Source organism: Actinoplanes subtropicus, from assembly GCF_000721705.1.
Lineage (GTDB): Bacteria > Actinomycetota > Actinomycetes > Mycobacteriales > Micromonosporaceae > Actinoplanes > Actinoplanes subtropicus.
In genome coordinates this window covers 1-110,081 of the sequence record NZ_JOJL01000017.1, presented here as the reverse complement: position 1 = coordinate 110,081, position 110,081 = coordinate 1, and the positions used below count along the sequence as shown (strand labels likewise).

Genomic DNA, 110,081 nt, shown 5'->3' with positions numbered 1-110,081 from the left:
GATTCCATCGCTTACACACCCTGCCGGCCGACAACGATTACCCGTCGCCGATTGAGGATCAGAAGCGCGACCGCCGCGAACACGAACGGCGTCATCACCCGGTAGTCGGACAGCGCGGAGATCGGCGTGATGACCGCTTCGACGACACCTATGAGAATCGCCGCCAGGAAGGTGACGGTCACCGAGCGAAGCCGGGCGATCAGCGTGGCAGACAGCGAGGAGATCACCAGAAAGGTGAGCGTGGTGGAATCGAGCGCGACAAAGCTCGCGAGCAGCATTCCCGCGACCCCGGACAGCACCCCGCAGCCCAGCCACGCGGCCGCCTCGACCCGGCGGACCGGAACTCCCAGGGCCGCCGTGAGCTCACGATCGTTCGCCATCGCCCGCATCGCCGTGCCGAGCTTCGAGTAGCGCAGGAACGCGGCGGTCACGGCCGTGACCACGATGCCGACGACCAGCCCGATCACCTGGGTGTAGGTGACCTGAACGCTGCCGATCGTGAAGGTGGAGTTGTCGGTGGGAAACAGAATCGCCCGGGACTGCCCTCCGCTGGATGTCCACAGCAGGTCCATCGTCCCGAGCAGGACCAGCGTCAGCCCGAGGGTCGCGACCGCCTTGACCACCGGGTCCCGATCGGCCAGCCGGCGGCCGAACACAGCACCGTAGGCCAGCGTCGTGACCGCGCCGAAGAGGACGCAGACGAGGAAGGCCGGCCAGAAGCCCACCCCCTGGCTGTTGATCAGTTGCCAGGCGATGAAGGCGCCCATCGCCCCGACCCCGCCGAAGGCCAGGTTCAGCACTCCGGTCGCCCGGTAGAGGACCACCATGCCGACACCGGACAGCGCATAGACCCCGCCCAGCGCCAACCCGGCGACGAGAAAGGGCTGAAGATCCGGCCAGCTTGGCAGTTGCCAGAACCCGGCCAGTACGGTGGACGCCTCGGCCATGCCGGTTCTCATTTCCCAGCGATCTTGCGATATTCCGCGATCAACGGGTCGGCCGACGAGATCGCCGTGCACCCCTGGGCGGTGACCATCTTCCCGTCCCGCGGCGTCGTCGTCCAGTCGACGTTGTTAGGAATGTGGAAGGGATAGTCGCCATAGGTCCACGGTTCGCAGAGCTGCCCGGTGTCGAAGTCCTTGACGTTCTTCAACGCCTGGTTGACGCTCTCCTTCGTGTACTCGCCGTCTATGGAGTTCAGGGCATGGACGGTGATTTCGGCAATCGTGAACCCCATCTGGCTGAAGCTGCCGATCCCGCACGGCCGTTTTGAGATCGTGGATCATGGTGTGAGTCCGAGGAGGGTGAATGGTCTGGCCGTGTTTCGGGTGGCCCAGCGGGTGGCTTCGGTGATGTCGGTTCGTCCGTGTAGGCGTAGGGCGCCGATGGCGAGATTTCTCAGGGCGGCCATGACTCTGGGGCCTGATCTGGTGTGGATGGTGGAGTCGTCCTCGCGGTAGACGGTATCTCTGAGCCAGTGAAGGACTTCAATTTTCCATTGCCCGCGGACGGCTCGCGCGATGGTCTCAGAGCGTGTTTTAGATGTGGGTCGCACGGCGTGTCCGACGGGTGGTGACGATGCCATGATCCATATACGGGCATGGATCGAGTGCGTCGGTACCCGTCGGATCTGACGGATGCCCAGTGGGAGCTGATCGAGCCGATGCTGCCGCTGCCGAAGTGGATGGGCCGCCCGGAGAAGCATCCACGTAGAGTGATGGTGGATGCGATCTTGTACGTGGTGCGGACGGGGTGTGCGTGGCGGTACCTACCGGCTGACTTCCCGCCCTGGGAGACTGTTTACGGCCGGTTTCGGCAGTGGAACAAGCGTGGAGTGACCGAGCGGATCCTCACGGAACTTCGCGAACAGGTGCGTATCGCTCAGGGGCGCAACCCGCAGCCGAGTGCGGGGATCATCGACTCGCAGAGCGTCAAGACCGCCGACACCGTACCCAAGACTACGCAGGGTTATGACTCGGGTAAGAAGATTGGTGGGAGGAAGCGGTTCATCATCACCGACACGATCGGCTTGCTGCTGGTGGTGTGCGTGGTCGCGGCCAGTGTGCAGGACCGCGACGGCGCGAAGGGGACGCTGCTGAGTCTGTACCACATGTTCGGTGTCCGCTATGTCCTTGCTGATGGTGGTTTCGCGGGCGCGTTGGTGGACTGGTGTTCCCGGTTGTTGAAGCTGACCTTGGACATCGTCCGCAAACCTAAGGGACAAAAGGGATTCGTGTTGATCCCGCGGAGGTGGCCGGTCGAACGGACGTTCGGCTGGCTGATGCTGCACCGCCGGCTCGCCAGAGACTACGAAGCCGACCCGGAGGTCTCGGAGCACATGATCCGCTGGGCCGCGATCGCCGGCATGCTCGGCTGGCTCGACCGCCGCGGACCAGCCATCCGCAAGCCCCGCCGCACCTTCGACGCGCCCGAGTAGCCACATCTAAAACGCGCTCTCAGGCGTTCCGCGGTCAGGGTTCATGCTGGTCACGCCGAGGATCGCGACGTTCGACACGGGTGTGCCGGTCATCGTGGTGACGGCCCGTTCGACGAGGAACACCTGCTTGACGTGCGGGAACGGCAGGTCGGGCGGGGCGGGCAGGACTTGCAGGGTGCGGGTCTCGAGCCGGCCGTGGCCCCGATCGGTGGCCCGGTGGGTGATCGGGGTGTCCGGCCAGGGCAGGACGTCGAGAGCGTCGAACAAACCGGGCTGGTTGTCCTTGACGCAGAAGACGAAGTCCGCGCCGCGGCCGTACAGGTAGCAGGCGTGTTTACGCTGCGTGTGTAGGCAGTCCGCGGTGATCAGCATCCCGCGGATGTCGATCGTGTCGAGGAGCCGGGCGAACATCGGGATCTCGTTCGTTTTGTGGTGGACGTCGATCTGGGCGAAGACCAGGCCCTGCTCGTGAGTGGCGGCGGCGAGCAGGTGCGGGGCGTTTCCGTCGGTGTCCTTGGCGCCGCAGATCCGCTTGCCGTCCACCGCGAGGATCTCTCGGGGTGGCCCCGCCTGGTCGCCGTCGGGCCGTTCGAGCGGTTCATGGTCGTGCTGCGGACACGGGATCGGCGCCTGGTCGCCGCCGGCCTGCCCGGCGGTGTCCGAGGCGATGTCGATGCCGGCCCTGGCCGCCAGCCACAAGCCCACAGCGGCGTCCACCGCGGCCGCGTCGACACGGGTGACCACCTGCCAGATCGTGCTCTTCGACGGCACCGCCGCCGGTTTGCCGCACCGCGCGTACACCGTAGCCAGCATCGACGGCGGCGTGTCGCTCACCCAGCCGGCGATCGCGGTGAACCCGCGCATCCCGGCCACGACCGCGGCAGCGCACAAGACCAGAACCGCAGCCAACGGGTGGAGCACCCACGAGTGATGACGCGGGTCGTCGATCACCGCGAAATGATCGACCAGATCCACGACCATGGTGTCCCCTCCCAGGTCATCGCCTTGATCACTACCGAAACCGTCATCGCGGGCCGACAACGAGGACACCAGCACGGCCCACACATCCGCCTCGCCGGGCGACAAAGTGGCAGAATGCACGGACAACGGAACTCCGGTTTCGAGAGGTCTTGGCGGACGTCTCGTGCTACCGGAGTTCCGTTCCATTTCTCCCGCGACACCCCGCGCGGTACCTCCAACGAGCGACCCCACACGGCATGAAGATCACCCATCAACTCACATGGTCAACGATCTCAAAACGACCGTGGCCGATCCCGCCGGTAACGGATTGGCCGTACTGCTTGATGACGGCCCTGTACAAGTTCATCGACGGATTGTTCGTGTCGCTGGGCGGCGCCAGTTCGGCATTCACGAACAGCTTGTTGTTCCACTTGGAGCCGAGCGCCTCGGCCAGGAAGTCGGTATTGCACGGTGTCGAACACGCCCACACCTTCACCCGGTCCGTGAGCCCCAGTTTCTGCGCCGCCTGAAGGATCTGGAGGGCTTGCGACGGCGTGTAGTCGAGAACGACCGCGCCATTGGCTCCCGCGGCTTGGACGGCCCGCAGCGCGATCGAGTTCGGGTCCCGGATCGGCAGCGGCGCGGTCTGCAGAATGAAGGGCACCTTCGCGGCGTCCGCGACCGCTTTGGCTCCCTCGGCGATATGATCCACATTTGGCAGTTGGGGATTCTGCAGAACGACCTTGTCGACCCCCTTGGTGAGCGCGAACTGCACGGCGCCCACGGTGCTGAAGCGCGGACCCATGTTGACCGCGGCGCTGTTCGGAGTGGAATAGCACTCGGCCGCGACGCCCGCACCGATCGTGTAGTAGCCGAGCTTCTCCCAGGTCGCGTGATTCACCGTGCATTCGAGAACGCTCATGTTTCCGACGACTCCCAGCACACCACTCTGGATCAGCTGACTCGCCGCGGCGGCGATCTGCGCCGGCTGGGTCTGCTCGGTCTTGATGACGTACTCGATCGGATGGCCCTTGATGCCGCCGTTGTCGTTGACGCAGGCGAAATATGCCTTGATCATGTTCGGGGCGTCGGTGAAGTCGATGCCGGGTTGCTGGGTCGCGATCGCGCCCAGCTTGATCGGTGTTCCGATGGCCTTGACGCCCGGCTTGGTGCCGCAGGCCGATGTATCCGCGGCGCTCGCCGGCGAGGAGCCACCGCCCGACGGCGACGAGCCACCACCCGACGAGGAGCTGCTGCACGCCGTCAGGGCGATGGCACCGACCAGGGCTACCAGCGCAGCCGAGGCCCGTTTGCCGGACGCCACACCATGAATCGACACGCTTACCTCCGGAGTTCGGCCCCGCAGTGATCCTGAGCATCTCGGCTACAGGAGCCCCAGGTTATCCATAATCTATAGATTGTTCAACTGGTACGATGCGGATCATGTCAGCACCCCCGTCCACCCGATCCCAATGGGCCGAGCGTCGCTTGCGGCAAGCGATCGTCACTGGCGAGCTGGCGCCGGGCGAGCGCGTTCCGGTCGAGCGTCTGGCCGCCGAGTGGCTGGTCAGCCCCACCCCGCTGCGGGAGGCGCTGCGCACCCTGGCCCACGACGGCCTGCTGGTCCTCAGCCCGCAACGCGGAGCGCGGGTGGCCGAGCTCTCGCCGGTCGAGATGCGCGACGTCTACGAGATGCGCCTCCTGTTGGAGCCGCACGCCTTGAGGTTGTCGATGCGCCGGCGCGACGACACCTGGCGCAGCCGGGTGGAAGCTGCGTGGCAAGCGCTCCAGCAGGTGTGGACATCGCCCATCGAACCGACGGCGCTGGAACCGGCTCATACCGAGTTCCACCAGTCCCTGATGAGCATGTGCGGCTCGGAAACCCTGTTGCAGACCACCCGGCAGCTCGCGGTCAAGAGCCTGCGATACCGCATCCTGTCGGCCCAGGTTCGCGACGACGATCAGGCGTACCAGGAACATCGAGGCCTCTACGAGGCCGCGGTCGGCGACGATGACGGCTCCGAGGTCGTACGCCTCGCGGCCGCGCACATCGGCATGACCGTCCTCACCGTGATGGGGCCCGGCCGCCTCGCCGAGATAGTCGACCGGATGACCGGCAACCCCTCGACCGCCGGACTGGCCCTCGAGGGCCTCACCCGGTTGCTCGCCGACAACCCCGCCGTGGACGAAGGTGCGACCTGAGGCAGCTGGAGACTTCAGCTCGCCGCGCTGGGGTACGCCGCGCACATGGCGTACCCCTTGCTCCGCTGCCCGCTACCGGTTCAGAGTTTGACGATCATCTTGCCGCGGTTCTCGCCGCGCATCAGCGCGAGGAAGGCGTCCACGGTGTTCTCCAGACCGTCGACGACGGTCTCCTGGGAATGCAGCTTGCCGGCGTAGATCCAGCCGCCGACCTCGCGGATGAACTCCGGCTGCAGGTCGAGTTCCTCGGTGACCATGAACGCCAGCATCTTCGATCGGGTCACCGACAGGTTCCACAGGTTGCGGGGTCCGACCACCTTCTCGTCGTTGTACTGCGACACCATGCCGGACAGCACGATCCGGGCGTGCGTCTTGAGCGCGCCGATCGCCGCTTCGAGTTGTTCGCCGCCGACGTTGTCGAAGAAGACGTCGATGCCGTCCGGCGCCGCCAGCGCCAGTTGCTCGGCGGCCGGCCCGTTCTTGTAGTTGAACGCGGCGTCGAAGCCGTACTCCTCGATCAGTAGTTTGACCTTGTCGTCCGACCCGGCGCTGCCGATCACCCGGGCGGCACCCTTGAGCTTGGCGATCTGCCCGGCCACGCTGCCGACCGCGCCCGCGGCGCCGGAGACGAAGACCGTGTCGCCCTCGGCGACCTCGGCGAACTTCGTCATGCCGATGTACGCGGTCAGGCCAGGGACACCGAGCACGCCCAGGTACGCCGGCAGCGGCGCCACCTGCGGATCCACCTTGAGGGCGGTCGCGGCGTCGAGGACCGCGTAGTCGCGCCAGCCCAGCACGTGCACGACGTGGTCGCCGGGAGCGAAGCCCTCGGCGTTGGAGGCCAGGACCCGGCCGACCGCGGGGCCGTCCATCGGCGCGCCCACCTCGTACGGCTCGATGTAGGACTTCTTGTCGCTCATCCGGCCCCGCATGTAGGGGTCGACCGACAGGTATTCGTTGACGACCAGGATCTGCCCCGGACCGGGTGCGGGGATCGGCACCTCGCGCAGGGCGAACTCGGCCGGCTGCGGCCAGCCCTGCGGGCGGTCCTCCAGGTGCCAGGCGCGGCCGGTGGCGGGCAGGGTCTGCTCGGACATGAAGATCAAGTCCCTTCGACAGGAGGCCATTAGAGTACGATCGTAAGACCATAATGCGGGAGAGAGTCCACCAGCAACCCCTTCCGTAAATGAAATTACGTTCGTAATTTCACTGACTCGGGTCCTCCTCGCCGAGCAGGGTGAGGGCACTTCGGATGCCCTGCTCCAGGACGATGTCGGCGAGCTGCTGGTCGACCAGGGCACGGGACAGCTGCAGCGTGCCGACCATCAGGGCGTAGATGCTGAACGTCTGCACCCGCGCCGAGCCCGGGTCGTGCGGCGCCACCCGGGCGGCCACGTCGTCGATGACGCTGAGCACCCCCTCGGTGTACGCGCGCCGGGTCGCGTCCGCACAGCGGGCGATCTCGTCCAGCAAGGCGGCCGACGGGCAGCCGCGCTCCGGGCTGTCGCGGTGCTGCGCGGAAAGGTAGGCGCGCAGGATCTGCTCGACCCCGGCGTGACCGGGCGCCGCCGCACCCAGGGACTCACACTGTTCGCGGAGCTGGTCGGCCACCGCGGAAGCGACCAGGTCGTCCTTGGAATCGAAATGGGCGTAGAACGCGCCGTTGGTCAGTCCCGCGTCCGCCATGAGCGCGGCGATCCCCGCGCCATCGATGCCGTCGGCCTTGAACCGCCGGCCGGCCGCCTCGATGATCCGCCGCCGCGTCTCCTGCTTGCGGTCTCGTCCGTATCGCACTGCGCACGCCCCTCCCCCTGCCCGGCCGGCCACTGGCAGCCGCCTCCGGCACCATTGAGCGTACGACCATAATTTAATTTCTCCCAACCCATTGCCCTCCGCCCCAGTCTCGCCCTATGGTCGTATGAGCGTAATACAAACGACCAGGGAGTCGACGATGACAGCAACACGACCGGTAGCGCTGGTGACCGGCGCGTCCTCCGGTATCGGGGACGCGGCCGCGGTCGCGCTCACCGACGCGGGTTTCCAGGTGATCGGGACCAGCCGCGACACCTCCCGGATCACCGCCCGGCCCGGGGTGACCTACCTCGACCTCGACGTGACCAGCGACGCCTCGGTCGACACCGTCGTCCAGCACGTGATCGACCGGTTCGGGCACATCGACGTGCTGGTCAACAATGCGGGCCTCGGCGCCGACGGCGCCGCCGAGGAGATCTCCGTCGGCCAGACCCAGCGCGTCTTCGACGTCAACGTGTTCGGCCTCATGCGGATGACCAAGGCTGTACTGCCGCACATGCGCGCCCGGGGCCGGGGACGCATCGTCAACATCTCGTCGGTCGCCGGGTTCGTCGCCAACCCGTTCATGGCCGTCTACGTGTCGAGCAAGCATGCGGTCGAGGGCTACTCGGAGTCGCTGGACCACGAGGTCCGCGAACACGGCGTCCGGGTCCTGCTCGTGGAGCCCAGCGCCGTCAACACTCCGTTCGACACCAACATGGTGCCGGCCGACAACCCTCTACCGGTGTACGCGCAGCGCCGGCGCACCTTCCACGACGTGATGCAGCAGGAGATGCGCGGTGGCGACGACCCCACCGTCATCGCCAAGGTGATCGTCACCGCGGCCACCGCCCAGAAACCGAAACTGCGCCACCCGGCCGGCTCGGGCGCCGCCCGCGTCAGCGTGCTGCGCCGCATCGTTCCCGCCCGGACCTTCGACCGCAGCGTCCGCAAGCTCAACCGCATGCCGACCTGACGCCACATTCCCGTACGCACATCGGCTGCGCACGACAAGCGTGCCCAGCACAGAGAAGGAGAGTCATCGTGGGACCCAGTCCACAGGCACAACAATTCGCCCAGTTCCTGGAAAGCGTGCGCGCGAAGTCATCGACACCCGGCCTCGACCTGGGCATCGTGCGCGACATCGTCGAAACCCACCACCTGGCCTCGACCGAACCCGAAGGCGTCACCTACGCCGAGGTCGACGCCGACGGCGTCCCCGCCCTCTGGGCCATCCCCCAGGACGCCCACCCCGACCGGGCCCTGCTGCACTTCCACTTCGGTGGCTCGGTCACCGCCTCCATGCACTCCGACCGCAAGGCCGCCGGCCACATCGCCAAGGCCGCCGGCGCCCGCTCGCTGGTCGTGGACTTCCGCCGGGCCCCCGAACACCCCTACCCCGCGCAGCTCGACGACGCCGAGACCGCATACCGGTGGCTGCTCAAACAGGGCTACCAGCCGAACAACATCGGCAGCACCGGTCACTCCATCGGCGGCACCCTCGCCGTCATGCTGCCGCTGCGGCTGCTCGCCAAGGGCGAACCCACCCCGGGCGCGATCGTCAGCGTCTCACCGTGGGCCGACCTCACCATCGGCAACCCCAAGGTGGACGAGAACGAGGAACACGACAAGATGCTCAGCCGCACCACCCTGGAACTGTTCCGGGGAGCCTGGCTGCAGGACCCGGCCCTGGACTTCGCCGACCCGCGGATCAGCCTCGTCAACGCCGACCTGACTGGCCTGCCGCCCACCGTCGTGCACTACGGCGAGTATGAGACCCTCGCCGGCGACGGCGCCGAGCTCGGGCAGCGGCTCGCCGACTTCAAAGTCACCTCCGAGGTGCATCCGATGCCCGCCGGGCAGCACTCGTTCGTCCTCGCCGCCGGGCGCGTGCCCGAGGTCGACCAGGCCATCGCACAGATGGGCCAGTGGCTGCGCCGGTACCTAGGCGCCTGACCAGAATTCCCCGCCGGACTGCTGCGTCCGTGCGTCGCCTCGCCGATCGGTATCGGGGTCGCGACGCCGGACGCTGCCATCGCCCTTTCAGGGCGCCCTTCACTCTCGGAGACATGACATGACCCAGCTCGCAGAACACACCGCGCTCGTCACCGGCGCCAACCGCGGCATCGGCCGCGAGTTCGTCCGGCAACTCCTCGACCGCGGCGTCGCGAAGGTGTACGCCGCCGCCCGCGACCCCCGCGCCATCGCCACGGACGACCCCCGCGTGGTCCCGCTGCGCCTCGACGTCACCGACCCCGTTTCGGTGGCCCAGGCCGCCGAGATCGCGCAGGACGTCAGCGTCGTGGTCAACAATGCCGGCATCGCCCGCGTCGCGTCGGTCCTGGAGCCCGACACCTCGGACCTGCGCAGCGAGCTGGAGACCAACCTGTTCGGCCCGCTCGCCGTCACCTCCGCGTTCGCCGGCCGCCTGGTGGAACGCTCCGGCGCCGTCATCAACATCGCCTCGGTCGTCTCCTGGATCGCCCTGGGCCGCAGTTACGGGGTCTCCAAGGCCGCTCTGTGGAGCGCCACCGACTCCATGCGGCTCGAACTCGCGCCCCGGGGCGTGCAGGTCGTCGGGGTCTACGTCGCCTACGTCGACACCGACCTGAGCGCCCGCGTGGACGCCCCGAAGACGAGTCCCGCCGACGTGGTCCGGCATGTCCTCGACGGCGTCGAGAAAGGGGACGTGGAGATCCTGGCCGACGACCTCACCCGCGCCGTCCGCGCCAACCTCCACCAGCCGATCGACGCCCAGATCGCGCAGTTCCTCCCCTACCGGTCGGGGCAGTAACAGATGAAGGCGTTCGTGGTCGAACGGTATGGCGACGCGAACACCGTCCGCGCCAGGGACGTGCCTGACCCGCGGATGGGCGACGACGACGTCCTCGTCCGGATCCGCGCGGCGAGCGTCAACCCGCTCGACCTCAAGATCCGTACCGGGCAGCTCAAAGTGATCCTGCCGTACCGAGTGCCGTTCGTCCTCGGCAACGACCTCGCCGGTGAGGTCGTCGCCGTCGGGGCGCGCGTCACCCGCTTCCAGGTCGGCGACGAGGTCTACGCCCGGCCGGACCAGAACCGGATCGGTGCCTTCGCCGAGCTCATCGCCATGCACCAGGACGACGTCGCGGCCAAACCGGTCACGCTCACCATGGAAGAGGCCGCCTCCATCCCGCTGGTCGGCCTCACCGCCTGGCAGGCCCTGGTCGAACGAGCGAACGTGCAGCCCGGACAAAAGGTCCTCATCCACGCCGGCGCGGGCGGCGTCGGCACCATCGCCATCCAACTGGCGAAGCATCTCGGCGCCTACGTGGCCACAACCGCTAGCGCGGCGAAGACCGACCTGGTGCGGAGCCTCGGCGCGGACCGCGTCATCGACTACCGGAATCAGGCGTTCGAGACTGTGCTGCACGACTACGACGTCGTCCTCGACACCGTCGGCGGCGACACCCTCGACAGGTCGCTGCACGTGCTCAAACTGGGCGGGAAAGTCATCAGCGTCGCCGGGCCGCCGGACCCCGCCTTCGCCAAGGAACTCGGCGCCAACCCCGTTGTCCGGCTGGCCATGGCCGCCCTCAGCTATCGCATCCGGCGGCGCGCGCGACGCCGCCACGTGACCTACTCGTTCCTGTTCATGAAGGCCAGCGGCGACCAACTCCGCGAGATCACCGCCCTGCTCGACGCCGGCACCATCCGGCCGGTCGTGGACCGCGTCTTCGACTTCGAGCAGACTCGCGAAGCCCTGGCACGTGTCGAGAACGGGCATACCAAGGCCGGCAAGGTCGTCGTCCGCATGCAGTGACGGCCCGCTCAGGCGGACGAAGCGTCGTGGTCGTACGCCTTCAGGACGCGGCGGAGAGTCTTGCCGCTCGGTGACTTGGGGATCTCGGCCACGAACTCGAGCGCCCGAAGCCTTTTGTACGGTGCGACTCGTTCCGCGACCCAAGCCATCAGCTTGTCGGCGTCCGGCTCAGCTCGGGTGACGATGAAGCCTTTCGGGATTTCTCCCACGGCGAGGTCGGGCACGCCGATGACGGCGGCGTCCAGCACTTCCGGGTGGGAGAGCAGGAGGGCCTCGAGCTCGGCCGGGGCGACCTGGTAGCCCTTGTACTTGATGAGTTCCTTGAGCCGGTCGACGATGTAGAAATTGCCGTCCTCGTCCGTCTGCGCGATGTCCCCGGTGCGCAGCCAGCCATCGTCGATGGTCTCGGCTGTCGCCGTGGGGTCGTCGAGGTAACCCACCATGACCTGCGGGCCGCGGACGAGAAGTTCGCCAGGATGCCCGGCGCCGACGTCCTCGCCGGTGATCGGATCGACCAGCCGGGCCTCGGTGCCGGGGACGGGCTTGCCGACCGAGCCCGCCGGAGTGGCGGAGAAATCGAGGTCGTAGACGAAGTGAGTGCCGGGGCTGGTCTCCGTCAGGCCGTAGCCCTGCCGGATGACACACCCGGTGCGCGCCTGAGCGCGGACGGCCAGTTCTTCGTCCAGCGGTGCGGCGCCGCTGAGGGCCACGCGCAGGGAGGAGAGGTCGTACTCGGCGACCTCGGGCGCCGTGGCCAAGGCGAGCACGACCGGTGGGACCAGGTGGCCCCGGGTGACCCGGTGGTCTTGTACGACCCGCAGGTAGCCGCGCAGATCGAAGCGGGGCATGGTCACGAGCGTCGCGCCTGCCGTCAGCGCGGCATTGAGGATGATCGTGAAGCCGTAGATGTGGAAGAACGGCAGGAAACCACAGACGACATCGTTCTCGGTGACCGGCGAGCCGATCCGCTGCTGTTCGAGCTGGGCCACGATGTTGCGGTGCGTCAGCATGACGCCCTTGGACTGCCCCGACGTCCCGCTGGAGTAGGGGAGCAGGGCCAGCGCCTTTGACGAATCGAGGTCGAGCCTCGGCGGCGCACCCGTGCCGTTCGTGAGCTCGTCGAACGGCCGGACGCGCGGATCGTCTCCCAGCACGTAGAGCCGCTGAACCGACGTGCCGGCGACGGCCTCCAGCGCGACCGCGACCAAAGGTTGCGCGACCACGAGCGCACGGGCGCCGCAGTGGCGCAGTTGCTTGCCGATCTCGGCCGGAGTCATCGCCGGGTTCAGCGGCGAGAGCACGCCGCCGGCTCGCAGGACCGCGTGCACCGCCACCGCGTAGCACGGTTGGTTGTGGCTCAGCAGCCCCACGACTTCCCCCGGACGAAGTCCGTCCGCGGCCAGACCGGCAGCCCCCGTATTCGACTGGCGGAGCAGGTCGGCGAAGGTCAGGGATTCGCCGGTGGACGCGTCGACCAGGGCCGGCTTGCCGCCTCGACGCTCGGCGTCGCGCAGGACGTGGTCGGACAGCAGCGCGCTCGGGATCTCCGGCAGGGGCACGGGACTGCGGTAGATCATGTGCGGTCCTCTGCGGCCGGCGCCGCGGTGCCCGCCCCGGCCCAGAAGCCGGTCACGAGATCGGCGAACTCTTCGGCCCGCTCGATCTGCGGCATGTGCCCGGTGTCGGGAAACAGATGCGTGCGAGCGTACGGCAGATACCGACCCGCCGCGCCCAACTGGGCGAACGGAACGATCTTGTCGTCGTCGCCCCACACGACCAAGGTCGGCACCCGCCGCGCGACCACTGCCGCCAGCAACGCCCGCCGCCACGCCGCGCGGGCGCCCAGGATCGTGCCCAGGGACCCCGCGGTTTCCAGGAAGACCCGGGTGCCGTGCGGGCGCAACGCCAGGCGGTAGCCCAGGTGAACGCGGTCATCAGTAGCCAGTGCCGGATCGTGAAAGAAACTGAGCTCCACCCGTCGCGCCGAGGCGAGACTCGGCCTGCTCAGCAGGAGCCGCCCAAGCGGCCGGACGGACATGAGGCGTATCGGCAGGGCGACGGCGCGGCCGAAACCGGCGCTGTTGGCCAGTACCAGGCTGCGTACTCGCTCCGGTGCCTGCGCCGACAGTTGCATCGCGACCGCACCGCCGAGCGAGTTGCCAACCAGGTGGGCCGGCTCGCGAATGCCCACGGCCTCGGCGAAGTCGGCAAGGAAATGGGCCAGGGCAGGGAGGTCGTGGAGTACCTGGAGTGGCTCGGACTCCCCGTAGCCGGCCAGATCGACGCTGACGACCCGGAATCCGCGGCCCCTGAGCAGGTTGTGCAGCTCGATCCAGTCCTCCAGGCTGCGGCCGATGCCGTGCACCAGAACCACTGGGGTGCCGTGACCCTCGTCCCGATAGCGGACCCGGCCGCGAAGGACCGTGATGGTCGTTGTGCCGGGAGCGCGGAGCCCGTCGGTGGGGCCGATCTGTGCAGTCATCAGACCGCCGCCCTTCATCGTCCCGTTACGATCCAGGACCCGAAATTAGGCCGGTAGTGATGCCGCCCGCATGACCGCGCGCGCAGGCCGCTTGCCTGTTTGCGCAAGCAGAGTGATCATCTGGAGAGAAGCAGCGCGACGGCATCCGAGCGGGATCATTGCGCTCGCCACGGCAGTCCAGGGAGGTGGCGGTGTGACCGACGTCCAAACCTGGTCCACCGACGCGGTGCCCGAGCACCTCCGCTTCGCGGCGTGGGCCGAGATGATGCGCGATCAGCACATACAGTGGGATTTGTCCACGCCCATCGAAGCGCCTTACGCCGCCCGAATCCGATACCGCCAGATCTACGGCACTCAGCTCGCGGACGCTCGATGCGACTCGTTCAGCGGGCACCACGTCCCTGCTAATGGTGCTCCTGACGTAGTCGGTATCCAGCTACACCTCAGCGGGCGCGTGCTGTGTGGCTACGCGGGCGAACGGTTCACCATCGAGCCGGGAGACCTGTTCATCTGGAGCAGCGATCGCGAGGGCACGTTCGACACGGTCGGGCCGCACCGCGAACTGACCTTTCTCGTTTCCCGCACGCGCGTCCCGCAGTCCCTGGACGCGATGATCGACCGAGGCCGGCCCGTCGCCGCCGGGCCGGGAACCGGCCTGCTCGCCATCGCCGCCGACCAGATCCGCGGCATCGCCCGGGAGATGGCGGGTCTCCCCGATGACCGCGTCGCCCGGGCGGTCGACAACGTCATCGACCTTCTCGGGGCGGCGGCCGCGCCCGCCCATGAGGCCGGCCCCGGCCAGCGGGCGGCCCTGCTGGCGCAAATGCGGCGATACATCCTGGATCGGCTCGGCGACCGCAGCATGTCAGCGACCTCGATCGCCGCCGCCCATGGGATCTCGGTGCGAACGGTGCACCTCGTCTTCGCCGAATCGGGCATATCGGTAGGTCGCTGGACGCGTCAACAGCGATTGGAGCGGTGCCGGCGGGAACTGTCCAGCGCAGCCGGCCGCACCACAGTCACCGACGTCGCCTTCAACTGGGGATTCAGCGACACCGCCCACTTCAGCCGTTGCTTCAAGCAGGAATTCGGAGTCTCGCCGTCCACACTCATGTCCCGGTCCACGTCCAAGCAACCACCCGACTGAGCGTCCCGCAGGCGTCGACGACGATTGTCGACGGGGGCTGAACCACGCTTCCCGGAGCGGCGACACCAAGACCGACCGAGGCATGGACGGACATCACTGACGCGCGGGCCGCAGCCCGCGGCTTCGTTACGCGGCTGCACAGACTGCTCGCCGCCGACGCCAGCGACGTTCACCTTGGCGATCATCGTGGCTTCAACCTGGCCGCCGCTGCCGCCTGCACTCCGGGCTCCGCATCGGCCGAGAAGAACTCGAAGCCACTCTGCTCATCATCTCCGGGGCCAGCGCCAGCGTCGACACCACCGCACGGCCATGAAGCGGGGCAGGAAGCCAAGCTTCCTGCCCCGCCGAACGTTGCACCGCTATGCCGCTGCACCGGCCATGTCATGGCCATCGACGCGGTCGCCCGCCGGGTTGTCGACATACCCCGGCGGCAGCTCCACCCCCAGCGTGATCGCCTTCTGCCGCAGCGCGCCAGAGGTTGCGGCGTGGCGGACGTTGCGCAACTGCTTCGCGGTCAGGCCGTACCGAGCACGGGCATCATCGTCGTTGAGCGGGCCCAGGACGGACTCTGCGTCAGCACACATCCTGACCCACAGGCTCGCCCATTGCGTGACCGTTACCGCCGTCGCCGGCACCCTCATCCCGGTGACCCGTGCATCATCGATGTCCTGGCTGCTTGGCGCCGGCAGCGCGGGCGTGGCGGGCGGGATCGCAGCGGCGGGCGTCGGAACCTCCCGCGGCACCTCGACCGGCACGGCCGGGGCGCTCGGCAGCGATCCCGGGACACCGACCGCGCCGGCTACGTCCTCGCCACCGGCATCGCCGCCACCAGGCAGCCCCGCCCCGGCCATCGCCGCCTGCAACTCCTCCCGCCGCCGCGCCGCTGCCAAAGCCTGCTGATGGCGGGCGACGATCTTCGCATCGCGGGCGGCCCGCTTAACGGCCCGGACTCGATCGAGGTTAGCGATCGCATTCAGGATCGTCGCCGAGGTGCCCTCGGCAGGCGGGTAGTTCCGCCAGGCAACCGCGGCGCAGAACGTGTTGGTTGGCCAGGTGATCCAGCGCGCCCCGAACTTCGGGTTGCCGCGCTTGACGTACGCGGCGCCCTGTTCGAACTGGTCCAAGAACTCGTGCAGCATCACCATGCCGAACAAGCTCAACAGCGCCAGGTAGCCGCCCGCAATGACGTTGTGGCCGCTGTGGGTGTACTCGTACGCGAAATTCACCGTCGCCGAGGCGATCGCGGCGCCCCACACGACCCGGTAGCAGCGGTCCGGGGCCTTCTTCATACGGACCGCGCGGAACGCCAGGAACGCGAACGTCACGCTGACCCCGTCAAGCGTCCCGGGGACCAGGTACTCCCAGCCGGCGTGCCAGCCCAGCACGCTGCGGCCAAAGGCGACCAGACCGTGCAGCGAGCCGGCCAGCACCATCGCCCAGAACAACGCCGCGGGAATCATGGAGGCCACCGTCAACGCGGTGTCCCGAGTCCGAGCTGTACCACCGGCAACCAACTGCGGGTCGGCAACGCGTTCACCAGCCCGGCGCATCCGCCGCCGCGCCGCCGACCACATCAGCACGGTAGCGACCAGATTGGCCACCGCGAGCAGCATCCAGACGCCGGCCGGCACCCGCCCGAGCATCGCTGTGAACATCGCGGACATGTTCATCGGGCACCGGCCACAGGCTCGACCTGGCGGACGGCCGGAGGCCGCCGGCGCTGTGCTGCTGTTGATCCCGCCGTAGGCTTGGCAGCGGTCTGGTAACGCTCGGGTGCGATGCTCGCAGCGCGGAGATGCGGCCGTCCGGTGTTACCAGAGTGGCCGACCGCGAGGCCGGACTTCGGACGTGGAAAGGGGTGTGTGGTGGTGAAGTACAACGTCAACCTCCGATGTGGAGGCCCCGAACCGGCGCCGTTCCCCGCCAGGATTTGTTGGGGATCTTGTTGGGGAACGACGCCGAACCTACCCGTCTGAACCCGGACCAGCCCGGATGACGCTGCAACGTAGCCGCACGTCAGAGCCGTTTTTCCGGGACGAGCACCGACCAAGCCGCATGATCTAGGCGGTTTTCCCAAGCTGAACATGCGGGTTCGATTCCCGTCACCCGCTCCACATTTATGCAGCTAGACAGCTTGATCAACCGAGATTCGGTTCGATGTCTGTCGATGGACTTCCGAGATTGTTGGGGATCTCATCGGCGACAGGCATCAACGCCAGGGCGGTCAGAGTCCGTTTGACGCCGCGTCAGCAGGGTGCCATCTAGCGCTGTCCCACCGCTGAGCCCCAGGTCACGACCTCGCACCCGCCGGCCCGACGCCGACTGAGCCTATGTCGCGGGTTTCGGCTTCGTCAGTCTTCCCACTGATTACCCGAGTTCGACTCTCGTCCCCTGCTCTACGTTTATGCAGCTAAATAGCTCGATCAACCGAAATTTTGCCCAGCCCCCGCGTCGCAGTTGTTGGGGAACTTGATGGGAAACGAGCATCGACACAGGGGGCAGATCGGGTCCCGTAGAGCACCACCGCAACACGCGAGTCGGCGATGCATGCCGTTCACTACCAGCTCACAGGGGTCCTACCAGACCAGGATGAACACCCGGGCACGGCAGGACCTCGGCGGCCCAACCGGCATCTTCAGTGAGGCAGACTGATGGCGCAGGTTCGATCGTGCCGGGGGCACACCGTTGATCTGCAGATCGCAGCGTGATCGGTCGGCGACTGCTTGTCGAGGCGATCTTCCGGCTGACCTAGCTTGCGGCGTGTCCTGATCTCTGGTCGGGACACCCGCCCGATGGGGTCGTAATTCTGTCGGCGAACAGCCGAGCCTTTCCCACTCCTGGGTCGCCACCTCGGCAAGCTCGTTATATCCGTTATGCCCGCTTGTTGCATCGGTCGAGTGGGCGCTCGGGTCTGAGCTGTCCGACGTCCTGCGGATCACGGGTGCTGCCGGTAGGCGTTAGCGCGGAGCAGGATGGCTTTGTGCCGGTGACGGGGTGGTACTTCGCTGGCTGCCCGAACTGGCGGACGCCTGGGGAACGGCTACGGCAGCCGCTGGACGAGATCGGGTACGCCGACGTTCCGATTCGCTTCGTCGCGGGGGCGACCGATGCCGACGCGGCCGCGCTCGGCTTCGCCGGATTGCCTACCTTCATTGCCTACCTTCGCCGTCGATGGTGTCGACTTGTTTGACACGGCGACGCCCGCCGGCGCACTGGCCTGCCGGGTCTACTCCACGCCGGCCGGGCTTGCCGGCGTGCCCGAGGTGAGCGCCCTGGTCGTCGCCCTCACCGAGAGGTGGTTATGACACGTCCCGCCGCAACCGTCCCCGAGACTGAGCTACGCCGGTGCGGCTGCTGCGGCAGGCAGTGACCGGCCAACCAGGTCGCCGAGCTTGGCGTCCCCCCGGCGTCTTCATCTGCGCCGGCTGCGCCCTCTGGGCCGCCCGCCGCGCGGGCCTACTGTCCGCATTGCGCCAGATCCGGGTCCGGGCGCTGCTGTCCCGCTTCACCAACCAGGCCCAGGCACCACACACCGCGAAGGCCGCGCTCCCGACCCTGCCCAGCGCCGATCTCAAACGCACCGCCACCTCCTATGCCCGCGCCGGATTCGTCGCGTCCGGAGGGCATGACGGCAGTGGTTCACAGGTATCTAGGCTGTCGGGCGAGGGTAGGCCATCTCAGCGCCTCAACCGCGGTCGCGGAGTTCGGCGGCGCGTCGGGTGAGGTAGTGCTGTTCGGGCAAGCTCGCGGTCATCCGGGCGGCGCGTAGGTAGCAGGCGCGGGCGGCGTCGTGGTCGCCGGCTTGTTCGAGCAGGTGGGCACGGACGGCTTCGAGGCGGTGGTGGTGGGCGAGCCGGTCGTCGGCGTCGAGGGTGCCGAGCACCGCGAGGCCGGCGGTGGGTCCGTGGACCATGGCGAGAGCGACGGCGCGGCTGAGGGTGACGACTGGTCCGGGGTTGACCTGGGTGAGGACGTCGTAGAGGGCGAGGATTTGCGGCCAGTCGGTGTCGGCGGCGGTCGGAGCCTCGTCGTGTAGGGCGGCGATGGCGGCCTGGATCTGGTACGGGCCGACCGGGCCGGTGCCCAGCGTGCGGGTGAGCAGGGCTTGTCCCTCGGCGATCGCCGATGTGTCCCACCGGTCCCGGCGTTGCTCGGCGAGGGGCACCAGCGAGCCGTCGACGTCGGTTCGTGCGGCGCGGCGGGCATCGGTGAGCAGCATCAGCGCGAGCAGGCCGGCGACCTCGGCCTGGCCGGGTTGCAGCCGGTGCAGCAGGCGGGCGAGCCGGATGGCTTCGGCGGTCAGGTCGACCCGGGTCAGTTCGGGCCCGGAGGTGGCGGTGTGGCCCTCGGTGAAGATCAGGTACAGCACGTGCAGGACGACGGTGAGCCGGCCGGCGCGGTCGGCGGGCGCGGGTAGCTCGAACCGGGCACCGGCGTCGCGGATGCGTTGCTTGGCGCGGCTGATCCGCCGTTCCATGGTGGTTTGCGGTACCAGGAACGCCGCGGCGATCTGCGCGGTGCTTAGCCCGCCGACCGCGCGCAGGGTCAGGGCGAGCTGGGACGGTGGAGACAGGGCGGGATGGCAGCACAGCAACAGCAGGGCGAGGGTGTCGTCGCCGGCCGGCGGTGGCTGGTTGGTCGGGTCGAGCGCGGCGGCGGCTTCGCGGCGGCGCCGGGCGCTGTCGGTGCGCCAGCGGTCGATCAGGGTGCGGGTGGCGACGGTGGTGAGCCAGCCGCGGGGGTGGTCCGGGATGCCGTCGCCGGGCCATTGCCGGGTGGCGGCGAGCATGGCCTCTTGGACGGCATCCTCGCAGGCGTCGAACTGGCCGTGCCGGCGGACGAGCGCGCCGAGGACCTGCGGCGTCAGGTCGCGCAGCAGGTCCTCGAACGGATCGGCCATGATCGGTAGCTCACATCTGCTGGGGCGGCTCGTCCATGACGCGCCGTACCTCCATCGGGTACTGGGTGACCGCGACGACCTGCGAGGCGATCTCGACGGCCCGGTCGTGGCCGGCTTCGATGATCCAGTATCCGGCGAGGGACTCCTTGATCTCGGCGAATGGGCCGTCCGTCGGGGTCGGGGTGCCGTCGGTGAACCGTACGGTGGTGGCCTGGGTCGGGTCGGTCAGGTGGCGGCTGTCCACGACCTCGCCGGACTCGCGCAGTTCGCGGTCCATCCGCATCATCGTGGTCTGCATCTCGGTGATCCACTCCGGGCTCCGGTCGGCCAGTGACGCGCCGAGCCCACCGAACATCATGATCATGTACTTCACTGCGGTCTCCCTCCGTCCGGCGCCCGGTTCGGGGCGCCGGCTCACTGTCGGAGCGGACGGCCCGGATCCCGACATCCCCGCGCAAGAATTCTGCCGCCATCGCGGCCCAGCCGCGGGCACCCCGCCGCGGCATCGTGGCAGCCTGTCCTGGGTGGCCGACGATCGGGGGGCTGGAGGGAGACGATCGTGGCGTACGACGACGTGCTGGCCGAGCGGCTGCGGGAGCGGTTGCGCGGCCGGGCCGGGGTGACCGAGAAGAAGATGTTCGGCGGCCTGGCGTTTCTGACCTACGGCAACATGACCGTCGGCGTCCACGGGGATGATCTGATCGTGCGCATCGCCCCGGAAGCGACCCCGGCGGCGTTGGACCGGCCGGGTGTGCGGCCGTTCGACATCACCGGCCGGCCGATGCGCGGCTGGGTGCTCGTCGCCGGGGAGCACCTCGACGACGAGCACCTCGACCGGTGGCTGGCCGAGGCCGAAGCGTTCGTCGCCACGCTCGTCCCGAAGTGACCTACTGGTTTCAGGGCAGCAGGGCCAGCTTGCCGACCGTCGCGCGGGCTTCCAACTGGGCGAGGGCCTTCGGCCCGTCGGCCAGCTCATAGGTGGTCGGGTTGCCGGGGGTGAGCACGCCGGCCGCGAGGAGTCCGAACAGCTCGCCCATGAGCTCGCCGAAGGTTTGCGGTGCCGCCTGGGCGAGGATGCCGATGTTCAGCCCGATGAGGTGGACCTGATGCCGGTAGACCAGATCCCAATTGGTGATCGGCGCTTGGCCGGCGGCCAGGCCGTAGACGACGACTCGGCCGGTGACCCTTTTGGCGGCGGCCAGGCTGGCGCCGAGGGTGGCGCCGCCGACGGACTCCAGCACCAGGTCGGCGCCGGCGCCTTCAGTGAGCCGCAGCACTTCGGCGGCGAGGTCGGCCGCGTGGGAGTCGATGATGTGGTCGGCGCCCAGCGCGCGTACCGCCTTGTGCTTGCCCGGCGACGCGGCGGCGATCACCGTGGCGCCGTAGTGTTTGGCGATCTTCACTGCGGCCTGGCCGGTTCCGCCGGCCGCGGCGTGGATCAGCACGGTCTGCCCGGCGGTGATGCCGCCGAGCGGCTTGAGCGCGGCGAGCGCGGTCGGCCAGTTCACGACCAAGCCGAGCGCCTGCTGGTCGGTCCAACCGGCCGGGGCCGGGACCGCGGCGACGGCGGGCAGGAGCATGTGCTCGGCGAAGGCGCCGCCGGTGATGCTGACGCCGATGACGTGGGCGCCGGGCGCGAGGCCGGTCACCCCTTCGCCCACGGCGGTGATCTCACCGGCTGCCTCGATGCCGGCCAGGTACGGCGGTTGCGGGCCGCCGGCGAAGGTGCCGCGGGTCTGGGAGATGTCGACGTAGTTGACGCCGGCCGCGGTGACCCGGATCAGGACCTCGCCGGGCCCCGGGCGAGGTACCGGCGCGTCGGTGATCGGGCACAGGTCCTGCGGGCCGTTCAGCGAGGTCTGCTGCAGGGCGCGCATGGTGGCGGGGGTGCTCATTGTGGTCGGGTTCCTTTCTACCGCGCAGCGGATGCCGCCCGGGCCATCTGCAGTTCCAGTGTCTTGGTCAGTCCGTCGTGCCAACTGTCGGCGATGAACGCGGACGCGGGATCGGGGAAGATGTCGTCCTCCCCGTTGTCTATGGCGTCGAGGACGGCGCGGGCGACCTGCTGCGGGGACGCCTTGGGGATGTCGACGCCGTCGAGCATGTCGGTGTCGATCGGGCCGGGCAGGACCGCGTGCACCCGCACCCCCTGCTCGGCGAGCAGGGCACGTAGCGCCTGGGTCAGGGAGAACGCGGCCGCCTTTGAGATCGAGTACGCCGGCATGACCGGGATCGGGGCGAGCGCGTTTCTCGACAGGATGTTGACGACGGCCCCACGGGAGCGGGACAGCGCCGGCAGGAACGCCTGGGTCATCGCGTAGGTGGCGTAGAGGTTGACGGCGAGGTGGCGGTCGATCGCGGCCGGGTCGCTCAGGTCGTCCCTGATCAGGATGCCGGCGTTGTTGATCAGCAGGTCCAGGTCCCCGGCCTCGCGTGCGGCGGCCTGAACCTGTTCCGGGTCGGTGACGTCCAGGACCAGGGAGGTGACCCGCGGGTCGGGGTGGGCCAGTGGCCGGCGGGTGCCGGCGTACACCCGCCGGGCGTTGCGGGCGAGGGCCTCGGCGACCAACGCCCGGCCGAGGCCGCGGTTGGCGCCGGTCACCAGGATCGTCTTGTCGGCGATTGTGATGTGCGGTGTTCCTCCACGCGGCAGCGGCTATTGTTTGGCGATCGACCAACAAACACTCGCACGGCGCCGGAGGCGGGTCAAGATAAAGTTGATCGAACGACAAACAAGTGCCGGGGAGGCATCCGATGGCTAGTCGCGGCCGGCCGCGTACCTTCGACCCGGATGCCGCCCTGCGCCAGGCGCTGGACCTGTTCTGGGAGCGGGGCTACGAGGGGACCTCGCTGGCCGACCTGGCTCAGGCCATGGGCATCGCGTCGGCCAGCATCTACGCCTGCTTCGGCAGCAAGGAGGACCTGTTCCGCAAGGTGATGGCGCTCTACGGCGCGACCGAGGGCGAGCCGCCCCGGCGGGCGCTGCGCGAAGAGCCGTCCACCCGCGCCGCGGTGCAGGCCATGCTGCGCGCGACCGCCGACCGGATCACCGGCCCGGACACGCCGCACTACTGCATGCTCGTGCTGGCCGCCCCGACCGGCGCGGTGGAGAACCACGCGGTGCGCGAGTTTCTGGCCGATGGCCGGCGCGGCCAGTACGCCGCGATCAGGGACCGGCTCGTCCGCGGCGTCGCTGACGGCGACCTGACCGCGACGCCTGACGGTCTGGACGCCCTCGCCCGCTACTACGCCACCGTGGTGCAGGGCCTGTCCATCCAGGCTCGCGACGGCGCCACCCGCACCGACCTGGAGACGGTGATCACCTGCGCGATGGCCGCGTGGGACACGCTCACCTCCACGCCATCGCGCGCCGCCGGTTGAATCGCCGGCGAGCGGATCAACGCTCCGTCCCGGCTGCGGCGTGGCTCCCGGCGGGCGACGTCTCGGGTGCCCTGGTCAGCCAGAGGAGGACCGGCCCGAAGGGGGCCAGCCGGTCCGCGCACCAGCCGGCGAGCGCCGCCGTGGTGATCTCGGCCGGGTGCGGGTAGCGGCGAGTGACGTGCCAGCCGTCGCGTACGGCGAACCGGGCTGCCGCCCCGGTCGGGTCGAACCCGGCCGGCGGGCGACGCCGGGTCGGCTCGCTCAGCTCGGCCCCCTCGGCCACCAGGGCGCTCACGTGCCGATCAAGGTCGGCGACCGCCGTGGGGTCGCGCAGGGCCGTCCGGTACACCGCCAGCGCCGCGCCGGTACGAGGCATGACGCCGCAGCCGACCAGGACCTCTGCACCGGTGATGCGCAGGATCAGCGCAGGATCGCGGCGGGGCCCATTGGGGCCTTGCCAGAACGCGAAGTCCAGGTGCGGCTTGTACGGCGGCTGCTCGCGGGCGAAGCGCAGATCGTTGGCGATCCGGAACAGGCTGCCGCCGACCCGCGGCTCGGCGCGCAGCCCGGCAGAGACCCGCTGCTGCAACTGTGGGCCCAGGGCGGCGACGAACGCCTTCGCCGGCTCGAGAAGCTCCCGCCGGTAGACGACACGATGGGCGCCGAAACAGCGTTTGGTGTTGTCGCGTTCCAACTCGGCCAGAAAGGCCAGCCCACCACCGCCGAAGCCCTGAAACCCCTGGGCACGCGTATGGTCCGCGATGTCGGCGCCGTCGGCGTCCGCGGCGTGGTCGCGGGCCTCGGCGAGCAATCGGCGCCACTGCCCCCGGTCCGGTCGCGGCAGCGCCACCCATTCACGGAACACCCGGCCGGCCGGTGCGAACTCCTCTCCGTCACCCGCGGAAATGATCTGCCGGACCCGGTCGGCGGGCAGCTTGACCAGGAGCGCCCCGCTGCGGCGGTCCAGCGAGGCGAAAAACCGGCCGTGCAGGCGCACGCACGGCAGGCCCATCATCGTCGAACGTTGTACCGCGGGATCCGCGTACATCGGCTCGACGAGTTCCCAGAACAAATCTTCCCCGGTGATCGCCAACGTGGCTCCTCGATAGCTCGTGCCCGGACAGTGGTTGTCGCCGGGCCGCGCGGACTCGCCCCGCGGCCCCGCGAATCGACGGTCAGCTCGCCGGCACGAACAACGCAACCAGCGCGTCGCCTGGGTCGGCGACCAAAACCGAAGTGCCCGCCGGGCCGGCGGTGGCGGCCCGCACGACCCGGCCGCCCAGGGCGACCGCCTGCTTCGTCGCGGCGTCGAGGTCATCGACCACGACATACGGGACCCACCGGCCGGACGGCACCGCCCCGGCCGGGACGACACCCGCCCACGGCTGGCCATCGTCGGTGAACCAGCCGGCATAGTCGCCGGCGCCGGGGCCGACCGTCCAGCCGAACAGCTCCTGGTAGAACTCGCCCACACCACGACCATCAGCGGCGGTCAGGTCGAACCACACGAACGGTGCGCTCATCGACATCCCTCTCCCAATTCCGGACCTGCTTTCACCACCGATTGATCCCCAATGGGCGGCCAACTCATCGGTCTTATCGCACCCCGGCGCTACCGTGTCCGGGTGAGCGTGCAGACGAACTCCAGCGCACTGCTGGACGCGGCCCGGACCGGCGACAACGCCGCGTTCGAGGCCCTGATGGCTCCGCACCTGCGGGCGCTGCACCTGCACAGCTACCGCATGCTCGGCTCCTACCACGACGCCGAGGAGGCGCTGCAGGAGACGCTGCTACGCGCCTGGCAGGGCCTCGGCGGGTACGAGGGCCGGGCGCCGCTGCGGCACTGGCTGTACCGGATCGCGACCACCACCTGCCTCAAGACGATCAACCGGCGCGGCCGGGAACCGATCACCACGACCCTCGACGTGGCCTGGCTGCAGCCCTACCCGGACGCCCTGCTCGACCAGCTCACCGATCCCGACGCCGACCCGGCAGCTATCGTCGACCGCCGCGAAAGCGTCGCCCTCGCCTTCATCGCCGCCCTGCAACTGCTGCCCGGCACCCAACGGGCCGTGCTCATCCTGCGCGAGGTCCTCGGCTGGCCCGCCCAGCAGGTCGCCGACCTGCTCGACACCACCGTCCCCGCGGTCAACAGCGCCCTACAACGCGCCCGCGCCACCCTCGCCCAACCCCGCACCGCAGCCGCGTCACCGGCGACACGGCCGCACAGCGCCCGGGAACGCCAGGTCGTCGACGCGTTCCTGCGAGCCTGGCACGCGCGGGACATCCCCACCCTCGCAGCGCTGTTACGCGACGACGCCACCCTGCACATGCCACCCCAGGAGATCCTCATCACCGGCCGGGACGCGGTGGCCGAGTTCTTCGCCACCGTGCCCGCCGACGGCCGACTCGACCTCATCCAACTCGTCGAGACCCGCGCCAACGGCCACCCCGCCCTGGCCGCCTACCTGCCCGACGACACCGGCGACTGCCGCGGCTACGGCATCATGGTCCTCACTGTCGAAGGTGGCCAGGTCACCACCATCACCGGCTTCCCCGACGCGACACTGTTCGCCGCCTTCGACCTACCCACCGCGCGCTGAGCCGGCCCGCCTGCGGGACGCGGAGATGCCCTGCGGACGCTCGCGCGTACACAAGGCCTGCGACGACCGCGTCAGTGGGACCGCTCCAGGATCCGTTTCAGGTTCACCAGGTCCTTCTGGTTGGCGCGGCGCATCGCGGCCGCCATCACCGGCGCGGTGACCTTCGCGAACCCGGCTGGCTCGCCCCGATTGCGCAGGGTCATCCGGGTGCGGTCCGCGTCGACCGGCTGCCAGGTGTAGGTGGTCTCCATCGGGAACGGCCCCTGAGCGGTCCGCATCACCAACCGCTCACCCGACACCAACTCCACCACCTCGTACGTATACGCCAACCGCCGGCCGAGGAACCGCGCCACGAAATCCATCCGCGAGCCGACCGCCACCGGCTCGGGAGTCCGCCACACCACCGACTCGATGTTCACGTACCACCGCGGCGCGTTCGACGGGTCACCCGCGTACGCCGCCACCTCCGTACACGGACGGTCGATCACGATTTCGGTCAGGACGTCGACAGCCACACCTCATCCTGCACCCCAAGCGCCGAGCCCCGGCACCAGGACGTGAACTACATGTGGCGATCGCGCAGAGTTGCCGGATTCCGCGATGAGGAGATTCGCCCTTGCATCCGGTACCTAGGTACAGGTTTACCGCCGAGTAGACAGCGCCGCACCGGCGCCGGAATCAGCTGCTCGAAGGAGCCTGTGATGTCGTGCGACGTTCCCGACTCATGCACGCTGCCCACCGCCGAACGGCCGTTGCGGCTGGCCGAGTTCGATGACCTGTTCGCCACTGCGGTACGCCGGGTCGACGCGGTCGACGCCACCCGGGCCCGGTTGCATCTGGCCGGCCCGGCCGGGCTGGCGGCCCGGATGCAGGAGCTGGCCACGCGCGAGACCGGGTGCTGCTCGTACTTCACCTTCACCACCACCGAGCAACCGGCCACAGAGGGCGAGGCGGTGGTCCTCGACATCGAGGTCCCGACCGCCCCCGCCGACGTACTCGGCGCCCTGGCCCAGCGCGCGAGCGCCGTCTCCACGGGGCGACGCCGTGACCACCGCTCTGCTGGACCTCGCCGAGTTGTCCGCCCGCTGCGGGATTCCCGTAGCACGGCTGCAGGGGTTCGCCGACGCCGGGCTGTTGCCCACGGCCCGCGATGGCGACCATCTCGGCTATCCGCCCGGCGAGGCGAGCATCGCCCGGACGCTGGCCGGCGCCGACGACCTCGGCTTCGACGCCGACATGCTCGGCGCCCTGGCGACCGGCTGGCGTAACAGCGACTACACCACCACGCGGCAACATCTGGCCGACGCGGTCACCGCCCGCCTGGAGCAGGTGGAGGCCGACATCGCCGAGCACAACCGGCAGGCTGTCGGGCCGGACCCGGCACCGCAGCCTGGGCGACCGAGATCGGCGGCAGCGCCCGGCTGTCCGAGGACGCGGCCCGGCTGCAGTCCGTGACCGCCGCCCTGACCGCGGCGCCGTACGACGGGCCATCCGGCGATGGCTGCGGATGCGCCACAGCGCTGGCCGCGGCGGGTGCCGCCTATCACTTCCCGGATGAGGCCGAGTTGGCATGTGACCTCGTCGCCGACGGCGGCGACGTGCACCAACGGATCGGCGCGTGGCAGGAAGCCCTCGGCCGCGTCGAACGCCGCGACCCGCTGCCCGACACCGCCGCCGGGGTGACGCTGCGGTTCGAGTTCGACGTCGACCTCGCTGGCACCCTGGGCCGGCTCGCCGCCGCGGAGTACCGGTGCTGCTCGTTCGGCCGCTACACCCTGATCGTCGACAGCACGGGCCTGCGCCTGGAGATCCGCATGCCCGACGACGCCGCCGGCACGCTCGCCGTCGTCGTCCTGCCAGATACAGAGGCCGCTAGATGATTGCCCCAAGGCACGACGGGCTGCGCTCCGGTGAGGTCGCTGTTGGGCGAGCGCGCGGATCACGCGCCTCAGGCGCCGTCAGGCCGGCGTCGTCGAGGCGGCCGTCCCGCACCGTCGCACGCTCATGTCTGCTCCACGAGGCGGACTACGGGCGTCGGGGAGTCACCGATACGCTCGGGCGCGGGTTGGCCCCGGAGCAGGCCGAGGGCTGCCAGCGGGAAGATCAGCACCGACAGCAGGCCGGCAACGACCAGGGCAGCGCCGGTCACCGTACTGATCTTGCCGAGCGTCATGCCAATCTGTGTCGCGGTCACCAGGAACGGCAGCGACGTGGCTTGCAACAGCCCGATCGCGGCGGTCGCGCGCCGGCCGTCACGGCGCAGGGCCAGCAGCGCGGGCAGGCCGCGGACCACGAGCAGGGCGAGCAGGAACATCGGCACCCGGGCCAACGCCGCGGGGTGGGCGAGCAGGCCGCTGAGGTCCAGGCGGACGCCGCTGCTGATGAAGAACACGGGCACCAGGAACCCGTACCCGATCGCCTCGAGCTTGGTCCGGAAGTGGGGGTGCGAACGGGTGTCCCGGTCGAGGAGGCCGACCATCGCACCGGCCAGGAACGCGCCGAGGATGCTCTCCAGCCCGAAGCGCAGGGCCAGGGCGGTGAACCCGACCAGCAACACGACGGCGAACCGTATGCGGATTTCCGCCGTGGTGTCCTGCAACCGGACCAGCACGTCACCCAGCCGGCGGGACCGGCCGGCCAGGCGCACGGTAAGGCCGGTGGCGGCCACCACCGCCGCGAACGCGACCAGAAGGACGAGTTTGGCGCCGGTGCTGGCGCCGGCGGTGGAGAAGAACAACGACAGCAGGATGATCGCCGCGAAATCGGCCACGCTGGCCGCCGCCACCACGGTCTGCCCGACCTGGCTGTCGACCAGGCCGGCGTCCTTGAGTACCGGCACCACCAGGCCCAGCGAGGTGGCCGACAAGGCGATCGCGAGCAGCAGGGGCTGGCCGACCCAGCCGACCGCGTGGAACCCCAACCCGGCGGCGACACCCAACAGCACGGTCATCAGGTAGCCGAGCCCGGCCAGCAGGAGCACCCGCCCGCGCAGGCCGCGGACGTCTATCTCCAGGCCGGCGAGGAACAGCAGGAACGCCAGACCGAACAGGGCCAGGATTTGTACGGGCAGGTCAACCCGGAGCCAGCCGAGCACGGAGGGCCCGAGCACGATCCCGGCGCCGATCTCCAGCACCACGGCGGGCGCCCGCAGCCGGGGTGCGAATCCGACCGCCAGCGGCGCGGCCACCGCGACCACCGTGATGATCAGTAGGTTGGTGAACGACACGTCAGGCATCTCAGTGCACCTCGACGGGGTAGCTGGTCACGTAGATCTCCAGTTGGTCGAAGCGCTGCAGCAGGTGCGCCTTGAGGTGGCAGATCCACGCCCGGTGGTCGGCGGTGTCGTCGACATCGACGATCACGGCGTACAGCCGGTCGTCGTAGCGTTGGCCGTCGGCGGCCCAGCTGCCGAGGGCGGCGTCCGGGCGGAAGGTGAACGCGCCGAAGGTGTCGACCACCTCGGCCAGGGAGTCGGGGACGCATCGCGGACACGCGTCGGCGACCAGCCGTCCGTCGTTGAACTCGGCCGGCAGCAGAATCTCGAAACGTCGCTTAGCCATGCGGCACTGTCTGCGCGGGCGGGGCCACCGTTACAGTCCGGCCGCGTGTAACGTTCGGCCCTTTCCCTGGACTGAGTCGGTAGACGGCACAAGCCGACGCCGATGGGAGGCCGCACATGAGCACGGACGACTGGCACCGGATCGATCCGACCGATGTGCCGGACGACGGACGGGTCCGCAGCGTGGTGGTGGACGGGCGGACCATCGCGCTGGCGCGCTGTGGGCTGCGCCTGGGCGCGCTGGACAACCGTTGCCCGCATCAGGGCGGCCCGCTGGGTGAGGGTTCCATCGAGAACGGGTGGCTGCGCTGCCCCTGGCACGGCTACGACTACGACCCGATCACCGGTGCCCCGCCGGAGGGATTCGGGGACAGCGTGGCCGGGTACCCGGTCCAGGAACGCCCGGACGGGGTCTACGTACAGTTGCCGGATCCGCCCGAGCCGGCCCGGAGCGTCGCCGACGTGCTGGTGGAGACGCTCGTCGCGCACGGGGTCACCCATGTGTTCGGGATGGTGGGCCACTCCAACCTCGGCTTCGCCGACGCGATGCGCCGCGCCGAACAGCGCGGCGAGCTCACCTACATCGGTATTCGGCACGAGGGCGCCGCCGCGTTCGCCGCCAGCGCGTACGGCAAATTGACCGGACACCCCGCGGCCTGTTTTGCGATCGCCGGGCCGGGGTCGACGAACCTGCTCACCGGCCTGTACGACGCGAAGCTGGACCAGTCGCCGGTGGTGGCCATCTCCGGCCAGGTCCCCTCGTCGGTGCTGGGCCGCGGCGCGTTCCAGGACCTCGACCTGTCCGCGGTCTTCCGCGACGTCGCCGCGTGGACGACCACCGTGCACACCGGAGCCGACCACGCCGAACTGGCGGCGCTGGCGGTCAAACACGCGACCGACGCCCGCGGCGTCGCGCACCTGGTGCTGCCGGACGAGGTACAGACCCAACCCAGCCAGGCCGCGGCGGCCCGCCCGGACGGGCGGCTGTCCGACCGCTCGTTCCGCCCGGGCGAGCAGGCCCTGGAGGCGGCCGCCGAGCTGATCCGCGCCGCCGCCCGCCCGGTGATCATCGTCGGGCACGGGGCCCGCCCGGCGGCCGAGCAGGTCCGCGCGCTCGCCGAGCGGCTGAACGCGCCGGTGCTGACCACGTTCAAGGCCAAGGGCCTGATCCCGGACACCCACCCGCTGGGCGCCGGCGTGCTGGGCCGCAGCGGCACCCCGGTGGCCAGCTGGCTGATGAACGAGGCCGACCTGCTGATCGTCGTCGGTGCGTCGTTCGCCAACCACACCGGCGTGGCCGCGTACAAGCCGATCGTGCAGATCGACGACGACCACGCGGCCATCGGCCGCTTCCACCCGGTCACCTGTCCGGTGCTCGGTGACGCCCGGTTGACCCTGACCGCGCTGCTGGCGGATCTGGGCGACACCAAGGCCGTCGACCAGCGCCCCGATGTCGCCGCACGGTGGGCGATCTGGCGGGCGGAAAAGGCCCGCCGCGCCGCCGACGACCGCGGCCGGGGTGTTTCCGCGGCGGCGGTGTTCGACGCCCTGTCCCGGCACCTGCCGCCGGACGCCGTGGTCGCCGTCGATGTCGGCAACCACGCCTACTCGCTGGGCCGCTATCTGGAATCGGCCGGCCAGCCGGTGCTGATGTCCGGCTACCTGGGGTCGATCGGCTTCGGCTACCCGGCGGCGCTGGGCGCCTGGGCCGCCGCGCCGAACCGCCCGATCGTGGCGGTCACCGGCGACGGCGGGTTCGGCCAGTACGCCACCGAGCTCACCACGGCGGTCAAGTACCGGATCCCGATCAAGCATGTGCTGCTCGACAACGGCTCGCTCGGCAAGATCGCCAAGGAGCAGCGGGCCGAGGACTTCCCGGTCTGGCACACCTCGCTGGTCAACCCGGACTGGGCACAGTACGCGCGGTTGTGCGGCGCCGCCGGCATCAGCGTCACCCGCGCGGACGAACTCGAATCCGCCATGGCACGCCTGTTCGCGGCGGACGGACCAACCCTGCTGTGCGTGCGGCAGGATCCGGAACTGATCTGATCCATTATGGAGGATGACATGGACACCGCTGCCTACCTGGCAACCCGTCGAAGCCTGCACGCGATCGCCGAACTCGTGCTCGCCGGTCCGCAATACCGTCAGCACGGTGACATCCGGCTCGCGGTGACGCCCGGCGGTTTCGCCACGGTCACGGGCCCGCGGGTGCGCGTCGACGGAACCGATCTCGCCGTCGACGGCCGGCGCTGGCCGCTCGACGGGCAGACCTGCGCCGCCCTCGCCGACGGCGCCGGCCTGCAAGCCAGCGCGCTGGGCGACGTCTACCGGGACGGCACCGACGTGAGGCTCGACGAGACACTGCGGGTGGATCCGATCGTCACCGCGTGGCTGGCCAGATGCTGGGCCGCCGGAGATGCCGCGCTGCGCAAGCTCGCCCCGGCCGAGCAGCCCGTTTTGTGGCCGGAACACTTCGACGTGGCCATCCGGGTCGACCAGACGAACTTCGGCATCTCACCCGGCGACGAATTCCTCCCGGAACCGTACGCCTATGTGGGCCCGCCGGAACCGCGCGAGGGCGAGTTCTGGAACCAGCCGTTCGGCGCCGCTCGCCCGATACGCGAGCTTGCCGGTCGCGCCGCCGCGGACGTAGAGCCGGTCACCGGCGGACGAGGTTTGCGCGTCGACCGAGCCGGCCGCCGTCGCGGTGTTGCCTGCGGTGGCGACCCGGCCGTGGGTGTCGGTGACCGCGGTGACCGAGCCGCTGCCGGCGTTGGAGGCGTAGAACGTGTCGTGGGCGCCGGCGATCCAGATCGTAGCGACCACTGACTGGGGAAATCCGCCCGCCTTCCTGGGCCGGTGGCTCGGCGCCCTCGCCGACCTCTCCGTAAAACGGCGTGTCCGCTAGCTCCAATTCGCCAACGACCTGGGGATCAATTGAGTTGGGTGTTGTGGTGGGTTTGTCGGGTGGCGGCGCGGTCGCTGGCGGGGCTGGTGACGGCGCGGATGGTGTCGGGTAGGGCGTCGCGGCGGCCGGTGAAGCGTTGTAGGGTGCGCCACCATTTGATTTTGGCGATGGCGTGTTCGGCGGGGATGCGTTGCGAGGATTGGGCTTTGCGGGCTGTCTCGTACGTGGCGTCCTGTTCGGGTGGGGTGTCTTTCTTGGGTTTCAGGGGTGGGGCGATGACTTGTCCGGGGTGGTCTTTGGCGAGGCCGCGGTAGCCGGCAGCTCAACTGCACGTCGGGGTAGGTGTACGTATCAACACACCTCAATCGATCCCCGGTCGTTACTGCAGGGAGTCGATCCAGCGCTCTAGGTGGCGGACCTGGCCGGTCATCAGGTCAGGATCCCGGAAGGCGTTGGCCAGCAGCGCGCCGCCCTGTATGCCGGAGAACAGGCTGACCGCTAGTTCCCGCGCGTCGGGTCGGCCCAGTTGGCGGAACTGGTCTTCGGCCCAGTCCAGGATCAGCCCGATCGGCTTGGCCGCCTCCTGGTCTAGGCCGTCGTCGCGCCGGTCGAGCTCGGCCGCAAGGGTGCCGAACGGGCAGCCGTGGCGGGCGACCAGCTCGCGCATCTCGACCCACTGGTGGGTAAGCGCCTTGAGGCGCGCGGCCGGGCTACGTCGGGTCTGCAACGAGTCGAGCAGTGCGCGGACCTGCTCGGCCCGCGAGTCGATGACCGCCCGGACCAGGTCGTCCTTGGTCCTGAAGTAGTAATACACGTTGCCGGGCGGCACATCGGCCACCTCCGCCACCTGGGCCAAGCTCGTAGCGGCGACGCCTTGACGATGCAGCAGGTCGCCCGCGGCGGCGACGAGCCGCTCCCGCTTGCCGCGGCGATCATGAACGGTTGAGTCAGTCATCTCACTCAGAGCATAGCCAGCGGCCCACTCTGCCTGCTAGCGTCCGAGTTAGTTAGTCAACTAACTCAGAACCGGTGGAGGTTCCGCCCATGACCACGGTCACCGCGCAACGCTCTGTCCTGTCGACCCGCCGCGGCGTGTTCACGCTGGTGCTGCTGTGCACGGTCCAGTTCATCGACATCATCGACTCATCGATCATGAACGTCGCCCTGCCGTCGATCCGCGCCGATCTGGGCTTCTCTCAGCAGCGCCTGCAATGGGTGCTCAGCGGCTACCTGGTCACCTACGGCGGCTTCCTACTGCTCGGCGGGCGCGCCGCGGACCTGATCGGGCGCCGCCGCCTGCTCGTGGCCGGCACCGCGGTGTTCGCCGTGTGCTCTCTCGCGGGCGGGCTCGCTACCAACGGCGGCATGCTGGTCGGTGCCCGGGTTGCGCAGGGTATCGGCGCGGCGCTGATGGCACCGGCCGGGCTGTCGATCCTGACCACCACCTTCACGGAGGGCCGGGACCGGACCCGGGCGCTGGGCGTGTGGGGGGCGATCAGCGGGGTCGGCGCCGCCGCCGGGGTGTTCCTCGGCGGGGTGCTCTCCGAAGGGCCCGGCTGGCGGTGGGTGCTGTTCGTCAACATTCCGGTCTGCGTACTCATCGTCGCCGCCGCGTTGCGGCTGGTCCCCGGCGAGCGGCGCCGCGCCCGGTTGGCCACCTTCGACCTGCCCGGCGCTGTCCTGATCACCGCGGCGATGCTGCTGCTGGTCTACGCCCTGGTCAAGGCGCCGGACGCGGGCTGGGGTAACCGGCACACGATCGGTGAACTCGGCACCACCGCCGCGCTGCTGGTCGGGTTCGTCGTCGTCGAGCGACGCACCCGCAACCCGCTGTTCCCGTTCGCGATCTTCCGCACCAAAGGGCTGGCCGCGGCCGACGCCACCCAGTTGATCGCCTTCGCCGGCTTCCTGTCGGTGTTCTTCTTCCTGACCCTGTACATGCAGAACGTGCTCGGCTACAGCCCGATCCGCAGCGGCTCGGCGTACCTGCCCGTCACCGCCGGCATCATCCTGGCCGCCGGAATATCGTCACAGCTGATCCCGCGGATCGGTACCCGGCCCATCATCGTGGCCGGCACCCTGATCGCCGCCGCCGGGATGTTCGCCCTGTCCCGCCTCCCGGCCCACGGCTCCTACCTCACCGACCTGCTACCCGGCCTGGCGGTCATGTCGATCGGGCTCGGCGCCGTGTTCGTCACCGTCACCACCGCCGCCAACGCCGGGGTGCCCGCCGACCAGGCCGGACTGGCCGCCGGTCTGCTCAACACCTCGCTGCAACTCGGCTCCGCGCTCGGGCTCGCCGTGTTCTCCGCGATCGCCACCGCACGCACCAACCACCTGCTCGCCGACCACATCGCCCCACCAACCGCGCTCACCGCCGGCTTCGCACGTGCCCTGCTCGCGGGCAGCATCGCTCTGCTCGTCGCCACCGCGATCGCCCTTCGCGCGACCAACACCCGTGGCCGATCGCCACAGCCCGAACCAGCCCCGGTCTCCGGCACTCCCGCCACCGTGCCGGCCGAGTAACACCCTGACCCCTCGACCAGCCGCCCACACACCCCGACCGTCAAGGAGCACCAGTGACCACCACCGCGCCAACGACGCAGACCTACCACCTCTACATCCGCGCCGGCGCGCAACAGATCTGGGACGCACTCACCCAACCCGAACACAGCGCCCACTACCTGTTCGGTGCCCTCGTCGACACCACCGCCGAGACCGGCGCACCATTTCGCTACCACTCCCCGGACCGAACCACCCTCTGGGGCGACGACACCGTCCTGGACGCCAACGCGCCACACCGCCTCGTCGTCAGCTACCGCGGCCTCTACCACCCCGACCTCGCCACCGAACCTGAAAGCAGGGTGACCTGGCAGATCCAACCCGACCACGACGGCGTCTGCCTGCTCACCGTCGTGCACGACCACCTCGAACAATCACCCAAAACCGCCGAACGCGTCGCCGGAACCGGCTGGATGCGCGTCCTGAGCGGCCTGAAAACCCTCCTCGAAACCGGCGACGCACTCCATGCCTGACCGATCGCACACCCGCCCCAACGCGACCACCGCCACCATTCCTGAAGGAGCCTCATGACTACCCGAGCCACCCCCATCGACAAGCACCGCTTCGGCCCCTGGGCGCTGGTCACCGGGGCGTCCTCCGGCATCGGCCGCGCGTTCGCTACCCAACTGGCCGCCAACGGCATCAACCTCGTCCTCGCCGCCCGACGACTACCCATCCTGGACGAGGTCGGCCGCGGCCTCGCCCGCCAGCACCACATCCAATACCGGACGGTCCAAGTCGACCTCGCCGAACCCGACTTCCTGAACACCCTCATCCACTCCACCAATGACCTCGACCTCGGCCTGATCGTGTCCAACGCCGGAGACATGAACCTCGGCGAATTCCTCGCCACCGCACACCAGGCGCTGCTCGCGGAGCTGCGCGTCAACACCGAAGCCCACCTGAGCCTGACCCACCACTTCGGACAGAAACTGGCCCGGCGCGGCACCGGCGGGATCCTGCTCGTGTCCAGCGTCGCCGGAATCCAAGGCGTGCCATACATCGCCAACTACTCCGCCACCAAGTCCTACGTCCTCACCCTTGGCGAAGCCCTACACCGCGAACTGGCCGCACACGGCGTCCACGTCACGGTCCTTGTCCCCGGCGCAACCGCAACCGCCATGACCGCCAGATTCGGCGCGGACAAAACGCCGATGGGCCGGCTGATGATGTCCGCCGACACCTGCGCCGCCCAGGGACTCGCCGCACTGACCGCCAACCACCCGGCCTGGATCAGCGGCCGAATGAACCGAGTGACCATCGCGTTAACCCCACGCAAGACGAGAATCCGGATGTTCGGCGCCATGAACAAGTCGATGGCCGACCAGATCACCACAACTTCCGACCCGAGGACGCCCAGCATCGAGCCGGACGACCGGCCGGTGTGACCGCAGTCCACCGCTGGCCACAAATTCCCCACAGCTTCTCTACCGCCGGGCCGGTTTGGCGTTCGCGGCCCGGCGGCCGCCACATCACGCGACGTCCGGTCGTGCAGAGACGCCGGTGAGCGCTGACGGAGAGCGGGGCAGTGGCCGTCTTGCAGCGGCCCCACACCCAGAGGACCTCCCGGTATGACCAATCCACCCCGCTCGCGCGGTAATGTCCTCCGGCAGGCCCGTCAACGCGACAGTCACGACAAACGCGCTCGGGTGATCAACGTCGTGGACCGGATGCTGAGCGACAGCGAGCCGGTTCACCTTCGCCGTCGTCGCGAACCAAGCGGGGGTGTCGAACTGGCTGGTCTACGCCATCGGCGTGCGCGCGAGCACATCTATGCCGCCCGCCAACAGCAGACCGGTGCACCCACGCGCGCCACGGCCACGGGCGGGACCGCAAGCCAGGCCAGCCTGCGCAACGAGTTGGAGCTGATCCGCGCCGACAACAAACGGATCAGAGCCGAACGCGACACCTTGAAGGAGGCGGTGCGGCGGCAACTCGGCCCCAACTGGACCAGATCGGTGCGGCCGACCTGATCACCCAGATCAACGAGCCCACCGCTCAAACGGAACGTGCGAAACGTGAGAACGCTTAAGAAGCCGACCGTTCAGCTGTTCTCCTGTCGGTCCGATGGTGGAGTCCCGGCGGCGGCCCGCCTTCCCGGGCTGGTCGGCGACGAGGCCGCCGGTTGAGGTCAGGTCGTCGTGGGCGAGGCGTGGCGGACGTCGCCGACGGTGCTCAGCGATCGCACGATCGGCCGGGTCACCGCGACTCCGATGCCGAGAGCGAGCAGACAGCCGACGACCAACATGACGATCACGGTGGTGCGGCGGGACAGGTAGTCCGACCGGGCCGCGGCGGCCGACGTCGCGGCAGCGGCGGCCTCAACCGCCTGCAGCTCGGCGAGATCCCGGTTGATCCTCGTGAAGATCGGGTTGATCACGGTGTCCCGGGTCCGCTGCCACGAGGCCAGGTCCCGGGCCGCGCCGGCGGGTAACTGGTCGTCCCGCGCGACCCGGACGTAGTCCCGCCAGTTGGTGCGCAGATCGGCCAGAAGGACCTGGTCCTGACCGCCGTAGGCGGTCATCGCCGCGTCGGCGGCCTGGACGTCGGCGGTGAACCCGCGGGTGTACTTGGCGGTGTCGGCCGGATCGACGGAACTGGCCTGATTGGCCAGATCGACCCGGGCCTGGATCATCGCCGCCTTGATGGCACCTACCGCGCCGACGTTCGCCACATTCCTGCGGTAGAGGTCCTGCGCCGACGCGCTGGTGCCGCTCAGCGCCCGCAGACCCGCGACCCCGACCGCCAGCGTCACGAGCACCGCGACCAGGACAGCGGTGAGGATCTTCTTCTTGACGCCGAGCTCGGCGACCGACAGCCGCTTCCGCGGACGTACGTCAATGCCGGAAAACGTACCCATGACGGGGTCTCCTCGTCGCGAGTTTCGGGCCCGGCGTCAGCTCCGGACGGCAACCAGGGCCCGGTCTCCTGCACGCACCACCCCACCATCATCGGCGCCATCCCGACGAGCCGGTGGCAAAAGCCCGAAATCGGTACGAGGCGAGCATCTCTGGAACGGGCACCGCTTGGTCATGGGTAGCGCCTCTGACGGTGGTTGGCAGGTCGGCGCTCCCGGGCGCCGCTGGGCCGGGCAAACCTCGGCGACAGATCCGGTTGTCACCGAACTGTCATGATGGGCCGCAACGCGGAGGCGGCTGAGCTGTACGAGGTGACCGCGAGGGCCGCTGTACAAGCGACCGGTGCCCGGGGAGAGCAGGTCCGGGCACGAGTGGCCATGTTCTTCGTGGCGAGGAACTCCGACATGCTGGCCGAGGCTCGGATCGAGCGCCGATGTGATTCCGCGGCGAACGAGTGCCGGTCGCGCCGCCGCGGACGTAGAGCCGGTCACCGGCGGACGAGGTTTGCGCGTCGACCGAGCCGGCCGCCGTCGCGGTGTTGCCTGCGGTGGCGAGCCGGCCGTGGGTGTCGGTGACCGCGGTGACCGAGCCGCTGCCGGCGTTGGAGGCGTAGAAGGTGTCGTGGGCGCCGGCGATCCAGCAGGTGGCCGCCTGGCCGGTGGTGACACTGGAGATCGGGGTCAGTGCGCCGTTGCGGCCGATGGTGAACGTGGCCACCGCGTTGGACCCGGCCTCGGCGAGGACCAGGCGGCCGGCGGAGTCGAACTCGACCGCGAACGGCACCGCCCCTGGCACGGCGGTGGTGGTGGGCTGCGCTGACGGGCCGCCCAGCCGGTCGACGTCGAAGACCTCGACGGCGCCGGTCGAGGCCTTGGTGGTGACGATCAGCCGGCGGCCGTCGGGGGTGAACGCGATCTGGCCGGGGGTGTGCGTGAATTCGCCGGTTCCGGTCGTGATCGGCAGGTTGAGGTTGCGGTGCCAGGAGCTCACCTGGACCAGGCGCGATCCGAGGCGCAGGTAACCCTGGATCGAGCCGCCGTTGCGGGCGTTGAGCACGTAGACGGTGTTGCCGTGGCTGGTGACGCTGACCGGGAAGACGCCGCTGGTGGAGATCACCTGCAGGCGGTTGAGCCGGTCGCCGTGTACGCCGAAGACGGTGAGCGTGTCGCTGCCGGCGTTGACCGCGTACAGCAGATGGTGGGTCCGGTCGAGGGTGAGGGCGCCCTGCGAGGCCACGTGGTCCACGACCGAGCCGCCGAGCACGCCGCCCTTGCCGCCCGTGGGGTAGGTGCCCTGCTGGTGCAGCGCGCGGTCGTAGGCGACGATGGCGTTGCCGTCGACGCCCTCGGTCGTGACGAACACGGTGCTGCTGTCCTGGGCGGAGGTGGCCAGCGCCGGAGTGGTCAGCAGGGTGGCGGCGCCGGCTGCCGTGGCGAGGATCACGGCGAGACGAGCTGGGGTTTTCATGGGAACTCCTTCGGTTGCCTATCGGGCACAGACTTCGTCTCCGGCAACCGAGGTGGCGTTACTGCACGTCACAACCTCGTAAGACTTGGTGGTTGAAGGCGGCATCACCACAGCGCCGGCGCACCGTGCCGCCGCCCCTTTCCGCGGTCGGCTGGGAAGACCCCTTCAGGCTCCCCGGGGCGTCGTGTGCCGAGCGGGTCACGCACCCGGGATACCTGGTTGTTTACGATCGTCCGGCCGCGGTACGCGGGTCGACTGCCGGGAGCCGGCGGCGGCGGATCCGCATGGCGGCGATGACCGCGACGGCGGATCCTCCGAGCGCGAGCAGCCAGAGGACCGTCGGGGAGATCGGCGGCGACATTCCGGCGTCTGCCTGGGCCATCCCGAGCGTGGATAGGTCCTGTGCCGGCGGGATCGCAGCCGGCGCCAGCTTCTGATACCGCACCAGACCGGTGCTCTCCAGGATGTCCAGGTAGTCCAGGACCGCGACGTTGGCCTGGTCGGCCAGGTGCCGGATCACCGCGCTGCGGGTGGCGGAGCGGACCTCGCCGATGATCGGGTAGAGGAACCCGTACGCGTCGCGCAACGAGGCGACGAAAAGTTGGTCGAACTGGCTTCCGTCGGCCGTCTGCAATCGGCCGAGGGCTTCCTGCTGCTGGGCGGTCGCCGTGACGGGAAGCGTCACACCAAGCTGTTTGCCGGCCGCGGTGGTTTGCTGGTCGAGCCGGCCGTGCTCGTCGGCGATCTTCTGGCCGGCCTGCCGGACCTTCGGTGCCGTGCCCTTCTGGGCCGCCAGTTGCCCGGCCGGGATTTCCCACAAGGCGGCCTGGTGCAGGCCGACGAGCAGCGTCATATCGGCCGCGTTCAGCAGAGCCGGCCCATCCGCACCGGCTTGCGCGGGAGCGGACGACACCAGCAGCGCAGCAATCGCGGCGACCGCGACAGCGGCCGCCCGGCGAACAAGCGACGACATTCGAACCTCCAGGAGCGCGGGACCCACGGCAGGAGGTACGACCGTCGCGACAAGAAGGTTCAGTAATGCACTTAAATTCCTTTTCCTGCATGACATGTACGCGGCTATACGCACAGTAGCTCGCATGGCGCGGCAAGATCAGTGACATCTAGAAAAGGTATTTGGGTGCACAAGTGAACGTTCTTGCGCTCCGCGCCGTACTGCCTGACGAAGGTTGAGCGACCACGTGGAGGCACCGATGTCACCCCTGCTACGCCGTACGGTTGCGCTGGCCGTCGCCGCGCTCGCTGCCCTGATCGTGTTACCGGTGCGGGCCGGCGCCGATCCGGCGTCCACCCAGTTGGGCGTGGCCGACCTGACCCTGCTCAACGGCGTACGGCAGGCCGGCCTGTGGGAGATCCCGGCCGGGCAGATGGCCGCCCAGAAGGGCACGACAGTGCAGATCCGGCAAGTCGGCCAGGCGATCGCGAACCAGCACGTGCAGCTGGATCAGTTGACCGTGGACGCCGCGAACAAGCTGGGGGTGACGCTGCCGGCCACGCCGACCGCCCAGCAGCAGGGCTTCGTGAACCAGTTGCAGGCAGCCAGGGGCATCCAGTTCGACCAGATGTTCGTCACCTTACTGCGCGGCACGCACGGCTTCATCTTCCCGGTCATCTCCGCGGTGCGGGCGTCCACCCACAACGAGGTCGTACGGAAGCTGGCCGCCCAAGCGAGCATCTTCGTCATGCACCACATGCAGATGCTGGAAAGCACCGGCCTGGTGCAGTACGCCAAGTTGCCACCGGCCGCCATGTCGGCCGATCAGGAGCTGTTCACCGCCGGAACGGCACACGTCAATCCCGGTGCCGGGCCGTCGATCTCGTCGACGCTGCTCTGGTTCCTTGGCGCCGGCGTGGTGGGCATCGCGGGGATCGCCGCCGTCCGGACCATGCGCGGTCGTCGGCCGGGGATCGAAGCGCGGACCGCGGCACCGCGAAGGTGACACCTGCGGGGCGGGCACGACCACACAATGGCCGTGCCGAGCACGGGCCGACAGGCACATGACACGCACCAGGGAACGGAGAAAGATCAGCACCATGCGGGACGCGGGAGAATCGGAAATGGCCACGAACGTGGGCACGAGCAGTGAGCTCCACGAGGGTCGTGTCGCGGGGCTGCCTGCGGTGTCGCCGACCGCTTTGTCACCGGCCGAGGAGGAGGTGGTCGGAGCCCTGCTCGCACTCAGCCGCGCCTTCGTGGCCGAAACGGCCCGATCCCTCAGTGGCCTCGACGAGGACGTCACACTGCCCCAGTTCCGCACCCTCGTGGTCCTGGTCTCCCGCGGCCCGCAACGGGTGGCCGACCTCGCCCAGGAACTGGCCGTCACCTCCTCGACCGCGGTCCGCATGTGCAACCGGCTGGTCCGCAAGGGCCTGGTGGCGCGCCAGGAGCGCCCCGACGACCGGCGCGTCGCCTGGATCACCCTGACCGCGGCCGGACGGAACCTGGTCGGCGAGGCAACACGGCGCCGCCGCGAGCGGCTCGCCGAACTGGTCGCCGGGTTGACGATGACCCGCCCGCTGGCTTTCGCCTCGGTTCTCAACGCCATGGTGGAGGGTGCCGGCGAGGTGCCCGACCGGCAATGGTGGCAGCAATGGCGCGACGCGGAGATCAGCCCGGCCACGGACGCCGACTGAGCAGGCCTCGGCAACGGGCGGCGTCCAGTCGGCAGTGACCGAGGCCGCGGCAGAGCACCGCCGAAGCCGGAGCCACCCGCCTCCGCCCGCTCCTGCAGGGCAACCCGGGGGATGCTCACGAGTGCCGACGTCGCGGTAGCGGTGCGGCGGCACACGAACGGTTGCCGCGCGCCCGAGCGCGTATCCGCGGATCGGTGGTCAACGATAACAAAGTTCTTACGTGCATCCATCTGGCCTGATCCGTTGGTCCCCGCGATGCGTATCTCATCCTGCAAGGACGCGTTGCCGGTCTCCGGCGCGGAACCGCGAAACGGGAACAACCGATGCCAGGAGGCACCTAATGCCAGGGACCGCGACGAAGACACCATGGCGCAGGCTGGTCGGCCCGGCACTCGCCGCCGCGGCATTGATCGTCATGAGCCCGTCCGCCGCGCGGGCCGAGCCGAACGTCCCGGTGCCGCCCAACAACCTGATCTCCGACAACGGGGACGGCGCCGTCTCGGCCGCCGACAAGGACCTCGTCGTCAAGGTCCGACTGGCCGGGCTGTGGGAGATCCCCGCCGGCGAAATGGCCCAGCAGAAGTCGAAAGACCCACGCATCCAGCAGATCGGCAAGGAGATCGCCGCCCAGCACAAAGTCCTCGACGCGCTGGACCGCGCCGCCGCGAAGAAGCTGAAGATCACCCTGCCCAACGCGCCGAACCACGACCAGCAGGGATGGCTCGGCGAGATGCGCGACGCGGCCCCGGGCAAGGACTTCGACGCCATCTACATCGACCGGCTCCGCGCCGCGCACGGCAAGATCTTTCCGGCCATCGGGACCGTACGGGCGACCACCCGCAACGACACCGTCCGCAAACTCGCCCAACAGGCCAACCAATTCGTCGTCACCCACATGACCCTGCTGGAAAGCAGCGGCATCGTCGACTTCGCCGCCCTGCCCACCGCCCCGAACCCGTCGGCGCCACCCACGACCGCGCCCGCCACCACCGCACAGGTCACCACCGCCAGCGAGAGCACGCTGTCGAAGACGAACCTGCCAGTCACGCTGCTCGCGCTGGTCGCCGGGCTGGCCGTGGGCGCCGTCGCCACCATGCGCCTGGCCGGCAACCGCCGGCGCCGCCAACACGCTCGCTGGTGAGATCCCTTCCGCAGCGCGGTACACGGTCAAGGCCATCGCCGGCACACGTCGGCGATGCCGCCGCGGTCACGCCGCGCGGGGTCACGGCCCTGGCCGCCAAGGAGCGCCGCCAACCCGCAGTAAAGGTGCACATTTGCACCTAGATTGTGACGCGTTCAGTTGCCGTCGGAGGGACCGCCACAGGTTACGAGCAGATGGTCCCAGCCGCCTCGGCGGCCCACCGAGTCGGAAAAGTGCCGGACCGCGGCTCCTTCGCCGTGGCGCCCGGCAGCGAGCACGGCCTCGTCAGGCTTGTTGCCGGATTCCGGCCGCCGCGCGCAGCAGGTCGCGGTGGGTCAGCCAACCGGATGGGATGCCGTCGGCGCCGACCGGCAGACCCGCTCCGCCGTTGCGGGTCAAGGCGGCGAGGGCGTCTTCCAGCGACTCGTCGCCGGCGAGAATCGGGACGGTGTGAGCGAGGCCGGCGGCGGTGATTCCCTCGGCGGCGTCCTGTACCGCCCGTTCCACCTCGATCGCCTGCACCACCCCGAGCAGTTGCCCGTCGTCGTCGACGACGGGCAGCGCGGTGTTGCCGTCGGCGGCGAACCGCGCAGTCAGATCGGCTAGCGTCGCGTCTGGGAGCAACGGCGCGGGCAGTTGGCCGGCCGCCGCGGTGACCGAGATCCGGGCCAGGGCACGTTCCGGCGCTTGCAGGTCGATGCCGCGGCGCAGCAGCTTCCGGGTGTAGATCGTGTCCCGGCTGAGCAGCTTGGACACGCCGGCGGCGAGGGCGATCGCCAGCATCAGCGGCAGGATGATCCGGTACTCGCCGGTCAGCTCGAACATGATCAGTACAGACGTGATCGGCGTACGCGCCGCCCCGGCGAAGACCGCACCCATGCCGACCAGGGCGTACGCGCCCGGCGACGGGGCCAGCGCGGGGACGACCGCGTGCAGTGCGAGCCCGAACGCCTCACCCAGCATCGCGCCGACGAACAGCGACGGGGCGAACACTCCACCCGAGCCGCCGATCCCGATGGTCAGGCTGGTCGCGAGGATCTTGCCGATCAGGAGTAGGAGCACGAAGCCGAGCGCGTACCCGCCGCCGACCGCCCGGCCGAGCACCGGGTAGCCGACGCCGTACATTTGCGGCAGCGCCAGCAACACCCCGCCCAGCAGCAGACCGCCGGCCGCTGGCCGTAGCCACTCCGGACCTCGCCACCACCGGTCGCAGAGATCCTCGATGAAGTACAGGGCACGCGACCAGCCGACTCCGACCCCGCCGGCGAGCAGGCCGAGGACGACGTACGCGGCGTACTCCCCGGCCGAGCCGATGGTGAAGGTCGGCAGTGCAAGGAATGGATGGTCGCCGAAGGCGGCCCGGCTCAACGCCGCCGCGGTGACCGCGGCGAGCACGACCGCGGCGAACGATTCGACCGCGAAGTCGCCCAGGATCAGTTCGAGGGCGAAGAACACCCCGGCGATCGGCGTGTTGAACGTGGCCGCGATGCCGCCGGCGGCCCCGCAGGCGACCAGGATCCGCAGCTGGGACTCGGGCAGCCGCACCAGCTGGCCGAGGGTGGAGCCGAGCGCCGAGCCGATCTGCACGATCGGCCCCTCCCGGCCGACCGACCCGCCGCCGCCGATGCAGAACGCGCTCGCGAGGGCCTTGACCACGGCAACCTGCGGCCGGATCCGGCCGCCGCGCTCCGCCACCGCATACATCACTTCCGGTACGCCGTGACCGCGCGCCTCCCGGGCGAAGCGGTACACCAACGGCCCGTAGACCAGGCCCGCGACCACCGGGGTGAACAGCACGAACCAGCGGCCGAGCCCGGGCAGATGCGGATTGGCGGCGTGCGCGGCCGCCGAGTAGTCGTCGTGGCCGGTGAACAGCCGGGTCGCAGTCATGATCAGCCAGCGGAATACCGCCGCGCCGAGACCGGCCCCCGCCCCGACCACCACCGCGAGCGACTGTAGACCGGCACTGCTGCCGTGTAACCAGGTCCAGATTTTTTGGTGCACTCTTACATCTTTCCATGGTCGCCGACCAACCATCCCAGGGCGCTCACTGCCCACCGGGCTCGGCAGCTCGATGGACACCCTCGTTCTCGCTGGGCGTTGCCGCCGCGACGGTGCGGTCGCTCGGTGCCGTCATCCGCGACGGCGCCGCCCGGTCGAGCAGCGCGTGGGAGCCGCTGTTCCAGCCTGCCGGGTCGGTCTACCCGGACGTGGCAGCCGGGGTCACCGTGTTCGTGCTGGCGAAACGGCTGTTCGAGGCCCACGCGGGGCGCCGCGTTGCGGGCCTTGGCCGAGGTCGCGCCAAACAAGCGACCCGGCTGCGCGAGGACGGTGCCGAGGCGCGGGTGCCGGCGACGGCGGTGCGGGCCGGTGGCCGGCTGGTCGTCCGGCGGGCGGTTCAAGGTTTCGCGTTCTTACGATCCGCTGACCGCTGGCTCGGCCGGCCCTCCGCACGGCGTCCGGGTCGTACGGTCAGCGCTGTGACCCTCGTACTCAGTGACCCGCGGTGACCTCATGAACGGGGTGAGCCGCGCTCCGCGGCGCCGTCCCGCCGGATCGGTGACCACCCTGGCCTTGGCCGTTTTGGGGCCGGTGCTGCTCGCCTTCGCCGGCCTGCTGCACCCGGGCGGTTTGTCGGCCGCGACAGCCCATCGATGGATGTGGCTACACATCGTTCTGCTGCCCGTGTTTCCCCTACTGGCGCTCGGGTTTGTGGTATTGCTGCGGCATCGGCCGCACCGACGCGTGCCCAGGGTTGCCCGGATCGTCGCCTGGGGCGGCGCCGCGGTGTACGCCGCCGGCTACACCGGTCTGGACGCGGTGGCTGGCATCGCCGCCGGCACCATTGCCGGCCAACCCGGCGACCCGATCCAACTGCGCCGGCTCGTTCTGGCACTGTATGCAACCGGCAACCGGCTCGGGACAGTCGCCGTCTACGCCTTGCTCATCGCGATCCTGGCCGCGACCGTGGTGCTGGGCGCCGGCCACGGCCGGCGGGTGCTGCCCGGCACCGCGGTGCTGTTGGGTGCCGGCTGGTCCTTCGTTGACAGCCACATCTTCTGGCCGCGCGGTGTGTGGACCATGGTGGCCATGGCGGCCGGTTTCGCCCTCTGGTGGTGGGCCGCTGCGCGAGACGGCACGGAGTTCATCGCCGCCGGCGGCGATTGAGAAATTCCGGGAGGATGCGGAGGATGGACCGGCTGTTCTCAGCCTTCTTCCGCCGCCCCGACGCAGACATGCCCGGGTGCCGGCCGGCACCCGGGCGTGAGCCCTCGTCCCGCTGTTCGCCGGTAAGGTCACCAGACCACGAGGCCCTCCATGCCGGAGCCGTCGGCGAACACCGGCAGGCCCTTGTTCAGGGTCGTCACCAGGGTCAGCGATCCGTTGCTCGCCACCCGGAAGCCCTCGACCGTGCCAGCCAGGGTGTTCTGCACGTAGAGCAGCGATCCGTCGGCCGTGGCGGCCAGGTCGATCGGGCCGGCGCCCGGCGCTTCTTCCCGCCGATCGACACCAGCCCGGCGTCGTCGACGTGGTAGAGGGTGATCGTCGAGCTGCCCGGGTTGGTGCCGTAGAAGAACTTGCCGGCCGGCGCGATCCAGCACAGCGTCTGCTGACCGGATTCAACCGACGGCGTGATCACCTGAAGCTTGCCGTCGGCGCGCAGCGCGTACGAGGTCACTCCGGACTTGGCGGCCTCGGTCACCAGCAGGTGACCCTTGCGGTCGAAGACGAAGGAGAACGGCACGTCGCCGTTCGACCGGGTCGACACGGGCTTGGCCGAGAGCCGACCGTCCTTCTCGACGCCGAACACGTCGATCGTGTTGCCGCTCTTGGTCGTCACCACGAGGTGCCGGCCGTCCGGGCTGAAACCGACCTGGGGCGGCGATGCGGTGAACAATGGGGTGGCGTCGTTGGTGATGCCCAGGTCGCGGGCGGATTTGCTCAACGGCTGCAGGCCGCGATCGGTCAGGTGGAAGCCGCTCACGTTGGTCTTGCCCCCCGCGTTCAACACGTACACGGTGCTGCCGGACACCGCGATGCTGCTCGGGAAGTCACCGCCCGAACTCACCGTGTGCGGATCGGTGAGGCGCTGTCCGCGTACGCGGAACGTGGTGACCGAATTGCTGCCCGCGTTCACCGCGATCATCATCTGCCGGGTACGGTCGACGACCAGCGACTCCTGCGAGGCCAGCGGGTCGAACGGGTTGTCTTTCTGCGCGCCGCCGCGCCCGCCGGTCCGATATTCACCGGCCGGGGTCAGCTTGCCGTCGGCCGCCCGGCGGAACGCGAGAACGGAGTTGTGCTTCGGGTCGTTCGACTGCACGAAAACCATGCCGCCACGGTCGGCCGCGTGTCCCGCGCCGTACTTCGCAGGCTGCTGCGGGATCTCGTGCGCGAAGGCAACTCCGGTGGTAACCGCGGCTCCGGTGATCAGCACCGTGGCGGCGGCCGCGACAACGGTTCTTCTGCGCATGATCGATGTACCTCCGAGGATGAACGGTGGGTTCGGCGGGAGGTACGGACCCGACAGCCGCCGCCGCTCACCTCGGCGACAGGCCATAAGAAGTCGGTAAGACTCTGGCAACAGCCGACCCTTCGACCGGCATTCCCACGACTGCTGGTCAGCTCCCCGGCCACCGGCCGATCGCGCATCTGCTGCCGTGCCATGGCCGTTCAGCCTGGCCAGCCGCGCAAACGTCGCACGGGTACGGAACTGTGCCGCCGCGACGTGGCTTCTCGGGTAACGCTGTCGTCGTCCCGGGATGTCTTTGCCCGGCTCGAAGGCCGCCGCTTCCCTTCGCCGTACGGCAACTGGTGTAACGCTTCGGGCCGGGCCGGGGACTACCGGGCATCAACCGAGGAGGAACCGATGCCCGAAACCCGTTACGACGATCTACGCGCCCTGGTCATCAACTGCACGCTGAAGCGGTCCCCGGAGGTGAGCAACACCGGCGGCCTGATCGACCTGAGCCGGGCGATCATGGAGAAGCAGGGGGTACGGGTCGAGGTCCTGCGGGCCGTCGACCACGACATCGCGACCGGGGTCTGGCCGGACATGACCGAGCACGGCTGGGCTACCGACGCGTGGCCGGAGATCTACCGCGACAAGGTCCTGCCGGCCGACATCCTGATCATCGCGGGCCCGATCTGGCTGGGCGACAACTCGTCGGTCACCAAGCAGGTCATCGAACGGCTGTACGCCTGCTCCCACCTGCTCAACGAGGCCGGCCAGTACGCCTATTACGGCCGGGTCGGCGGTTGCCTGATCACCGGCAACGAGGACGGCGTCAAGCATTGCGCCCAGAACGTCCTCTACAGCTTGCAGCATCTGGGCTACACGATCCCGCCGCAGGCCGACGCCGGCTGGATCGGCGAGGCCGGGCCCGGCCCGTCCTACCTCGATCCCGGCTCGGGTGGGCCGCAGAACGACTTCACCAACCGCAACACCACGTTCATGACCTGGAACCTGCTGCACCTGGCCCGGATGCTCAAGGACGCCGGCGGCATCCCGGCGCACGGCAACCAGCGCAGCGAATGGGACGCCGGCTGCCGCTTCGACTTCCCCAACCCCGAATACCGCTGAAAGGCCGACCACCATGCCCGCCACGCCCGCCCAGGTCATCACCGACTTCGCCGCCGCCCTGCACGACGGCCGCCTCGACGACGCCGTCGCCCTGTACGAGCCGGACGCCGCGTTCATTCCGCAGCCCGGCGCCGAGCCGCTGCACGGCCTCGAGCAGATCCGGGCCGCGCTCGCCGGGTTCGCCGCCCTGCGCCCGACCCTGACCCCGGACGTCCGCAAGGTCGTCCAGGCCGGCGACATCGCCACCGTGCTCAACTCCTGGACGCTCGACGGCACCACGCCGGACGGCAACCCGCTGCAGTTGAGCGGCACCAGCGCCGACGTCATGCGCCGCCGCCCGGACGGCACGTGGGCTCTGCTGATCGACGACCCTTGGGGTGCGTGATTCCGGCGCCGGCGGGCAGTATCGTGCGCTGCATGGTCGACGCCGTGCTGCCCGCCGACGCCGTCGTCGTGGCCCGGCTCCGCGCCCGGGACGAGACCATGTTCGCCGCACTGATCGACGCCTGGTCGCCGGGCATGGTGCGGGCCGCACGGGCCTTCGTCGCCGACGACCACACCGCGCAGGACGTCGTGCAGGAGGCGTGGCTGGGTGTGCTGCGCGGCATCGACGGGTTCCAGGAGCGGTCCTCGCTGCGCACCTGGGTCTACCGGATCGTGGTCAACAAGGCCAAGACCCGAGGGGTACGCGACGCCCGCACCGTCCCGGCGAGCAGCCTCGGCCTCGACGACGGCCCGACGGTGGACCCGGCACGGTTCCGCGGCGCCGACGACCCGTACCCGGGTCATTGGCGCAGTTTCCCGCCCGCCTGGCCGTCCCCGGAGGACGACGCGGTCGCCGGCGAGACCCGCCGCCAGCTCGCGGCCGCGCTGGCGGGGCTGCCCGACCGCCAGCGTGTCGTGGTCACGTTGCGCGACGTGTCGGGGCACAGCAGCGAGGAAGTCTGCGAAATGTTGTCGATCAGCGCGGCCAACCAGCGCGTCCTGCTGCACCGCGGCCGGGCCGCGCTGCGCGCCACCCTGGAGCAACACTGGATCAAGGAGGCGATGGCGTGAACTGCGACGAGTTCGTGGAACTGGTCACCGCCTACCTCGAGGGCGCCCTGCCCCTGGAGACCGAGCAGCGGTTCGTGGAGCACCTGGCCGAGTGCGACGGCTGCGACCGCTACCTGGAGCAGATCCGCGCCACCGTGGACGCCCTCGGCCACCTGCCCGCGCAGCGGCTGGCGCCCGAGGCCCGCGACCGGCTACTGGCCGCCTTCCGCGACTGGCCCGCCGGCTGAGCGTTCCTCACGAGCGGCGGGCCCGCTGCTCAGCGAGCCGATACGGTCGAGAACGGTGTCCAGGGCGACTTCCAGCGGTCGTACGTCTCGCTGGATCTGGACCATGAGCAGTCCGCCCTGCAAGGCGGTGAGCAGCGCCAGCGCCAGGTCGCCGGGGTTGCCGGCCAGATCGCCGCGGCGGTGCATGGTGCTCAGCCCGGCCCGGATCGCCTCTTCCCAGCGCAGGTAGCCCGAGGCGACCGCGAGCCGGGCCTCGAGGTTGGTCTCGGCCACCTGGCCGCCGATCGACCCGATCGGGCAGCCGCCTCGGCATTGCAGCCGTTTCTGGTTCTCGACCAGCATGTCGCGCCAGGCGCGAAGCTCACTGATCGTGTCGAGGCGGCCGAGGTGCGGCGCCTGCAGGTCGAGGACCGCCTCGGTCTGGTGGTCGATCACGGCGAGCAGCAGGGCCTGCTTGTCGGCGAAGTAGTGGTAGATCTGCGAGCCGCTGACCCCCGCCGCGGCGCGCACAGCCTCCAGCGTGGCCTCGGTGACGCCGTGCTCGTACATCAGCCGCGCGGCCGCTTCGACGATCCGCCGCCGGGTTGCCTCGCCCTTGGCCGTGAGCCGTTTCGCTGTCACGCCGGACACACTACCTCGTTTTGGATTGGACAACCCATTTTTTCGCCGCGATTGTGGGTCACACGATCCATTCGTACCGAAGAAAGGGGTCTGTTCATGGAGCTCAACGGAAAGACCGCGCTCGTCACCGGCGCGACCGGGGGAATCGGCGGCGCCACGGCCCGGCTGCTGGCGGCACGCGGCGCCCGGGTCGTCGCGTCCGGCCGGGACAAGCAGCGCGGCGAGGCGCTGGTCAAGGAGATCACCGCGGCGGGCGGCATGGCCCGGTTCGTCGCCGCCGATCTGACCGACGTGACGTCGCTGCGGCAGCTCGCGGCGCAGGCCGGTGACGTCGACATCCTGGTCAACAACGCGGCGCTGTTCCCGATCGCGGCCACCACCGAGCAGGACGCCGACGGCCTCGACGAGGCCTTCGCGGCGAACGTACGCGCGCCGTACCTGCTGGTCGCGGCGCTCGCTCCGGCGATGGCCGCGAAGGGGTCGGGCAGCATCGTCAACGTCAGCACGATGGCCGCCCGGATCGGCATGCCCGGCCTGTCCACCTACAGCGCGACCAAGGGCGCCCTGGAGGCCCTCACCCGCACCTGGGCGGCCGAGTTCAGCCCGGCCGGCGTGCGGGTGAACACGGTCGCCCCGGGTCCGACGCGGACCGACATGGTGATGTCGAGCATGGGGGAGGAGGGCGCCGCGCAGGTCGCGGGCACGACATTGCTGAAGCGGCTGGCGGCTCCAGAGGAGATCGCTGAGGTGATCGCGTTCCTGGCCTCCGACGCGTCCGGCTTCGTGACCGGCGCGACGGTGGCCGTCGACGCCGGGCGCACCGCGATCTGACCGACCGGGCCTCCGTCCGCCGACCAGGCCAGTCCCGGTAGGCAGCCGGAGGCCCGCCTCATTCGCCGCCGCCGGAGGCTGCGGCGACACCGGCCGCGTCGCAAACAGTCCTGCGTGGGATGTCGGGGATCCGGGTGGCCCGCACAAAAATTCGCCCGACACCGTGCGGAAGCCGGTGCGTCAGCTGCGGGTCAGTTGGGTGATCTCGCGCAGGCGGCCGTCCGGGGCGAGCCGGCCGAACATGAAGATCTCGGTCTCGACTACTTGGCCTTTGCGCATGGCGGCGGTCAGGACATACCGCGCCGCGGCCACGTCGCCGGTCACGGCGACATCGTGGACGTCGACGCGGACCTCGGTGGCTCGCTTGCGACCCGAGGCGACATGGGCGAGCAACTGTTCACGGTCAAGGGCCAGGCCGTCGTTGTGCAGAACGAAACCGGGCGCGTGGTAACGGTCGAAGACCTCGGCCGGATCGTCGTCGCCGAAGGTGATTTCCAGCGGATAGCGCCGCAGATAGCCGGCCAGATCCGCGCCAGGTGGCGGAGCGCTCATCGGGACCCTCCCTCGAATAACTCTGACACATGTGTCCAAGATAAGGTGACCGGGCTAGCCTTGACAACCATGTCCAACTTGCCGGGGCCGGCACGACGGCGACGTGCCGACGCCGAGCGGAGCAGCGCCGCCGTGTTGAGCGCGGCAATCGATCTGTTGGGGCGGCGACCGCAGGCGAACATGGAGGAGATCGCGGCGGCCGCGGGAGTGGCCCGGCAGACCGTGTATGCGCACTACGCGTCCCGGGAGAAGCTGCTGGCCGCGATCCTCGAGCACATCGCGGCCGAGACCGTCGCCGTGTTCGACCGGCTCGATCTGGACGAGTTGCCCGCGCCGGCGGCGCTCGACCGGTGGGTCGAGGCATCCTGGCAGATCCTGGCGCGGTATCCGATCGTCCTGACCGAGGCCGTCGCGCAACCGCCCGGCGACGAGGTCGACCGGCACCGGCCGATCAGCCGACAACTCGTCGAACTCCTCGAACGTGGCCGAACCGCTGGTCAGTTCGACAGCACCTCGCCGGTCACCTGGCAGATCGCCGCGATCGTGGCGCTCGGGCACGCGGCCGGGCAGGAGGTCGCCGCCGACCGGATGACGCCCGCCGCGGCCGGCGAGGCCTTCCGGTCCGGGGTGCTCCGGCTCTGCCTGCGCTCGACTCCGGCCGCCTGACGAGTCCGGTGACAGCAACCGATCTGCCTCACTCGATCGGGAGCCAATTTCTCCCGATAAGGGCCGCCTCGCGGAGCGCGGCCGCGGCGATCGGCTCCGGAAGTCGGGTCAGCTGTGCGGCCGAGCAGCTTGTGCGGCGCGCGACACGACACCTCGACGGTGTTGAGGCCGTGGGGGAAGACATCCTCGGGCGCCGCGTCACGCCTGGTTTACGACGGTTCCGCCGAGAATCACGCGCACACGAAGCTCGGGCAGCCCGTCCCGCAACCATGCCTCAATCCGAGATCGCGCTTCGCCGACAGCGGCGGGCTCCACGCGAGCAAGATATCGCTCGTACTGATCGACCAGATCGTCGAAATCCGACACGCCGTCATCGTACGAGCCCTGCCTGGGCAGGCCCACTTTGATTATCGTGGCATGCCACTTACCTCATGCCTCATCCTGCCGCCGGGCGACCGCATGGATCTGGCGGCGCTGACGGCGCACCTGGACGATGCGGCGCGCCCGGCGGCGAGCTGTGCGGCAGGCCGAGCCCGGGAGCCGGCCGGCCCGTGGAGCGGTCAGCGCGTGGTCCAGCCGCCGTCGACCACCAAGTTCTGGCCGGTCACGTACGACGAGGCGACGCTGGCGAGGAACAGCAGCGGGCCGTCCAGTTCGTCCGGGCGCGGTGGCCGGCCGATGGGCGTCCGGCCGCTGATCCAGGCGACCTGGTCGGGGTCGGCCAGCCAGCCGGTGGTGTTGCTCGGGAAGAAGCACGGCGACAGCGCGTTGACCCGCACCCCGCGGCCGGCCCATTGGGCGGCCAGTTCGCGGGTCAGCGCGACGACCGCGCCCTTGCTGGCCGCGTAGCCGGCGAGCGGGTACCGGTCGAGGCTGATCGTTGCCGATGGTGAGGCGACGTTGACGATGCTGCCCTGGCCGCGGTCGAGCATGTGGCGCCCGACCAGCTGGGTCATCCCGAACAGGCCGACCGTGTTGGTGTCGAGCAGATCGCGTACGGAATCGAGGTTCTCGTCCTCCGCCGGCGTGGAGCTGGCGATCCCGGCGTTGTTGACCAGGACGTCGATCTGTCCATATCGGTCGAGGGCGGCTGCCACCAGGGCGGCCCGGTCTTCGTCTCGGCGGACGTCGCAGGTGACCGGCAGGGCGTCGCGGAGCGAGGCGGCGAGCGTCGCGTTCGGTTCGGCGCGCCGGGAGGCGAGGACGACGGCGGCTCCGGCCGCGCCCAGGACCCGCGCAAAGCGTTCGCCGAGCCCGGTCGACGTGCCGGTGACCAGGGCCACCCGGCCGTCGAGGCGGAAGTCGGGCGCGGTCACGGGATCAGCCGGTAGAAGCGCCAGAACGGGTGGTCGATCTCGAGCACTTCGCTGCCGCGGTAGCCGGCCCGGGCCGCGAGTTCATGCAGCGTGGCCGTGCGCAGCAGCGGACCGATCGGCTCGGGGTCGACGCCGACCATGCCCTGCGGCACGCACCAGAGCGTGCTGGCGGCGGCGAAGAACCGTTCCACTGGGTCGCCGGGGGCGGTGAAGCTGTCGGCGGTCCGTTCGTCCATCACGATCACCGTTGCGTCCGGGGCGAGCGAGCGGCGGGTGTTCTCCAATGCCTCGACCGGCCGCGGCAGGTCGTGCAGGCACTCGAACAGGAATACCAGGTCGTAGCGGGCCGTCCAATCGGCGTCGCGGTCGGACAGGTCGGTTACCTCGAAGTCGATGCGGTCGGCGACGCCGTGGTCGGCGGCGTTGCGCCGGGCGGCCGCGATGGACGCCTCGTCGTTGTCGTATCCGTCGAGACGCAGGTGCGGGAACGCCTTGGCGAGCTCGATGGTCGACCAGCCGGGGCCGCAGCCGAAGTCACCCACTCGGGTCGCGTGGCCGGTGTCCGCGAGACGGGCGTGCACCTCGGGCATCTGGGGCAGCCAGTCGGCGATGAGGAGGTTGACGAAGGCGGGGCGGTTCAGCGCGGACTGGGCGCTCAGTGCGTCCGGGCCGTATGCGGCGTACGGTACGCCCGCGCCGGTGCGGAACGCCCGGGCGAGGTCGGGCAGGACCTGGCCGACCGCGGCCACGGCGGACGGCAGGCCGCCCAGGTAGGCGGGGCTGGTGGGGTCGGTCAGGACCGCGGCGACGCCGTCGGCGAGCCGGTAGCGGGCGGTGGCCGGGTCGGTGCCATCGGGTTCGAGCAGTCCGGCGACGGCCTGCTGTTGCAGCCACTCGCCCACGTAGCGGGGGGCGAGCCCGGTGCGGGCGGCAAGCTCGGACGGTGTCGCGGGTTGCCCGTCGAGCGCGGTGTAGAGGCCGAGCTGGACGCCGAGGTAGATGTTGCACAGCTCCAGGGCGTCGACGCCGGCGGTGAACAGCCGCCCGGACAGTGCCCCGATCGGGTCGGCGGCGGTTTCGATCGTGTCGGTGCTCATGGCGATCACTCCTTGGACGAGAACTGCACCTTCACGAGGAGGGCGTCAGCTGCGGCCTGACATCGTCAGGTCCGCCACACGACGTCGGTGTCAGGTTCGTAGCTGCAGGTCCGTCCGGTCCGGACCGCGTTGCGCAGGTGCCGAGCCAGAGCGGGGTCGGCCTTCTCCACGGTGTGCAGGGCGGCCCGAAGGCGCATGGTCACGGCCTTGCGCGCCCGGTCGACCGGGTCGCCCGCGGACCGGGGCCGGCCGCCCAGGCCGAGTGCCCCGGCGAGCTCGCCGGCGAGCATGGCGCGCTCGGCCCGGAGACGTTCCGCCGTATCCGGCCCGGCCTGGGCGATCGCCGAGTCGAGCTCGAGGATGCGGGCGCGGTAGGCCGTCCGGGCCTGCGGGTCCAGGACCGGGCCGAGGTCTGCGCCCCTTGCGGTAGCCGGTGGCCCGCCCGCCGCCTCGACGAGGTCGATCGCGGGGACCGGTTGCCCGGGCCGGGTCAGCAGGATGGCGAGATCCCGGATGCCCTTGCTGTCGGGCACGGTGCTGGTCCGGTCTCGCCAGGTGAGTCGCCAGAACTGCCCTTCGCGCCGAATGGCCCCGGCGGCGGCGCTGGTCGTGGCGGGAGCCGGCCCGCCGAGTCCGGCGTGCAGGTCGCGGACCTGCGCGGCCAGCCCGGCGGCGCCGGTGTCGGTGTAGCTGCGCTGAGCATCGTGCAGGAACGTGGCGGCCTCCCGGTTGCGGCCCAGGTAGATGGCGAGGCCACCGAGTTGGTGCCACACCTGGCCGAACACGGCGCCGCCGATGCCGTCGACGGCCCAGAGCCGTCCATAGGGACGCAGAACGTCCAGCAGCCGGGCCGCCGCCGGCCGGTCGTCGAGCCGGATCGCCAGCTCGGCCAGCGCCCAGTGACCTTCCAGCCATTCCGCGTCGAGGTCGATGTCCTCGGCCGCGGTCTGCCGGTAGCGGCGCAGGACCTCGTGGCCCAGCTGGTTATCGCCGGCGGCGAGCAGCAGCCGGGCCGGCGCGGCCAGGTAGGTCAGCGGCAGCCCGAACGACTCCACGCTCGCCAGCACCTCGCGCGTCGGCTGCGCGTAGTCCTCCGCGGTACCGGCGGTCAGGTGGGCTTGCATCCGCAGGGTGAACACCAGCAGTGCCGCGTTGGCGCTGCCGGCCTTGAGGCCGATGCGTTCGGCGGCGTCCGCGTAGGCGAAGGCCGCGGTCAGGTCGCCGCGGATCAGGGCGCGCATGCCCCGCCAGACCTCGGGCAGCCATCGGTAGAGCGCGACTCCAGCCGCCTGCGCCGTACGGTCGTAGGCGGCGATTTCGGCGTCCGCGCTGACCAGGTCGCCGCGTTCGAGGTGGGCGACCACGGCGAGCCGCCGCGCGAGTAGCGTCGACACGCGATCAGCAGGCAGCGCCGTCATCCGCTGGGCCGCGGCAAGTCGTTGATCGACGAAGTCCGGGCCGGCGGAGGCATCGCAGAGCGCGGCGAGGGCGGCCGCCGTCACCGCGCTGTCGCCGGACCGGTCCGCCGCGGCGATCGCCCGCTCGGCGAGCAGTCGTCGGTCACGCAGTCCGGTCAGCCCCGTCAGAGCGACGGACAGACGGGCCAGGACGGCGCCGCGCAGCCGGTGCGCGTCCTCGGGCAACCTGTCCTCGGCTCGGCGGAGCTGGGCGACCTGATCCTCGTCGGCGATGGGCACCTCGAACCCGGCGATACCGCCGCCTGGGCCCAGCGCGGCCGCCGCCAGGTCGGCCGACCGGCCGGCCTCGGCGGCCAGGTCGGCCGCCTTGCCGAACGTCGCGCGGGCGCCGGGCAGATCCCCGGCCAGCCGCTGAGCCTCGCCGAGCCGGAGCAGGACCTGGATCCGGTCGACGCCGGGTGCTGCGGCGGCCTGCTGCAGGTGTTCGGCTGCGGCCTCGTAGCCGAGCGTCCGGGTGGCGCTGTCGGCCGCCGCCAGCGCCCACTGCCCGGCCCGCCGGCCGGCATCCGCGCCGCCGGCCCTCGACCAGTGATACGCCGCTCGGGAAGCCACATCCTCCGGTGGCATGCGATCGCCCAGCGCCTCGGCCACCCGTCGATGCAGTTCCCCGCGCTCGGTCGGTGACATCCCCTCGATCAGCGTCTCGCCCACGAGTGCGTGCGCGAATCGGACGCTGGCGCCAACTGACCGGCCTTCCGCGACCAAGCCGCTGCGCATGGCGGGTTCAAGGGCGTCGAGTACGGCGGACTCGTCGCTGCCCGCCACGGCTGTGAGCAGAGCCAGGTCGACGTTGCCCCGCTCGGCGGTGGCCGACTCGGCGGCCACCGCGGCCGCCTTCGCCAGGGCAAAGCAGGCCTGAGGCAGTCGGGCGAGGCGACGCTGCAGCACCTCGCGGACGCCAGGAGGGACAACCACGGCGGCGTTCGGCCCGTGGGTCGCGACGAGGCGGGCAACCTCGGTGATGAAGAAGGGGTTGCCGCCGGTGCGGTCGACCACCCCGGCCACGGCCGCCGCGGGCAGGTCGTCGCCGGCGAAGCGGTGGACCAGGCTCGCGGCGGAGACGGCGTCCAGCGCCGGCACCGGCACCCGCCGCACGGCGCTCGGCAAACCTGCGAGCGCGTCCCTTGCGGCGGCCGCCACCAGCAGTGGATCATCGCGTGCCGTGACGACGACGGCCGCGGCCAGCGTCGGGACCGCGTCGACGATCGTGCGCAGCAACAGCAGCGACGACGGATCCGCCCACTGGACATCATCGATCGCGATCAGCACCGGCTGCTTGCGCCCGAGTTCCTCGAGCGTGTCCGCCACCGTCGCCAGCAGGATCGCACGCTCGTCCCGCTCCCCCGTGTCGCCGCCGAACGCCAAATCGGGCGCGAGCCGCGCAAAGGCCCGGCGCCACGGCCAGTACGCCGGCATCCCGGCCTCCGAACACCAGCCACGCCCGACCGCGAATCCCGCGCCTGCCGCCCAGGAACACACCGCGTCCAAAACGCTCGACTTGCCGATACCCGGCTCGCCGGTCAGCACGACCGCTCGACCTTGTCCGGCGCGTGCCGCATCCAGCCAGCCGCCAAGATCGGCGAGCAGGGCCGCTCGCCCGGCCAGTTCGTTCCCGGCACGGCTGCGCATGCGCCCAGCCAATCACAGATGGCTACGGCGGCCCAGGTGACGCGCACCGCCGGTCACCCAGGGTGCCGACCAGGGGTGGCGCGGTGCCGGTCGCGGAAGGTGACCATCTTGGCGCGGTTGCCGCAGTTGGCCATGGCGCACCACCGGCGGGAGGAGTTGCGGGAACCGTCGACGAAGACCCAGCGGCAGTCGTCCCCGCGGCAGGCCTTGACCCGGGGCCAGCCCGGTCGAGCGGTGGCCCGCAGCAGGGCGGCGACCGTCGCGGCGCTGATATCCCGCGCGAGGTCGCCAGGTTCGTCGGCGCGTAGCGACGGCGCACCGCGCAGATCGAGGCGCACGGCAAGCCCATCCAACTCCGCCGACCCGCTCAGGTCGGGCTCGATGCCGTTGTTGCGCAGGGCCAGGCCGCGGATCAGGCCGCGCAACGCGCGCAGCATCGCGACGCTCTCCGGCGCCGCCGAAGAACCGTCCTGGGTGGGCGCCGGCGCACCGAGGCCGTGCCACCAGGCGCGGACCGAAGCGGAGTCGGCCAACTCGTCCCGCTCGCCATGGGCGGTGTTGGCCACGGCGATGAGCAATTCCTCGTCGCCGAGGCCGGGCCAGGAGACTGTACGCGCCATGTAACCACCGTACACGTTTAACCGGTTGACGGTCACCGTAACCGGTGTAACGGTTATGACGGTTGCGTTTGTCGGGAGGTCACGGTGATCAGGGTTGTCCGGATGAGCTCCGGTGAATCGGCGCTGCTGTTCGCGGCTGCCGTCTACGGCGTGAGCACCACCGTCTCGGTCGTCGCGCTGCGGGCCGTTCGTCCCGCCGACCTGCTGGCGGTCGAGATCGCCGGCGCGGCCACGATTCTGCTGGTCACCGCCGCGGCGCGGGGGCAACTACGCCGACGCGGGGCACTGCGGCACATGCTGGCCGGCGCGCTGGTGCCCGGCTTGGCGTTCCTGTTCGGCGACCTGGGCCTGGCCCGCACCAGCGCGTCGAGCGGCAGCCTGCTGCTGGCCGCCGAGCCGTTGCTGTCGGTACTGCTGGCGGTCGCCGTGTTGCGCGAGCGGCTGTCCGGCCGGGCGGTGCTGGCCCTGGTCGTCGGTCTCACCGGCGGTGCGCTGGTCGCCTTCGAGCCCGGCGGCCCGGCCGGCACCGACACGACGGCCGGCAACGTGCTGGTTCTGCTCGCGGTGGTCGCCGCCGCGGTGTTCCTGATCGCCACCCGTCGCTTCAACGACGGCGGCGACGGGCTTAACGAAAGCGCCTGGCAGAGCATCGGCGGGCTGCTGAGCGTTGTGCCCTTCGTGATGCTCTCGTGGTCGACCGGCGGCAGCCGGTTCGGCACGGCCGGTGCCCAGGGCTGGCTGGCCTGCACGGCGGTGGTCGTCTGCGGCGTGGTCGGTGGTGTCCTGTTCAACCGGGGCATCGGCCGGGTGCCCGCGGCCCGGGCCGGCCTGCTGGGAAACCTGACTCCCGTGGTCGGCACGCTGACCGCGGTCGTCTTTCTCGGTGACCGTCCCTCGCTCCTACAACTGATCGGCGGCGCCGCGATCCTCGCCGGCCTGGTGCTGTTGTTGCGCAGCCCGGCCGGGCCGCCGGCACCGAGCACACCACAATCCGAGCTTGTCGAGGAGTACCGATGATCGACCAGACCGACCGGATCCCGCTGTTCTGCGACATCTCCCTCGCCGCACGCATCGAACGGGCCGAGGCAGAATTCATCGCCGTGTGGAACGACGCCGTCCGGGGCAGGCGAGGCGGGTCGACGACCTTCGCGATACCCATCGCGGGCGGCGTGGCCAGCTACGCCGAACCCGACTCGCCGATCAACAAGGTCGCCGGCCTCGGCTTCGCGGGCCGGCCCGAGGCGGCCGATTTCGAAAGGATCGAGCAGGCGTACGCCGAGCGTGGCGCGCCGGTTCAGGTGGAAGTCGCCAGTCTCGCCGACCCGGCGCTCCTGGAGTTGCTGGCCGCGCGCGGCTATCGGCTGGTGTCGTTCGAGAATGTGCTCGGCCGGACCCTCGGCGCCGTCGTCGAACCGATCGCGCCGCCGGGGATCGAGGTTCATCCGTGCGGCGACGACGAGTTCGACGCCTGGGTGGAGGTCGTCGTCGAGGCGACGCTGCATCCGGACACGCAGGGCATCCCGTGGCAGGAAGAATTCCCGCGGGAGATCCTCGAGAACGCCGAGCGGGACACCGCCGGCCTCGTCCGGCACTACCTGGCCACGGCAAGCGGGATCCCGGCCGGCGGCGGCAGCATGCGCATCGCTGACGGCATCGCCCAGCTCACCGGGGCCGCTACCGCACCGGCCTTCCGCCGCCGAGGCATCCAGAGCGCCCTGCTGGCGGCCCGCCTGACGGACGCCACGGCGGCCGGTTGTGACGTCGCGGTCATCACCGTGCAGCCGGGCTCCCAGTCGCAGCAGAACGCCCAGCGTCGCGGCTTCGACCTGCTCTACAACCGCGCCGTGCTCACGTCGGTCTCATGACTGATCAGCCGCCGCCGGGATGTGCCAGGAGGCGAGCATGCGAAGGCTTTCCTGGGACGGTGATCCGGGCTCGGCGGTGTAGGTGACGAGCGTCTGATCGGGGTCGTCGGGCGCCCGCAGCGCCTCCTGCGCCAGCCACAGGGGGCCGGCGAGCGGATGCTGGACTTCGTAGGCGACGTGGCTCTTGTCACCGACGGGATGCTGCGACCACAGCTGCCGGAAGAGCTGGCTGTGCAGGGACAACTCGCCGACGAGCTCGGCGAGCAGTGGGTCGTCGGGGTGCCGGCCGGCGTCGAGGTGCAGGAAGGCCACGATGTCGCGGGCCTTGCGCCGCCGGTCGGTGAACAGCGCTCCGATGTGCTCGTCGAGGAAGATCAATCGGGCGAAGTTGCGCTGTCGTGGCGACAGCGTCCGGAAATCCGCGATGAGGGCGGCGCCGAGCGGGTTCCAGGCCAACACGTCGGTACGCCGGCCGACGACGAACGCGGGTACGTCGGTCATGGCGTCCAGCAGTTGACGCAGGTGGGGACGCACCTGTTGCGGGCGGACCGGGCGGCGGCGAGACCGGGCCGGTCGAGCGAGATCGCGGAGATGGGCCCGCTCGTCGCCCGCGAGCTGAAGGGCGTTGGCGACGGCGTCGAGGACGGCGTCGGAGACATGGGTGCCGCGGCCCTGTTCGAGGCGAACGTAGTAGTCGACGCTGACGCCGGCCAACTGGGCGAGTTCTTCCCGGCGCAGGCCGGGCACCCTGCGCCGGGTGGGCATCGGTTGCAGTCCCACATCCTCGGGACGCAGCCGCGCCCGCCGGGAGCGCAGGAACTCACCCAACGAGGTGTGCCGTTCCATAGGACCCAGTATGGCGTTCCGCAACGGGGCGAGCCTGGTTCTGCCAGACCCAGGCTCGCGCCGCCCACGGTCGAACGGTGCTCTGGGCAACCCTCGCGGCTCAGCGGAATCTGAGGCGCAGGAACTCATCGAGTACGAACGGGAGAACGATCATGGTGGAGACAAAAGGCGCAACGGCGCTGGTGACCGGCGCCAACCGTGGCCTCGGGCGGGCGATCGTCGAGGCTCTTCTCGCCCGTGACGTGCGGAAGGTCTATGCGACCGCCCGGCGTCTCGAGACGCTCACCGACCTCGCGACCGACCCGCGCGTCGTGCCGATGCGACTGGACCTGGTCGACGCCGGCGATGTCGCCGCCGCGGCTGCGGCGGCCGGCGACGTCACGCTGCTGGTGAACAACGCAGGCTCGCTGGAGTTCACGGACCTGCTCGGCGGCGACCTCACGGCGATCCATGCGGACCTGAACACCAACTACTTCGGCACGCTCGCCGTCACCAGGGCCTTCGTGCCGGTGCTGCAACGCAACGGCGGTGGCGCGATCGTCAACCTGCTGAGCCTGGTAGCGCTGGGCGCAGTGCGGGCGATGGGCGGCTACAGCGTGTCCAAGGCCGCCGCAGCGTCCATGACCCAGGCAGTCCGGGCCCAGGTGGCCGACCTGGGCATCGCCGTGCACGGAGTATTCCCCGGCGCGGTGGACACCGACATGATCCGCGCGTTCGACATGCCCAAGACCAGCCCGCAGGAGGTCGCCGACGCGATCCTCGACGGCGTCGAAGCCGGCGAGGAAGACATCTTCCCGGACGCGATGTCCCGCGCCGGCCACCAGGCGTGGCGCCATGACCCGAAGGCTCTGGAACGGCAGATGGCCTCCATCTGACAGCGCCGCCGAAGCCTATGGTCAGTGCATTCCGTTGCTGAGCGGTTGCCAAGTGCGCCGGTGGCGAGATCCCGTGCCGGTTGTCGCCCGGTCGCTGAGGTGCCCGGGATATGGGGACAAGCCTTCTGGCCAGGCACTCTAGGCCCGCGGCTGGGTGAACAGCGGCTGGGGGTCGGTGCCGTTGTGGGGTTCAGTCTGTAGTAGCACTTCGTCGCCGGACTGCAGGACGGTGTCGCCGCGGACGGGGACGTGGAGCCCGCCGCGGTTGATCATGCTAATCCAGGCGTCTTCGCCCAGGGCGAGGTCGGCGATGGTGCAGCCGTCGGCGGGGGCGCCAGCGGTGATCTGGTATCGGCGCAGGCCGGTGGGTTCGTCGCGGAACCGCATGCCCAGTGCCCAGGGTTCGGGTTCCAGGATCCGCATGGGGATGTTGACGTGGCGAGCCACGGCGGGGATCAGGCCGCCCTGCACGATGACGGAGAACGCGACCACGACAACGATGATCTGGTACAGCCGGTCGGCATCGGTGACCTGGGCGGACAGGACGTAGGTGCCGAGCAGGATCGGTACCGCGCCTTTGAGCCCGGACCACATCACGAACAGGCGCTCACCGCGGCTGATATGGATGGGCAACAGCAGGAGCCCGACCAGGACGGGACGCACGAGCAGGGCGAGCAGGACCGCGAGGGCCAGGCCGATGAGCCATGCGTTGCCGTGGGCCAGCCCAGTCAAGGAGACGGTCAGGCCGAGCATCGCGAACGCGACGATCTCGGCCAGGCTGGCCAGGGAAGAGTGGAACCGTTCGATCTCCATCTTGTAGGGGGCGCGGATGTCTCCGACAAGGATCCCGGCGACGAACACGGCCAGGAACCCCGACCCGTGGGCCAGGGTGGTCAGGCCATAGATCGTTCCGGCGCCGAGCAACGTCTGCAGCGGGTAGAGCGCGCCGTTGGGCAGCGGTAGGCGGCGCATCGCCAGCGACAACAGGTAGCCGCCGACTACGCCGGCCACGGCGCCGACGACCATCTCCACGGCGAACTCGGCCACGCCGGCACCGACGGCATGCCAGCCACCGGCGGTGCCCGCGGCCAGTACCGCGGCCATCGCGGCAATCCCGACCGGATCGTTGGCCCCCGACTCGCCTTCCAGCAAGGTGCCGGAACGGCCGGCGATCTCCCGGCGGCCCAGCACGGAGAACACCACCGCCGGGTCGGTGGGGGCCAGCGCGATACCCAGCAGCAGACCGGCCCGCCAGTCGAACCCGAATACCAGGTGCGCCAAAACCGCCACACCGAGCGTGGTGACCGCCGTGCCAGCCACGCCGATCCACAGCACCGCGGCGCCGGCGGCGCGGAAGCGACGCCAGCCGATGTGCATGCCGCCGTCGAACAGCAGCAGGATCAGCATCACGGTGACCACCCGCTGCACGGTGAGGACCGGTACCCGGCCCAGCGCCGGTACGAGGTCGGAGGCGACCGCAGCGGCGACCAGGAAGATCGCCGGAGCGGGTATGCGGATGCGGTCGCTGATCCGGTTGGACAACACCGCCAGCACTCCAGCCGCGCTGATGACGGCGATGATCACCCCGAACGGGACGACGTCATCCACGCTGGGGTCCGGATCCCTGGGGTCCGGGCCCGGCGGGCAACCCGGTCGAGTTGGCAGGCACGGCGACCTCCTGATGGCATGCGTGATCCGCTGCCGACCAGGCTTCCCGGCGCACCTACCCTGATCTTATCCGCTCATTCTCGATAGTGATCGACGACCACGTCACGCAACCGTCGGCGTCGAGGCAGGGCTAGGGACGGGGGCACGGTGGCGACGGTCGCGGTGATCGGCGTCGGGCTGGTGGGCTTGGCGTTGTTGACGCTCGCCGCGGACCAACTGGTTCGGGGCGCGGGCCGGCTGGCAGGGATGTTGCGGATCGCGCCGGTGGTCGTCGGTGTCGTGGTCATCGGGTTGGGTACCAGCGCACCGGAGTTCCTGGTCTCCGGCGCGGCCTCGGCGCGGGGCAACCCCGGGATCGCGGTCGGCAACCTGGTCGGGTCGAACATCGTCAACCTGACGCTGGTGTTGGGTTTGGCCGCGTTGGTGGCCCCGGTTGTGGTGCGCTCATCGGTCCTGGTCCGGGAGGCGCCGGTCACCGTGCTGGCGATGATGGTGCTCGGTGGGTTCGCGCTTGCCGGTCTCGGGGTGCTCGCCGGTGTCGTGCTGGCCGTGCTCGGGGTCGCGGCGATGGTGTTGCTGATCCGGTTGGCTCGGGTGCGACCCGGCGACCCGCTGCCGGGTGAGGTGGCCCAGTTTCTGCAACCGTCGCCGTCGCGTGGCTGGGTCCGGGAGATCCTTCGGGCGCTGTTGGGGCTGGCCGGCACCCTGGCCGGCGCTCAGCTCGTGGTGAGCCAGGCGGCGAATCTCGCACACCGGTGGGGCATGTCCGACGCTGTCATCGGCTTCACCCTGGTGGCGTTGGGCACGTCGCTGCCGGAACTGGTCACCGCGATCCAGGCGCAGCGCCGCGGCGAGTCGGATCTGCTCATCGGGAACCTCTTGGGCAGTAACCTGTTCAACAGCCTGATCGGTGGTTCCATCGTCGGGCTGTCCGCCGCGTCTTCGCGCCAGTCGGGTGTCGGCTATCCAGCGCTGGCCGCGATGGTGGGTGTCGGTGTCCTGGCTTGGCTGCTGCTGTTTCGTGGTCACCGCGTCAGCCGGGTAGAGGGTGCCATCCTCGTCGCCGCGTACCTTGCCACGCTCCCGCTGCTCGCCTGATTGGCAAACAGCCATGTCCGGCCACGGTCGAGACCGCGCGGGAATCAGACGGTGCGGGACGGACCGCTGCCGTTGACGCCGCGGCGTTCCGGGTGAGGTGAACCCGCTGCTTGGGCTCGACGGTGCCGTGCGCGTCAGCGTCATCCGGATGCTGCACGGCGTTATCCCAGCGACCGGCGGATTGGCCCGGGCCCTCGACGGCAGTGTCGAGCCCGATCATCGGTGCTGGTCGGCGTCCGCGGCGGTGTGTCGCCCATCGGACCCGCGCGCGGTCGCGGTTCCCGTCATGGTGTGTTCCAGCCGGTCGAGGGTGGCGGTCAGGGCCGTTCGCACCTCGTCGACGTTGCCGCCGTGCTCCAGGGCGTGTAGCACGACCGCGACCATGGCTCCGATGCTCGCCCCGGCGGCGGCGACCGCACCGTAGCCGTCCAGGCCAGGTGTGGCCGAGCGGATGCCGTCGGCCAGCACCCGGTGCGCGGAGAACAGCAGCTGGATGCCGCGGGCACGCAGCTCGGGGCGCTCGATCAGCAGGCGCAGCCGGATGCCGCGATCCGGTGCGAACAGGTCACCGGAGGCGGTCTCGATGATCTGGTCGAGAGTCGCACGCATCGCGGCCAGCGGGGGCAGGGCGGCGGCGTGCGCGGCGAACGCCTGCCGGACCAGATCCAGGCGCTGCTGGGTGCCGGCGAAAAACACGTCCTCCTTGCTCGGGAAGTACGCGAAGAAGGTGCGGGTGGACACCTCGGCCGCCGCGGCGATGTCGGCCACGGTGGTCGCCTCGTATCCCCGCTCGGCGAACAGGCGCATCGCGGCCGACGCCAGAGCCTGGCGGGTCTTCTCCTTCTTGCGTTCGCGCAGTCCGGCCGGTTGCCGTGGCACCCCGCACCTCCACTCCCTTGACGTAAACCTTCAACCGCTGCAAAACTACATCGTATGCAATTAGCGAGCAACAGCCAGACCGAGGCGCCGGCCGGCCTCGCCGGTCCGGTGCTCGCCGCCAGCCGGCTGACCAAGCGGTACGGCGAGGTGACCGCGGTGCGGGACGTGTCGCTGCGGGTGTCTGCGGGTGAGATCTACGGGCTGCTCGGGCTCAACGGCGCCGGCAAGACCACCCTGATCCGGATGCTGCTCGGCATGGTGCGCCCGAGCGCCGGCGGCATCGAGCTGTTCGGGGCCCGGGTCGGCCCAGGCCGGTCGCCGATCTGGGGCCGGGTCGGATACCTGGTGGAGACGCCGTCCGCATACCCCGAGCTGACCGTGCGGGAAAACCTGCAGATCGCCTACCGGTTGCGCCGGCTCGACCGGCCGGCCGCGATCGGCGAGGTCATCGAGCAGCTGGCGCTCGGCCCGGATCGACGCGCCGGCACCCTCTCGCTCGGCAACGCCCAGCGGCTGGGCCTGGCCAAGGCCCTCATCTACGCGCCCGATCTGTTGATCCTCGACGAGCCGGGCAACGGGCTCGACCCGGCGGGCGTGGTCGAGATCAGGAACCTGCTGCGCGGGCTGGCCCGGGACCGCAACGTCACGATCTTCTGGTCGAGCCACCTGCTGGCCGAGGTGTCCCGGCTGGCGACCCGGATCGGGATCATCCACAACGGACGATTGATCGAGGAGCTGGACGCCGCCGAGCTGGCCCGGCGGGAACGCCCCAGGCTCGTGGTCACCGCGCGTGACCCGGCTGGGGCACGGGCCGCGCTGCGCGCTGCCGGCTTCGACCCGCACGACGGGGCCGCCGCTGACGATCGGGCGGCCCGGACGGCGCGCTGATACTCACCGACGAGGCGGCGCTGCGCCGGCCGGACGAGGTCGCCACGGTGCTGGTCGCCGCCGGACACCCGCCCACCGGCCTGACTGTGACCCACGACGATCTCGAAAGCCACTTCCTGCGCCTGGTCGGCGTCGGTACCGGTACGGGAGGCGACGATGGGTGACTTCACCGCGGCGGTACGCGTCGAGCTGCTCAAGTTGCGCCGCTCGCGCACCGGCTGGATCACCGCCCTGGCGTTCGGCCTGGTCGCCCTCGTCGACGCCCTGTTCATGGTCATCCTCAAGGACCCGGCCGCGGCCCGCTCGTGGGGCCTGCTCGGGGCGAAGGCGCAACTGAGCATCGGCGTCGCGGACACGCCCACCGCACTCGGATTCCTCGCCGAGGCCACCGGGATCGGCGGGCTGTTCGTCTTCGGGCTGGTCTTCGTCTGGGTCTTCGGCCGGGAGTTCGCCGACCGGACCGTCAAGGACCTGCTCGCGCTGCCCGTCCCGCGCGCCGCGATCGTCGCGGCCAAATTCACCGTGGCCACCGCCTGGTGTCTGGTGCTGGCCGCCTGGACCGGCGCGCTCGGGGTCGGCGTAGTCACCGCTCTGCGGCTACCCGGCGCCGGTGCCGACGCTCTCGGGCATGGTCTGCTTCGGCTGCTGCTCACCGCGATCATGACGATCGCCCTGGTGGCGCCGTTCGCGCTGCTGGCCAGCGTGGCCCGCGGCTACCTGGCCCCGGTCGGCGCGATCCTGCTGGCCACCTTCCTCGGTCAGATCATCGCCGCGCTCGGCTACGGCGCCTACTTCCCCAGGGCGGTACCAGCCTTGTATGCCGGCATCGCCGGAGTCCAAACCCGACCGGGCCCGATCGGGTACCTGCTGGTCGCGCTCGTCGGACTCGCGGCAGCGCTCGGCACCGGCTCCTGGTGGCGCCACGCCGACCAGACCCGCTGACCGCGGACCTGGTGCAGCACGAGAGCTGGCACCGGCCGCGATCCCGCAGGCTCCGGACCCTATCCGCGATGGGGATGGCAGCGGCCGACGCCGGTATCTCCGCGCCGGTCCCTCCGACGGTGCCCTGGGCGCTGGCGGCCGCTGCGGCCGCCGTCGCGGCGATCGCCGCCCTGCGGATTCGTCGCAGCTGGCGACCTGCGGCCGGCCCACGCACCACCGCCGGTGAGCGTGGAAAGGGGGAAAGATCGAGCCACCCCGCTGTCGGTCCAGTGCCGCCGCTTCGTCGGGTGAGTTATGGCGGTCAGGTTCCCCCAGCACCGCGGTTTACCGTCCGATCCCGCTAGTACCTGAATTGTGAGACTACGGCGGCGAGTTCGGAGGACATGCGGGTCAGTTCGGTCGTGGCCTGCTGGGCTTGGCTGACCCCTTCGCTGGTGATGCGGGCGGCTTCGGCCACGCCGGTGATGTTCTGGGCGACGTCGCCGGTGCCGGTGGCGGCCTCGGTGACGCTGCGGTTGGTTTCTGCGGTGGTGGCCGTCTGTTCCTCGACCGCGGAGGCGATGGTGGTCTGAAACTCGCTGATCCGGGAGATCACCCGGGTGATCTGTTCGATGGCGGTGACCGCGCCGCCGGTGTCGGCCTGGATGGCCTCGACCCGGCGGGCGATGTCCTCGGTGGCCCGCGCGGTCTCCTGAGCGAGATCCTTCACCTCGGACGCGACCACCGCGAAGCCCTTGCCGGCCTCGCCGGCCCGGGCGGCCTCGATGGTGGCGTTGAGGGCGAGCAGGTTGGTCTGTTCGGCGATCGCGGTGATGACCTTCACCACGTTGCCGATCTCGGCCGAGGACTCGCCCAGCTTGCTCATCGAGCTGGAGGTGGTGGCGGCGAGCGTGACCGCCTCCTGGGCGACCTGGGCAGCTTCGGTGGCGTTCTGGGAGATCTCCCGGATGGAGGCGCCCATCTGTTCGCTGCCGGCCGAAACGGTCGCGATGCTCCGGGAAATCTGTTCCGCGGCCGCGGAGACCGTCTGTGCCTGAGCGGAGGTCTCCTCCGCCGAGGAGGCGATCTGCGTCGTCACGCCGGACAACTGCTCGGCGGCGCCGGCCAGCGAGGTGGCGGAGCCGTTGATCGTGCCCACGGTCTCCCGCAGCCGGCTCACCGCCACGTCGAGGGACTGGCCCATCTGCCCCGGCTCGTCGCGGGAAACCAGGCCGGCGGTTCGGGTGAGGTCGCCGTCGGCGAGCGCGGCACAGACCTCCTTCACCCGGCCGAGCGACCGCACGATCTGTCGAGCCACCAGCAGCGCGGCGGTCAGCGCGACGCCGAGTCCGACGATCAGCAGGATCAACGAGGTGAGCCGGCTGGATTGGTAGCCGGAGCGGGCCGAGGCCGCCGATTCTGACGCGTCGTGCTTCTCGGCTTTCTCCAACGCGTCGATGTCCTGGTATGCCTTGACGATGTGTGGGTTGGCCTCGCCGGTACGCACTGTCTGCCAGGTCGCGATGTCGCCCTGTTCGCTGAGCGGGAAGAGTTTGGTCGAGGCGATGTCGGAGAACTGCTGCCAGGCGTTGGCCAGATCGTCGATGACCGCTCGATCTCCGGCGGGATCACCGTTGTGGTAGGCGGTGATCGCATCGCCGGCCGTCTGGGCGTCTGTGGTGAAGGTGGCCTTGATCTTTGCCTTGGCGGCCGGGTCGGTGGTCGCCGCGTGTAGCGTCACGTCGACTCGGACCTGCAGGAACGACGACTTGATGTTTCCCACCGCGGCGACATTGGCCACGTTCCTGACGTAGATCTGCTGAGCCGAGGCACTCGCGCGTCCGAGTGCCGTCAAACCCGAGATGCCGACCATGAGCGCCACCACGCCGGCGATGCCGACCGCCGCAAGGATCTTGACGTTGACCGGCAGGTCCGCCATCGAGAACCGCCCACGCGCAGGTGCAGCCGTGTCCGTCCGGGCCATCGGCTCGTCCTCTCTCTAGGTAACCACGCCGCGCGGGTCTGGGCAGCGACCGCCTGGAGGCCGACCAGCCGCATGACACACCGTAATCTTGAAAACTCGTACCGTAAGTGCTTTTGCCGAGCGCGAGGTTCTCCTGGCGGCCACGTAGATGGTCGAGCGCCACGACCGGCCCCACGTCGGCGTCGCCCGGCCGCGACGGCCCCACGCACCTGCACCCCACGTCGATGCCCGGTGGCCCTTCGCGCCCGGCCGGCGCTGTGGGGTCTGGCCTCGTTCTCGGCGTCTGTTGACCCGATGCTGTACGCACGTTTAGTGTTCTGAACATGAGTTCAGTCGCCGACGAGGGTGACCTCACCGCGAAGGCCACCATCCGCAACGCCGCCCTGCGCCTGTTCGCCGAGCGGGGGCACGATGCGGTCACGGTGCGGGAGATCGCCGCGGCGGCAGGGGTGTCACCCGCCCTGGTGGTGCATCACTTCGGCAGTAAGGACGGGTTGCGGGAAGCGGTGGACGGCTATGCCGCGAAGGCTTTCGACGCATTGTTCGCGATGGACGAGCACGACCTGGCCGAGATGCTGACCGGGGGCAACTCCATGTCGATTGCCGAGATGTTCGCCCGAGCTTTCCCGCACGGCTCCCCGTTGCCGGCGTACCTGCGGCGCCTGTTGCTGGTCAACGATCCGGCGGCGGCGGCCCTGTTCGGTCGGTGGTACGCCCTCACCGGCCGGCTACTCGATTCCATGACCGAGATCGGTGCCGTCCGACCGACCGAGGACCCGGCGGTTCGAGCGGCGTTCTTCCTGGTCAACGACCTCGCGCTGATCCTGCTGCGCAACCAGGTCGCCGCCGCGATCGGCGTTGACCCGCTCACGCCCGAGGGTGTGGCGCGCTGGGCGAAAGAGGTCACCGCTGTCTACACGACCGGCGCATTTGTGAGTGCGCCCAGGCAGGAGCCCTCATGAGTCAGCCCACCGACCTCATCCGCATTCGGCAGCTCACCAAGACGTTCGGGAAGGTCCGCGCCCTCGACGGCCTGGACCTCACCGTACGTGCCGGCGAGGTGCATGGCTTCCTCGGCCCCAACGGGGCCGGCAAGTCCACCACCATCCGCATCCTGCTCGGGCTGATCCGGGCCACCGGCGGGCAGGTCGAACTGTTCGGCGTCGATCCCTGGCGCCAGGCCGCCCGGCTCCATCGGCGGCTGGCCTACGTTGCCGGGGACGTCGCGCTGTGGCCCGGCCTGACCGGCGGCCAGTGCCTCGACGTGCTCGGCGCAACCCACGGCAGCGTCGACCAGAAGCGCCGGGAACGCCTGATCGAACGCTTCGATCTCGATCCGAGCAAGCGGATCCGGGACTACTCCAAAGGCAACCGCCAGAAGGTGGCGCTGGTGGCCGCGCTGGCCGCGGAGGCGGACCTGCTCATCCTCGACGAGCCCACCTCCGGGCTCGACCCGCTGATGGAGCAGGCCTTCCAGCTGTGCGTGCGCGAGCGACGTCAGGCCGGGGTCACGGTGCTGCTGTCCAGCCACCGCCTCGGCGAGGTGGAGGCGCTGGCCGATCGGGTGAGCATCATCCGCCGGGGCCGCACCGTCACCACCGGCAGCCTCGCCGACCTGCGCCGGCACACCCGCACGTCGGTACACGCGGTCACCGCCCGCGAACCCGACGGCCTGGCCAGCGCGCAGGGTGTGGCCGACTACGTCTGCGAACGGCGCGACGGGCACGTCGACACCAAGTTCACGATCGACGTCGATCACCTCGACGCGATGATCGGCAGGCTGCACGCCGCGCGGATCCACACCCTGACTGTCACCCCGCCGAGCCTGGATGCCCTGTTCCTGCAAGCCTACGGAGAGTCCCTCGACGACGGCCCGCAGACCAGCGACACGCTTGCCGAGGCCGGACGATGAGCGGCCCGGACCACGCGGCCGGCCACCGGCACGACCTGGGCATCATGGCCGCAATCATTTGGCGCACGCACCGACGCGGCATCCTCGTCTGGGTGATCGCCCTCGCGGCCAGCATGATCGGGACAGCGGCCTCCGTCGCGGGCCTCTACGACACTCCGGCCAAAATCCACACCTATGCCGAGGCGGTCACCTCCGGCAGCGCCCTGGCCGCGATCAACGGCCACGTCGAGGGCATCGACAGCCTCGGCGGGGTCATCCAGGACGAGTTCGGGTTCCTCGCCTCGTTCCTGCTCCCGCTGCTGGGCATCGCACTGATCGCCGGCTCGACACGACGGGAGGAGCAGGCGGGCCGGCTCGAGACGATCCTCGGCGGGCGGATCGCCCGGCACCAGCCGACCGTGGCAGCCCTCGCCGTGGCGACCGCGGCGATCCTGGTGACGTCCGCCCTGTTCGCCGCCGGGCTGACCCTCTGCGGGGTGCCGGTGTCCGGGTCGATCCTCTACAGCGCGGCGCTGGGAGCCCTGGCCTTCGTGTTCGCCGGGTTCGCGGCCCTGTTGGCGCAACTCGTGCGACACGCCCGCGGCGTCTACACGTGGAGCCTGATCGCGTTGGCCGTGGCGTACCTCGTGCGCGGGGTCGGCGACACGACCACGAGCTGGTTGACCTGGCTGTCTCCGCTGGGATGGGCGGAGAAGACCGCACCGTTCGCCGACCAGCGGTGGTGGGTGCTCGCCGTCCCGGCCCTGGCCGGCCTCGCCTCGGGCAGCACGGCCGTGTTGCTGGCCGCTCACCGCGACCTCGGCAACGCCCTGCTACGCGGCGGCACGGGCCCGGCCCGAGCCAGCTGGCTGCGGCAACAGCCGATCGGCTTCGCGGCCTGGATCCACCGCCCGGCGACCGCGGGCTGGCTGGCGGGTGGACTCCTGCTCACCGCGATGATGGGCGCGCTGGCCCGGCAGTTTCTCGACGCGATAGCCGGCAATGCAGCGCTGGGCGACGCCATAGGCATCCGCGGCAGCCGACAGTTGGACGGCTTCATCGCCGCGACCCAGGTCTACCTGGCGGTCATCGGCGCGGGGTACGTCATCCAGGCCATCGGCACCCTGCGCACCGAGGAGGCCGAGGGCCGCCTGGAGACACGGCTCGCCGGCACGCTCTCCCGGCTCCGCTGGCTGGCAGCCCACGGCGCCGTCGTGACGGCCGGGCTGGTGTTCATCGTCGTCGGTTCGTCGGCGGTCCTCGCGCTATCGACCGCGGGGTCGGTCGGCAACACCGACGAAGTCAGCGCTGTCATGACGGCCGGCCTGGACTACCTACCGGCGGAACTGGTGTTCGCCGGCCTCGCCCTAGCCGCGTTCGGCCTATGGCCACGCGGCTACGGGGCCACCTGGGCGGCGTACGCCGTATCGACCTTCGTCGCCTTCCTCGGCCCCGGCCTCAAGCTCGCACACTGGATTCTCGACCTCGCTCCCACGACACATGTGGGAAACCCTCCGCTGGCAACGGTCGACGCCGCCAACCTGGCAGCGCTGGCCGTTCTCGCCATCGCACTCGCACTGGCGGGATTCATAGCTTTCCGTCGTCGAGACATCCCGCTCGCTTGACAGTGAGGCAGTCACCCTTTCGGGAGGTTCTGATGCTGATCAAAGTGCTCAGCCCGGGCTGCGCCAACGGTGTGGCCTTGGAGCGCGCCACCCGCCAGGCCGTCGAGGCGCTCCGGCGTGGCCGCCGAGATCGAGAAGGTCACCGACTTTCCGAGCATCGTCGGCTACGGGGTGGTGTCCACCCCGGCGCTGGTCGTCGACGAGCAGGTCGTGCTTGCCGGCCGCGTCCCCACCGCGGGGCAGTTGCGGGACCTGCTGGCCCCGCTGGCGTCGTAGCGGCGACGGGCGAAGACGCCGCACCAGGCCCACGGCCAGCGCCGGGACCTGCCGCTGGCCGGTAGCGAGAAACGCGACCGCGGAACCCGAGAGGGCATCCGGTCTGCGACCCGGAAGAACTCACAGCCACGCTGCTCATCATCTCCGGAGCCAACGCCAGCGCCGACACGACCGCACGGCCAAGAAGCGGGGCAGGAAGCCAAGCTTCCTGCCCCGCTGAGCGTTGCGCTGCTATGCCGCTGCGCCAGTCATGTCATGTCCATTGGCCCGGTCGCCCGCCGGGTTGTCTACGTACCCCGGCGGAAGCTCCGCCCCCAATGCGATGGCCTTCTGCCGCAAGGCTCCAGACGTAGCCGCGTTGCGAATGTTCCGCAACTGCTTCGCCGTCAGGCCGTACAGAGCGCGAGCATCATCGTCGTTGAGCGGACCCAACACGGACTCTCCGTCAGCACACATCCTGACCCACAAACTCGCCCACTCCATAACCGTCCCCGCCGTCGCCGGCACCCTCATACGGGTGACCCGCGCATCATCAACGTCCTGGCTGCCGGGCTTGGGCGGCGCTGGCAGCGCGGGCGGGATCGCAGCGGTCGTCATTGGAACTTCCTCCGGCACCTCGACCACCGGCTCGGCCGGGACGCTTGGCGGCAATCCCGCAGCGCCGATGCTGCCCACCACGGCCTCTACCTCGGCAGTCCCGCCACGAGACGGTTCCAGGCCCGTCTTCGCCGCCTGCAACTCCTCCCGCCGCCGCGCCGCTGCCAAAGCCTGCTGGTGGCGGGTGACGATCTTCGCCTCGTGGGCGGCCTGCTTAATTGCCCGGGCTCGCTCGAGGTTGGCGATCGCATTCAGGATCGTGGCCGAGGTGCCCTCGGCAGGCGGGTAGTTGCGCCAGGCAACCGCCGCGCAGAACGTGTTGGTGGGCCAGGTTATCCAGCGCGCCCCGAACTTCGGGTTGCCACGCTTGACGTACGCCGTGCCCTCTTCGAACTGGTCCAGGAACTCGTGCAGCATGACCATGCCGAACAAGCTCAGCAGCGCCAGGTAGCCGCCCGCGATGACGTTGTGGCCGGAGTGGGTGTACTCGTACGCGAAATTCACCGTCGCCGAGGCGATCGCGGCGCCCCACACGACCCGGTAGCAGCGGTCCGGGGCCTTCTTCATACGCACCGCGCGGAAAGCCAGGAACGCGAACGTCACACTGACCCCGTCGAGGGTCCCGGGGACCAGGTACTCCCACCCGGCGTGCCAACCCAGCACGCTTCGACCGAACGAGACCAGACCGTGCAACGAGCCGGCCAGCACCATCGCCCAGAACAGCGCCGCGGGAATCATGGACGCCACCGTCAACGCCGTGTCCCGCCTCCGAGTGGCACCACCGGCCAACTGCGGGTTGGCGGAGCGCTCGCCAGCCCGCCGCATCCGCCGCCGCGCGACCGACCACGTCAGCACGGTAGCGACCAGATCGGCCACGGCGAGCAGCACCCAGGCGCCGGTCGGCACCCGCCCGACCATCGCTGCGATCATCGCCGAGATGTTCATCAGGCACCAGCCACGAGTGTCAACGGGCGAGTAGCTGCCGGCTGTCGGCACCGAGTTGCGGCCGCAGATCCGACCGTGAGCGTGGAAGCGGTCTGGTAACGCTCGGGTGCCATGCTCGCTGCGCGGACATGCGGCCGTCCGGTGTTACCAGAGTGGCCGACCGCGAGACCGGACTTCGACCGTCGAAAGAGGCGTGTGGTGGTGGAGTACAACGTCAACCTCCGGTATGGAGGCCCCGAACCGGCGCCGCTCCCCACCAGGATTTGTTGGGGATCTTGTTGGGGAACGACGCCGAACCTACCCGTCTGAACCCGGACCAGCCCGGATGACGCTGCAACGTAGCCGCACGTCAAAGCCGTTTTCCGGGACGAGCACCGACCAAGCCGCATGATCCAGGCGGTTTTCCCAAGCTGAACATGCGGGTTCGATTCCCGTCACCCGCTCCACGTTTGTACAGCTAGACAGCTTGATCAACCGAAGTTTGTTCGATCGACATCGATGGGCTTCCGGAATTGTTGAGGATCTCGTCGGCGACGAGCATCAACGCCAGGGGCGGTCAGAGCCCGTTCGAAGCGACGTCGGCAGGATGCCATCCAGCGCTGCACCATCGCTCAGCCCCAGGTCACGACTGTTACACCCGCCGGCGCGACGCCGACTAAGCCCTATGTCGCGGGTTTCGGCCTTCTTGCCGGCCAGCTGCGAGGGGGCGCGGTCGACGGTGAAGGCCCAGCCGTACGTCAGGACCTTGTCCTGCCACAGCTTGAACAGCGGGGTGGTGTTGTACCAGAACACCGGGTGCTGGAAGACGATCACCTCGTGCTCGGCCAGCAGCGCCTGCTCGGCGGCGACGTCGATCTGGAAGTCGGGGTAGGTGGCGTAGAGGTCGTGCACGGTGACGTGGGCCAGGTCGCGGACGGCGTCTACCAGCGCCGCGTTGGCCTTCGACTGCGACAGGTCGGGGTGACCCACGATAACGAGAACCTTGGACATGAGAGAACCTCTTCAGTGATCAGGAAATGGGGGTGACGGGGTGAGGAATTCGCCGGGACGTCGGTCCCTGTCCGGCACGAACGTCAGGGGCACTGGGCCGAGCCGGAGGGTGAACTCAGCGAGGTGGTACGCGGCGGGTCGGCACCGCTGTGCCGACTGCTGCTAGCGCCTGCCTGCCAGGGTTAGCGTGGCGGTCAGATCAGTTGAACCTTCAAGCATGCGGAGGCTCGTCATGGCAGCGGCGATGGGAGCTACATGGGTTCGGCGTCGTCGCGGGTTGCTGATCAACCGGTCAGGACGGTCATCGCCGGAGAAGGTGGCGTCAAGACGAGCGTGGGGTCTTTTCCGGTCCTGAGATGGGCCGGCCGATTCAGTAGCAGTCGTGCCGGCGCGCCGGCTGCGCGGTCAGTGCGGCTCGGATGCCGGTTCGAGGACGAAGACCGGGATCTGACGGTCGGTCTTCTTCTGGTACTCGGCGTAGTCAGGAAACGCTGCGACGGCTCGGGCCCACCACGCCGCTTTCTCGTCCCCGGTCACCTCGCGGGCCAGCATGTCCTGGCGCACCGAACCGTCCTGAAGCTCGACCCGGGGGTCGGCTACCACGTTGTGGTACCAGACCGGGTGGTTGGGGGCGCCGGCCAGGGAGGCGACCACGGCGTAGGCGCCGTCGTGTTCCACTCGCATGAGCGGGGATTTGCGGATCTTGCCGGTCTTCGCGCCCCGGGTGGTCAGGATGACGACCGGCAGGTCCCGCCTCTCGTCGTCCGGACCGGCCAGGACGCTCAGCGTCGTTCCTTGCGTGCCACCGGAGCTTTCGTACAACTGCACCTGGTCACGAACGAACTCCACCGGGTTCGGCTCGTATTCTCCTGTGAGCGGCATGTTGTCGTATCTCCATGCTGTAGAAGTCGTCGTTCCTGCCGAAGCACCCGGCGGACGCGATCATTCGGAGCGCCGGCCTTGTGCGTCGGCCGGGGTGTAGGGGTGTGGGGCTGTCAGGCGTGGATGTGGTCGTAGGTCAGGTTGCCGCCGAGCGCGCGGGAGGCGTCGGCCTGGGCGAGCAGTTCGCGGGCCTTGGCCTCGGCGGCCTCGATGGCGTCGGCACCGGCGATGAAGCGCGGCAGCGGTTCGTCCTGGCCGGCGATGGCCAGAAGGGCGCGGGCGAGCTTGGCGGGGTCGCCGGGCTGCTGGCCGTTCATGGCCTTCATGCCCTCGATCCTGGGGGCGGTCCGCGGGGTGTAATCGTCGATGGACAGCTCGGGCCAGATGGTGGACCCGTCCACGAGGAGTTCGGTGCGGAAGTAGCCGGGCTCCACGACCGTGGTGTGGATGTTGTACGGCGCGACGTCGTGGCGCAGCGATTCCATCCAGCCTTCTTCGGCGAACTTGGAGGCGGCGTAGGCGGAGGTGAACTCCATGCCGACCAGGCCGGCGGTCGAGGTGATGGTGATGACGTGGCCCGCCCGCTGCTTGCGCAGGATTGGCAGGATCGCGCGGGTGACGTTCATCGGGCCGAACAGGTTGGTCTCGAACTGCTGGCGCATCTGCGTCGGCGAGATCTCCTCGAAGTAGCCGGTGAACAGGTTCCCGGCGTTGTTGATCAGGACGTCGATACGGCCGAAGCGGTCGACGGCGGCCCGCGCGGCGGCTTCGGCGTCCTCGAGGCTGGTGACATCCAGCTTGGTGACCAGCAGGTTGTCCTGCGGCCCGCCCAGAATCTTCTCGACCTCGTCGGGGCGGCGGCCGGTGGCGACCACCTGGTGGCCGGCGGCGAGGGCCTCGCGGGCGATGTCCGTGCCGAGACCGCGTCCGGCGCCGGTGACGAGAATGACCTTGCTCATGAGCGTTCCTCTCAGGGGACATATCCCGGCGATGCACACCGCCGTGGCGGTACACCACCTACGGAACCAGCTGGCCCGCGGCGCGGGGAGTCCCTGCTTGGAGGGGGTACTGACAGGAACCCCCCGCCGGACGGCGGCGCTCGTAGAGTGGGATCCATGGCGGGAATAAACGGCCCTTACGGCACAGACCGTGATATTCGTGGTGATTTCCGGGCGGAGATCCGGGAATTCCTCACCACACGCCGGGCCCGGGTCACTCCGGAGCAGGCCGGACTGCCCGCGTACGGCGGAAACCGCCGGCAGGTCTCCGGGCTGCGCCGTGAGGAGGTCGCCCTGCTCGCGGGCATCTCCAGCGAGTACTACATCCGGCTGGAGCGCGGCAACGCCACCGGTGTCTCCGACAGCGTCATCGACGGTATCGCGCGAGCGTTGCGCCTCGACGAGGCCGAGCGGATCCACCTGCTCGACCTGCTGCGCGGCGCCGGCACCACCCGTCCGCCCCGCCGGCGGCCGTCCCCCCAGCGGGTGCGGCCCACCGTGCAGCGCGTGCTGGACTCGATGACCGGCACCCCCGCGTTCATCCTCAGCGGACGCGGGGACATCCTGGCCTCCAACGCTCTCGGGCGGGCGCTGTTCTCTCCGGTCTACGCCGACCCGGCACGACCGCCCAACAACGCCCGGTTCGTGTTCCTCGACCCGCACGCGACCGAGTTCTTCCGCGCCTGGGACGAGGTCGCCAACGACACGGTCGCCATGCTGCGCGCCACAGCTGGCCGTGACCTCTACGATCGGCGGCTCACAGACCTGATCGGGGAACTGTCCACCCGCAGCGAAGAATTCCGTCACCGCTGGGCCGCCCACAACGTCCGGATGCACGCCACCGGCGTGAAGCTCCTGCACCACCCGGTCGTCGGCGACCTCGACCTGCCGTTCGAGACCTTCCCGCTGGGCGACGACCCCAGCCAAATCCTGCTCACCTACTCCGCCGAGCCCGCATCACCCACCCAGGACGCCGTGAACCTGCTGGCCAGCTGGGCCGCGACCAACGACATCGAGCGGTCCACACCGGCCAGCGACCCCGCGCCCGCCGACCCGGCCGAGACATCCTGATCAACGAGCCGTACGGATGTCACGCCGCGGCCTACGTGCGCGGCGGTGTCACCGATGCACCGGTCTGCCGGGTGGCCGCCCAACTGGCCAGCATGCGCAGGGCGTCGTCGCCGGCCGAGCCCGCCGGGGCGCTCAGTAGCGTCATGGCCAGGCCCGGGTCGGCGGTCACCTGCAGGCTTTCGAAGTTCAGGTCCAGGTCGCCGACGACCGGGTGGTGGAACTGTTTGGTCCCGGTGCGGTGCAGGCGTACGTCGTGGGCGGCCCAGCGGGTCCGGAAGTCCTCGCTGCGGGTGCACAGCTCCCCGACGAGGTCGGTGAGTGCCTTGTCGTACGGGTCCCGGCCGGCCTCGGTGCGCATCATCGCCACGGTGTCGGAGGCGATCCGGTCCCAGTCGCGCCAGAACTCGCGGGCGCGCGGGTTGAGGAACGCGAAGCGGGCGTGATTCGCGGGGCGGCGGGGGTCGTCGAACATGGGCGCGTAGAGCGCCTGGGCGAGAGGGTTGGCGGCGAGGACGTCGAGGCGCCCGTTGTTGACGAACGCCGGGATTTCCGTCATCAGCTCCAGGGTGCGCGCGACGCTCGGCCTGATCTGCTGCGCCGGGGGCTTACGGCGCGGGTGGGTGGGCGGGCCGGCGGCGCGGGCGAGGTCGGCCAGATGCTGCTGCTCGGCTTCGTCGAGGCGCAAGGCCCGGGCGAGGGCGTCCAGGACACTGTCGGAGGCACCGGCGAGGTTGCCGCGTTCGAGCTGGGCGTAGTACTCAACGCTGACCCCGGCGAGATCAGCGACCTCGCTGCGGCGTAGTCCCGCAACGCGCCGGTTGCGGTTGTAGCTCTGCAGGCCGGCCTGCTCGGGGGTGATCCTGGCGCGGCGGGAGCTGAGGAAGGCTTTGACCTCGTCATGGTTGTCCACGCTTTCCAGGCTAGGCCGGACGGCGAACGCGAATGGTGGGCTGTCAGTACACCTGTTAGCAGTGACTTCTCCGCCGCGTCGGTCCGGGCTCGACTGGACCCATGAAGAAGGCAACCGCATCGATGATCGGCGCTGTCACCGTGGTCGCTCTCGCCGCGTGCTCGACCGGAAGTACGAGCGATTCCAGCGGTACTCCGCCGGCGACCACCGGGATCTCACCGTCCGTGAGCGCCGACGTCACCTCGCCCCCGAAGCCCGGCGCGTCGCCGGGCGTCGGCACACCCATCACGATCACGGCCGGCGGCCGGACGTTCACCGCAGCGCTCAACGACAGCAGCGCCGCCCGTGACTTCGCACGATCGCTGCCGATCACGTTGCCGGCCGCCCGGGATCGGTGGCATCGAGTACATGGTCGAGTTGCCCGCCCCGCTGACCGAGACCGGCCCGTTCTACACGACGGTCGAAGCCGGCGACATCGTGTACTGGAACCCACGCAACAGCGTCACCGTCATCTACGCGCCTACTGTTCCCGTCTCCGAACTGACGAAGCTAGGCGAGGTCACCTCTGACCTGAACGCATTCGCCGATCTTCCCGAGAACGTCGACCTGCGCATCGAGCGCGGACAACCGCATCTTGCTGGGCTGCACGCTGTCGCCGTTTGCCCCGCCGCGACGCGGGCCAGACCGGATTGCGGTCCCAAGGGGTGGGCTGCCAGTACACCCACCAGCAGCATCTTCTCCGCGCCCGTGAACGGCGGTTCTCTGGGGAATGACACCGACGCGGTGCCACAGCTCAACAGGAGGACGAGATGACGGAGAAGAAGGTTCTGCTGGTCACCGGGGCCGGGCGTGGCCTGGGCGTGGACATCGCGAAGGCGGCGCTGGCCGCCGGGTACGCGGTGGTCGCGACCGGTCGCGACCCGCAGAAGGTCACGCAGGCGGTCGGCGCCGCCGATGACGTGCTGACGGTACGGCTTGACGTGACCGATCCGGCCAGTGCGCAGGCGGCGGTGCAGGCGGCCGTGGACCGGTTCGGCCGCATCGACGTGCTGGTCAACAACGCCGGCAACTTCTACGCGGGCTACTTCGAGACCATCAGCCCCGAGCAGTTCCGGGCGCAGATGGAAACCAACTTCTTCGGCCCCCTGAACGTGACTCGCGCCGTGCTGCCGGTCCTGCGCCGGCAACGCTCCGGTCAGGTCATCACGATCACCTCGACCGCGGGTCTGATTGGGCAGGAGTTCTGCGCCGCGTACGCGGCATCGAAGTTCGCCCTCGAAGGCTGGATGGAGTCGCTGCACTTCGACGTCGCCCCCTATGGCATCTCCACCATGGCCGTCGAGCCCGGCTTCTTCCGCACCGAACTGCTCGTCGAAGGGTCCTCGACCATCTGGCCGCAACTGGACATCGACGACTACGCCGATCGCACCGCCCAGACCATCAAGGCATGGAAAGGCATGCACGGCCAGCAGACCGGCGACCCGAAGAAACTCGCCGAGGCGCTCATCACCCTCGCCGCTTCGGGTTCGCCGCCGCTGCGGTTCGTCGCGGGCGCGGACGCGATGGGCGCGGTCGAGCAGAACCTCGACACCATCCGCGGGCAGATCCAGGCCCACCGCCAGTTGTCCGCGGCGCTGTCCTACGACGCCTGACCCGGCAGCAGCATCGCCGCCCGATCAGACAGGTCCCACACCCACACCGAAGGACTCACATCGTGGATTCGAAACTCGCCGGAACCGTCGCCGTCGTCACCGGCGCCAGCAGCGGCATCGGCGACGCGACCGCCCGCCGCCTCGCCGAGCACGGCGCGGCCGTCGCCGTCCTCGCCCGCCGCAAAGACCGGCTCGACGCCCTGGTGAGCGACATCGTGGCCGCAGGCGGCACGGCACTGGCCGTCGAGGCCGACATCACCGATCGCGCCCAGGCCGACCAGGCGGTGCAGAGCGTCATCGACCGGTTCGGCCGGCTCGACATCCTGATCAACAACGCCGGTCTCATGCTCCTCGGCCCGATCGTCGGCGCCGACCTCGACGAGTGGGAACGGATGATCGCCGTCAACCAGAAGGGCCTGCTGTACGTGACGAACGCGGCCCTGCAACACCTGCTGAAGGCCGCGGCAGACGGGCCACGCGAGGTCGCCGACATCGTGAACATCTCCTCCATCGCCGGCCGGGTAGCGTGGGCGAACTTCGGCGTCTACAACATGACCAAGTTCGGCGTGAACGGGTTCACCGAAGCCCTCCGCCAAGAGGTCACCAAGAAACACGTCCGCGTCGGCGTCCTGGAGCCCGGAGCGGTCGACACCGAACTCGTCTCGCACAACAACGAGCAGATCAGAAACGACCTCGCCACCTCGGACGACATCCCCGAGCCGCTGCAGCCCGAGGACATCGCCGACAACGTCGCCTTCATGGTGACCCGCCCGCGCCGCTCCTCGATCTCGGAGCTGTGGGCGATGCCCACCTCCCAGGCCTGAACCACCAACCCCAGCCGGGGCCTCGATCGACCAACTGACGGAGGAGACACCAGCATGGAGTACACGCGACTCGGATCATCGGGCCTGAAGATCAGCCGCATCGCCTTGGGCACGATGGGATTCGGCGACGGCACGGTGCCGTTCTGGAGCTGGGCGCTGCCCTGGCAGGACGCGAAGCCGATCTTCGCGCAGGCACTCGACCTGGGCATCACCTTCTGGGACACCGCCAACGTATACGGCGCCGGCTCGTCAGAGGAAATCGTCGGTCGCGCTCTGGCCGAGACGCGCCGCGACGACATCGTGCTCGCCACGAAAGTGCACCAGAAGGTCGGCGACGGACCGGGCGGGTCCGGCCTGTCCCGCAAGGCGATCATGGAACAGATCGACCTCTCACTGTCCCGCCTCGGCACCGACTACGTCGACCTGTACCAGATCCACCGCTTCGACCCGGACACCCCCGTCGAGGAGACGATGGAGGCACTGCACGACGTCGTCAAGGCAGGCAAGGCCCGCTACCTCGGCGCATCCAGCATGTTCGCCTGGCAGTTCGCGAAAATGCAGCACGTCGCCGAACGGCACGGATGGACAAAGTTCATCTCCATGCAGGACCAATACAACCTGGTACAGCGCGGCGAGGAACAAGAGATGTACCCGCTACTCGCCGACCAGGGCGTCGGCAGCCTGCCGTGGAGCCCACTCGCCGCCGGCGTCCTCGCACGACCGTGGGGACAGGACAACACCAGGCGCGGCAAGGACAACCCGCAGACCGACTTCGACGGACACCCGCTGTGGCTCGACAGCGACAAACCGACGATCGACGCAGTCGAACGGATCGCCAAGGCCCGTGACGTGTCGATGGCCACGATCGCGCTGGCCTGGGTGCTCAAGAACCCCGTCGTCGACGCGCCCATCGTGGGAGCCACGAAGGCCCACCACCTGCCCGACGCCGTCGCAGCGCTGGACGTCACCCTCACCGAGGATGAGGTCACCGCGCTCGAGGAGCACTACACGCTCCGCGAGCCGACCTACTTCTGAACCACATCCGAGGGCACGGCACCCCCACCCGCGTCCCACACCCACCACAGAGGGAGCCCTGCCGGCGACGAGAACGAGGCCGCAATCGACGCCGCGCACGAGGCGAAGTATCCGCGAAGCCCGGCCGTGCTAACCATGCAGGGCGAAGGCCAGAAGTCGGCCCTCCATACGAATCTCGGCCCGCTGACCTGCTCAACCCGAACGCCCGGCCACGTCAGCCAGAAAAAGGAGGACACTCCGACTGGCAGGACGTCGCGCTTCCCGAGGCCGGACCCTCCGACTCCCTGGTATGCCCAACTGCGGCCCGCCGTTGTAGGCGATCACATCGTTGCGTTCGCAGTACGCCCGGAAGGTCCGCATGTCCATCCACACCCCCCTGCTTGTAACGGCTTCCGCGAGTCCGGAACGGAAGGACCTGTTGAGAGCCGGCCCGTGGATGGGGAGTTTGTTCTCCGCCGACCGGGCGCTCGCCGATAGAGCGCGATGGTGGCAGCCTTCGAGCCATGTCGAAGCCTATGAAGATCATCTACGACGTCCATATCGCAGACGGCGACCAAGGACGACGCCTCGCCGCGATCCAGGCACAAGCCATCTTGGGCGTCTTGACCTGGGCCGCCGAAGGTAACCAGCGCACCGCAGAGCAGGCCACCACGACCGAGACGGACACACGTCGGCCATCTACGTAGGCGCTGATACGATCCAGAATCGGGCATCGTGAATTTTGCAGTTCTGCGACGTGCCGCCGAAAAGCGCGATCAGGGCCGGGGTTCAAGACATCTGAAAACCTTTTAGGTCGGTTGATGCGCTCTTGTCCTGATTCAGGATGTCCAGTTTAGCGATAGTTTGCCCTAGTGCAGGTTCGTCTCCTCCCGGGGGCACACTGTAGATCTGCAAAATCGCAGCGTAGTCGGGAAACTACTGTACGTTCATGCGACGTACGCCCTCACATAGCGCAGCACGTCACGTTTCGGTTCAGCGAGATGCCAGGGGCTGGGCGGGCCACGACGGCCCGGCGAGCGGCGTCAGCCCAAGTCATTCGGCGATGATCTCGGCTGGGCCGCGCGATCGTGGGTGCCGCCGGCCAAGGTCACGTCAGGCTTCCGGTCGGATCCGGCTAGCCCCGGTGCCGGATCCCAACTCCACCACGACCTCGGCATGCGCCAGGTCCAGTCCGGCGGTCATCACCCGCACCAAGCGCCGGAGAACAGGCTGCGAGGGCGCCGGCCAGCCAGGGCTTGCGGAGAACTCGCGCATGATCGACATGCCCCGACGCTTTGTATCGATCTTGTCGTCGTCCCGAACGCCCGGCCGGCTCGTCCGCCAGGACGAACCAGGCCGTGCCTAGAGCAGCTTGGCGACGGCACTCCCGATCGTGATGAGGCGTGCGACTGATCTACGCGGCTGTCTCGGCGGGGGTGGTCTGGGACGACGCCGGGTCGTTGTCGGGCCGGGATGGGTCGAGGCCGGCGACGTCCATCAGGGCGTTGGCGGTGGTGACGGCGAGGCCGTCCAACTCGTGGGCCTGTACGACAGATCGGGCACTGGCCCCGTCGAACACGACGGTCAGTTGCCGGGCCAGCAGGTCGGGGTCGCGAGCACCGCCGCGTTGGGCCTCGTGGCGGAAGAACGCGGTGAGTCCGTCCTTCTGCCGGCGCGCGATCACGCTTGCCGGGTGTTCGGGGGATTTGGTTTGGATCGCGGTCGCGACGAACGGGCAGCCGAGGAAGTCCTGTACCGGCTCGAGGTATTCCAGGCGTTCGAAGACGTGCAGGATCCGCTCGCGTGGTGGCCGGCCGTCGTCGGGGGCCGGTAGCAGGGCGGCGGAGTATTCGGGCGCGGAGCGTTCCAGGCTGGCGGCTACCAGGTCGTCCTTGCTGGGAAACAGCTGGTACATCGAGCGCTTGGACACGCCCGCGGCGCGGCACACCGCGTCGACGCCGACGCTGATGCCCTGTTCGTAGAACAGCTTCGCCGCGGCGTCGAGCAGCCGCTCGCGTGTCGAGGCGGCGCCGGCGGGCGCCGGGGACGGTGTCGGGTTGCCCATGAACCTGAGGGTACCTGCTGTTCTTGCGATGTGAAAACAGATCAGTTTATGGTGAAACAGATCGGTTTCCGCCGGAGGGGGCCGCGACCACACCATTGCCGTTGGGAAATCGAGGAGAGCGAGCATGCAGCCGACCCGCGATCGGGTGCGCCGGGACGTCGCGCCGCTGGAGTTGTTCTTCGACCTGGTCTACGTCTTCGCCATCGGTCAGTTGTCGCACCTGCTGCTGGGGCACCCGACGTGGACCGGCGCGGCCCAGGTGCTCGTGCTCTACCTCGCGGTGTTCGCGGCGTGGGCGTACACGACCTGGGCGGTCACCCTGGTCCCGGCCGAGGATCCGCGCAGCCGGCGGATGCTGCTGACGGTCATGCTCCTTGGGCTGTTCATGAACGCCGCGATTCCGCGCGCCTTCGACGACGCCGGGTGGGTTTTCGTCGCCACGTTTCTGCTGATTCACCTCGGCCGGGCGGCATGGCTGCTCACCGTCGGCCTGGATCGGGTCAATCAGGAGCACTTCGTCCGTGTGCTGGTCTGGTTCGTCGCGGCCGCACCGTTGTGGCTGATCGGCGCGGCCACCGGCGGCAACACGCGGCTGGCATGGTGGGCCGGCGCGGCATTGATCGAACTGGTGGGGACCTGGACGGCGCATCCCCTGCCCGGCCGCCGGCTGGACTCCCGGCAGGTCGCCTTCGCCGGCGGACACCTGCTGGAACGCGGCCGCCTGTTCATGATCATCGCGTTCGGTGAGGCGGTCATGACCACCGGCGCCGCGCTGACCGCGGCACCGTACGAGCCCATGACCTTGCTGACCGCCGACGTGGCGCTTGCCGGCACGGTCGCGTTGTTCTGGCTGTTCTTCAGCCGCTCCGAGCGCGTCGTGCACCACTACGAGCGCACCGAGGACCCGATTCGGGCCGGGCGCAGCGGTGTTTACAGCCTGATGGTCTCCGTGGCCGGGATGATCGCCGCCGCCGCCGGCGATGAACGCGTCATCGCCCACCCGGTCGAGCACGCCGGCATCACCACCAACCTGCTGCTGTTCGGCGGGCCCGCCCTGTTCCTGGGCGCGCAGACCTGGCATGCGGCGATCCTGCTCAACGACCTGCGCCGGTCCCGGCTGGTTGCGCTGTTCGCTCTCGTCGTCGGCTGCGCGGTCACGCTGGCGGTCTCGGCGTACGTGGCAGCGGTCGTCGCCGCGGCGATCGTCGTCGGCCTGGCCGCTTTCGAGGATCGTCGGCGAGCCGGGGATCAGAACCTGAAACCGAGCACATTGCCGCCCGTGGCGTAACCGCGCCGGCCGACGGCGCACGCCGCTGCCGGATTCTTCGCAGCTGCGCGCCATCGCCCCTTGCGTCAGGAAACAGATCTGTTTATGGTTGGGCGGTGAGGGAAACAGATCTGTTTCCCCGGGAGGGATGTGGCACATGACCAGCATCAACGGCTCGGTAGCACTGGTCACCGGCGGCAGCCGCGGCATCGGCAAGGCACTGGTGGAAGAGCTCTACGCCCGGGGCGCCGCCAAGGTCTACGCCACCGCCCGCGACCCCCGCACCGTCACCCACCCCGACGCGGCGCCGCTGGCCCTGGAGCTCACCGATCCGGACTCCGCGGCAGCCCTCGCCGACCAGGCGCCGGACGTGACGATCCTGATCAACAACGCCGGGGCATCGTTCGGCTCGTCGTTCCTGGACACGCCGGTCGATGACATCCGCCGCGAGTTCGACGTCAACTTCTACGGGCCGCTGCACATCACCCGCGCGTTCGCGCCGGTCATCGAACGCAACGGCGGCGGTCACATCCTGACCATCCACTCGGCGCTGTCCTGGTTCTCGATGCCCGGCACCGACGCGTACGGCGCGTCCAAGGCGGCGCTGTGGTCGCAGACCAACGCCCTGCGCCTGGCCCTGGCACCTCGCGGTGTCGCCGTCACCGGGTTGCACGTGGCGTACGTCGACACCGACCTGACCGCCGGAGTCGACGCACCCAAGACCTCCCCGCGCAGCGTCGCGACCCAGGCCCTGGACGGCATCGAGGCGAACGCCCTCGAAGTCATCGCCGACGACCTGACCCGCCAGGTCAAGGCCGGGCTCGCCGCCGACCCGGCGATCCTCTACCCCCAGGTCGCCGCCGGACGGTAGCCGGCACACATATCGCTGCCTCGTCGTCGCCCTCGCCCTGGGTGAAGTGTCTTCACCGAACTGACAAAAGCCGCAATTCTCTCATCTTCAAGGAGTTCATCATGAGGTCGAACAAGCCGATCGCGCTCGTCACCGGTGCGTCCGCGGGTATCGGGAAGGCCGTCTCGCTCGGGCTGGTGAAGGCGGGTTACGAGGTGATCGGCACCGGCCGGAACACGTCCCGCCTCGCCCGCGTCAACGGGGTGACCTATCTCGACCTCGACGTGACCAGCGACGAGTCGGTCACCGCCGCGGTAGAGCAGGTGATCCAGCGGTACGGCCGGATCGACGTGCTGGTCAACAACGCCGGTGTCGGCTCGGCGGGAGCCGCGGAGGAAAGCTCCGTCGCGCAGGTGCAGGCGCTGTTCGACATCAACGTCTTCGGCGTCATCCGGATGACCAACGCCGTCCTGCCGCACATGCGTACCCAGCGGTGCGGCCGGATCGTCAACATCTCCTCCGTCGTCGGGTTCATCCCGGCGCCGTTCATGGCCCCCTACGCCGCGTCCAAGCACGCGGTCGAGGGCTACTCGGAGTCGATCGACCACGAGGTCCGCGAGTACGGCGTCCGGGTCCTGCTCGTCGAGCCCGGATGGACCAACACCGGCTTCGAGACCAACAGCGTGCGCCCCGACACCCCGATGGAGGTCTACGCCAAGCAGCGCACCATCGCCGACAAGCTGATCGTCGAGGCGGTCAAGGCCGGCGACGACCCGGACGCCGTCGCCCAGGCGGTCGTCGCGGCGGCGACCGACACCAAGCCGAAGCTGCGCTACCCCGCCGGCTCGCGGGCCGGACTGGTCAGCACCATGCGCCGCGTCGTTCCCTCCCGGGCCTTCGACCGGCAGATCCGCAAGATGAACCAGCTCGCTGGCTGAAACCCCACGACCGAACGTCCACCGATCTCCCAGCACGCAGCCAACCCCATCAGCACAGGAGCGCACCATGACGCAGCCCAGCCAGTTCAGCATCGAGACCGTCGCCCCCAAGATCCGCAAGGTCACCTTCACGAATCCGCCCGTGAACGTCGTCGGCGCGGACACCGTCGCCCAGTTGTCCGATGTCGTCGACGAGCTGAGCCGAGACGAGCAGGTCCAGGTCGTCGTCTTCGACAGCGGTACGCCCGAATACTTCTTCAACCACGCCGATCTCGCCCAGGTGGCCGAACTGCTGGCACAGACCGGCCCCGACGCGACCCCGTTGTTCGTCGACCTGTCCATCCGCCTGAGCCAGGCCCCGTTCGTCAGCATCGCCGCCATCCGCGGCCGTACGCGAGGCGGCGGCGACGAGATCACCCTCGCCTTCGACCTGCGTTACGCCAGCCGCGAGCAGGCCATCTTCTGCCAACCCGAGGTCTCGATCGGCCTGGTCCCCGGCGGAGGCGGCAGCGACCGCCTCGCCCGCCTGCTCGGCCGCGACCGCGCCCTCGAAGCCATCCTCACCAGCCAGGACTACGACGCCGACCGGGCCGAACAGTACGGCTGGGTCACCCGGGCCGTCGCCGACGCCGACCTCGACGACCTCATCACCGGCGTGGCAACACGCATCGCCTCGTTCGACAAAGCCGCCGTCCTGGCCGCCAAGGCACAGATCAACCGCTCGACCCTGCCCCCGGCGGCCGACCTGCGCGCCTCCTGGGCGCAGTTCGCCGAATCGGTAACCCGGCCGGGCTTCCAGACCCGCGTACCGCTCATCGGCAAGCTCATCGCCGAGTTCGGCCCCGACGAGGTCGAACGAAACCTGGCCCACTACGCCGGCCTCGCCAACCAGCAGGCATAGCCCTGCAGACACCGGTCAAGTCAGTCCGCTGACGCGAGTTCGCCCCCTGCAACCCAGACCGCATGCCGTGTCCCCACCCCGCAAGGCAGTCACCCGGCACCGACGCCGTGCACCCCGGGCGTTAACCCGTGCGCGCTGGCATGCACCGCCAATCAGCATCACCACGCCGGGTGAGTCTCCCCGCATCCATTCTCAAGGAAGTGACATGTCTTCAACCAGGCTACGTACCCGCATCGCCCGGTCCGCCGCGCTGGCACTGGCCACCGTCTCGGTCGTCGGAGCCCTGACCACCGCCGCACCCGGCATGGCCACTGCCCGAACCGACACCGCGGTCGCCGCCCGCTACGCCCTCCAGGCGCGCAGCGCCGGCACCGCCGCCACCGCCCCCAACCTGGACATCACCGCTGCCAACGGCGTCAGCTACCGCTACCGCCGCTTCGGCAACCCCAGCGCCACCAGCCTGCCCCTGGTCTTCCTGCAGCACTACCGCGGCACCCTCGACAACTGGGACCCGCTGCTCATCGACACGATCGCCGCCAAGCGCGAGGTCATCCTCCTGGACAACACCGGTGTCGGCGGCTCCACCAGCGCCACCCCCGGCACCATCCAGCAGATGAGCCTGGACGCCATCGCCTTCATCGACGCCCTCAAACTGCCCCGCTACGACGTGCTCGGCTTCTCCCTCGGCGGCCAGGTCGCCCAGGAAGTCGCGCTGCGCCGCCCCTGGCAGGTCCGCCGCGTCATCCTGGCCGGCACCGGCCCCCAGGGCGGCGTGGACCAGCGGGCCTCCGACCCCAAGATCCTGGCAAGCGCGCTGAAGGACAACCCCGGCCCCGCCGACTTCCTCTTCCTGTTCTTCAAGAACACCACCGCCAGCCAGGCCGCGGGAACCCAGTTCCTGCAACGCCTCGGGCAGCGCACCACCGACCACGACGCACCCGCCAGCCTCGCCACCCGCGACGCCCAGCTCACCGCCATGTCCGACTGGGGCATCCCCGACAAATCCAAACTGGTACGCCTGAACGCACTCTTCCAGCCCGTCCTGGTCGCCGACGGCGACAGCGACATCCTGATGCCCCCGGCAAACTCCCACCTGCTGGCCAAGTACCTCCCCAACGCCCACCTGAGCATCTACCCGAACGCCGGCCACGGCTTCCTCTTCCAATACCCGATCAAGTTCGGCACCGAAGTGAACAACTTCCTCGACCGCTGACAGCACCCCCGCCCGGAACCACGGGCAACACGCGCACCGTGACCACGCGGACCAGCACCCTCCGGCCGCTCTACCCGATCGGCGCCGAGCGGCCGGAGACCCCGCAGAACAACAACAAGGCCCGCAGACGCCGACCAGCTCCGCCCGAGGCCGCCTCCAGGTCGCCGAGCGCCAGCGCACCAGCCGAGGCCGCAGACGAGCTGACCACCCAACTGGCGCACGCACTCGGACACACCACGCCACGATGGTCCTGACCCAGCTCCCTCCCGGCGGCGCAACCTCCGGAACCCGGCGCATGAGCTCAGGCCTGCACCGACCGCGCCTCCGTCACGGTCACCGCCCACGGTCGCACGGCGGTCGATGGCCTTCGCATCCCCGCCGACGGCCACCGCGGCAGGCCATCCTGACCATCCTGTCCGCCCTGTCCGCGTAAAGCTTCCGGGCTCGGCGGCCACGGCGCCGCCAGATCCGCCGAAATTCGCAGACCAACGTCCAGACGCCTGCAGCCCACCGGCCAACATCTTCAAGGAGAACGGGCATGACCAACAGCACAACTCGCCCGGCAGCAGGCCACGCCCGCACCGCATGTGACACGAGCACGCCCTGCCGTCCGCCGACCGACTTCTCCGCGTTCGCGGGGCAGCTGGTGCGCTCACCCGCCCAGATAGGCGCGATCGCCCCCAGCTCCCGACACCTGGCCCGCGCAGTCTGCAGCCCCGTACCCGAACGCGGACAACCCGTCGTCGTGGAGTTGGGCGCCGGCACCGGCCCCTTCACCGCCGAAATCCAGCGCAGGCTCGACGGCCGCGGCCGACACCTGGCCATCGAAGTCAACGCGACCCTGGCGAAGCTTCTGCGTGACCGCTACCCCCGGGTCGAGGTGATCCAACACGACGCCGCACACCTGCGGCAACTATTGGACGAACGCGGAATCGACCGTGCCGACGTGGTGATCAGCGGCCTGCCCTGGGCACTGTTTCCCGCCGCCACCCAGCAGCAGCTCATGGACGCGACGGCCACCGTGCTCGGGCCATCCGGCAGCTTCACCGCCTTCACCTACCTCCACGCCGTCGCCCTCACCTCCGCCCACCGGTTCCGCCGCCTCCTGGCCCAACGCTTCGAAGAGGTCGTCCCCAGCCGCACCATCTGGCGCAACACACCCCCCGCCTTCGTCCTGCACGCCCGCAGACCCCGACCCTGACACCACCGGGCCGGCCAGACCGCCCACCGAGGTCCCAGAGCTCCGGCGTCGACCGGTCCATCGCGGACAACGACGATCCTCGGCGCCGGACTGGCATCCCTGATGATTTCGCATCGACTTATGCGCAAACCGGCGCTCACGTCGTTGGTGCGTACCCCTGCGTTTACCAATACCGGAACCAGACCGTTTCGCGGCATCTCCGAACACCTCGCTGCCGCCTGCACCCAGAGAGCCCCCTCCCCGTATCGGGTTCACACTCGACACCCGAAAACTCCACGAAAGGACGCCTACCGTGGCTGTCACAATCCTGCTCGAATTTCCGGTCCGGCCGGACGCTGAGAACGTCGACGAGGTCCTCAAATTCGACCTGCCCGCCACTGCCGCCTACCCCGGCAACGAAAGCACCGAAGTGCTCGCCGACGACACCCGACCCGACAAGCTGTTCCTGCTCACCCGCTGGTCGACGCCGGAAGCCTACGCAGCGTACGCCGCATGGCGGCAATCACCCGAAGGCGCAACCCGCCTCAACGAGATAGCAGCCGGAGCACCCACCATCCATCACTTCCACACCTACCTGCGCTTCTAGCAATTCTGCGCCTCAAGCCATTCCGCACTTCTGCCTATCGAACTCCATCGCGAAACGATTCGCCCTGATCGGCGCGAAATGATGTCCGCCGCATAACACCGAGAACCGGTCAAAGAAGGAGACACCATGCCCAAGATCTGGTTCATCACCGGAGCCGGCCGCGGCTTCGGCAGACAGTTCGCAACAGCCGCGCTTTCACGCGGCGACAAAGTCGCCGCGACCGCCCGCACGAAGTCAACCCTCGACGACCTCGCCGCCCAGTACGACGACGCGCTGCTGCCCCTCGAACTCGACGTCACCAACCGCACCGACGTCATCTCCGCCGTAAACGCCGCAACCGAGGCCTTCGGCCGACTCGACGTCGTCGTCAACAACGCCGGCTACGGGCTGTTCGGCGCCGTCGAGGAGATCTCCGAGCAGGAACTGCGTGACCAGATGGAGGTGAACCTCTTCGGAGCGTTCCACGTCACCCAGGCCGTACTGCCCCAACTCCGCACCCAGGGAAGCGGCCACATCATCCAGATCTCCACCATCGGCGGAATCGCCGGCCTGCCCAACCTCGGCGGATACAGCGCCTCGAAATGGGCACTCGAAGGACTGAGCGAGTCGCTGGCCGCAGAAGTCGCCCCCTTCGGCATCAACGTGACCCTCATCGAACCCGGGCTCTTCGGCACCGACTGGGCCGGCAGCAGCGCCGTCCACGCCACCCCACAACCCCAGTACGAGCCCCTCCGCGACGCTGCGAACGCGCAGATCGCCACGATGCCACCCGGCATGATCGGCGATCCCGCCGCCGCGGCCGACGCGATCCTGACGATCGTCGACGCTGACAAGCCCCCACTCCGCGTCCTCTTCGGAACCCTCCCAACGATGATGGTTCCCACCCTCTACGCCGACAGACTCGCCACCTGGGAAGCATGGAAAGCCGTATCTCTCCAAGCCAACGGCGGCTGAGCACAGCCATCCGGTCCCGGGACTGCGGACGATTCAACATATCGACCGCAGTCCCCGCGCTGAGACCCCACCCGCCAAGAAGGGGCAGCTGACCCGCGGCCATCCGTGCCGGCTACGACCGGATCTTCCAGCAGGGTGCCGTTGAGAGGATCGGGTTCTACTTCGGGTCCGGTGATGCGGCTCCAACGACCCGGCTGCCCCCGGCCGTCATTCGATCTCGTCGCGGGACCGCTTCAAGGCTTCACCGAGCTGCCGGCCGAAGGACCAACCTACGCAGATCAGCGACCGCAAATCGCGAGATCAGGGCCGCCCAATGCGGCAGCTCAAGCGGGCTACTGCTCGAAGTCTGATGTGCAGGTCCGTCTCTTGCCGGGGGCACCACGTAGATCTGCAAAATCGCAGCGCGATCGGCCGTCGACTGCGCGTTGAGGCGGTGTTCCGCACGAGGTAGCGGGGCTGCACCTTCTGCTTTGCGGTCGAGCCGGCGGCAGTCGAGCCTCGATTGCTGCGATGTGTCCGTTTGTGGCAGTGAACCACACTCATTCGTCATGAGCCTTGATCTCGTATGCCTGTACGAGAACAAGGCCAGCGGCGACGACTCGGCCGCCGTGCGCGAGGGGCCCGTGGTCGGCGTGGGTGTCGGTGGCTGCGTCGATGTAGGCGATGCGGTGCCGGGAGGCCAGGTCGGTCAGGTGTGCGTCGTTGTCCAGGCCGCGGAGGGGATGCGGTCGACGCCGACAGCACCAAGCCAGGATCTTGCACTCTCTCAGCAGTGTCACCTGATGACTATCAAGTGACCGCTGCCCACAAGTTGTTTCGTCGGATCCCCGGCAATGATTTCGGTGCGAGTAGCCAGCCGTCGGCTTGCCCCGCGACAGACCGAACCGCGCCGGAAGGACACGTCATGACCGCTACCGCACCCAATGCCCCGACTGCACCAAGGGTGCGGTCGGGGCGGGGAGTCCCGTTCGCCACCGCCGAGCGATACCGCCGCCCCGTGGTCGCGGATTTCGATGCGGACCGCCGCTATGACCGCAAGGCGTCGTCTCCGTCCGGCTCGACAGCGGCGACTGGCTCGAAGCGGACAGCGGGATGTGCGAGGACTGCCTGAACCTGAACCTGTGGGCCCCGAGCAGCCGGCCGACAAGGCGGCGCTCTCGCCGAGGCCAGCAACCTCTTCCTCCAAGACGTCATCGCCGCTCACCTGGATCCCGACGGAGGTCGGTGCCCAGGGCGGGATGGACAGCAAGAGCCTCGGTGTCGTCCTGGACATCGGGCAGTCCGGCGCGGTGGTGCACGCCCGTCCTATTGACGTCCTCGCCTCGGGCGCGCACCGCGCCGTGGACGTGCTGCTGAACATGGCCAACGACGACATGGGCTGACCGCCCTGACGGCCCGGCACGCAGAACATGCAGAACGCAGAACGCAGAACAAAGGAGTACGACATGAGTCACCCCACATCAGCCGGCGACGCCGACCCGGCGACGATGCGGGCCGTCGTCGTCGCCCGGCCCGGCGGCCTGGACGCACTGGAGATCCAGGATGTGCCATTGCCCGTACGCAAGCCCGGCTGGGTGCGGATCAAGGTGAAGGCGTTCGGCGTCAACGAGTCCGAGGTCACCACCCGCAAGGGCGAGTCGGACGCGGTGGTCACCTATCCGCGGGTGCCCGGCATCGAGGGCGTCGGGATGGTCGAGGAGGCAGACGAGGACAGCGGGCTGCGGCCGGGACAGCAGGTGGCCACGATGATGGGCGGCATGGGCCGCTCGTACGACGGAGCGTACGCCCAGTACGTCACCGTCCCCGCCGGGCAGGTCATCCCCTTCGAGACCAGCCTGCCGTGGGACGTGGTCGGTGCGCTGCCGGAGATGTTCCAGACCGCCTACGGATCGCTGACCCGCGGCCTGGACCTGAAGGCCGGGCAGACGCTGCTGATCCGCGGCGGCACCTCCACGGTCGGGCTGAGCGCGGCCACGATCGCGAAGGACCTCGGAGCCACCGTCATCTCAACCACCCGCAGCGAGGCGAGGGCCGGGGACCTGCGGGCCGCGGGCGTCGACCACCCCCTCGTCGACAACGGCACCCTCGCCGACCAGGTACGCGAGCTGTTCCCGGACGGCGTGCACGCCGCCCTGGAACTGGTGGGCTGCTCGGTCCTGCCCGACACCCTGCGCACCGTCCGCCACCACGGTACGGTCTGCTTCACCGGAGCCCTGGCGGGCCAGTGGACGATCCCGGACTTCAGCCCGTTCATGATCCCGTTCGGGGTGCGGCTGACCTCCTACGGCGGCCAGGCCGCCGACCTGCCGGCCGACGTCTTCGCCCACCAGCTCCGGGCCATCGCCGCCGGACGCCTCACCGTCGCGGTCGCGAAGGTCTACCACGGCCTGGAAGAAGTCCGCGACGCCCAGGCCGGCCTCGAATCCGGCACCACGCCGGGCAAGCACGTCGTCGTCCTGGCCGACTGACCGCCCGGCCCCCGGAGAACCGGCTCTTCCACCCCGCACCGTCCTCCCCGAAGGAGCCGCCCCTGCGGCCGTTCCGGCCGAGGACAGATGCCGCTGAAGGAACCGCTGAAAGACCCCCAAGATCACCCCCGAGATCCTCGAAAAGGAACATGTCATGGCCCTCACACGCGAGGAAATCCAGACGCTCGTCGACTTCGAGCAGCAGATCCAGTGGCGCTGGACCAGCGGCGACCCGACCGGCTACATGGACGCGCTGGCGGAGGACGTCACCTACTTCGACCCATTCACCGAGTACCTCGTCGTCGGCCGAGAAGCCGTGCGTGGCCACTTCCAGCGCCTCCATTCGGGCGCGAGCAGTGCCCGGCAGGAGTACCAGAACGAGACCGCCCGCCCACTCAGCGATGACGAGGTCCTGCTGGTCTTCAACTTCACCACCTACCGGCCGGACGACAACGGCGCGGAGAAGCAGTTCCTGACGTGGAACATGTCGCTCATATTCCGCAAGGCCGACGGCCAGTGGCTGCTGACGCACGGGCACTTGTCCCTGCGCGACGCATGGGACCGCTACAACCTCGGGCGCAGCATCGGGAAGTAGCGCCCCACGGTGCGCTGCGGAGCAGCACACCCCGCCGCTGAGGCCGGCACGGCGCCAGGCAAGCACGTCGTGCTGATCGACGACCGACTCACACATCCAACCCCGCCAGGCGTCGGTCAGGCAGGAACCGGCCGGCCGCGGCTTGCACGAGAGGAAACGCCATGAGCGTCAACAAGGAAGAAATCAGCAAGACCATCATCGAGCTGGAGAAATCCTTCAACGAGCGGTGGAGCGTCGGTGACAACACCGGCTACCTCGACGCGTTCGCCGACGAGGTCAGCTACTTCGACCCGATCCTGGAAAGGCTCGTGGTCGGCCGGGACAACGTCATCGCCTGGATCAACTCCATCTACAAGAACCCGCACATCGTGCGCAGCGATTACCTCAACCCGCAGGTGCACGTCAGCGACGAAGGAACCTTCGCCGTCCTCGCGTACAACCTGCACACCTTTGTACTCGACGAGGACGGCGAGGAGCGGCAGCTGCGCGCCTGGAACGCCTGTCACGGATACCGCCTCATCGGCGACCAGTGGCGCATCGTGCACTCCCACTGGGCCTTCTCCCAAACGGTGACCGAAAGGGTCGCTTCCTGACCGCGACGGTTACCAGAGGGCTATCACCGAGCGACTCCACCACCGGCAACAGCTCAGAGACCCGCCCCGCGACACCAACGCACCCGAACCACCGTCGAACGACCGAACATAAGGACCCTGATGACCGACACCTACAGCTCCTTCACCGTGAACGACCTGGAATCGACCCGCACCTTCTACCAGGACCTACTTGGCCTGCGTATCGAAGACCGGGACGGAATGCTCTTCATCCATCTCCCCGGCGGCGCATACACCGTCGCGTACGCCCACCCCAAGCACCAGCCCGCACGATTCACCATCCTCAACATCGTCGTCCCCGACCTCCCCAGCACGGTCGCGGACCTCACCCGGCGCGGCGTGGAATTCGAGCACTACGAGGGAACACCCATACAGATCGACCCGGACGGGATCTACCGCGCCAAGGGCCCCTGGTTCGCCTGGTTCCACGACCCCTCCGGCAACGTGCTCGCCGTCTGCGAACGCGACGTCCGCCCGACCGGCACCGCCTGACCCGCAGGACTGCCCGCCCCGGCGAGGAGGAACCCGGACCTGAACCCACCAGCCCCAACAACGGCTCCGCCGCACCGAACGCGGTCAAGGTGCGCGGCGCCCAGGTGCACAAGCTCAAGGACATCGACGTCGACATCCCGCTCAACAAGCTGGTGTCCATCGCAGGGGTATCCCGGTCGGGACAAACGTCCCTCGCTCTCGGCGTCCTGTACACCGAAGGGTCACGGCGCTATCTGGATAGCAGTCTCGACCTACCCCTGCCGTCATCTCACCCAGTCGGCGCGACGTGACCATCGAGCCCGTCGACTGAGAACCGGCCGAAAACCACAGAGATCGTCAACCAGGCAGAGAAGTGGGGGCGATCGTGGCCTCGCCGGCCGCGAAGGCGGCCGGGGTGAGACCGGTACGGTCCCGGAAGAAGCGGCCGAAGTTCGCGGGATCGGTGAAGCCGAGGTGGGCGGCCACGGTCCGGGCATCCCACCGGGCACTTCCCAGCAGGCGCCGGGCTTCCAGCAGGCGCCGCTCGTCGATGAGCTCACGCACTGTCTTGCCGGTGGCGTTCCGGGCGGCGCGGCTGAGGGTGCGGACCGAGCAGCCGAGCAACTCGGCGTAGTCCGCGGCTTGGTGCAGCTCGCGAAACTGCAGCTCCAAGGCGTCCAAGAAACGTCCGTACCGGTCGGCGCGGCCCGTTCCGGCCGTCCCCGAGCCGATAGGGGCGATGCCCGCGGAGTTGGCCAGGCGCAGCAGTAGCGATTCGAGCAGGCTGCACCGCAGGGCATGGTGGAGGCCGAGGGGGCGGCGCCCCAGTGCCCGGTGTTCGTCCAGGAGCTGCAGTGCCGTCTGCTGCAGCCAGGCGGTGTCCTCGGGGTGCGGGCTGAGCACCGCAGGAGCCTCGTGCGCGGTGAGCGGGGCCAGCAGACGGGTGAGATCGGGCCGCAGCACGTCCGGCTCGAACAGGATGAACGGGCCGCGGGCACCGTCGGGCGGATGCCAGCGCTGCGCGTGTCCGGGACGCACCCACAGCCACTGGCCGGGGCCGACGGTCCGCGTGACGTAGTCGACGTCATGCCGCAACTCACCCTCGGTGACCGCGATGAGGTAGTGGAACGTGGCGCGGCCCGGATGGGCCGGGTTCCACGGCCAGTCGTCGTGCTGGGCGAAGAAGTCCTCGACGGTATTCACCTCGAGGTTGTAGGGAGTACCGACCGGGGGCTGGAACCCGTACAGCGGAACAGCAGCCGGTCCGGCTCGCCTGCGCGGCCTGGATTGTCGCTTGCCGACCATCATGTGTCCGCAGCCTACCGCCCTTCTGGTCGGCTTCGACGCAACGATGGGACGTGCCCGCGTCCTCCGGCTCCTTCGATAACCACATTCCGTCACCATCTGAGAGGGCTCACCACCCATGAACGGATCGGCCCTGCACCAGACCGCCGCCGACTGCGCGGAGGAACTCCCCGGAGCCCAACTGGCGCACCCCTTCGGCCCCGACTGGGAGGTCTACAAGGTCCGCGGCAAGGTGTTCATGCTGATGACCGAAGTCCCGGGGCGACCCGTCGTGATCCTCAAGGCCGACCCCGGCGAGGCCCACGCCCTGCGGGAGCAATACCGCCACATCACCCCGGGCTACCACATGAACAAGAAGCACTGGATCACCCTGGAGAGCGGAGAAGGCATCGACAAGGAACTCGTCACCGAACTCGTCACCGACTCCTACCGGCTCGTCGTCGCCCACCTGCCCAAGGCCGAGCAACCTGTCGACCCGCACACCTACGGCACCGGCACGCGGGCGGCCCGGTGACCGCGGCCGGTGACCGGCTCCAGGACACCGCCCGCCGGGTGGCCCTGGCCCTCCCCGACGTCAACCACGGATACCCCTTCACAGCGGGACTCGACGTGTACAAGGTCGCGGGCAAGGTGTTCCTGATCGTCACCGACGACCCGGACGAACAGATCATCACGGTCAAGTGCGAACCCGAACGCGCCCGAGCGATCGGCAGCACCTGCTCGGCGACGATGAGGGCCAGTCAGCCCAGGGCATCACGGCAGGAAGAGATCCAAGTTCGGGTCACTGAAGCCGCTCGCGTTGCCGTTGCCGTTGCCGCCCCAGTTCGGGCGGTCCTGCTGCCGGATAACGGGACGGAGCAGCAGCACCGTGACGGCCATGACCATGCCGCCGCCGAGGAACGCCCACAATCCACCGAGCGGGCTCGGCCGCGGATGATCGTCGGTCACCGGCGGCACGGTAACCGCTGCCGTCAACGCCGGCCTCGGTCAGCGCAGCCTTGCTCAGCGCAGCTGCGCGAAGGTGGCCCGGACGTCGGCGACGAAGCCCTCCGGCTGCTCCAGGGCCGTGAAGTGGCCGCCCGCCGGCAACTCGTTGAAGTGGATGACGTTGCTGTAACGGCGTTGCAGCCAACGGCGTGACTTGCGCACGTGTTCCTTCGGCGACATCGTGAAACCGGTCGGCAGGGTGGTCGGCGCGTCGATGGTGGCCGGCGCGGACCAGCCGGACTGCGTCATCTCCCAGTACATCCGGGCCGTCGAGGCGCCGGAGTTGGGCAGCCAGTAGAGCATGATGTCGTCGAGCATCTCGTCCAGGGTGAAGCTCGCCTCGGCGTTCCCGGGCGTACCGCAGGTGTCCTGGAGCATGGCGTAGACCCAGGCGGCCTGCCCGACCGGCGAGTCGGCGAGCGAGTAACCGATGGTCTGCGGCCGGGTCCCCTGCTCCTTGGCGTAACCCGACAGGGTGTCCCAGAAGTACTTGGCGCTGGCCAGCATCGCCCGCTCCTGTTCGGTGGCGTCGGCGATCTCGTCCGGCGCCGGGCCGAACATGGCGAAGTTCAAATGCATTCCGATCAGACCCGCGGGCGTACGCCGGGCCATCTCGTCGGTGACCGCGCAGCCCAGATCGCCGCCCTGCGCGCCCCAGCGCTGGTAGCCGAGCCGCTCCATCAGCGTGATCCAGGCGTCGGCGACGCGCCCGGGACCCCAGCCGGTCTCGACCGGTTTGGCCGAGAACCCGAACCCGGGCAGCGTCGGCAGAATCAGATCAAAGGCATCAGAGGCGACGCCACCGTACGCGACCGGATCGGTCAGCGGCCCGATCACCTTGCGGAACTCCAGGACCGATCCGGGCCAGCCGTGCGTCATGATCAGTGGCAGGGCGCCGGGCTCGGCCGAGCGGACGTGCAGGAAGTCGATGTCGAGCCCGTCGATGGTGGTCCGGTACTGGCCCAGGCTGTTGAGCTCCGCCTCACAGGCTCGCCAGTCGTACTTGTCGCGCCAGTGCGCGACCAGCGCGGCCAGCTTGTCCTGGGTCGGGCCCTGGCTGGTGTCGGTGACGGTGCCACCGGCCGGCCAGCGCACCGCGGCGAGCCGGTGCCGCAGGTCGGCGAGGTCTTCGTCGGGAACGTGCAGGGTGAACGGTTCGATGCGCTCGGACATGGTGAAGCCTCCTCAGTCAGTGCAGATCAGGGGCAGCAGGATTCGGTCGACGAAGGTCTGCTGCTCGGCGGTGGTGGGCGGCGTGCCGCCGAGAATCGTCTGCAGGAACAGGTGGGCCACCGCCAGCCCGAGCGCTTCCGGGCCCCGGGTCTCGTCGGCCCGCTCCCCGCGGGCGACGGCCTGCCGGCAGATGCTCAGGCCGTCCTGCCGGCAGCGGTCGCCGATCTGGCCGCGCACGACATCCCGCAGAGCCGGATCGGCCCGCAGCGCCTCCACCAACCCGGGCAGTGTGAGCCCGCCGCCGGCGCCGTCGAAAGTGGTGGCGATCGCGCTCACCGCGGCCAGCAGGTCCCCCCGCAAGCTGCCGGTGTCGGGCGCCTCGGCGACTCCCCGATCGGCGTGCCGGCGAACGGCGTCGGCGACCAGCTCGGCCTTGCCCGGCCAGCGGCTGTACATCGTCGCCTTGGACGCGTGCGCCCGGGCGGCGATCGCGTTGACCGTCACCCGCTCATAGCCGACCTCGGCGACCAGCGCGACCGTCGCCTCCAGGATCGCCTGCTCGCGGGCCGCCCCCCGTAGCGGAGACCGTTCAGAATCCATGACTGCCTCCCTCAGTACAGTACTGTACTGTACACAAAGAGGCGGATGTCAACCGCGGGTCAGCTGCGGGTAATCAGGTGCATGACTCGACGCTGCTGTTCGCCCTCGGCGGCGCAGCTCCGGCCATCACCTACTTCGCGGTCGCGCAGACCACCTCGCCGCAACCGATCACCGAACGCACCGCGAAGATCTACAACGACCGGACGTACGTCGGGACCACGACGGTCGCCGAGGTCAGCGAGATCGAGGCCGCGATCAATTACGACACCCTCCAAGCGCTGCGTACGTACTCGATGATCGCGCTTGCCGGCCTGTTCGTGGTCAGCCTCGGCGTCGGCTGGATCCTCTCCGGGCGGGTGCTGCGCCCCGTCGGGGCGATCACCCGGACCGCCCGCGAGATCCAGGCCACCGACCTGTCCCGATGCATCCACCTCACCGGCCCGAAGGACGAGCTGCGCGATCTCGCGGACACCATCGATTCCATGCTCGGCCGGCTGTACCAGGCATTCCGCGCGCAGCGGCAGCTCATCGACGACGCCTCCCACGAGTTGCGCAGCCCACTGGCGATCATCCGTACGAAATCTGGACGCCACTCTGACCGCGCCGGACGCTACACCGCAGGAACGGGCTCGGGCGGTCGTCGTGGTCGACCGCGCCACCGACCGAATGTCCCGGCTGGTCGAGGACCTGCTGGCCACCGCCCGCCGGGACACCGACACGCTCACCGACACCCAGGTCGACCTCACCGTGATCGCCCGCAAGGCCGGCGAGGAATGGTTCCTGCCCGACCGGCCGCTGCGGCTGCGCTACGCCACCACCGGCGAGCTGCACCTGATCGGCGACGCCGACGCACCTGCGCCGGGCCGTCGGCAACCTGCTGCCCAACGCCGTACGCCTCGCGCCCGGCGACTCGACGGTGACCGTCGCGACCGGCCGGACCGTCTCCTGGCTGTGGTTCGCCGTCCACGACGAGGGACCGGGCATCGCCGACGACGACCTGCCCCGGGTCTTCGACGCTTCTGGCGTAGTACCAAACGCCGGTGACGCCCGCCGCACGCGAGAGCGACGCACCGGCCTCGGGCTGGCCATCGTCCGCCAGATCATCGAATCCCACGGCGGTCACGTCGCGGCGTACTCCGCATTCGGCCGTGGAAGCACCTTCGTCCTCTGGCTGCCCGCCACCGACCGCGCCGACGATGAGCCGCCCTCCGCCGCGAATCCGTGGCACTCGCCCTGATGCGCGATAGCCGGCCGCGATGAGGTTGTGGCCGCATGGCGCGGTTGCGGACTATGCGGTAGCCGCTGTCAGCCTTCGGAATCGGGCGTCTTGCGCAACCACAGCCACACGCCTGCCAGGCCGCAGGTGGCTCCTGCGAGCGTGATGGCAGTCTTCGCCACGCCGGAGATGTCGTCCAGGAACGGGAAGGCGCGCGAGGCGACCAACGCGAGAAACGCAGCGAATAGCAGGGCGAGGGCGAGAACACGCTGACGGACCATCGACGTCCTTCGATGATTAGGTATCAAGGGCTATCGGCGCGGCGCCAGGATCGGCGTGCAGAGGCCGCCGGCACTGGTGTGAGGAGGCGGTTGAGGTTCGGTGATCCACGCAACTGTGTCACGCCGATGTCCCGGACCCCTCGGGCCCGTTCATTCGCACGATCTGCCGGCCCATGGCGCCGCCTTCGTCGAAGGTGCGGTGCGCTGAGGTGATGTCGGCGAGTGGGTACACGCCGTCGATCACCGGGACGATCGTGCCGGATGCGACCTGCTCGGCAAGCTCGGCCAGCTGTGTGGTGCGGGGGTCGGCGCTGAACGTGCGGATCCGGCGGGATCCGTAAACGGTGGACGCGGCAATCGCGGCGATCGCGGGGCCGGACAGGCCCACCGTGACCATGCGGCCACCGGGGCTGAGCCGGCGGCGGTAGCGGCCAAGGTCGGTGCCGACGGTGTCGACGATGACGTCGAACGGGCCGATCTCGCCCGGCGAGGTCTCCCGGTAGTCAAGGACCTGGTCGGCCCCCAGGTCGATGAGCGCGGCGGCGTGCCGGGTCCGGGCCAGTGCGGTCACCCGGCCGCCGAACGCGTGCGCCAGCTGAACGACGGCCGTGCCGACGCCGCCGGCCGCGCCCCGGACCAACGCGCTCTCACCCGCGGTCAGGTGGGTCGCGCCGCGGAGTGCGGCCAGGGCGGTGATGCCGGGGACGACCAGCGCGGCGGCCTGCACCGCAGTCAGCCCGGCGGGGATGGGGGCGATGCGGTCCGCTGCGACGACGACGTATTCGGCGGCGCCCGCGACCGCGTGCTTCTCCCTGGGGTGCACCGTGCCCCACACCGGTTCGCCGGTCCTGACGCCGGCGACGCCGGGGCCGGTCTCGGCGACGACGCCGGCGAAGTCCAGACCGAGACCGATCGGGAACCGGCGCCCTGAGACGATCTTCATGGCTCCCGAGCGGACCAGCGCGTCGTGCCCGTTCACACTGGACGCCGAGACGGCGACCAGCACCTGACCGGGACCCGGCTCGGGGCGCTCGAGCTCGGTGACGGTGAGAACGTCCGGGTCGCCGTACGAAAAGATCTGGATGGCCTTCATGGTGGTCCTCCCAGTCGCGAATATCGGACGCTCCGATCCTGAGGGCCCGGGCCGCGATCGCGGTCGGCCGGCTTTTCCTGGGAACGCCAGACCTACCTTGGTGTCGGCGCCCGCACGCATACTGGGCCGCATGGACGACGACCCCCGCCGCGAACTCGCGGAATTCCTCAAAGCCAGGAGGACCCGGCTACGACCGCAGGACGTCGGACTGGAGCCGGGGCCGCGCCGCCGAGTCCCGGGACTGCGCCGGGAGGAACTGGCTCTGCTGGCCGGGGTCAGCGCGGACTACTACCAGCGGATGGAGCAGGGCCGCGACGTGCGGCCGTCCGAGCAGGTCCTCGACGCCCTCGCACGGGCCTTGAACTTCTCCGCGGAGGAGACCCGGCATCTGCATACGCTTGCCGCCGCGGCGCGCAAGCCGATGCGCCGCCGGCCACGTACGGCCGAGGTGGTGCCTCCGACCACGCTGCGGCTGCTGCGCACGATGACCGCACCCACGCTGGTGGTCGGCCGGCACCTCGATGTGCTTGCCTGGAACCCGTTGGCTGCTGCCCTGCTCGGCGAGCTGACGACCCTGCCGAGGCAAGCACGGAACATGTTGTGGCTGCTCCTGCAGCCCGGCGCCGACCTGACCTGCCCCGACCGGGCGGCCACCGTCGCCGAGCTGACCGCCATGCTGCGCACCGCGGTCGCCGCCGACCCCGGTCATTCCCGAGCCGTGGAGCTGGTCGGCGAACTCGCCGTGCACAGCGTCGAATTCCGTACCCTCTGGGGTCGCCACGACATCGAAGAGACCACCCGCGGACGGATGCGTATCGTTCACCCGCTCGTCGGCGAACTTACCCTGGACTGGGACGCCTACCGGCTACCCGGCACGACACCGGGTCCGATGATCGTCGCCTACACCGCCGAGGAAGGCAGCCCCGACAGCGAACGCCTCCAGCTACTCGCCCGCCTCGTCGACACGCCCTCGCCGGCGGCCGTACCCGTCGGGCAATGGTGACCCCGACCGGACGGTCCGCGATTGCTGCGCTGTCAAGCAAGCCAGAAGGCCCACCCGGTGCAGCCGCTCCGGCCGAGGCCGGAGCGGCGATCGCCGCCTTCACCGCCGTAGGGAACCAGCCTCGGCGGGGCGAGCCGCTTACGGCGGGTCTGGACGCCTGACTGACCATCAGCCCGGCCGCTGGGTTGTCCACGTACCAGCCCGGCAGCTGCGCACCGAGCATGATCGCCTTCTGCCGCAGCGCGCCCGAAGTCGCCGCGTGGCGAACGTTGCGCAACTGCTTAGCGCCGGCACGATCGAGCTGATGGACTTGAGGGAAACGCTAGGGCGATGGGCGCGCTGAAGCCTTCACTGTTGCGTCAACGGCCACCGGGAGGCCCCTCCGGCTGAAGGACTCGTTCCAGGGTCTGGCTAAGCCGCATGGCCTGGAGGCGAAAGGTTGCGGATTCTTGCCTTGCAAGGAATCTGCCGGCCGGTCCCTTGCAGAAACCCAGCACCCCATGCCTCGTAGTGCTCACCCGCTCCAGCCGCTTCGGCGCTTCACTCCGGCTACGCGGGCCAGGACAGCGTCATGATGCTGTCGATCCGGACGGTGCCCAAACGCTCGAACACCATGAACGACACGTACACGGCCTGCCCTGCGTACAGCGAGCCGGGCACCATCCAGAACCACAAGCTCGGCTCACCGCCGAACTCCCTACGGGCGCCATCGTAAGGATCATCCATTCGCGACAGCAGCGCGGCGATGACCAGGCGGCGTAAATCGTCAGCAGGTGCGCATACCTGCTCCCACCGGTCCAGGCACTCATCGACGTTGGTGAGGTTCCAGCCAGCTTCGGGGTTAGGCAACGCTGAGCCTGGCTACGAGTGCCTCCCGGCTAGTCGGGGTACCCAGGGGCGGATTGGCTGAGGGCCGGGTTGCGCTGAGCCAGTCCCGGATCACCTCACGGGGCGCGCCCGCCTCGTCGTCGTCTTCGTCGATCCGGCGAAAGAAGTCACGGATCAGATCGTTGCTGATCCGATCCGAACCACCCTCGGCGTAGCTGCGGCGGCTGACGATCCATGGCTCCTCGGTGTGCGAGAACCGCTCCAGGTCGTTGCCGGTCAGGTTCCCGTACCGGGAGATCGTGTAGCCGATGGAGTTCAGTTCGGCTTCACCAAGCTCGTGCGGTTCAGGAGCGGGTTCGCCGCGGTCCTCTTCCTGCCACAGGCTGCCGACGACAGGGCCCATCCGCCACGCGCGGACGTTCTCGGAAAACAACGGCGTTCCAAGGTCGGCGAGATGGTGACCGTGGGCGTAGTAGAGCAGCTTGTGAAGTTTTTTCTTGCCGACGCCGGGCAGGCGGCGCCGGATCTCGGCGGCGATGTCGTGCGCGGAGGCGGTCATGATTCGAAACTACCTTCCGATGTCGCAGGGCTCAACGACCGATCAGTGCGAGCCGGTCAGCAGTGAACAGCCATCACTTCCGGCGGCAACCACCGGTGACCAGGGTATACGAACATGTGTTCGAGCGCGATTCCTGACATGGCCGATTCCATGCGAGCTGGCTGGCCGGTACTTGGCCGGCCGCAACACCTGGATACGGTGATCCGACCTTCGGTGGCCGCCCGTCGCCGCGGCTTCCCGCCAGCGCGGATCAGTGGATCCCACGGCGGCCTGGCCACCGCCATCATGACCGGATGACAATGCCGCGAGTACGCGTGGTCGCCGTGGATGTCGGCTCAGTCGCTCGGCCGAGCGCCTCCCGATTCGCTTGGACCGCTTGGGACTGCTCGGCGACAATCGGCGACGGGCCGGTCACAGACGTTCGCGAAGTCGCCACCGGCCGCGACCCAGCAGGCGTGCCGAAGGTCATCACCGCGGCGCTGCGCGACGGTCACCTTGCGGCGCTCGGGATGGAATGCCCGCTACTGATACCCGTTCCCACCGCCTGGCAGGACCTGGGCAAGGGCCGCGTCGGCGAACCCGGCCGGGCCTGGTCGGCCACCGCCGGCGCCTCCTCGATGGCAACCGGCCTGGCACAACTGGCTTGGCTACTGCACGAGGTGACCGCCCATGCGCAGGTCAGCGCCACCACCCAACCCGGCCGGTGGTCCACCCAGGTGCCACTGCTGCTGTGGGAAGCATTCGTCTCCGGTGTCGCCAAACCGATCGAGGCATGGACGGACACATCACTGACGCACGAGCCGCAACACGCGGCTTCGTCACACGACTCCACCGACTGCTCGCCGCCGACGCCAGCGACGTTCACCTCGGCGACCACCGCGGGCTCAACCTGGCCGCCGCAGCCGCACTGCACGCCGGACTCCGCATCGACCCCGAAGAACTCGCAGCCACCCTGCTCATCATCTCCGGAACCAGCGCCAGCACCGACACCACCGCACGGCCATGAAGCGGGGCAGGAAGCCAAGCCTCCTGCCCCGCTGATCGTGGCCCTGCTATGCCGCTGCCCCGGCCACGTCATGGCCATCGACCCGGTCGCCCGCCGGGTTGTCGACATACCCCGGCGGCAGTTTCACCCCCAGCATGATCGCCTTCTGCCGAAGAGCGCCAGACGTGGCCGCGTGGCGAACATTGCGCAACTGCTTCGCCGTCAGGCCGTACCGAGCGCGAGCATCATCGTCGTTGAGCGGACCCAACACCGACTCTCCGTCCGCACACATCCTGACCCACAGGCTCGCCCACTCCGTGACCGTCGCCGCCGTCGCCGGAACCCTCATTCCGGCAACCCGCGCATCATCGATCTCTTCCTTGTCGTGTCTCGGCGGTGTAGGTAGCGCGGGCGCGGCAGTCGCGACTTCCGTCGGCACCTCGACGGGCACGGCCGGCGGCAATCCCGGGACACCGACCTTGCCGGCTACGTCCTCGCCGTCCTCGATGCCGCCGCCAGACGGCTCCGTCCCTGCCGTCGCCGCCTGCAGTTCCTCCTTCCGCCGCGCCGCGGCCAGAGCCTCCTGGTGGCGGGCGACGATCTTCGCATCGCGAGCGGCCCGCTTGATTGCCCGAGCTCGATCGAGGTTGGCGACGGCGTTGAGGATCGTGGCGGCTGTGCCCTCCGCCGGTGGGTAGTTGCGCCAGGCAACCGCCGCGCAGAAGGTGTTGGTCGGCCAGGTGATCCAGCGCAGGCCGAACTTCGGGTTGCCGCGCTTGACGTAGGCGGCGCCCTCCTCGAACTGGTCCAAGAACTCGTGCAGCATCACCATGCCGAACAGACTCAACAGCGCCAGGTAGCCGCCCGCGATGATGTTGTGGTCGCTGTGGGTGTACTCGTACGCGAAGTTCACCGTCGCTGAGGCGATCGCGGCGCCCCACACGACCCGGTAGCAGCGGTCCGGTGCCTTCTTCATGCGCACCGCGCGGAAAGCGAGGAACGCGAACGTCACGCTGACCCCATCCAGCGTCCCTGCCAGCCGAGCACACTGCGACCGAACGAGACCAGGCCGTGGAACGAGCCGGCAAGCACCATCGCCCAGAACAACGCCGCCGGGATCATGGAGGCCACCGTCAACGCTGTGTCCCGTTTCCGGGCGGCGCCAGCGGCGACCAACTGCGGGTCGGCGGCGCGCTCGCCGGCCCGGCGCATCCGCCGCCGAGCCACCGACCACGTCAACACCGTGACGACCAGATCGACCACCGCGAGCAGCACCCAAACCTGGCTCGGTATCCGGCCCACAACCGCGGCGATCGCGCCCCAGGTGATCATCGGACACCCGCCGTCGGAGTGACCCGACCTGTGGCCCTCGACCGCCGGCCGCACCGGCTTTCCGCTGTCGACCCCGGAGCCGATCTGGAAGCGGTCTGGTAACGGTCGAGTGCCACACTGCCCGGGGCGGCATCCCGTCGCCTGGCGTTACCAGGCTGACCACCCGCGAGAACACGCGCCGGATGTGAGCAGAGATTGGGAGTGGTGGAGTGCATCGTCAAGGTCAACCTCCGGTGTGGAGGCCCCGAACCGACGCCGTCCCCCAAGCAGATTTGTTGGGGATCTTGTTGGGGAACGACGCCGAACCTACCCGTTCGAGCCCGGATGGGGCCGGATGACGTTGCAACGTAGCCGCACGTCAGGGCCCTTTTCCGGGACGAGCACCGATCAAGCCGGATGATCTAGGCGGTTTTCCCAAGCTGACAGTGCGGGTTCGATTCCCGTCACCCGCTCGGGTTGAAGGCCAGGTCAGGATGCGTTCCGGACCTGGCCTTCATTCATGCCTGTCGCTTCTTGGGCTTCTTGTGCCCGCTACGTGCCCGATCGCGGCCCTTGCGGATCTTCTCGCTGAGCGAGTCTGCGATCACTCCATCGCGTTCCTGGCTGGCATGAAGGTAGATCATCGCGGCGCGGGTGGAGGCGTGTCCCATGCGTGCCATGAGGTCGGCGAGGCTCACGCCGGGCGTGCTGGAGGCGAGATCGTTTCCGGTGTGCCGTAGGTCGTGGAAGTGGAAGCCGGGCAGGCCGACTTCGGCGACGGCTGTAGTCCAGCGGCTTGTGCGCTGAAAGTTCGAGCGACGCAGGACAGCGCCGGTTACAGCACGGGTGGAGCGTCAAGGCCGCCTTGACACCAAACGCGCGAGGCCGAAGGGACGTAGGTTGTGTACCCAGCCCCGCCTCGCGACAGCCATCCCGAGACGACAGCGGGAAGGTGCTAGACCCCACCACGTCACGTGTAGGAGCCTTGAGCTATGAGGGAGATACGGGCACAGCTAGAGGGGCCGGACGCCGAGCCCGGTCGTGTCGCAGCGGCCGATGTGGCTCGGATCATCCTTGGACTGGAACGGGCAATCGCTCGCGCCGCTTACCTGGTCTTGGGTCGAGCTCGACGCGGTACCACAGGACGACACAGCCAAGCAGTCGAGAGTGCAGCACGCTTGCGATTCATCGGATCCGAACGCGGAAGCTTCGTCGAAGTCTTGGGACTGCCAGATACAGCCGATCCATCAGACGAGGAGCTACCGATTCCGGTAGCCGATCTAAGCTCAATGACCTGATCTCAACAAGATCCGGATAGATATTTGTATTCGTAGTGAGTCAGGTGCAGTGCGGCGGCGACGATTTCGCCGATCCGGCGTGGGCTGACGG

At 69.4% G+C, this 110,081-nt stretch carries 118 protein-coding genes and 2 pseudogenes (1 of these 120 running past the window's edge); 66 read left to right on the top strand and 54 right to left on the bottom strand.

Annotation, left to right across the window (positions count from 1 at the left end; genetic code table 11):
• The 3 genes in view from IH26_RS63945 to IH26_RS0123375 are tightly spaced (at most 8 nt apart) and all read right to left on the bottom strand, a layout consistent with a single transcriptional unit that may run on beyond the window.
• Window positions 1–8 carry the start of an ABC transporter permease subunit gene (locus IH26_RS63945; RefSeq protein WP_051808431.1) on the bottom strand. The gene continues 412 nt to the left of window position 1, outside the view, so 8 of the gene's 420 nt are visible here — the first part of the coding sequence; it begins with the start codon at window positions 6–8; its stop codon lies off the left edge, out of view.
• A gap of 3 nt (window positions 9–11) precedes the next feature.
• Window positions 12–947: a branched-chain amino acid ABC transporter permease gene (locus IH26_RS0123380; RefSeq protein ID WP_051808430.1), complete on the bottom strand. Its 936-nt coding sequence runs from the start codon at window positions 945–947 to the stop codon at window positions 12–14.
• Window positions 948–955: 8 nt separating this feature from the next.
• Window positions 956–1,237, bottom strand: coding sequence for a hypothetical protein (locus tag IH26_RS0123375; protein WP_030438369.1), 282 nt, complete (start codon window positions 1,235–1,237; stop codon window positions 956–958).
• Between the two features lie 363 nt (window positions 1,238–1,600).
• On the opposite strand from IH26_RS0123375, the gene IH26_RS0123370 reads away from it, so the two are divergent.
• On the top strand, window positions 1,601–2,437 hold the full coding sequence (locus IH26_RS0123370) for an IS5 family transposase (protein ID WP_030438368.1): 837 nt from the start codon (window positions 1,601–1,603) through the stop codon (window positions 2,435–2,437).
• 6 nt (window positions 2,438–2,443) lie between these two features.
• Here the strand turns inward: IH26_RS0123370 and IH26_RS0123365 are convergent, their stop codons facing one another.
• Window positions 2,444–3,418: an ISAs1 family transposase gene (locus tag IH26_RS0123365; RefSeq protein ID WP_051808429.1), complete on the bottom strand. Its 975-nt coding sequence runs from the start codon at window positions 3,416–3,418 to the stop codon at window positions 2,444–2,446.
• Window positions 3,419–3,668: 250 nt separating this feature from the next.
• Window positions 3,669–4,736: an ABC transporter substrate-binding protein gene (locus IH26_RS56045; RefSeq protein ID WP_169789802.1), complete on the bottom strand. Its 1,068-nt coding sequence runs from the start codon at window positions 4,734–4,736 to the stop codon at window positions 3,669–3,671.
• Window positions 4,737–4,840: 104 nt separating this feature from the next.
• Here IH26_RS56045 and IH26_RS56040 point away from each other — a divergent pair, with 104 nt between their 5' ends.
• The gene (locus tag IH26_RS56040) at window positions 4,841–5,599 is read left to right on the top strand and encodes a GntR family transcriptional regulator (RefSeq protein ID WP_169789801.1); all 759 of its coding nucleotides are present in this window, start codon (window positions 4,841–4,843) and stop codon (window positions 5,597–5,599) included.
• Between the two features lie 80 nt (window positions 5,600–5,679).
• Here the strand turns inward: IH26_RS56040 and IH26_RS0123350 are convergent, their stop codons facing one another.
• Together IH26_RS0123350 and IH26_RS0123345 are read right to left on the bottom strand one after the other, a co-directional pair.
• Entirely contained in the window at window positions 5,680–6,696 is a 1,017-nt protein-coding gene (locus tag IH26_RS0123350; RefSeq protein ID WP_030438364.1) for an NADP-dependent oxidoreductase, read from the bottom strand.
• Window positions 6,697–6,805: 109 nt separating this feature from the next.
• On the bottom strand, window positions 6,806–7,393 hold the full coding sequence (locus tag IH26_RS0123345; protein ID WP_030438363.1) for a TetR/AcrR family transcriptional regulator: 588 nt from the start codon (window positions 7,391–7,393) through the stop codon (window positions 6,806–6,808).
• 157 nt (window positions 7,394–7,550) lie between these two features.
• Here IH26_RS0123345 and IH26_RS0123340 point away from each other — a divergent pair, with 157 nt between their 5' ends.
• The 4 genes from IH26_RS0123340 (at window position 7,551) to IH26_RS0123325 (ending at window position 11,192) form a co-directional block, all read left to right on the top strand.
• Window positions 7,551–8,366 carry an oxidoreductase gene (locus IH26_RS0123340; RefSeq protein ID WP_030438362.1) on the top strand — a complete coding sequence of 272 codons (816 nt, stop codon included), beginning with the start codon at window positions 7,551–7,553 and terminating at the stop codon, window positions 8,364–8,366.
• A 68-nt stretch (window positions 8,367–8,434) separates the two neighbouring features.
• Window positions 8,435–9,346 (top strand): alpha/beta hydrolase, encoded by a 912-nt coding sequence (locus IH26_RS0123335; RefSeq protein ID WP_030438361.1) that lies wholly within the window; start codon window positions 8,435–8,437, stop codon window positions 9,344–9,346.
• Window positions 9,347–9,464: 118 nt separating this feature from the next.
• The gene (locus IH26_RS0123330; RefSeq protein WP_030438360.1) at window positions 9,465–10,184 is read left to right on the top strand and encodes an SDR family oxidoreductase; all 720 of its coding nucleotides are present in this window, start codon (window positions 9,465–9,467) and stop codon (window positions 10,182–10,184) included.
• A 15-nt stretch (window positions 10,185–10,199) separates the two neighbouring features.
• The gene (locus IH26_RS0123325; RefSeq protein ID WP_245665431.1) at window positions 10,200–11,192 is read left to right on the top strand and encodes an NADP-dependent oxidoreductase; all 993 of its coding nucleotides are present in this window, start codon (window positions 10,200–10,202) and stop codon (window positions 11,190–11,192) included.
• A gap of 8 nt (window positions 11,193–11,200) precedes the next feature.
• Here IH26_RS0123325 and IH26_RS0123320 read toward each other — a convergent pair whose 3' ends face one another.
• Window positions 11,201–12,769: an AMP-binding protein gene (locus IH26_RS0123320; RefSeq protein WP_030438358.1), complete on the bottom strand. Its 1,569-nt coding sequence runs from the start codon at window positions 12,767–12,769 to the stop codon at window positions 11,201–11,203.
• The gene (locus IH26_RS0123315) at window positions 12,766–13,674 is read right to left on the bottom strand and encodes an alpha/beta fold hydrolase (RefSeq protein WP_084599034.1); all 909 of its coding nucleotides are present in this window, start codon (window positions 13,672–13,674) and stop codon (window positions 12,766–12,768) included. The genes IH26_RS0123320 and IH26_RS0123315 overlap by 4 nt, the downstream gene beginning before the upstream one ends.
• 193 nt (window positions 13,675–13,867) lie before the next feature.
• Here IH26_RS0123315 and IH26_RS0123310 point away from each other — a divergent pair, with 193 nt between their 5' ends.
• Complete coding sequence (locus IH26_RS0123310; RefSeq protein WP_051808426.1) at window positions 13,868–14,821, top strand: helix-turn-helix domain-containing protein; 954 nt, start codon at window positions 13,868–13,870, stop codon at window positions 14,819–14,821.
• 359 nt (window positions 14,822–15,180) lie between these two features.
• On the opposite strand, the gene IH26_RS0123305 is transcribed toward IH26_RS0123310, so the two are convergent.
• On the bottom strand, window positions 15,181–16,476 hold the full coding sequence (locus IH26_RS0123305; protein ID WP_157437347.1) for a hypothetical protein: 1,296 nt from the start codon (window positions 16,474–16,476) through the stop codon (window positions 15,181–15,183).
• Between the two features lie 1,527 nt (window positions 16,477–18,003).
• Between IH26_RS0123305 and IH26_RS63940 the strand changes: the two genes are divergently transcribed.
• Window positions 18,004–18,126 (top strand): hypothetical protein, encoded by a 123-nt coding sequence (locus IH26_RS63940; protein ID WP_281179770.1) that lies wholly within the window; start codon window positions 18,004–18,006, stop codon window positions 18,124–18,126.
• 380 nt (window positions 18,127–18,506) lie between these two features.
• Here the strand turns inward: IH26_RS63940 and IH26_RS0123295 are convergent, their stop codons facing one another.
• Window positions 18,507–19,721: an RNA polymerase sigma factor gene (locus tag IH26_RS0123295; protein WP_030438354.1), complete on the bottom strand. Its 1,215-nt coding sequence runs from the start codon at window positions 19,719–19,721 to the stop codon at window positions 18,507–18,509.
• Window positions 19,722–19,731: 10 nt separating this feature from the next.
• Window positions 19,732–20,085: a YciI family protein gene (locus IH26_RS0123290; RefSeq protein ID WP_245665439.1), complete on the bottom strand. Its 354-nt coding sequence runs from the start codon at window positions 20,083–20,085 to the stop codon at window positions 19,732–19,734.
• 195 nt (window positions 20,086–20,280) lie between these two features.
• Here IH26_RS0123290 and IH26_RS0123285 point away from each other — a divergent pair, with 195 nt between their 5' ends.
• Entirely contained in the window at window positions 20,281–20,607 is a 327-nt protein-coding gene (locus IH26_RS0123285; protein WP_030438352.1) for a TfoX/Sxy family protein, read from the top strand.
• A 10-nt stretch (window positions 20,608–20,617) separates the two neighbouring features.
• On the opposite strand, the gene IH26_RS0123280 is transcribed toward IH26_RS0123285, so the two are convergent.
• Together IH26_RS0123280 and IH26_RS0123275 are read right to left on the bottom strand one after the other, a co-directional pair.
• Window positions 20,618–21,616, bottom strand: coding sequence for a zinc-binding dehydrogenase (locus tag IH26_RS0123280; protein WP_030438351.1), 999 nt, complete (start codon window positions 21,614–21,616; stop codon window positions 20,618–20,620).
• 17 nt (window positions 21,617–21,633) lie between these two features.
• The gene (locus IH26_RS0123275) at window positions 21,634–22,323 is read right to left on the bottom strand and encodes an SDR family NAD(P)-dependent oxidoreductase (RefSeq protein ID WP_245665429.1); all 690 of its coding nucleotides are present in this window, start codon (window positions 22,321–22,323) and stop codon (window positions 21,634–21,636) included.
• A gap of 152 nt (window positions 22,324–22,475) precedes the next feature.
• Between IH26_RS0123275 and IH26_RS0123270 the strand changes: the two genes are divergently transcribed.
• The gene (locus IH26_RS0123270; protein ID WP_030438349.1) at window positions 22,476–23,102 is read left to right on the top strand and encodes a TetR/AcrR family transcriptional regulator; all 627 of its coding nucleotides are present in this window, start codon (window positions 22,476–22,478) and stop codon (window positions 23,100–23,102) included.
• 16 nt (window positions 23,103–23,118) lie between these two features.
• Here IH26_RS0123270 and IH26_RS59985 read toward each other — a convergent pair whose 3' ends face one another.
• Both IH26_RS59985 and IH26_RS0123260 read right to left on the bottom strand, forming a co-directional pair.
• Window positions 23,119–24,195, bottom strand: a complete 1,077-nt coding sequence (locus tag IH26_RS59985; protein WP_063763729.1) for a DUF2461 family protein — start codon at window positions 24,193–24,195, stop codon at window positions 23,119–23,121.
• An 82-nt stretch (window positions 24,196–24,277) separates the two neighbouring features.
• A complete protein-coding gene (locus IH26_RS0123260) occupies window positions 24,278–24,625 on the bottom strand; it encodes a VOC family protein (RefSeq protein ID WP_157437346.1) in 348 nt (115 codons plus the stop codon).
• A 102-nt stretch (window positions 24,626–24,727) separates the two neighbouring features.
• Here IH26_RS0123260 and IH26_RS0123255 point away from each other — a divergent pair, with 102 nt between their 5' ends.
• The gene (locus tag IH26_RS0123255; protein ID WP_245665427.1) at window positions 24,728–25,705 is read left to right on the top strand and encodes an RNA polymerase subunit sigma-70; all 978 of its coding nucleotides are present in this window, start codon (window positions 24,728–24,730) and stop codon (window positions 25,703–25,705) included.
• Between the two features lie 71 nt (window positions 25,706–25,776).
• Here IH26_RS0123255 and IH26_RS0123250 read toward each other — a convergent pair whose 3' ends face one another.
• Window positions 25,777–26,220, bottom strand: a complete 444-nt coding sequence (locus IH26_RS0123250; protein ID WP_030438345.1) for an SRPBCC family protein — start codon at window positions 26,218–26,220, stop codon at window positions 25,777–25,779.
• 529 nt (window positions 26,221–26,749) lie between these two features.
• On the opposite strand from IH26_RS0123250, the gene IH26_RS59980 reads away from it, so the two are divergent.
• Window positions 26,750–27,160, top strand: coding sequence for a hypothetical protein (locus IH26_RS59980; protein ID WP_030438344.1), 411 nt, complete (start codon window positions 26,750–26,752; stop codon window positions 27,158–27,160).
• Window positions 27,157–27,585 (top strand): hypothetical protein, encoded by a 429-nt coding sequence (locus tag IH26_RS0123240; RefSeq protein ID WP_030438343.1) that lies wholly within the window; start codon window positions 27,157–27,159, stop codon window positions 27,583–27,585. The genes IH26_RS59980 and IH26_RS0123240 overlap by 4 nt, the downstream gene beginning before the upstream one ends.
• A gap of 122 nt (window positions 27,586–27,707) precedes the next feature.
• Here the strand turns inward: IH26_RS0123240 and IH26_RS0123235 are convergent, their stop codons facing one another.
• Window positions 27,708–28,940 carry a cation:proton antiporter gene (locus IH26_RS0123235; RefSeq protein WP_051808424.1) on the bottom strand — a complete coding sequence of 411 codons (1,233 nt, stop codon included), beginning with the start codon at window positions 28,938–28,940 and terminating at the stop codon, window positions 27,708–27,710.
• A gap of 1 nt (window position 28,941) precedes the next feature.
• Window positions 28,942–29,265 carry a hypothetical protein gene (locus tag IH26_RS0123230; RefSeq protein ID WP_030438341.1) on the bottom strand — a complete coding sequence of 108 codons (324 nt, stop codon included), beginning with the start codon at window positions 29,263–29,265 and terminating at the stop codon, window positions 28,942–28,944.
• Between the two features lie 116 nt (window positions 29,266–29,381).
• Here IH26_RS0123230 and IH26_RS0123225 point away from each other — a divergent pair, with 116 nt between their 5' ends.
• Together IH26_RS0123225 and IH26_RS0123220 are read left to right on the top strand one after the other, a co-directional pair.
• Complete coding sequence (locus IH26_RS0123225) at window positions 29,382–31,313, top strand: thiamine pyrophosphate-binding protein (RefSeq protein WP_030438340.1); 1,932 nt, start codon at window positions 29,382–29,384, stop codon at window positions 31,311–31,313.
• An 18-nt stretch (window positions 31,314–31,331) separates the two neighbouring features.
• Complete coding sequence (locus IH26_RS0123220) at window positions 31,332–32,096, top strand: hypothetical protein (protein ID WP_063763728.1); 765 nt, start codon at window positions 31,332–31,334, stop codon at window positions 32,094–32,096.
• A gap of 458 nt (window positions 32,097–32,554) precedes the next feature.
• Here the strand turns inward: IH26_RS0123220 and IH26_RS0123215 are convergent, their stop codons facing one another.
• Complete coding sequence (locus IH26_RS0123215; protein WP_030438338.1) at window positions 32,555–33,130, bottom strand: TetR/AcrR family transcriptional regulator; 576 nt, start codon at window positions 33,128–33,130, stop codon at window positions 32,555–32,557.
• Window positions 33,131–33,219: 89 nt separating this feature from the next.
• On the opposite strand from IH26_RS0123215, the gene IH26_RS0123210 reads away from it, so the two are divergent.
• The 4 genes from IH26_RS0123210 (at window position 33,220) to IH26_RS53865 (ending at window position 36,710) form a co-directional block, all read left to right on the top strand.
• Window positions 33,220–34,701, top strand: a complete 1,482-nt coding sequence (locus IH26_RS0123210) for an MFS transporter (protein ID WP_034215856.1) — start codon at window positions 33,220–33,222, stop codon at window positions 34,699–34,701.
• Between the two features lie 53 nt (window positions 34,702–34,754).
• A complete protein-coding gene (locus tag IH26_RS0123205; RefSeq protein WP_030438336.1) occupies window positions 34,755–35,210 on the top strand; it encodes an SRPBCC domain-containing protein in 456 nt (151 codons plus the stop codon).
• A 54-nt stretch (window positions 35,211–35,264) separates the two neighbouring features.
• Window positions 35,265–36,125 (top strand): SDR family NAD(P)-dependent oxidoreductase, encoded by an 861-nt coding sequence (locus IH26_RS53870; protein ID WP_051808423.1) that lies wholly within the window; start codon window positions 35,265–35,267, stop codon window positions 36,123–36,125.
• A 183-nt stretch (window positions 36,126–36,308) separates the two neighbouring features.
• On the top strand, window positions 36,309–36,710 hold the full coding sequence (locus tag IH26_RS53865) for a hypothetical protein (RefSeq protein WP_157437345.1): 402 nt from the start codon (window positions 36,309–36,311) through the stop codon (window positions 36,708–36,710).
• A gap of 158 nt (window positions 36,711–36,868) precedes the next feature.
• Here the strand turns inward: IH26_RS53865 and IH26_RS53860 are convergent, their stop codons facing one another.
• From IH26_RS53860 to IH26_RS53855, 3 genes are all read right to left on the bottom strand, one after another.
• Window positions 36,869–37,597, bottom strand: coding sequence for an MCP four helix bundle domain-containing protein (locus IH26_RS53860; RefSeq protein ID WP_051808421.1), 729 nt, complete (start codon window positions 37,595–37,597; stop codon window positions 36,869–36,871).
• A gap of 268 nt (window positions 37,598–37,865) precedes the next feature.
• The gene (locus IH26_RS0123185; protein ID WP_157437344.1) at window positions 37,866–39,062 is read right to left on the bottom strand and encodes a lactonase family protein; all 1,197 of its coding nucleotides are present in this window, start codon (window positions 39,060–39,062) and stop codon (window positions 37,866–37,868) included.
• A 223-nt stretch (window positions 39,063–39,285) separates the two neighbouring features.
• Window positions 39,286–40,035: a DUF4142 domain-containing protein gene (locus IH26_RS53855; protein ID WP_051808419.1), complete on the bottom strand. Its 750-nt coding sequence runs from the start codon at window positions 40,033–40,035 to the stop codon at window positions 39,286–39,288.
• A gap of 238 nt (window positions 40,036–40,273) precedes the next feature.
• Between IH26_RS53855 and IH26_RS0123175 the strand changes: the two genes are divergently transcribed.
• The 3 genes from IH26_RS0123175 (at window position 40,274) to IH26_RS0123165 (ending at window position 42,855) form a co-directional block, all read left to right on the top strand.
• Window positions 40,274–41,020 (top strand): DUF4142 domain-containing protein, encoded by a 747-nt coding sequence (locus IH26_RS0123175; RefSeq protein WP_051808418.1) that lies wholly within the window; start codon window positions 40,274–40,276, stop codon window positions 41,018–41,020.
• A gap of 118 nt (window positions 41,021–41,138) precedes the next feature.
• Window positions 41,139–41,714, top strand: a complete 576-nt coding sequence (locus tag IH26_RS0123170) for a MarR family winged helix-turn-helix transcriptional regulator (RefSeq protein ID WP_084599016.1) — start codon at window positions 41,139–41,141, stop codon at window positions 41,712–41,714.
• 340 nt (window positions 41,715–42,054) lie between these two features.
• The gene (locus IH26_RS0123165) at window positions 42,055–42,855 is read left to right on the top strand and encodes a DUF4142 domain-containing protein (protein ID WP_034215855.1); all 801 of its coding nucleotides are present in this window, start codon (window positions 42,055–42,057) and stop codon (window positions 42,853–42,855) included.
• A 285-nt stretch (window positions 42,856–43,140) separates the two neighbouring features.
• Here IH26_RS0123165 and IH26_RS0123160 read toward each other — a convergent pair whose 3' ends face one another.
• On the bottom strand, window positions 43,141–44,799 hold the full coding sequence (locus IH26_RS0123160; RefSeq protein WP_245665425.1) for a chloride channel protein: 1,659 nt from the start codon (window positions 44,797–44,799) through the stop codon (window positions 43,141–43,143).
• 615 nt (window positions 44,800–45,414) lie between these two features.
• Here IH26_RS0123160 and IH26_RS0123150 point away from each other — a divergent pair.
• On the top strand, window positions 45,415–46,023 hold the full coding sequence (locus tag IH26_RS0123150) for a hypothetical protein (RefSeq protein WP_030438327.1): 609 nt from the start codon (window positions 45,415–45,417) through the stop codon (window positions 46,021–46,023).
• A gap of 205 nt (window positions 46,024–46,228) precedes the next feature.
• Here the strand turns inward: IH26_RS0123150 and IH26_RS53850 are convergent, their stop codons facing one another.
• Complete coding sequence (locus tag IH26_RS53850; protein ID WP_169789800.1) at window positions 46,229–47,329, bottom strand: lactonase family protein; 1,101 nt, start codon at window positions 47,327–47,329, stop codon at window positions 46,229–46,231.
• Between the two features lie 396 nt (window positions 47,330–47,725).
• Between IH26_RS53850 and IH26_RS0123140 the strand changes: the two genes are divergently transcribed.
• From IH26_RS0123140 to IH26_RS0123125, 4 genes are read left to right on the top strand one after another with little or no spacing between them, the layout of a single operon-like run.
• The gene (locus IH26_RS0123140) at window positions 47,726–48,439 is read left to right on the top strand and encodes a flavodoxin family protein (RefSeq protein ID WP_030438326.1); all 714 of its coding nucleotides are present in this window, start codon (window positions 47,726–47,728) and stop codon (window positions 48,437–48,439) included.
• 13 nt (window positions 48,440–48,452) lie between these two features.
• Complete coding sequence (locus tag IH26_RS0123135) at window positions 48,453–48,824, top strand: YybH family protein (RefSeq protein ID WP_034215854.1); 372 nt, start codon at window positions 48,453–48,455, stop codon at window positions 48,822–48,824.
• Between the two features lie 32 nt (window positions 48,825–48,856).
• Window positions 48,857–49,495: an RNA polymerase sigma factor gene (locus IH26_RS0123130; RefSeq protein WP_030438324.1), complete on the top strand. Its 639-nt coding sequence runs from the start codon at window positions 48,857–48,859 to the stop codon at window positions 49,493–49,495.
• The gene (locus IH26_RS0123125; RefSeq protein WP_030438323.1) at window positions 49,492–49,722 is read left to right on the top strand and encodes an anti-sigma factor family protein; all 231 of its coding nucleotides are present in this window, start codon (window positions 49,492–49,494) and stop codon (window positions 49,720–49,722) included. The genes IH26_RS0123130 and IH26_RS0123125 overlap by 4 nt, the downstream gene beginning before the upstream one ends.
• Here IH26_RS0123125 and IH26_RS0123120 read toward each other — a convergent pair.
• Window positions 49,687–50,343, bottom strand: a complete 657-nt coding sequence (locus IH26_RS0123120) for a TetR/AcrR family transcriptional regulator (protein WP_245665423.1) — start codon at window positions 50,341–50,343, stop codon at window positions 49,687–49,689. The two genes, IH26_RS0123125 and IH26_RS0123120, sit on opposite strands and share 36 nt — an antisense overlap.
• Window positions 50,344–50,439: 96 nt before the next feature.
• On the opposite strand from IH26_RS0123120, the gene IH26_RS0123115 reads away from it, so the two are divergent.
• Window positions 50,440–51,174, top strand: coding sequence for an SDR family NAD(P)-dependent oxidoreductase (locus IH26_RS0123115; RefSeq protein WP_030438321.1), 735 nt, complete (start codon window positions 50,440–50,442; stop codon window positions 51,172–51,174).
• Between the two features lie 180 nt (window positions 51,175–51,354).
• Here the strand turns inward: IH26_RS0123115 and IH26_RS0123110 are convergent, their stop codons facing one another.
• On the bottom strand, window positions 51,355–51,726 hold the full coding sequence (locus IH26_RS0123110; RefSeq protein ID WP_030438320.1) for a nuclear transport factor 2 family protein: 372 nt from the start codon (window positions 51,724–51,726) through the stop codon (window positions 51,355–51,357).
• A 69-nt stretch (window positions 51,727–51,795) separates the two neighbouring features.
• Here IH26_RS0123110 and IH26_RS0123105 point away from each other — a divergent pair, with 69 nt between their 5' ends.
• Complete coding sequence (locus IH26_RS0123105; protein ID WP_051808415.1) at window positions 51,796–52,392, top strand: TetR/AcrR family transcriptional regulator; 597 nt, start codon at window positions 51,796–51,798, stop codon at window positions 52,390–52,392.
• Between the two features lie 198 nt (window positions 52,393–52,590).
• Here IH26_RS0123105 and IH26_RS0123100 read toward each other — a convergent pair whose 3' ends face one another.
• The 5 genes from IH26_RS0123100 to IH26_RS0123080 form a co-directional block, all read right to left on the bottom strand.
• On the bottom strand, window positions 52,591–52,758 hold the full coding sequence (locus IH26_RS0123100) for a hypothetical protein (RefSeq protein WP_157437340.1): 168 nt from the start codon (window positions 52,756–52,758) through the stop codon (window positions 52,591–52,593).
• A gap of 194 nt (window positions 52,759–52,952) precedes the next feature.
• Window positions 52,953–53,708, bottom strand: a complete 756-nt coding sequence (locus IH26_RS0123095) for an SDR family NAD(P)-dependent oxidoreductase (RefSeq protein WP_030438317.1) — start codon at window positions 53,706–53,708, stop codon at window positions 52,953–52,955.
• Window positions 53,705–54,805 carry a class I SAM-dependent methyltransferase gene (locus tag IH26_RS0123090; protein ID WP_063763733.1) on the bottom strand — a complete coding sequence of 367 codons (1,101 nt, stop codon included), beginning with the start codon at window positions 54,803–54,805 and terminating at the stop codon, window positions 53,705–53,707. The genes IH26_RS0123095 and IH26_RS0123090 overlap by 4 nt, the downstream gene beginning before the upstream one ends.
• Window positions 54,806–54,870: 65 nt before the next feature.
• Window positions 54,871–57,912 carry an ATP-binding protein gene (locus tag IH26_RS0123085; protein ID WP_084599014.1) on the bottom strand — a complete coding sequence of 1,014 codons (3,042 nt, stop codon included), beginning with the start codon at window positions 57,910–57,912 and terminating at the stop codon, window positions 54,871–54,873.
• Window positions 57,913–57,965: 53 nt separating this feature from the next.
• Window positions 57,966–58,532, bottom strand: a complete 567-nt coding sequence (locus tag IH26_RS0123080) for a CGNR zinc finger domain-containing protein (RefSeq protein ID WP_030438314.1) — start codon at window positions 58,530–58,532, stop codon at window positions 57,966–57,968.
• 102 nt (window positions 58,533–58,634) lie between these two features.
• On the opposite strand from IH26_RS0123080, the gene IH26_RS0123075 reads away from it, so the two are divergent.
• Both IH26_RS0123075 and IH26_RS0123070 read left to right on the top strand, forming a co-directional pair.
• Window positions 58,635–59,549, top strand: a complete 915-nt coding sequence (locus IH26_RS0123075) for a DMT family transporter (protein WP_030438313.1) — start codon at window positions 58,635–58,637, stop codon at window positions 59,547–59,549.
• The gene (locus tag IH26_RS0123070) at window positions 59,546–60,397 is read left to right on the top strand and encodes a GNAT family N-acetyltransferase (RefSeq protein ID WP_030438312.1); all 852 of its coding nucleotides are present in this window, start codon (window positions 59,546–59,548) and stop codon (window positions 60,395–60,397) included. Before IH26_RS0123075 ends, IH26_RS0123070 begins: the two co-directional genes overlap by 4 nt.
• Here the strand turns inward: IH26_RS0123070 and IH26_RS0123065 are convergent.
• Window positions 60,392–61,243, bottom strand: coding sequence for a helix-turn-helix transcriptional regulator (locus IH26_RS0123065; RefSeq protein WP_030438311.1), 852 nt, complete (start codon window positions 61,241–61,243; stop codon window positions 60,392–60,394). The two genes, IH26_RS0123070 and IH26_RS0123065, sit on opposite strands and share 6 nt — an antisense overlap.
• A 152-nt stretch (window positions 61,244–61,395) precedes the next feature.
• On the opposite strand from IH26_RS0123065, the gene IH26_RS0123060 reads away from it, so the two are divergent.
• Window positions 61,396–62,118, top strand: a complete 723-nt coding sequence (locus tag IH26_RS0123060) for an SDR family oxidoreductase (RefSeq protein WP_034215853.1) — start codon at window positions 61,396–61,398, stop codon at window positions 62,116–62,118.
• A 138-nt stretch (window positions 62,119–62,256) separates the two neighbouring features.
• On the opposite strand, the gene IH26_RS0123055 is transcribed toward IH26_RS0123060, so the two are convergent.
• On the bottom strand, window positions 62,257–63,663 hold the full coding sequence (locus IH26_RS0123055) for a cation:proton antiporter domain-containing protein (protein ID WP_245665437.1): 1,407 nt from the start codon (window positions 63,661–63,663) through the stop codon (window positions 62,257–62,259).
• A gap of 270 nt (window positions 63,664–63,933) precedes the next feature.
• On the opposite strand from IH26_RS0123055, the gene IH26_RS0123050 reads away from it, so the two are divergent.
• The gene (locus tag IH26_RS0123050) at window positions 63,934–64,884 is read left to right on the top strand and encodes a calcium/sodium antiporter (RefSeq protein WP_034215852.1); all 951 of its coding nucleotides are present in this window, start codon (window positions 63,934–63,936) and stop codon (window positions 64,882–64,884) included.
• A 216-nt stretch (window positions 64,885–65,100) separates the two neighbouring features.
• On the opposite strand, the gene IH26_RS0123045 is transcribed toward IH26_RS0123050, so the two are convergent.
• Window positions 65,101–65,763 (bottom strand): TetR/AcrR family transcriptional regulator, encoded by a 663-nt coding sequence (locus IH26_RS0123045; RefSeq protein ID WP_051808412.1) that lies wholly within the window; start codon window positions 65,761–65,763, stop codon window positions 65,101–65,103.
• A gap of 54 nt (window positions 65,764–65,817) precedes the next feature.
• Here IH26_RS0123045 and IH26_RS53845 point away from each other — a divergent pair, with 54 nt between their 5' ends.
• Window positions 65,818–66,651 carry an ABC transporter ATP-binding protein gene (locus IH26_RS53845; protein WP_211268735.1) on the top strand — a complete coding sequence of 278 codons (834 nt, stop codon included), beginning with the start codon at window positions 65,818–65,820 and terminating at the stop codon, window positions 66,649–66,651.
• Window positions 66,652–66,807: 156 nt separating this feature from the next.
• On the top strand, window positions 66,808–67,593 hold the full coding sequence (locus IH26_RS0123035) for an ABC transporter permease (protein ID WP_030438306.1): 786 nt from the start codon (window positions 66,808–66,810) through the stop codon (window positions 67,591–67,593).
• A 340-nt stretch (window positions 67,594–67,933) separates the two neighbouring features.
• On the opposite strand, the gene IH26_RS0123030 is transcribed toward IH26_RS0123035, so the two are convergent.
• Window positions 67,934–69,511, bottom strand: coding sequence for a methyl-accepting chemotaxis protein (locus IH26_RS0123030; protein ID WP_245665421.1), 1,578 nt, complete (start codon window positions 69,509–69,511; stop codon window positions 67,934–67,936).
• A gap of 368 nt (window positions 69,512–69,879) precedes the next feature.
• On the opposite strand from IH26_RS0123030, the gene IH26_RS0123025 reads away from it, so the two are divergent.
• From IH26_RS0123025 to IH26_RS53840, 4 genes are all read left to right on the top strand, one after another.
• The gene (locus tag IH26_RS0123025; RefSeq protein ID WP_030438304.1) at window positions 69,880–70,518 is read left to right on the top strand and encodes a TetR/AcrR family transcriptional regulator; all 639 of its coding nucleotides are present in this window, start codon (window positions 69,880–69,882) and stop codon (window positions 70,516–70,518) included.
• Entirely contained in the window at window positions 70,515–71,468 is a 954-nt protein-coding gene (locus IH26_RS0123020) for an ABC transporter ATP-binding protein (protein WP_030438303.1), read from the top strand. Before IH26_RS0123025 ends, IH26_RS0123020 begins: the two co-directional genes overlap by 4 nt.
• Complete coding sequence (locus tag IH26_RS0123015) at window positions 71,465–73,072, top strand: ABC transporter permease (protein WP_030438302.1); 1,608 nt, start codon at window positions 71,465–71,467, stop codon at window positions 73,070–73,072. Before IH26_RS0123020 ends, IH26_RS0123015 begins: the two co-directional genes overlap by 4 nt.
• Before the next feature lie 117 nt (window positions 73,073–73,189).
• Entirely contained in the window at window positions 73,190–73,348 is a 159-nt protein-coding gene (locus IH26_RS53840) for a thioredoxin family protein (RefSeq protein WP_211268734.1), read from the top strand.
• Between the two features lie 231 nt (window positions 73,349–73,579).
• Here IH26_RS53840 and IH26_RS0123005 read toward each other — a convergent pair whose 3' ends face one another.
• The 4 genes from IH26_RS0123005 to IH26_RS0122990 all read right to left on the bottom strand — a co-directional run bounded on the left by IH26_RS0123005 (window position 73,580) and on the right by IH26_RS0122990 (window position 77,721).
• Window positions 73,580–74,890: a hypothetical protein gene (locus IH26_RS0123005; RefSeq protein ID WP_157437339.1), complete on the bottom strand. Its 1,311-nt coding sequence runs from the start codon at window positions 74,888–74,890 to the stop codon at window positions 73,580–73,582.
• A gap of 540 nt (window positions 74,891–75,430) precedes the next feature.
• The gene (locus IH26_RS0123000) at window positions 75,431–75,880 is read right to left on the bottom strand and encodes an NAD(P)H-dependent oxidoreductase (RefSeq protein WP_084599013.1); all 450 of its coding nucleotides are present in this window, start codon (window positions 75,878–75,880) and stop codon (window positions 75,431–75,433) included.
• A 405-nt stretch (window positions 75,881–76,285) separates the two neighbouring features.
• The gene (locus IH26_RS0122995) at window positions 76,286–76,762 is read right to left on the bottom strand and encodes a nitroreductase family deazaflavin-dependent oxidoreductase (RefSeq protein WP_030438299.1); all 477 of its coding nucleotides are present in this window, start codon (window positions 76,760–76,762) and stop codon (window positions 76,286–76,288) included.
• A gap of 113 nt (window positions 76,763–76,875) precedes the next feature.
• Window positions 76,876–77,721 (bottom strand): SDR family NAD(P)-dependent oxidoreductase, encoded by an 846-nt coding sequence (locus IH26_RS0122990; protein WP_030438298.1) that lies wholly within the window; start codon window positions 77,719–77,721, stop codon window positions 76,876–76,878.
• A gap of 156 nt (window positions 77,722–77,877) precedes the next feature.
• Here IH26_RS0122990 and IH26_RS0122985 point away from each other — a divergent pair, with 156 nt between their 5' ends.
• The gene (locus tag IH26_RS0122985; protein WP_051808411.1) at window positions 77,878–78,831 is read left to right on the top strand and encodes a helix-turn-helix transcriptional regulator; all 954 of its coding nucleotides are present in this window, start codon (window positions 77,878–77,880) and stop codon (window positions 78,829–78,831) included.
• 31 nt (window positions 78,832–78,862) lie between these two features.
• Here IH26_RS0122985 and IH26_RS0122980 read toward each other — a convergent pair whose 3' ends face one another.
• Window positions 78,863–79,741: a helix-turn-helix domain-containing protein gene (locus IH26_RS0122980; RefSeq protein ID WP_030438296.1), complete on the bottom strand. Its 879-nt coding sequence runs from the start codon at window positions 79,739–79,741 to the stop codon at window positions 78,863–78,865.
• Between the two features lie 101 nt (window positions 79,742–79,842).
• Here IH26_RS0122980 and IH26_RS64585 point away from each other — a divergent pair.
• The 5 genes and pseudogenes from IH26_RS64585 to IH26_RS0122955 form a co-directional block, all read left to right on the top strand.
• Window positions 79,843–80,082: pseudogene (locus IH26_RS64585) on the top strand (hypothetical protein); the annotation flags it as partial.
• 4 nt (window positions 80,083–80,086) lie between these two features.
• Window positions 80,087–80,554 carry a cyclophilin-like fold protein gene (locus IH26_RS0122970; protein WP_281179766.1) on the top strand — a complete coding sequence of 156 codons (468 nt, stop codon included), beginning with the start codon at window positions 80,087–80,089 and terminating at the stop codon, window positions 80,552–80,554.
• Window positions 80,551–81,393 carry an SDR family oxidoreductase gene (locus tag IH26_RS63040; protein WP_030438293.1) on the top strand — a complete coding sequence of 281 codons (843 nt, stop codon included), beginning with the start codon at window positions 80,551–80,553 and terminating at the stop codon, window positions 81,391–81,393. The genes IH26_RS0122970 and IH26_RS63040 overlap by 4 nt, the downstream gene beginning before the upstream one ends.
• A gap of 62 nt (window positions 81,394–81,455) precedes the next feature.
• A complete protein-coding gene (locus tag IH26_RS0122960) occupies window positions 81,456–82,217 on the top strand; it encodes an SDR family NAD(P)-dependent oxidoreductase (protein ID WP_030438292.1) in 762 nt (253 codons plus the stop codon).
• A 54-nt stretch (window positions 82,218–82,271) separates the two neighbouring features.
• Window positions 82,272–83,252, top strand: coding sequence for an aldo/keto reductase (locus IH26_RS0122955; RefSeq protein ID WP_030438291.1), 981 nt, complete (start codon window positions 82,272–82,274; stop codon window positions 83,250–83,252).
• Window positions 83,253–84,344: 1,092 nt separating this feature from the next.
• Here IH26_RS0122955 and IH26_RS59975 read toward each other — a convergent pair.
• Window positions 84,345–84,515: a hypothetical protein gene (locus IH26_RS59975; protein ID WP_157437338.1), complete on the bottom strand. Its 171-nt coding sequence runs from the start codon at window positions 84,513–84,515 to the stop codon at window positions 84,345–84,347.
• A gap of 130 nt (window positions 84,516–84,645) precedes the next feature.
• Complete coding sequence (locus IH26_RS0122940) at window positions 84,646–85,296, bottom strand: TetR/AcrR family transcriptional regulator (RefSeq protein WP_051808410.1); 651 nt, start codon at window positions 85,294–85,296, stop codon at window positions 84,646–84,648.
• Between the two features lie 124 nt (window positions 85,297–85,420).
• Between IH26_RS0122940 and IH26_RS0122935 the strand changes: the two genes are divergently transcribed.
• The 15 genes from IH26_RS0122935 to IH26_RS0122870 all read left to right on the top strand — a co-directional run bounded on the left by IH26_RS0122935 (window position 85,421) and on the right by IH26_RS0122870 (window position 97,372).
• Complete coding sequence (locus IH26_RS0122935) at window positions 85,421–86,584, top strand: low temperature requirement protein A (protein WP_030438289.1); 1,164 nt, start codon at window positions 85,421–85,423, stop codon at window positions 86,582–86,584.
• 136 nt (window positions 86,585–86,720) lie between these two features.
• Window positions 86,721–87,434 (top strand): SDR family oxidoreductase, encoded by a 714-nt coding sequence (locus IH26_RS0122930; protein WP_030438288.1) that lies wholly within the window; start codon window positions 86,721–86,723, stop codon window positions 87,432–87,434.
• A gap of 101 nt (window positions 87,435–87,535) precedes the next feature.
• Complete coding sequence (locus IH26_RS0122925) at window positions 87,536–88,351, top strand: oxidoreductase (RefSeq protein WP_030438287.1); 816 nt, start codon at window positions 87,536–87,538, stop codon at window positions 88,349–88,351.
• A 67-nt stretch (window positions 88,352–88,418) separates the two neighbouring features.
• Window positions 88,419–89,252 carry an enoyl-CoA hydratase/isomerase family protein gene (locus tag IH26_RS0122920; RefSeq protein WP_030438286.1) on the top strand — a complete coding sequence of 278 codons (834 nt, stop codon included), beginning with the start codon at window positions 88,419–88,421 and terminating at the stop codon, window positions 89,250–89,252.
• Window positions 89,253–89,457: 205 nt separating this feature from the next.
• The gene (locus tag IH26_RS0122915; RefSeq protein WP_084599012.1) at window positions 89,458–90,465 is read left to right on the top strand and encodes an alpha/beta fold hydrolase; all 1,008 of its coding nucleotides are present in this window, start codon (window positions 89,458–89,460) and stop codon (window positions 90,463–90,465) included.
• A gap of 38 nt (window positions 90,466–90,503) precedes the next feature.
• Entirely contained in the window at window positions 90,504–90,719 is a 216-nt protein-coding gene (locus IH26_RS59970; protein ID WP_157437337.1) for a hypothetical protein, read from the top strand.
• A 284-nt stretch (window positions 90,720–91,003) separates the two neighbouring features.
• Window positions 91,004–91,666: a class I SAM-dependent methyltransferase gene (locus IH26_RS0122910; protein ID WP_084599011.1), complete on the top strand. Its 663-nt coding sequence runs from the start codon at window positions 91,004–91,006 to the stop codon at window positions 91,664–91,666.
• Between the two features lie 292 nt (window positions 91,667–91,958).
• Window positions 91,959–92,252: a putative quinol monooxygenase gene (locus IH26_RS61365; RefSeq protein ID WP_051808409.1), complete on the top strand. Its 294-nt coding sequence runs from the start codon at window positions 91,959–91,961 to the stop codon at window positions 92,250–92,252.
• 126 nt (window positions 92,253–92,378) lie between these two features.
• Entirely contained in the window at window positions 92,379–93,206 is an 828-nt protein-coding gene (locus IH26_RS0122900) for an SDR family NAD(P)-dependent oxidoreductase (protein WP_030438282.1), read from the top strand.
• A 548-nt stretch (window positions 93,207–93,754) separates the two neighbouring features.
• Window positions 93,755–94,003, top strand: coding sequence for a hypothetical protein (locus tag IH26_RS0122895; RefSeq protein ID WP_030438281.1), 249 nt, complete (start codon window positions 93,755–93,757; stop codon window positions 94,001–94,003).
• Window positions 94,004–94,327: 324 nt separating this feature from the next.
• Window positions 94,328–94,588, top strand: coding sequence for a hypothetical protein (locus IH26_RS62200; RefSeq protein ID WP_030438280.1), 261 nt, complete (start codon window positions 94,328–94,330; stop codon window positions 94,586–94,588).
• A 63-nt stretch (window positions 94,589–94,651) separates the two neighbouring features.
• Window positions 94,652–95,674: an alcohol dehydrogenase catalytic domain-containing protein gene (locus IH26_RS0122885; RefSeq protein WP_030438279.1), complete on the top strand. Its 1,023-nt coding sequence runs from the start codon at window positions 94,652–94,654 to the stop codon at window positions 95,672–95,674.
• A gap of 154 nt (window positions 95,675–95,828) precedes the next feature.
• Window positions 95,829–96,269 (top strand): YybH family protein, encoded by a 441-nt coding sequence (locus IH26_RS0122880; protein ID WP_030438278.1) that lies wholly within the window; start codon window positions 95,829–95,831, stop codon window positions 96,267–96,269.
• Between the two features lie 161 nt (window positions 96,270–96,430).
• Entirely contained in the window at window positions 96,431–96,862 is a 432-nt protein-coding gene (locus IH26_RS0122875; RefSeq protein ID WP_030438277.1) for a YybH family protein, read from the top strand.
• A gap of 120 nt (window positions 96,863–96,982) precedes the next feature.
• A complete protein-coding gene (locus IH26_RS0122870; RefSeq protein ID WP_030438276.1) occupies window positions 96,983–97,372 on the top strand; it encodes a VOC family protein in 390 nt (129 codons plus the stop codon).
• 336 nt (window positions 97,373–97,708) lie between these two features.
• Here IH26_RS0122870 and IH26_RS0122865 read toward each other — a convergent pair whose 3' ends face one another.
• Window positions 97,709–98,554 carry a helix-turn-helix domain-containing protein gene (locus tag IH26_RS0122865; RefSeq protein ID WP_211268732.1) on the bottom strand — a complete coding sequence of 282 codons (846 nt, stop codon included), beginning with the start codon at window positions 98,552–98,554 and terminating at the stop codon, window positions 97,709–97,711.
• 220 nt (window positions 98,555–98,774) lie between these two features.
• On the opposite strand from IH26_RS0122865, the gene IH26_RS0122860 reads away from it, so the two are divergent.
• Complete coding sequence (locus tag IH26_RS0122860) at window positions 98,775–99,170, top strand: MmcQ/YjbR family DNA-binding protein (protein WP_030438274.1); 396 nt, start codon at window positions 98,775–98,777, stop codon at window positions 99,168–99,170.
• Window positions 99,167–99,352 (top strand): annotated as a pseudogene (locus tag IH26_RS64580) (MmcQ/YjbR family DNA-binding protein); the annotation flags it as partial. The gene IH26_RS0122860 and the pseudogene IH26_RS64580, both read left to right, overlap by 4 nt.
• A gap of 57 nt (window positions 99,353–99,409) precedes the next feature.
• On the opposite strand, the gene IH26_RS61355 reads toward IH26_RS64580, so the two are convergent.
• The 3 genes from IH26_RS61355 to IH26_RS0122845 are packed head-to-tail and all read right to left on the bottom strand — an operon-like array spanning window position 99,410 to window position 101,416.
• On the bottom strand, window positions 99,410–99,604 hold the full coding sequence (locus tag IH26_RS61355; protein ID WP_169789799.1) for a hypothetical protein: 195 nt from the start codon (window positions 99,602–99,604) through the stop codon (window positions 99,410–99,412).
• Window positions 99,605–99,658: 54 nt separating this feature from the next.
• Window positions 99,659–100,816, bottom strand: a complete 1,158-nt coding sequence (locus tag IH26_RS0122850; protein ID WP_030438272.1) for an epoxide hydrolase family protein — start codon at window positions 100,814–100,816, stop codon at window positions 99,659–99,661.
• 12 nt (window positions 100,817–100,828) lie between these two features.
• Window positions 100,829–101,416, bottom strand: a complete 588-nt coding sequence (locus tag IH26_RS0122845; protein ID WP_030438271.1) for a TetR/AcrR family transcriptional regulator — start codon at window positions 101,414–101,416, stop codon at window positions 100,829–100,831.
• Window positions 101,417–101,709: 293 nt separating this feature from the next.
• On the opposite strand from IH26_RS0122845, the gene IH26_RS64575 reads away from it, so the two are divergent.
• Complete coding sequence (locus IH26_RS64575) at window positions 101,710–102,336, top strand: HAMP domain-containing protein (RefSeq protein WP_425394395.1); 627 nt, start codon at window positions 101,710–101,712, stop codon at window positions 102,334–102,336.
• Window positions 102,270–102,653, top strand: coding sequence for a sensor histidine kinase (locus IH26_RS64570; protein WP_084599009.1), 384 nt, complete (start codon window positions 102,270–102,272; stop codon window positions 102,651–102,653). Before IH26_RS64575 ends, IH26_RS64570 begins: the two co-directional genes overlap by 67 nt.
• Window positions 102,654–102,721: 68 nt before the next feature.
• Here the strand turns inward: IH26_RS64570 and IH26_RS0122835 are convergent, their stop codons facing one another.
• Both IH26_RS0122835 and IH26_RS0122830 read right to left on the bottom strand, forming a co-directional pair.
• Window positions 102,722–102,913 (bottom strand): hypothetical protein, encoded by a 192-nt coding sequence (locus IH26_RS0122835; protein ID WP_030438270.1) that lies wholly within the window; start codon window positions 102,911–102,913, stop codon window positions 102,722–102,724.
• 118 nt (window positions 102,914–103,031) lie between these two features.
• Window positions 103,032–104,006, bottom strand: a complete 975-nt coding sequence (locus IH26_RS0122830) for a quinone oxidoreductase family protein (protein WP_030438269.1) — start codon at window positions 104,004–104,006, stop codon at window positions 103,032–103,034.
• Between the two features lie 130 nt (window positions 104,007–104,136).
• Between IH26_RS0122830 and IH26_RS53825 the strand changes: the two genes are divergently transcribed.
• A complete protein-coding gene (locus tag IH26_RS53825) occupies window positions 104,137–105,009 on the top strand; it encodes a helix-turn-helix transcriptional regulator (RefSeq protein ID WP_030438268.1) in 873 nt (290 codons plus the stop codon).
• A gap of 549 nt (window positions 105,010–105,558) precedes the next feature.
• On the opposite strand, the gene IH26_RS59960 is transcribed toward IH26_RS53825, so the two are convergent.
• The gene (locus tag IH26_RS59960; protein ID WP_157437335.1) at window positions 105,559–105,858 is read right to left on the bottom strand and encodes a hypothetical protein; all 300 of its coding nucleotides are present in this window, start codon (window positions 105,856–105,858) and stop codon (window positions 105,559–105,561) included.
• Entirely contained in the window at window positions 105,851–106,396 is a 546-nt protein-coding gene (locus IH26_RS0122815) for a Panacea domain-containing protein (protein WP_051808405.1), read from the bottom strand. Before IH26_RS0122815 ends, IH26_RS59960 begins: the two co-directional genes overlap by 8 nt.
• Window positions 106,397–107,168: 772 nt before the next feature.
• Between IH26_RS0122815 and IH26_RS0122810 the strand changes: the two genes are divergently transcribed.
• Entirely contained in the window at window positions 107,169–107,402 is a 234-nt protein-coding gene (locus IH26_RS0122810) for a hypothetical protein (RefSeq protein WP_030438266.1), read from the top strand.
• 46 nt (window positions 107,403–107,448) lie between these two features.
• On the opposite strand, the gene IH26_RS0122805 is transcribed toward IH26_RS0122810, so the two are convergent.
• From IH26_RS0122805 to IH26_RS58130, 3 genes are all read right to left on the bottom strand, one after another.
• Window positions 107,449–108,393 carry a hypothetical protein gene (locus IH26_RS0122805; RefSeq protein WP_030438265.1) on the bottom strand — a complete coding sequence of 315 codons (945 nt, stop codon included), beginning with the start codon at window positions 108,391–108,393 and terminating at the stop codon, window positions 107,449–107,451.
• Window positions 108,390–108,713: a hypothetical protein gene (locus tag IH26_RS0122800; RefSeq protein WP_030438264.1), complete on the bottom strand. Its 324-nt coding sequence runs from the start codon at window positions 108,711–108,713 to the stop codon at window positions 108,390–108,392. The genes IH26_RS0122805 and IH26_RS0122800 overlap by 4 nt, the downstream gene beginning before the upstream one ends.
• 497 nt (window positions 108,714–109,210) lie before the next feature.
• Window positions 109,211–109,516, bottom strand: coding sequence for a tyrosine-type recombinase/integrase (locus IH26_RS58130; RefSeq protein ID WP_084599008.1), 306 nt, complete (start codon window positions 109,514–109,516; stop codon window positions 109,211–109,213).
• Window positions 109,517–110,081 lie beyond the last annotated feature (565 nt).

What these genes read in the sequence shown, in the direction of transcription:
- IH26_RS0123380 (WP_051808430.1), bottom strand. Translation starts at nt 947, where the DNA reads ATGGCCGAGGCGTCCACCGTACTGGCCGGGTTCTGGCAACTGCCAAGC.
- IH26_RS0123375 (WP_030438369.1), bottom strand. Translation starts at nt 1,237, where the DNA reads ATGGGGTTCACGATTGCCGAAATCACCGTCCATGCCCTGAACTCCATA.
- IH26_RS0123370 (WP_030438368.1), top strand. Translation starts at nt 1,601, where the DNA reads ATGGATCGAGTGCGTCGGTACCCGTCGGATCTGACGGATGCCCAGTGG.
- IH26_RS0123365 (WP_051808429.1), bottom strand. Translation starts at nt 3,418, where the DNA reads ATGGTCGTGGATCTGGTCGATCATTTCGCGGTGATCGACGACCCGCGT.
- IH26_RS56040 (WP_169789801.1), top strand. Translation starts at nt 4,841, where the DNA reads ATGTCAGCACCCCCGTCCACCCGATCCCAATGGGCCGAGCGTCGCTTG.
- IH26_RS0123350 (WP_030438364.1), bottom strand. Translation starts at nt 6,696, where the DNA reads ATGTCCGAGCAGACCCTGCCCGCCACCGGCCGCGCCTGGCACCTGGAG.
- IH26_RS0123340 (WP_030438362.1), top strand. Translation starts at nt 7,551, where the DNA reads ATGACAGCAACACGACCGGTAGCGCTGGTGACCGGCGCGTCCTCCGGT.
- IH26_RS0123330 (WP_030438360.1), top strand. Translation starts at nt 9,465, where the DNA reads ATGACCCAGCTCGCAGAACACACCGCGCTCGTCACCGGCGCCAACCGC.
- IH26_RS0123320 (WP_030438358.1), bottom strand. Translation starts at nt 12,769, where the DNA reads ATGATCTACCGCAGTCCCGTGCCCCTGCCGGAGATCCCGAGCGCGCTG.
- IH26_RS0123315 (WP_084599034.1), bottom strand. Translation starts at nt 13,674, where the DNA reads ATGACTGCACAGATCGGCCCCACCGACGGGCTCCGCGCTCCCGGCACA.
- IH26_RS0123305 (WP_157437347.1), bottom strand. Translation starts at nt 16,476, where the DNA reads ATGTTCACAGCGATGCTCGGGCGGGTGCCGGCCGGCGTCTGGATGCTG.
- IH26_RS0123295 (WP_030438354.1), bottom strand. Translation starts at nt 19,721, where the DNA reads ATGGCCGATCCGTTCGAGGACCTGCTGCGCGACCTGACGCCGCAGGTC.
- IH26_RS0123290 (WP_245665439.1), bottom strand. Translation starts at nt 20,085, where the DNA reads ATGATCATGATGTTCGGTGGGCTCGGCGCGTCACTGGCCGACCGGAGC.
- IH26_RS0123280 (WP_030438351.1), bottom strand. Translation starts at nt 21,616, where the DNA reads ATGAGCACCCCCGCCACCATGCGCGCCCTGCAGCAGACCTCGCTGAAC.
- IH26_RS0123270 (WP_030438349.1), top strand. Translation starts at nt 22,476, where the DNA reads ATGGCTAGTCGCGGCCGGCCGCGTACCTTCGACCCGGATGCCGCCCTG.
- IH26_RS0123260 (WP_157437346.1), bottom strand. Translation starts at nt 24,625, where the DNA reads ATGAGCGCACCGTTCGTGTGGTTCGACCTGACCGCCGCTGATGGTCGT.
- IH26_RS0123235 (WP_051808424.1), bottom strand. Translation starts at nt 28,940, where the DNA reads ATGCCTGACGTGTCGTTCACCAACCTACTGATCATCACGGTGGTCGCG.
- IH26_RS0123230 (WP_030438341.1), bottom strand. Translation starts at nt 29,265, where the DNA reads ATGGCTAAGCGACGTTTCGAGATTCTGCTGCCGGCCGAGTTCAACGAC.
- IH26_RS0123225 (WP_030438340.1), top strand. Translation starts at nt 29,382, where the DNA reads ATGAGCACGGACGACTGGCACCGGATCGATCCGACCGATGTGCCGGAC.
- IH26_RS0123220 (WP_063763728.1), top strand. Translation starts at nt 31,332, where the DNA reads ATGGACACCGCTGCCTACCTGGCAACCCGTCGAAGCCTGCACGCGATC.
- IH26_RS0123215 (WP_030438338.1), bottom strand. Translation starts at nt 33,130, where the DNA reads ATGACTGACTCAACCGTTCATGATCGCCGCGGCAAGCGGGAGCGGCTC.
- IH26_RS0123210 (WP_034215856.1), top strand. Translation starts at nt 33,220, where the DNA reads ATGACCACGGTCACCGCGCAACGCTCTGTCCTGTCGACCCGCCGCGGC.
- IH26_RS53870 (WP_051808423.1), top strand. Translation starts at nt 35,265, where the DNA reads ATGACTACCCGAGCCACCCCCATCGACAAGCACCGCTTCGGCCCCTGG.
- IH26_RS53865 (WP_157437345.1), top strand. Translation starts at nt 36,309, where the DNA reads ATGACCAATCCACCCCGCTCGCGCGGTAATGTCCTCCGGCAGGCCCGT.
- IH26_RS53860 (WP_051808421.1), bottom strand. Translation starts at nt 37,597, where the DNA reads ATGGGTACGTTTTCCGGCATTGACGTACGTCCGCGGAAGCGGCTGTCG.
- IH26_RS0123185 (WP_157437344.1), bottom strand. Translation starts at nt 39,062, where the DNA reads ATGAAAACCCCAGCTCGTCTCGCCGTGATCCTCGCCACGGCAGCCGGC.
- IH26_RS53855 (WP_051808419.1), bottom strand. Translation starts at nt 40,035, where the DNA reads ATGTCGTCGCTTGTTCGCCGGGCGGCCGCTGTCGCGGTCGCCGCGATT.
- IH26_RS0123175 (WP_051808418.1), top strand. Translation starts at nt 40,274, where the DNA reads ATGTCACCCCTGCTACGCCGTACGGTTGCGCTGGCCGTCGCCGCGCTC.
- IH26_RS0123170 (WP_084599016.1), top strand. Translation starts at nt 41,139, where the DNA reads ATGGCCACGAACGTGGGCACGAGCAGTGAGCTCCACGAGGGTCGTGTC.
- IH26_RS0123165 (WP_034215855.1), top strand. Translation starts at nt 42,055, where the DNA reads ATGCCAGGGACCGCGACGAAGACACCATGGCGCAGGCTGGTCGGCCCG.
- IH26_RS53850 (WP_169789800.1), bottom strand. Translation starts at nt 47,329, where the DNA reads ATGCGCAGAAGAACCGTTGTCGCGGCCGCCGCCACGGTGCTGATCACC.
- IH26_RS0123140 (WP_030438326.1), top strand. Translation starts at nt 47,726, where the DNA reads ATGCCCGAAACCCGTTACGACGATCTACGCGCCCTGGTCATCAACTGC.
- IH26_RS0123135 (WP_034215854.1), top strand. Translation starts at nt 48,453, where the DNA reads ATGCCCGCCACGCCCGCCCAGGTCATCACCGACTTCGCCGCCGCCCTG.
- IH26_RS0123130 (WP_030438324.1), top strand. Translation starts at nt 48,857, where the DNA reads ATGGTCGACGCCGTGCTGCCCGCCGACGCCGTCGTCGTGGCCCGGCTC.
- IH26_RS0123115 (WP_030438321.1), top strand. Translation starts at nt 50,440, where the DNA reads ATGGAGCTCAACGGAAAGACCGCGCTCGTCACCGGCGCGACCGGGGGA.
- IH26_RS0123110 (WP_030438320.1), bottom strand. Translation starts at nt 51,726, where the DNA reads ATGAGCGCTCCGCCACCTGGCGCGGATCTGGCCGGCTATCTGCGGCGC.
- IH26_RS0123105 (WP_051808415.1), top strand. Translation starts at nt 51,796, where the DNA reads ATGTCCAACTTGCCGGGGCCGGCACGACGGCGACGTGCCGACGCCGAG.
- IH26_RS0123090 (WP_063763733.1), bottom strand. Translation starts at nt 54,805, where the DNA reads ATGAGCACCGACACGATCGAAACCGCCGCCGACCCGATCGGGGCACTG.
- IH26_RS0123085 (WP_084599014.1), bottom strand. Translation starts at nt 57,912, where the DNA reads ATGCGCAGCCGTGCCGGGAACGAACTGGCCGGGCGAGCGGCCCTGCTC.
- IH26_RS0123080 (WP_030438314.1), bottom strand. Translation starts at nt 58,532, where the DNA reads ATGGCGCGTACAGTCTCCTGGCCCGGCCTCGGCGACGAGGAATTGCTC.
- IH26_RS0123075 (WP_030438313.1), top strand. Translation starts at nt 58,635, where the DNA reads ATGAGCTCCGGTGAATCGGCGCTGCTGTTCGCGGCTGCCGTCTACGGC.
- IH26_RS0123070 (WP_030438312.1), top strand. Translation starts at nt 59,546, where the DNA reads ATGATCGACCAGACCGACCGGATCCCGCTGTTCTGCGACATCTCCCTC.
- IH26_RS0123065 (WP_030438311.1), bottom strand. Translation starts at nt 61,243, where the DNA reads ATGGAACGGCACACCTCGTTGGGTGAGTTCCTGCGCTCCCGGCGGGCG.
- IH26_RS0123060 (WP_034215853.1), top strand. Translation starts at nt 61,396, where the DNA reads ATGGTGGAGACAAAAGGCGCAACGGCGCTGGTGACCGGCGCCAACCGT.
- IH26_RS53845 (WP_211268735.1), top strand. Translation starts at nt 65,818, where the DNA reads ATGCAATTAGCGAGCAACAGCCAGACCGAGGCGCCGGCCGGCCTCGCC.
- IH26_RS0123035 (WP_030438306.1), top strand. Translation starts at nt 66,808, where the DNA reads ATGGGTGACTTCACCGCGGCGGTACGCGTCGAGCTGCTCAAGTTGCGC.
- IH26_RS0123030 (WP_245665421.1), bottom strand. Translation starts at nt 69,511, where the DNA reads ATGGCGGACCTGCCGGTCAACGTCAAGATCCTTGCGGCGGTCGGCATC.
- IH26_RS0123025 (WP_030438304.1), top strand. Translation starts at nt 69,880, where the DNA reads ATGAGTTCAGTCGCCGACGAGGGTGACCTCACCGCGAAGGCCACCATC.
- IH26_RS0123020 (WP_030438303.1), top strand. Translation starts at nt 70,515, where the DNA reads ATGAGTCAGCCCACCGACCTCATCCGCATTCGGCAGCTCACCAAGACG.
- IH26_RS0123015 (WP_030438302.1), top strand. Translation starts at nt 71,465, where the DNA reads ATGAGCGGCCCGGACCACGCGGCCGGCCACCGGCACGACCTGGGCATC.
- IH26_RS0123005 (WP_157437339.1), bottom strand. Translation starts at nt 74,890, where the DNA reads ATGAACATCTCGGCGATGATCGCAGCGATGGTCGGGCGGGTGCCGACC.
- IH26_RS0123000 (WP_084599013.1), bottom strand. Translation starts at nt 75,880, where the DNA reads ATGTCCAAGGTTCTCGTTATCGTGGGTCACCCCGACCTGTCGCAGTCG.
- IH26_RS0122995 (WP_030438299.1), bottom strand. Translation starts at nt 76,762, where the DNA reads ATGCCGCTCACAGGAGAATACGAGCCGAACCCGGTGGAGTTCGTTCGT.
- IH26_RS0122990 (WP_030438298.1), bottom strand. Translation starts at nt 77,721, where the DNA reads ATGAGCAAGGTCATTCTCGTCACCGGCGCCGGACGCGGTCTCGGCACG.
- IH26_RS0122985 (WP_051808411.1), top strand. Translation starts at nt 77,878, where the DNA reads ATGGCGGGAATAAACGGCCCTTACGGCACAGACCGTGATATTCGTGGT.
- IH26_RS63040 (WP_030438293.1), top strand. Translation starts at nt 80,551, where the DNA reads ATGACGGAGAAGAAGGTTCTGCTGGTCACCGGGGCCGGGCGTGGCCTG.
- IH26_RS0122955 (WP_030438291.1), top strand. Translation starts at nt 82,272, where the DNA reads ATGGAGTACACGCGACTCGGATCATCGGGCCTGAAGATCAGCCGCATC.
- IH26_RS59975 (WP_157437338.1), bottom strand. Translation starts at nt 84,515, where the DNA reads ATGTCGATCATGCGCGAGTTCTCCGCAAGCCCTGGCTGGCCGGCGCCC.
- IH26_RS0122940 (WP_051808410.1), bottom strand. Translation starts at nt 85,296, where the DNA reads ATGGGCAACCCGACACCGTCCCCGGCGCCCGCCGGCGCCGCCTCGACA.
- IH26_RS0122935 (WP_030438289.1), top strand. Translation starts at nt 85,421, where the DNA reads ATGCAGCCGACCCGCGATCGGGTGCGCCGGGACGTCGCGCCGCTGGAG.
- IH26_RS0122930 (WP_030438288.1), top strand. Translation starts at nt 86,721, where the DNA reads ATGACCAGCATCAACGGCTCGGTAGCACTGGTCACCGGCGGCAGCCGC.
- IH26_RS0122925 (WP_030438287.1), top strand. Translation starts at nt 87,536, where the DNA reads ATGAGGTCGAACAAGCCGATCGCGCTCGTCACCGGTGCGTCCGCGGGT.
- IH26_RS0122920 (WP_030438286.1), top strand. Translation starts at nt 88,419, where the DNA reads ATGACGCAGCCCAGCCAGTTCAGCATCGAGACCGTCGCCCCCAAGATC.
- IH26_RS0122915 (WP_084599012.1), top strand. Translation starts at nt 89,458, where the DNA reads ATGTCTTCAACCAGGCTACGTACCCGCATCGCCCGGTCCGCCGCGCTG.
- IH26_RS0122910 (WP_084599011.1), top strand. Translation starts at nt 91,004, where the DNA reads ATGACCAACAGCACAACTCGCCCGGCAGCAGGCCACGCCCGCACCGCA.
- IH26_RS0122900 (WP_030438282.1), top strand. Translation starts at nt 92,379, where the DNA reads ATGCCCAAGATCTGGTTCATCACCGGAGCCGGCCGCGGCTTCGGCAGA.
- IH26_RS0122895 (WP_030438281.1), top strand. Translation starts at nt 93,755, where the DNA reads ATGAGCCTTGATCTCGTATGCCTGTACGAGAACAAGGCCAGCGGCGAC.
- IH26_RS0122885 (WP_030438279.1), top strand. Translation starts at nt 94,652, where the DNA reads ATGAGTCACCCCACATCAGCCGGCGACGCCGACCCGGCGACGATGCGG.
- IH26_RS0122880 (WP_030438278.1), top strand. Translation starts at nt 95,829, where the DNA reads ATGGCCCTCACACGCGAGGAAATCCAGACGCTCGTCGACTTCGAGCAG.
- IH26_RS0122875 (WP_030438277.1), top strand. Translation starts at nt 96,431, where the DNA reads ATGAGCGTCAACAAGGAAGAAATCAGCAAGACCATCATCGAGCTGGAG.
- IH26_RS0122870 (WP_030438276.1), top strand. Translation starts at nt 96,983, where the DNA reads ATGACCGACACCTACAGCTCCTTCACCGTGAACGACCTGGAATCGACC.
- IH26_RS0122860 (WP_030438274.1), top strand. Translation starts at nt 98,775, where the DNA reads ATGAACGGATCGGCCCTGCACCAGACCGCCGCCGACTGCGCGGAGGAA.
- IH26_RS0122850 (WP_030438272.1), bottom strand. Translation starts at nt 100,816, where the DNA reads ATGTCCGAGCGCATCGAACCGTTCACCCTGCACGTTCCCGACGAAGAC.
- IH26_RS0122845 (WP_030438271.1), bottom strand. Translation starts at nt 101,416, where the DNA reads ATGGATTCTGAACGGTCTCCGCTACGGGGGGCGGCCCGCGAGCAGGCG.
- IH26_RS64575 (WP_425394395.1), top strand. Translation starts at nt 101,710, where the DNA reads ATGATCGCGCTTGCCGGCCTGTTCGTGGTCAGCCTCGGCGTCGGCTGG.
- IH26_RS0122835 (WP_030438270.1), bottom strand. Translation starts at nt 102,913, where the DNA reads ATGGTCCGTCAGCGTGTTCTCGCCCTCGCCCTGCTATTCGCTGCGTTT.
- IH26_RS0122830 (WP_030438269.1), bottom strand. Translation starts at nt 104,006, where the DNA reads ATGAAGGCCATCCAGATCTTTTCGTACGGCGACCCGGACGTTCTCACC.
- IH26_RS53825 (WP_030438268.1), top strand. Translation starts at nt 104,137, where the DNA reads ATGGACGACGACCCCCGCCGCGAACTCGCGGAATTCCTCAAAGCCAGG.
- IH26_RS0122815 (WP_051808405.1), bottom strand. Translation starts at nt 106,396, where the DNA reads ATGACCGCCTCCGCGCACGACATCGCCGCCGAGATCCGGCGCCGCCTG.
- IH26_RS0122810 (WP_030438266.1), top strand. Translation starts at nt 107,169, where the DNA reads ATGGACGGACACATCACTGACGCACGAGCCGCAACACGCGGCTTCGTC.
- IH26_RS0122800 (WP_030438264.1), bottom strand. Translation starts at nt 108,713, where the DNA reads ATGATCACCTGGGGCGCGATCGCCGCGGTTGTGGGCCGGATACCGAGC.